Source organism: Paraburkholderia sp. RL17-383-BIF-A (assembly GCF_046028015.1).
Classification (GTDB): Bacteria; Pseudomonadota; Gammaproteobacteria; order Burkholderiales; family Burkholderiaceae; genus Paraburkholderia.
This window is the reverse complement of record NZ_JARESR010000002.1, coordinates 57,672-173,014: the sequence shown is the minus strand read 5'-3', so window position 1 is coordinate 173,014 and position 115,343 is coordinate 57,672. Positions and strand designations below refer to the sequence as shown.

The following is a 115,343-nucleotide window of genomic DNA, read 5'->3' as shown; positions in this document are numbered from 1 at the left end:
AATGGCGCGTGTACGCGCCGCATCTATCTGCCTGTCAACGACGGCCACCTGTACGCGCTCGATGCGCAGACGGGCGAGCGCTGCGCGGGCTTCGGCAACAACGGCGACCTCGATCTGCAACACGCGCAGCCGGTCACGACGCCGGGCATGTACGAGCCGACTTCGCCGCCGATCGTGACGAACACGGCAATCATCGTGGCGGGCGCGGTGGAAGACAACTTCTCGACGCGCGAGCCTTCCGGCGTGATCCGCGGCTTCGACGTGCGCACCGGCCAGTTGCTGTGGGCATTCGATCCGGGCGCGCAAGACCCGAACAAGATTCCGGGCGCGGGCGAAAACTACACCATCAATTCGCCGAACTCGTGGGCGCCCTCCGCCTACGACGCGAAACTCGACCTCATCTATTTGCCGATGGGCGTGACGACGCCGGACATCTGGGGTGGCAACCGCACGGCCTTGCAGGAGCGCTATGCGAGCGGCCTGCTGGCGCTGCATGCATCGACAGGCAAGCTGGCGTGGTTCTATCAGACCGCGCACCACGATCTGTGGGACATGGACCAGCCCTCGCAGCCCACGCTCGCCGATATCACCGGCAAGGACGGCAAGACCGTACCGGTCGTGTATGCGCCCGCCAAGACCGGCAACCTGTTCGTGCTGGATCGCCGTACCGGCGCGCTGGTCGTGCCCGCGCCCGAAACGCCGGTGCCGCAGGGCGCCGCACCCGGCGATCATGTTTCGCCCACGCAGCCGTTTTCCGATCTCACGTTCCGTCCGAAGAACCTGCTCACCGACGCCGACATGTGGGGCGCGACGATGTTCGACCAGCTCGTATGCCGCGTGATGTTCCACAAGCTGCGGTATGAAGGCACCTTCACGCCGCCTTCGCTGCAAGGCACGCTGGTGTTTCCAGGCAACCTCGGCATGTTCGAATGGGGCGGCATTGCCGTCGACACCGATCGTCAGCTCGCCATCGCCAATCCGATCGCCCTGCCCTTTGTCTCCCGTCTGATCCCGCGCGGCCCCGGCAATCCGACGGAGCCGGAACCGGGCGCAAAAGGCAGCGGCACGGAAGCGGGCATCCAGCCGCAATATGGCTTGCCGTACGGCGTGACGCTGAACCCGTTCCTCTCGCCGCTCGGTCTGCCATGCAAACAGCCGGCGTGGGGCTATATTTCGGCGATCGATCTGAAGACCAACGAGATCGTGTGGAAGAAGCGCATCGGCACAGTGCGCGACAGTTCGCCGATTCCGCTGCCGTTCAAGATGGGCATGCCGATGCTCGGCGGGCCGATCGTGACGGCGGGCGGCGTCGCGTTCATCGGTGCGACCGCGGACAACTATATCCGCGGGTTCGATGTCAACAACGGCAAGGAAGTCTGGCGCGCGCGTCTGCCCGCGGGCGGCCAGGCCACGCCGATGAGCTATTCGATCGATGGCCGCCAGTACATCCTGATCGCCGCGGGTGGCCACGGGTCGTTCGGCACCAAGCTTGGCGACTATGTGATCGCGTACGCGCTGCCGCAGTAGCGCAGTAGATCGGGCGCGGGTCAGAATCGCGATCCGCGCCCTTTGAAGAACACATCATGCCTTTGCGCCGACAGGCAAATATCAACCCGGCAAGAAAGCTTTAGTAAGCGCTTCGCCTTAAGGCTATCTAATCCCGTTTTGGCAACCGGGACTCGAGCTCTAACATGCGCAGCAAGGCTGCTTTGTCGTTTTGATATTAAGAGTGGGACAAGAAAGGAAACCAGAACATGAATCGTCGCGTACGCCAGATCCCGGTATCAGGAGCAAATGTGAGGTGGCTGCTGTTGATCGCCGCGCTCGCGGGAACCAGCGGATTGCAAGGTTGCTCGACCACGCTCGAAACGTTTGGATTAGGGGCTGGATTGGGCATCGGCGTAGGCGTGATTGGCGCTGTGGGCACGATCGCGTGCGCGATCGGTTGTGAGCGCAACCACGGATTTTGACCGGTCTCTCGAGGATCCAACGCGAGCGGCCCATGCCGAAGCATCCGGCACGGCCGCTCTCCGAAGTACTCATCCAGGCGGTCAATGACCACGCCCTTCACCTGGCCGTTGGTGGACTATCGCATCACCCTCTGATCTTCTTTACTGGCTACGCGCAAGATTCCTCGCAACCTCCTCAACTGCCCGGATGTTCGGGGCGCTTCGCACCAGCAGATCGAGTGGACACCATGGATAAGGAAGTGAGCTTACCCATCCCAGGATCGAATCTCCGAGTTCACCTGGCAGCGTTTTCATCTCTTCAATGGTGATTTCAAGCTTCGCAACCAGTCCAGAATCATCTCGACTCAACCATGCGTAGCTCCCGAAACCCAAACGCACTGCGCCCGAAACTTTTTCCGTCATGCAAACGAGCCACTTGCAACTAAATGCGCTCGCGTGGTCCGGCGGAACCTCCATGCAAAAGGTATAGATATTTTCGTAACGTTGCGCGAACTGACTTACCAGCGTCTCTGATATGCCCTTCAGGCCTTTCACCGTTGAAGGAAACGATATCTCGTCAGTCTTGACCTCCATCACGAGCTCCGCATCGGCAGCGAATGCGCGGGACATGAGATGCGGGCGGTTGCCGTCCTTCGCAAGAAGGTAAGTTTCGATCGACTGCCGTAACAGGGTCATCCTGGATCCATGGAGCAAAGTTGTTTCGCGCCGATTCTACGCAATGCTTCTGCCCGGATAGTGATGACCCTACATTGCGCATGGACGCCGTGTTCGCGAAAATCAGGCGCCGCTCCCTCCAACCGTCTTCATACTCTTCCACTGACCTTGCTGAACCTGAAACAGCGTGTACGGCGGCTTGATCAGATCGCCGTAAGGGTCGAACGTGATCTGTCCCGTCACGCCCGTGACGCTGACCTTGGACAGACTATCGACGATCTTCGCGCGGTCCAGTGAATTCGCCGTGTGGATCGCCTTGAGCATGGCGAGCGCTGCGTCGTACGCAAACGGCGCATACAGTTCCACGTCCTGATTGAAGCGCGCCTTGTAGCGCTTGCCGAACTCCACGGCCGCCGGCAGCTTGTCGAGCGCGGGGCCCGGCTCCAGATCCTGCGTGCCGTCGCCCGCCGTACCCGCGATCTGCAGGAACGCATTGCTCTTCAACGCGCCCGCGCCGAACAGTTGAGCCGTCATGCCGAGGGAGCGCATCTGTTTGATCAGCATCGCCCCCTGTTCATCCAGGCCGCCGAAGAAAATCAGATCGACATTCTTACTCTTCAGCGTCGTAAGGACGGCGCGGAAATCGACCGCCTTGTCGTTGGTGAACTCGCGATCGACGATGTTGCCGTTCGCTTCTTTCGCGCCTTTTTCGAACGCATCCGCCAATCCCTGTCCGAACGCCGTGCGGTCGTCGATGATACCGATGCGCTTCGCCTTCATCTGCTCGACCACGAAGTGCCCCGCCACCACGCCGCCGATACCGTCGTGGCCCATCGTGCGAAACACGTTCTTGTAGCCCTGTTTGGTCAATTGCGGATTGGTCGAACCGGGCGTAATCATCGCGACGTTAGCCTGGTGATAAACCGTCGAGGCCGGAATACTGCAACCCGAGTTGTAATGGCCGATCACGCCGACCACGCCGTCGTCGACCAGCTTCTGTGCCACCTGAATCGCCACGCGCGGATCGGCCTGGTCGTCCTGCACGTCGAGCACAAATTTCACCGGCTTACCATCGACAGTGGGATGCCGCGCGTTTTCTTCATCGAGCGCCAGTTGCGCGCCGTACTGCAGGTCTTTCCCCACGCGTGCAACGGGACCCGTCAACGGTCCTACAAAGCCGATCCTGACGACCTCAGGGTCGGCTGCCCACGCGAACGGTGCGTGCGCACCGATCAGACAAACGGTAAAACTCAACAGCCAATTGCGGCGATTCATGATGCGCTCCTTGCGAGTTGTCACGTCGCGCGTTATGTCGAATGAGCGGCTCGATGCGCGACGCGTCGAAACCGTCCTACGTAGAAGTGGGTGAAACTGAAACCTGGTGCCACGATGTTCGCCGTTATGCCTTTCGCCCCGCGCGGAAACGCGTCGCCGCGTACGGCGCGAGATCGAGCGCAGGCGCGCGCCGTGCGACCAGATCCGCGACGATGCGCGCGCTTATGCCGGCGAGTGTCACCCCGAGATGCTGGTGACCGAATGCATAGATCACGCGTTCGCTCGCGCGTGAACGCGCGAGCACTGGCACGCCGTCCGGCAAGGTCGGGCGAAATCCGAGCCAACTGCTGTCGGGCGTAGTGAGCGCGGGCAACGCGCGTCTGGATGAAAACGTCAGCAAGTCGATCAGCGAGCGGTTGCGCGAGTCGCTAAAGCCGCCCAGTTCGACCGTTCCCGCGACGCGGATACCGTCGCTCATCGGCGTCATGTAAAAGCCTCGCTCGGCCCACCCAACCGGCCGTGAAATCAGTTGCTGCGCGCCCGGATAACGCACGTGATAGCCACGCTCGGTGTCGAGCGGCACGCTGTCGCCGCATTGCCGCGCAAACTGCGCAGAACGCGCGCCCGTCGCGACGATCACATGGCTAAAGCGCCGCGTAACGCCGTCGGCTGTCACACTCGCGCCATCGGCCGCGGGCTGCACCGCGCTGACCGTCGATCGCTGCAGCGTCAGCCCTTGCGCCACGAGCCGCTCGTAAAGCGTTTGCAGGAAGCCTTGCGGATCGGAGAAATGCCAACTGTCGCTGAACAGCACGCCGCGCTCGAATATCGGCGCCAGCGACGGTTCGAGCGTGCGAATGTCGTTGGCGCCCAGCACGTCGAAGGCGACGCCGAGTTGCTTGCGCAAACCGAGTGCGGGACTCGCCGCGTCGAACGACGCCGCGCTCGAATAGAGATAGAGACACTCGCGCCGCCGTACAAAACGTGCCAGGCCGGCGTTTGCCAGCAACGGCGCGTAACCCTCCTGCGCTTGCGCGAGCAATGCAGCGAGTGCGCCGGCACTGGCCTTGTAATTGCGCGGCAGCGAACTCATCATGAAGCGCGCGAGCCATGGCACGAGGTGCGGCAGATACTGATAGCGCAGCCTGAATGGACTCTCGCCAGAAAACAGGTAGCGCGGCAAGTCGCGGAACACAGACGGGTTGTTCACCGGAATGCACGCGTAGTGAGCAAACGTTCCCGCGTTGCCGAACGACGCGCCCTGTCCGACGCCGGACGGATCGAACAGCGTGACCCGATGCCCGTCGCGCATCAACGACGCCGCGCTGGCGAGGCCGATGAATCCCGCTCCGACAATAGCGATCTCCGACATTACTTGCGCCCTTCCATCGCATACGACAGCCACGAAGACAAAACGCGCATTGCAACACTCCCACTGACAGATTCCTGGGCACTGCCCGGCGTCGTTGCTGCATGTCCGCCACCAGACAAACTCTGGCATCTAGAATCACACAATAAATTTTTGTGTGCAATCAAAAAACATATTGTGTGGTCATAGCATTTTCCCTGGAGGGTACCAGGCATGCTCTTCGCCACCTGGCGGCGGTTCAGCCGGAAACTCGCGGAAGCCTCGCAGTCGCACGGGCGTGGTATAGAATCGCCACACCTCCGCACAATTGCGGACAAAGCCAGTTTGTATGGAGACAGTTGATCTTATGGCTTCTGGCAAAGACGCAACCCGCGCCGCCAACGGCACGCCGGATCCGGCGAAGCGCTCGACTTACATTGAGGTGTCCAGTTCGATCGAGAAGGACATCCGCAGCGGCATCTATCCGCCCGGCAGCCGGCTGCCGCCGCAGCGGCAACTGGCGACTGATCTGGGCATCAACGTTTCGACGGTGTCGCGCGCGTACAAGGAATTGCAGTTGCGCGGGCTGGTGATCGGCAGCAAACGGCGCGGGTCGCTCGTGACGGGCGGGGCGATGCCGAGTGTCGAACCGGCGCAATCCGCGCAATCGGCGAGCAATGGCTTGATCGACCTCACCGTGAACCGGCCGGCGACGGGCGAATTTCTCGCGTGTCTGGCACGTACGTTGGCCGAGTTGCCGCGCGATCCGCGCTTTGCGCAATTGCAGGAATACCAGCCGCCGCAGGGCCCGGAATGGGCGCGCGCCGCTGGCGCCCGCTGGATGGCCGCGCCCGGCTTCACGCCGGATGCCGGCCAGGTGGTCGTGACGAGCGGCGCGCAGCACGGTTTGTATGCGGTGCTGAACAGTCTGATCGGCACGGACGGCGTGATCCTCGCCGACCGCCTCACCTACTATGGGTTGAAAGCGCTCGCGCCCGTGTTTCAGTTCGAGATCGTCGGCATTCCGAGCGACGGCGATGGACTGCTGACCGATGAAGTCGACGCCGCGTGCCGGCGCATGCCCGTGAAGGCGATCTTCACGGTGCCCAATCTGCAGAATCCGACTGTCACGACAATGAGTCTCGAACGCCGCATGGCGCTCGTGGATATCGCTCGCCGGCACGGCGTCGCGATCATCGAGGATGACGTGTATGGGCCGCTGGTATCGCAGCGTTTGCCGACGATCGCAAGTCTTTGTCCGGAACTGACCTTCCATATCGCGGCGACCTCGAAGATTCTCGCGCCTGGGCTGCGGCTCGGCTACCTGTCGAGTCCGCCGGACAGTTCGGCGCTGTGCGCAGAGGCCGTGCGCACGACCGCCTGGATGCCTGCGCCAATGTCGATGCTGATCGCGTCGATCTGGATCGAGGACGGCACTGCGCGCCACATCATGGACGCGCAACTCGCCGAGATTCGCGCGCGCCACGCGCTCGCACGGGAGTTGTTGCCGCAGGCGTTACTGCGCTCCGATCCGGCGTGCATGTTCGTCTGGCTCAAGTTGCCGCCGCCCTGGCGCGCCGATGATTTCGCCGCCAATGCAAAGGCGCGCGGGGTGGTGGTGATGCCTTCTTCGGCGTTCGCGGTGGATCGCTCGGAGATCGAGCACGGCGTGCGGATCAACCTTGCTTGCGCGTCGAGCCGCGATCAGCTTGTTAGTGCGTTGCGCTTGCTGGCTGGAACATTGAAGGATCGGCCGAGGGCGTTGTTCGGGACGATCTGAGGCGGGTCATCAATGCGAAGACACGTGAAAGCTTCGATGCGAATTCACAGCCGGCGTAGAATCCAAGCTGCATTCTCGACCGGGTAAAGTGGTTGTACACCCGACTCCGTATCAGTCTGACACGATCCCGGCCGCCGGCGGGTTGAAGCGCGAGACGCTCATTCCGCCGTGCACCGATCTTGCCGGGTGCACAAGGAGACATGACCATGGCAAAGCTCGTCGCGCTATACAAGACGCCGTCAAACACCGAGGCATTCGACGCACACTACTTCTCGAAACATGTGCCTCTGGCCAAGACGATATCCGGACTTCAGCGCTACGAAGTGAGTACCGGGCCGGTCGCGACCCCGCAAGGCGGCTCCCCGTATCATCTCGCGGCAATCCTGAGTTTCGATTCGATGGAATCCCTGCAACAGGCACTCAGTTCACCTGAAGGTAGAGCGACAGCGGGCGATCTGGCCAATTTCGCACAAGCCGGTGTCGAGCTTCTCGTATTCGACACTAAAGACGTTTAAACATTGGCCGGTGAGCAGGCTGCGCGCGAAGCATCGCGGCCAGCATGAATTTTGGCGCAGCGCGGCGGTGGATCAGCACTGCCGTCGCTAGCTAACCGCAGTTGCCCTCGGGACGACGCTCAATAAGAAGGACTCGCCGTCCTCGCCGGATTATCCATCCCTCGCGATTCAAACACCGAACCACGCTGGCGGCTGTCATTCGACACTGGTCACTGCACGTCCCCGCTCCTCTTGCCCAAGTCCGATGCGCTGCCATCGGCGATGCCAAACCCCACCTTTCCGCCTCAATATGTATGTCAATTAAATGCCAAATAGTGGCATAACCAAGGTCAATTTGAGCAGTCAGCCATTTTGTGCCAGTATATGTAATACATATTTAGCATGGAAAGAAGATGCTGAAGCTTCATGAGCCGATCGTGACGGAAATGATCGAGGCCATCGTGTCAGGGCGACACGCGCCGGGCGCCTCCCTGCCGAACGAGATCGATCTGGCCCAGGCGCGAGGGGTCAGCCGCACTGCAGCCCGTGAAGCCATGCAAAAGCTGCAGTCCCTCGGCCTGATCGAAGTGCGTCGACGCAAGGGGGCCAGCGTGCTGCCGCGCAGCAACTGGAATCTGCTGGACCCGACCGTACTCGACGCGGCCATTGCATATGCTACGGACGTCGACTTTTTCCAGTCCCTCATCGAGGTACGCCTGCTGATTGAACCGCGTGCCGCGGAACTCGCCGCACAACGCGCGAACGATCGGGATCTCGAACGGATTGGAGCCGCACTCGCTTCAATGGAGGCCGAGGCCGAAGGAACGCGGGGCCCTGGTTGGCGCGTTGCGGATCTGGCGTTCCACACCTCAATCATCGACGCAACGGGGAACTGGGTTTTGCGGCAACTGATCGTGACAATCGGAGCTGCGCTTGCCGCCGAGATCCGCGTGACGGGTCAGTACGCGGCGTCCCCTAAGGAATCCTTGCAACTGCACCGGAACGTCTTTGAAGCGATTCGCCGGCATCAGCCCACCGAGGCGCATGCCGCGATGACCTGGCTGCTCATCTCGACACAGCGCGAGCTTGACGCATTGAATCGCGATGGCAAATTCCGCTCGAGACAATAAGCAGCTAACTGAATATCAAACGGCACCCAACAAATGGATAGGGAGACGACATGCGCAAACTCCGCTCGCAAAGCTGGTTCGGCAGAAACGACAAGGATAGTTTCATACACCGTTCATGGATGAAGAACCAGGGCATTCCGCACGACGAATTCGACGGACGCCCGGTGATCGGCATCTGTAATACGTGGTCCGAACTGACGCCTTGCAATGCGCACTTTCGTGAGCTGGCGGAGTACGTGAAGAAAGGCGTGCATGAAGCGGGCGGCCTGCCGCTGGAATTCCCGGTGATGTCGCTCGGCGAATCGAATCTGCGCCCCACCGCAATGCTGTTTCGCAACCTCGCTTCCATGGATGTCGAGGAGTCGATTCGCGGCAATCCGATGGACGGTGTGATCCTGCTGGTCGGCTGCGACAAGACCACGCCGGCCCTGCTGATGGGAGCGGCTTCGTGCAATCTGCCGGCACTGGCGGTCTCCGGCGGACCGATGTTGAACGGCCGCTTTCGCGGCAAGAACATCGGCTCCGGCACGGGCGTGTGGCAGATGTCCGAGGAAGTGCGCGCCGGTACGATGACGCAGGAAGAATTCACCGAGGCCGAGTCGTGCATGAACCGCTCGCGCGGCCACTGCATGACGATGGGCACGGCGTCGACCATGGCCTCGATGGTCGAATCGCTCGGCATGGGCTTGCCGCACAACGCGGCGATTCCTGCCGTCGATGCGCGCCGTCAGGTGCTCGCGCATCTTGCGGGCCGGCGCATTGTCGACATGGTTCGCGAGGGTCTGACGATGGACAAGATCCTCACGCGTCAAGCGTTTGAAAACGCGATCCGCACGAACGCCGCGATCGGCGGCTCGACCAATGCAGTCGTTCACCTTATCGCGCTCGCGAAGCGCATTGGCGTGGAGTTGTCGCTGGAGGATTGGGAGCTCGGTTCGAACGTGCCGTGTCTCGTGAATCTGCAACCGTCGGGCGAGTATCTGATGGAGGACTTTTACTACGCGGGCGGCTTGCCGGCCGTGCTGAAGCAACTCGGCGAACAGGGATTGCTGCATAAAGAAGCGCTGACGGTGAACGGCAAGACGCTCTGGGACAACGTGCGCAACGCGCCGAATCACGACGAGAAGGTCATCACGACGTTCGCCGAGCCGTTCAAGCCGAAGGCCGGCATTGCGGTGCTCAAGGGCAACCTGGCGCCGAATGGCGCGGTGATCAAACCGTCGGCGGCGACCGCAGCGTTGCTCAAGCATCGCGGCCGCGCGGTCGTGTTCGAGAACATCGAGGAGTTGCACGCGAAGGTCGACGACGATTCGCTCGACATCGACGAGCATTGCATCATGGTGCTCAAGGGCGCGGGGCCGAAGGGTTATCCGGGCTTTGCGGAAGTCGGCAATATGCCGCTGCCGAAAAAGGTGCTGCAAAAAGGCATTACGGACATGGTGCGCATTTCGGATGGCCGCATGAGCGGCACGGCTTACGGCGCGGTGGTGCTGCACGTGTCGCCGGAAGCGGCCGCGGGCGGCCCGCTCGCGTTCGTGCAAACCGGCGACATGATCGAGCTGGACGTCGAGGCAAGGCGCCTGCATCTGGACGTCACCGACGAGGAACTCGCGCGCCGGCGCGCCGCATGGCAGGCGCCGGAAGCGCCCAAACGCGGCTACTACAAACTCTACGTCGAACACGTGCTGCAAGCCGACCAGGGCGCGGATCTGGATTTCCTGGTGGGATCGAGCGGTGCGCCGGTGCCGCGCGACTCGCACTGATCCTGAACTGGCAGCGGATGCTATCCATGACACCTGACACCCATTCTTCACCGAGCGGAATCTGGCCTGTCCTCTACGCCTTCTTCGACTCCCGCAACCAGTTGGATCGCGAAGCGCAAAGAATTCAGATCAACGCGACGATCGCGGCGGGCGCGCGGAGCATCGTCATACTCGGTCTCGCGACCGAGGTAAACCGGTTGACGCTCGAAGAGAAACATCGCCTGATCGACTGGGCCAGCGAAGACATCGCGGCACGTGTCCCGCTCGTCGTGACGATCACGGGCGACACCGTGGACGCGCAAGTCGCGCTGGCTAACTACGCAGTTGAGCGCGGTGCTTCCTGGCTGATCCTTCAGCCTCCGTCGATGCGCGACAAACCGGAGTCGTTCTATTTCGACTTCTTTGCCGCGGTAATGCAGCGCACACACGCCCCCGCAGGCATTCAGAACGCCCCGGAATATCTGGGCGTCGGCCTGTCAGCGGAATCGATTGTGACGCTTGCGAGTCAATGCCCCAACTTCCGCCTGCTTAAAGGCGAGGGACCGGCGACAACGATTCGGCACACCGTCGACCGGCTGCGCGGGCTCGGTCACACGTTACCGGTCTTCAATGGCAGAGGTGGGCAAGAACTTGTCGACAACCTGCGAGCCGGATGTGCGGGACTGATCGTAGCGCCAGACACCTTCGACCGGCAGGTCGCGATACACCGGGCATTCGCTAACGGACTCGAACAGGAAGCCGAAGCACTGTACGCCCAAACGTTGCCGGCTATCGTCTTTGTGATGCAGTCGCTCGACGCGCTCACGTGCTACGGCAAACGGATCGCCGCGTGGCGCATGGGCTTCGACGTGCAGCACGATCGCGGCGTCGCGCCGACGGCGTTTGGGCTGGAATGCGCGCGGCGCTTCGCAATACAGCTCGGTCCCTTCGGCTAACGAAAACCCGCACACGCCGGCTAGAAACGCCAACCTTCCGCCACTTACACCCGTACCGCGCAAACTTGCGCGGACCCTCGACAACGGCGTCATCACGCGCCAGGCATTGCCGCCCTCGAGCAATGCTTCAGAACTGAAAAGCAAAGCATAAGTAACTGTTTGTCATTGCCATGCGAATCGGCCTTTAATAACAAACTCGCCTTCGCGAGGCACCGCCTTTTGCCGATACAAATTCGCCGTCCGGATCGCTGGGCAAAATGAATCCGCCCTGAGGTGTGTTGACCCGTACTGGCTCCATCTCGGAGCAGTCCTTTTTCATGGCCTATCTGGGACCGACCGACATGGCTGATGTCACCTATTCACGCAACGGCTATGCCGCTTCGCCCCGGTTTTACCGAGGCGTTTCGAAACGCACGCTCTACAGGTGGCTTTCGTGGGCCGTTCCAGCACTCGTGCTCGTGCTGTGGCAAGTCGCGGCGCGCGTTGGACTGATTGCGCCACAAGTGCTCCCGGCTCCGAGCAGCGTTGCGGCAAGCGCGTTGGATCTGGCCAGAAACGGTGATCTCTTCATTCACCTCGGCGTGTCGCTATTGCGTGCCGCTACGGGCTTTGCAATCGGTGGAACGATTGGACTCGCGCTCGGCATTCTGGTCGGCTTCTCTCCGCTCGCTCAGGCGCTGCTGGATCGCTCGATCCAGATGGTGCGCGCAATTCCTTTCCTCGCGATGCTGCCGCTCGTCATCGTCTGGTTCGGCGTGGGCGAGGCGGCGAAAATCTTTCTGGTCGCGCTTGCCGTGCTCTTCCCCATCTACATCAACACCATGCTGGGCATTCGCCAGATCGATCCGAAGCTGATGGAACTCGCGAAGGTGATCGGCTTGAAGCGGAGCGCGGTCGTGCGGCGCATCATTCTGCCTGGCGCGATGCCGTCGATCCTGACGGGCGTGCGTTACGCACTCGCCCATGCCTGGCTCGCGCTCGTCATTGCGGAAACGCTTGCGACAACGAAAGGCATCGGCTTTCTGGCCATGGATGCCCGCGAATTCCTTCAGACCAACGTCATTCTGTTGACCATCATCATCTACGCGATCGTCGGCGTCGTGGCGGACGCGCTGGTGCGGCTGCTCGAAGCGCGTTTCCTCTCGTGGCACGCGAACTACGCCAAAGGAGCACGCCAGTGAGTCTCGATCTTGCACTGCCCCAGGATGCCGCCGTTCAGGCGCTCAATGAGGAACGGGTGAACCGCTCGCCGCTCGCCGTATCGGTGCGCGGTCTGCAACGCAGCTACGGCACGCGTGTCGTCATCGATGCGCTGGATCTCGATATCCGCGAAGGTGAATTTGTCGCGCTGCTAGGAGAAAGCGGTTGTGGCAAGACCACCCTGTTGCGTGCGCTGGCCGGGCTCGATCTACCCGACGCCGGCCAGATCCGTGCGCCCGAACGGCCTTCCGTCGTATTCCAGGAGCACCGCCTGCTGCCTTGGGCGACGCTCTGGGAGAACGTCGCGCTTGGTCATGAAACGACGATCGGCCGTGCGGGAGCGGCGCGTGCGTTGGCCGAAGTCGGGCTCTCCGGCCGGGAAGACGACTGGCCGCGCAATCTCTCCGGCGGTCAGGCGCAACGCGTGGCGCTGGCGCGCGGCCTCGTGCGCGATCCCGCGCTGCTGCTGCTCGATGAACCGTTCGCGGCGCTCGACGCGCTCACGCGCATCAAGATGCACGGACTCGTCAAGGAACTCGTCGCGCGCCATCACCCTGGCGTGCTGCTCGTCACGCATGACGTCGACGAGGCGCTCACGCTCGCCGACAGGATTCTTGTCATGCGCGCGGGGCGCATCGCGGCGTCCTTCCAACCCAACAACCACACGCCGCAGGCACTGCGGCCGATCCTGCTCGACGAGCTCGGCGTTCAGTCTCACTGAGCGCTTTTCCGCATGACTCCAAGGACCTGACGAGGATGAACGATTCTTTACTGAGCCGCCGCCAGTTGTTGCGCGCGGCGGGTGGCCTGCTGGCCGGCGCCGCCGCCGGCGGACTGTTTCCGGCTCGCGCCGCCGAGCCGCGCAAGCTGACCCGCAACACCGATACGGTTCGCGTCGGCTGGGGCTACGGCGCCCTGCCGGACATCGCCAAACAGCGCGGTGTGTTCGAAAAGACACTGGCTGCAAAGGGCATCAAGGTCGAATGGGTCGGGCCGTTCCCCAACCATGCGCCGTCGATTCAGGCGGTCGTCGGCGGCAGCGCGGATTTCGGCTTCTGGGGATCAACGACGCCGGCGCTGGCCGCGATGCTGGCCGGCTCCCCTCTCGTCTTCAACGCGTTCGACATCTATTCGCCGCGCTCGACCGCGATCATCGTGAAGAAATCGAGCGGTATCAATTCGGTTGCCGATCTCGTGGGCCGCAAGGTCGCGGTCAATCGTTCGGGACTGGGCGAATTCCTGTTGATTGCCGCGCTGGAGAAGCATCACATCGACCGCAGCAAGGTCGAGTTCGTCTACCTGAATCCGCCCGATGCCGCGCCGGCGTTTGCGCAAGGCGTAGTGGACGCGTGGTCGATGTGGTCGCCGGCCGTGGACATCGCACGCCATGCCAACGACGCGAAGGACATTTTCAACGAAGGACGCGACCTCGATTTCCTGATCGATTACAGCTCGCTCGTGACACGCCGAAAATTTACCGAAGAGAATTCCGAGCTGATTCGCGCGGTGATCGATGCGTACTACGTCGAAGGCGCGTGGCAGTCGGCACATTCCGCCGAATCCGAACAGCTCGTGCAGCAGGAAGCCAAATATCCGGATCAGGTGCGCGACTATCTGACGAGCCTGAAGCGCGTGAACCAATTCCACGAACCGGACGACGCCGCGTTCATCGCGCAGTTCCAACGTGCCGCCGATTGGCTCGCGGAACGCAAGATCATCAAGTCGCGAATCAAGGTCGCGGACTACAGCGTGAAGGTTTGATAGGACATACGATGGCAACCAGGCTCGTCTCACCCTTGTCCGCCACACTCGGTTTCGCCGATGCGCTAACCCATATCGCAGCGACCGCGGTCGAGCGGGAACGCAATCACCGTTTGCCGCACGAGGAGATCGCGACGCTCAAGGCGCTCGGCTTCGGCGCGCTGCGCCTGCCTGCGCAGGCCGGCGGCCGCGGTGTGTCGTTGAGCGAACTTTTCGTCGTGGCGCGCGACGTTGCGGCAGCGGATTCGAACATTGCTCACGCGTTCCGCAATCATCTGTGGCAAGTCGAAGCGGCGCTCAGACGCCGGGATCACCCGTTCCATGCACACGTTCTCGATCTGACGGGCAAGAACAAAACCGTTGGCCTCAGCTTCACCGACAGCGACGCCGTGGCGGCGGGCGCGCGTCCGAGCCAGGTGCTGAGCCGGCTCGAATGGGACGAAGCGCGCCGCGCGTATATCGGCTCTGGCGAGAAAGTCTACGCGACCGGCAACCTCTACAACGACGCATTCGTTGGACTCGCGGTGGAAAGCCGTGAGGGCCGAACCGTGCAATACGTGCTCGACCGGGGCCAGGGTGTCGGCAACGATGACGACTGGCAGGGATTTGGTCAGCGCCTGACGGGCTCGGGCACGGCGAAGTTTCATGCCGTGACGGTGCCCGCGGCGCATGTCTATCCGACAGACCCACCGCGAGGCGAAGAAGCGGCGCCGTGGGGCTACACCTTTCATCAGGTCTATCTGACCAACTGCATTGCAGGCATCGTGCGGCGGGTCGCGTTGGACGCCGTCGAGGTGTTGCGCGCACGCGGGCGCAACTTCTATCACGGCGACGCGGCGCATCCCAGCGACGAGCCGGTACTGCAAACGCTGCTTGGCCGGATTCGCGCCTACGCCGCCAGCGTCGAGGCAACCGCCGATCGTGCCGTAGCGGCGCTTCAGCGCACCTGGGACAGCTATGGCACAGCCGACGAATATGACACCACGCTCGCCGCCACGCTCTCGGCGGCGGAAGCCAAGGTCGTGATCGACGATCTCGCCCCGCAGATCGCCAGTTGGCTGATCGATCTCGGGTCGGGCTCGGTCGTATCTCGCGTGGGCGCGCTGGACCGGCATTGGCGCAACATCAAGGTGATTGCTTCGCACAATCCGCGCCTATACAAGGAGCGGTTGCTTGGGCAGAACCTCTTGACCGGACAGCTTCCGCCCACCGGCGCGTTTTTCTGATTGAACACCGGATCGCGCGCGTCGCGCGCGATCCGGAAACGGTTGCGCTCAGTTCGAAAGAAGCCGGCGAACCCGCGGCACGACCTCTTCCGCAAAGCTGCGCATGTCGGCTTCGAAAGGCTGGAACTGCAGCATGAAGAGTTCGATGCCCGCGCGATGAAACGCGGCAACGCGCTGCGCGACGGTGTCGTAATCGCCGACCAGCCCCGCGGCCGTGCCGCCATTCGAGCCGACACGCGGCGATTGCGCGAAGGTCTGGTGCATCACCGCTTTCGGATCGATATTGGCTTTCTGCCGCTCGCGCAGCGGCTTGTCCAGTTCGGCCAGCGCGAACAGATGCGCGAGATGCGCCTCTGCCTGCGCCTGTGTCTCGCGTGCGATCACGAAGGCCGACAGGCCGAAACGCAATGCAGCCTGCGCTGCGGGACGCGGACGGGCGGATACATCGGCGATCAGACGCGCGACCTCGTCGTGCGGCTGACCGTTGATGAACCACACGTCGCCGTGCGCCGCCACCAGTTCGCGCGCCGGCTCCGACTCGCCGCCGACATAAATACGCGGACGCGCGCGAAACGGATCAGCGGGACGCAACTGATATTCGTCGATACGAAAGTTGTCGCCGTGATGATTCACCACTTCGCCGCGCAACAGCGCCGCGACGACCTCGATCCATTCGCGGCCGTACGCGTAGCGTTCATCGTGCTCAGGAAAGCCAATGCCGGCACGTTCCAGCTCTGGACGATTCCACGCGTTCACCAGGTTGATCGCAAAGCGCCCGCCGCTGATGTGCTCGATCTGCTGAGCCATCTTCGCGAGCACGACCGGATGATAGAGATAAGGTTTGATCGCCGTGATGATCTCGATGCGCGACGTGAGTGCCGCCAATGCAGCAGACGCGGTCCATGCCTCGAGCTGGTCGAGCGAAGGATCATGCGGATTGACCGTGTGTTGGGCGACGAGCACCGAGTCGTAGCCGAGGCGCTCGGCCTCGAGTACAAGAGCCTTGTTGCGTTCCCATGAGGCGTCATAGGGTTCGGCGGGATCCTGCAGCGCGGCGCGGCTACCGTGCACGAGCGCCCAGACGCCGAAGCGTGGAAGTTTGACTGACATCGCTTTGATATGCGGGAAGGCGGAAGAGCAAAACGCCCATGCTAACCCTGCCCGCGCGCGCGGCCTTCCAATTTCTATCGATATGGAAGTGACGGAAAGGCATTAAGAAAGCGAGGCGCCTCGCTGCTGGCCAGGAAAACTCGGTTGCGATTGCATGGAGGCGGGACGCAACACGCCATCAGGTCAACCCCAGGACGCCCGCCACAAGTCGCTGCTCTCTACGCACTACCGCGCATTCCTTGATCTCCGGCAAATAACTGCGGCGTAAGCTGCCTAGGCTTAAACACAGGATGGGACTGCGTCTCCCGTCCATGCAGCGATCAGCGACAGCGGGTGCGCTTCCTGCCGACCAATACACCATGTTTGAAACGCAACACCCGGATGGCGGCACATCATCGGGTATTCGAAGGATTGGCCAATGTTACTGATCGCCGCATTCATTTCGCTCGTGTTCCTTTACAGTCTGGTGTCGCGAAGACTGGAGAAGACGGCTATCACCGCACCGATCCTGTTCACCGCAGCCGGCGCCCTGCTCGCGATTTTTCCTGAAGCAGCAACCGAGCTGGTGCTCGACCGTAAAGGCTTGCTCCTCGTTGCCGAGCTGGGGCTTGTCATGACGCTCTTCACGGACGCCTCACGCGTCAGCCCGGGGATGTTGAAGGGCCATACGAACCTGCCAGTCCGCCTACTGAGCATCGGCATGCTGCTAACGATCGTGCTCGGCGCGCTATGCGCGATGGTCGTTTTCCGAACGATTTCCTGGTGGGAGGCCGGCATTCTCGGCGCGATTCTCGCACCGACCGATGCCGGGCTTGGTCAGGTGATCGTCAACAGCGAGCTGGTGCCACAACGGATCCGTCAGGCGCTGAATGTCGAGGCAGGGCTCAATGACGGGCTCGCAGTCCCCTTCATGATGTTTTTCATTGCACTGGCGGTGGCGCAAGAGACCCACACTGGCGGCGCCGTGTTCGTCAGATTTGTCGTTGAGCAGCTCGGCTACGGAGCGCTTGTTGGACTCGTTATCGGGCTTCTAGGTGGCTGGCTGCTAGGCCTTTCGCGCCGCAAGAAGTGGATGGCCGAGCCGCTGGCCCAACTCGGTGTGGTGACGCTGCCACTCGCTTGCGTGCTGGCTTCGGACGCCGTCGGCGCGAGTATGTTCATCGCGGCTTTCGTGGCAGGACTCGCCACTCAAGTGGGCTTTAACGAGGTTGGCAAACATAGCGTCGAGTTTGCCGAAGATTGGGGCCAACTTTTCAACCTGTTCGTGTTCTTTCTCTTCGGTCTGGTCGTTAGCCGGGTGTGGGCGCACTTCAGTCTCGTCGTGGTGATCTACGGCGTACTGAGCCTGACATTGATTCGCATGGTGCCGGTAGCGATTGCGCTGATAGGCACGCACCTCAGCCGTCCGACCGTCTTGTTCATGGGTTGGTTCGGTCCGAGGGGGCTTGCGTCCATCGTCCTTGCACTGGTTTATCTCGAAGGAGAATTGAATCTGCCGGCCGAATCCATTATCAAACAAGCCGTCATGGCGACCGTGCTGTTCAGCATTTTTGCCCACGGGATCACAGCACTAGTGGGCACGCGACGCTACGCGAACGCAATTACTCCTTTGAGCAGCAGCGCGCCGGAGCATGAGACGGTCGCGCCCGCTGTGGAGTATGTTGAGGATGCCTGAGGCATCTAAGGCATAACCCGACAGCCAGATTGAATTGTCGAGCAAACGCATGATGGTTGAATCCAGCCCGACTATCAGCATCTCCGCCTTATCTGCCGTAGATTTCGTGCCCACGCTGCTTCCTATGCTCGTGGCGAATGTCGGTACCCCGAACGACATAGACGACGGATTCCGCGATGTTGGTGGCATGGTCGCCGATACGCTCGATGGATTTCGCAATCAACAGGTAGTCGAGCCCAATCCGGACTGTCCGGGGGTCTTCCTTCATGGAGGTGACAAGCTTGACTACGCCGGCCCGAAATTCGGCGTCGATGGCTTCGTCGTCGCGGACAATCTGTGCGGCCGCCGTTGCATCCATGCGCGCAAATGCGTTTAGCGCTCTGCGAAGCATCTGCGTGGCCATTTCCCCAGAAGTCTTGATTTCAGCGATATTGAGTTTCCACGCGCCCGCATCCACGGCGACGCGGCGAGTTCGCTTCGCTATCTTGCGTGCCTCGTCGCCAACACGCTCGAGGTTGGCCGCGCACTTCAACGTCGCCATCAGAAGGCGCAAGTCGGAGGCTGCCGGCTGCCGCCGGGCAATCACGTTGACCACTTCGTCGTCGATCTCTATTTCCATGAGATTGAGCCGGCGCTCAGCATCGCCAACATGCTCGATAAGCGCCAGATCGAACGATTTCAGCGCTTCCAGCACGCACGCTATCTGTGACTCGACCAGCCCGCCCATTTCGAGCAGCTTCGTGGAGACCCGAGCGAGTTCGGTATCAAACCTGCTTGAAAGATGCTTGTCTGGCATGATCTGCTCGACTAGGAGTGGCACATGCCGTGCCGGCGAGGGTTGCCCGCAGCACAGCAAGCGCCGCGTTACGATTTTGCGGGCCTACCGGTTTTGACTGTTTCGACAGCCGAAATCGCCTCAAGCAGGCGTTTCATTGATGCCGTCTCGAGCAGAACCAAGCCCGCTCGCAGAAGCTCACTCTTCTTCACCGACACGCCCGCGTCCAGGCACTTCTGTTTCAGTGCCGCAATCTTTTCATAGTCGGACTTCGGCATTGTGAAGCTGTCACGTACGACCTTCTCCTTCTTTTGACGCTGCGCTTTTTCCTCTACGGCTATCTCGATTGGTGTGGCTTCCTGCGGCACCACACGCTTTTGTTTCTTCGCCTTTGTCGGAGCAGCCCGAGTATCGGCGGCTACCGCTTCCGGCGCTTCCGCCTGCCTCTCCTCGGGTAGCGCATGGCCATTGGCATGCTTCGGAAAGTGAGAGGCCTTCTTCGTCGCCTTCCTGACGCGGGGTTCAATCATGGTCAACTCCAGATTTAACAAACGATATAAACAGTATATACCGTTTAAGAAATCTTTCCTGGCAGCAGGATGAATGGTCCCGACGCGCCGCATGAGCCGAAAACTGTCCACAGAATCTGTTCGCAAGGCTGTGGACAACACATGGGCAAGCTCGACAAGTCGTTGATAGGACAGCTTTTGTGTGACGCGCGCTATACACGGGCGAGGATCAGGCCCGGATGACTTTTTTACTATGGAGTAGGCACACCGCGTACTGGAAGATTGCTCAGTATGTTCAGACAAGTCGACGACAACTGACATGCGTCAACCATAGGCCGATTCAATTTGCGCGCAGGCCGGCAACGTCGTCTAATCGACTTCCGCTGGCTTGCATCCCTCTCTTTGAACGCCAGGAGCACGTAATGGCCGACCTCAACTTTGACGACGTCGTCAAGGCAATTGCATCTGACACCAACACCCCGACCGAGACCGTATCGAGGATGTACGCTGAGACGTGGGCCCAATACAGTGACGGGGCGCGCGTGCTGGACTATCTGACGGTTCTCGTCGCTAAACGCGTCCGCGAAAATCTGCGCGGAATCTCGCAAGACAGGCACTAGCCGACGGCCACAAGATCTACCTGAGCGTTTCGCGGCGCCCGACTTCCACAGGTGGTCTGTTGTTGAAGAAGACAGACCAGTTCGGCTCGACCGACTTTCGAAGTCATTCGGGCGCCTGTCGGCAAACCGTCATTCTGATTGATCAGTTTTCGTCTATTAGCGCGCGTCGAACTTAGACGCGTACTTCTGCCTTTTAAACGCGGCCGCCACGAACTCAATGAACACCCGCGTCTTTGCCGGAAGCAGTTTCTTGTTCGGGTAATAGAGCGAAATCGGACCCTGCTCGGCGTACCAGGCCGGCAGCAAACGCACCAGCGCGCCGCTCGATAGCCAGCGGAACGCGTGGGGCATCGGCAGGAACGCGACGCCGTAGCCGAGAATTGCCGCGTGCGCGATCGCCTCAGGGTCATCCAGGATGATGCGCGTTCGACACTCCGCCTGGCATTGTTCGCCAACCTGGTTCTTGAGCGTCCACACCCTGAGGCGTCCGGTCTCGGCCGAGCGACGCGCGATCCCATCGAATTGGCTGAGTTCCGACGGGTGTTTCGGCATCGTGCGGCTCGACATGTACGCAGGAGACGCGGCGACGATCACATGCGTGCGCGCAAGTTCACGCGCTACGATCCCCGGTGTCAGTTCTATTCCGCCGCCGATAGCCACGTCGAAGCCGCCGGCAATCAGATCGACAGGCCGGTTGTCAAAATGCCAGTCCGGTACGATCGCTGGATATAAATCGAGGAATTCGCCGAGCAGCGGCACCAGATACTCACGGCCGAATGCGAGTCCCAGGCTAACCTTGAGCGTCCCGGCCGGTTTTCCGTCTTGCGTGACGACATTGGCGAACGCATCCTGCAAGGCCGTAAAAGGCTGGGTGACGTCACTCAGAAACTGCTCGCCGGCTGCGGTCAGCGTGAGACTGCGTGTGCTGCGCTGGAACAGCCGCAGTCCAAGCGTCGCCTCCAGTCTCGCCACGTTTTTGCTGACCGCGGCCGGCGTCAGACCCAGTCGACGAGCCGCCGCGGAGAAACTCCCGTGCTCTGCGCTGAGAAGAAACGATTCGACCAGGTTGAGCGCTTCCATGATCATTTGATACAAATGGTTGAAAGAGATAGTCTAGATCACCCGCTACTCAAGCTTGAATGTCAGGACGATACTCCTTTCATCAACTCTTCTGGGAACACAACATGACTTCGAATCTGACTGGCAAAGTGGCGTTCGTGACCGGCGGCGGCCGTGGGATTGGCGCGGCGATCGTGCGGCGCCTCGCGCAAGACGGCGCAGCCGTGGCCTTCACCTACAAAGGCTCGGCGGCCACCGCCAATGCACTTGCTCAAAGCATTGCGGACCAAGGCGGACGAGCCATTGCGCTGCAGGCGGACGCCGGCGACGCCAGCGCTTTGACCCGCGCCATCGACGAGGCCGCTGCGAAGTTCGGCAAGATCGACATCCTCGTCAACAACGCAGGCGTTCTTTTGATGGGCCCGGTGGACAGCTTCTCGCTGGAAGACTTCGACACCACGCTCCAAGTCAACGTCCGGGCGGTGTTCGTCGCCATCAAGGCTGTTCTGCCGCATATGGGCAATGGCGGCCGTATCGTGAACATCGGTAGCTGCAATGCCGAGCGCATGCCGTTCGCCGGCGGCGCGGCCTATGCGATGAGCAAGTCCGCCCTGCAAGGGCTGGTTCAAGGGTTGGCCCGCGATCTCGGGCCGCGGGGAATTACGGTCAACAACGTTCAGCCGGGCCCGACCGATACGGATATGAATCCCGAGTCCGGCGACTTTGCCACTGCGCTGCACGGCCTGATGGCGATCCAGCGCCACGCGCATCCCGACGAAATTGCCGGCATGGTTGCCTATGTGACCAGCCCGGAAGCGGGATTCGTCACCGGCGCGAACCTGACCATTGATGGCGGCTTCAACGCCTAAGCGCACGAGGTGTTGCGCAACGAGCCGCCCCGCCCGTGTCCTACGGTGAGGGGCGGACTCGTTAGCCCTTCGGCGTCGTGCCGACACGCCTCGGCGCGCGCAAGAAATCGAAATCGACGCCCTGGTCGGCCTGTAACACGGTGTCGAGGAACAGCTTCTGATAGCCGCGCTCGGCAGTCGGCATATCGATGGGCGCGGCGGCCGCGCGGCGCGCCAGTTCGGTGTCCGATACGAGTAGCGCGATTTCACGGGCCGACACATTCAGCCGGATGCGGTCACCGTTCTGCACATGCGCCAACGGGCCGCCGACGGCCGCCTCGGGCGTCACGTGCAGCACGATGGTGCCGAAGGCGGTGCCGCTCATGCGCCCGTCGGATATCCGCACGATGTCCTTCACACCCGCGCGCGCGAGCTTCTTCGGGATGGGAATGTAGCCGGCTTCAGGCATCCCCGGTGCGCCTTTCGGGCCGATGTTCTTCAGTATCAGAATGTCGTCCGCCGTGACATCGAGATCGTCCGAGTCGATACGCTCAGCCATGTCCTTGACGTTCTCGAACACGACCGCGCGCCCCTCGTGCTGCATGAGCCGGGCATTGGCGGCCGATTGCTTGATGATCGCGCCGCGAGGCGCGAGGTTGCCCGTCAGAACGGCAATGCCGCCTTGCGGATAAATCGGGTCGGCGATGGTGCGCACCACGTTCTGCTCGAAGCCGGGGCCGGCCAGTTCGATCTCCTCGCCCAGTGTGCGGCCAGTCACCGTCATCGCATCGAGCTTGAGCAGCGGCTTGAGTTCGCGCAGCAACGTCGCCATGCCGCCGGCATGATGAAAGTCTTCCATGTAGTGCTGGCCGGATGGTTTCAGGTCCAGCAACACCGGCGTTTCGCGGCCCATGCGGTCCAGTGCCTGCAGATCGACATCCAGTCCCATGCGTCCCGCTATGGCGGTCAGGTGAACGATCGCGTTGGTCGAGCCGCCGATCGCCAACAACACGCGTATGGCGTTCTCGAATGCATCGGCGGTGAGGATCCTGTCGATGGTCAGGCCGCTCCGCGCCATCCGCACGGCCTGGGCGCCCGTCTCCTCCGCGATGCGGATACGGTCCGCGGTCACGGCCGGCGGCGATGCGCCGCCCGGCACGGTCATCCCCAACGCTTCGGCCACGCAAGCCATGGTGCTGGCGGTACCCATCACCGAACAGGTGCCCACGCTCGCCACCAGCTGGTTGTTCACGGCGGCGATTTCCTGGCTATCGATCTCGTCCGCGCGAAATTGTCCCCAGTAGCGCCGGCAATCGGTGCACGCCCCGACGCGCTCGCCACGGTGGGAACCAGTCAGCATGGAACCCGTGATCAGCTGGATGGCGGGAATGTTCGCCGATGCAGCGCCCATTAACTGCGCCGGCACGGTCTTGTCGCAACCGCCGATCAGTATGACCGCGTCCATCGGCTGGGCACGGATCATCTCCTCGGTATCCATCGACATCAGGTTGCGCAGGTACATGCTGGTCGGCTGCGAAAAACTCTCATGGATGGAAATGGTCGGGAAATCCATCGGCAAGCCGCCAGCCAGCATCACGCCGCGCTTGACCGCCTCGATCAATTGCGGCGCGTTGCCATGGCACGGGTTGTACGCGCTGCCGGTGTTGGAGATGCCGACTACCGGCCGATCCAGCGCTTCGTCCGTGTAACCGGCCCCTTTGATGAAGGCTTTGCGCAAGAACAGCGAGAAGCCGCTGTCACCATAGTTCGTGAGACCTTTGCGGATTCCGGTGGCCGGTGCGGTGAGCGATTCTTCTGGTTTGGTCTTGGACATGGAAACACCCGGCGAAAGAATGAGTGGCAATGGGGCCAGGCAGGTGCGGGAAGCGATGCTGCGCACCCGCGTGGCGGGACAACATTCACATTCATTATCGAAAATGCGGGACAACACAAGAATCCACTGTTGATATTTTCAAACAACAAAGAATTTTCTGGTCGGCGCGAGCGCTGCATCGAACCAGCGGTCCGCCACCGAGCGGGGTTGACCGCTCGCCTATCGAGCACCGCCACATGCCGCCTCATCCGGCCTCATCTTCATTTCAACAATACTTGAAATATAGAAACAAAACCTCTATCGTTACGGTATGGACTCATACCTCGTTGTACGCGCCTTGAGCGCGCTCGCCCATGAATCGCGCCTCGCGATCTTCCGGCTGCTGGTCGTAGCCGGCCCGGACGGCATGGCTGCCGGTGAAATCGCCCAGCAGCTCGGGCTTTCCCCTTCAAGCCTTTCGTTTCACCTGAAGGATCTGTCACATGCGGATCTTGTGACGCCGCGACAGGACGGACGGTTCGTCATCTACACGGCGAACTTTGACGCCATGACCGGTTTGATCGGCTTCCTGACCGAGAACTGTTGCGCGGGAGAGACCTGCGCGGCGAGCACTCTTCCAGGCTGCTGCGCAGACAAAGCATGAAGCGTCGCCGCAGCCCTATCGCGGTTGCGAATCTGAGTGACAACAGCCGGCTTTACCTTGCCCTGTTCGATCACAACGCGATTCAGACAGCAATCCCTGACGTTGGCGCCAGCCGTGTAGAGGAATTTAATGAGCAGCACTAATACAGCGGCCGGCGGCGAACGACCGGCTATCGGTTTTTTCGAGCGTTACCTGACGGTCTGGGTTGTGCTCTGCATCGTTGGCGGCATCCTCCTCGGCCAGCTGCTTCCCCTGCTCTTCCAGGCAATCGCCCGCATGGAAGTGGCGCAGGTCAATCTGCCGGTCGGCGCGCTGATCTGGGTGATGATCATCCCGATGCTGGTCAAGATCGACTTTGCGGCGATGTCTCAGGTCAAGAGCCAGTGGCGCGGCATTGGTGTCACGCTGTTCGTGAACTGGTTCGTCAAACCATTCTCAATGGCGCTGCTCGGCTGGATTTTCATCCGCCATGTGTTTGCGCCGTGGCTTCCCGCCGATCAACTCGACAGCTATATCGCAGGCCTGATCCTGCTGGCCGCCGCGCCCTGCACGGCGATGGTGTTCGTCTGGTCGCAACTCTGCAAGGGCGATCCGTATTTCACGCTTTCGCAAGTCGCCCTGAACGACTCCATCATGATCGTGGCTTTTGCGCCGCTTGTTGCGCTGTTGCTCGGTCTGTCCGCGATCACGGTGCCGTGGGATACGCTGCTCATGTCGGTCGGACTGTACATCGTGATCCCCGTGGTGCTCGCCCAGTTTCTGCGCCGGCATCTGCTGGCCCGGGGCGACGCGTATTTCCGCCAGGCGGTCGCACGCATGGGCCCCTATTCGATCAGCGCCTTGCTCGCAACACTCGTGCTGCTGTTTGCGTTTCAGGGGCAAGCGATCATCCGGGAGCCGCTCGTTATCGCCATGCTCGCGGTGCCGATCCTCATTCAGGTGTTCTTCAACTCCGGCCTTGCGTACCTGTTGAACCGCCGGCTCGGCGTCGCGCATTGTGTTGCGGGGCCGTCCAGTCTGATCGGCGCCAGCAATTTCTTCGAACTGGCCGTCGCCACGGCAATCAGCCTGTTCGGGTTTCATTCCGGTGCGGCACTCGCCACGGTGGTCGGTGTGCTGATCGAGGTGCCAGTGATGCTGTTCGTCGTCGGCATTGTCAACCGTTCTCAGCACTGGTACGAAGCGAAACACATCAGCAATGGGGAACCGCTATGAACGTCACGATCTATCACAATCCCGACTGCGGCACGTCGCGCAACACGCTAGCCATGATCCGCAATGCCGGGATCGAGCCGGAAATAATCGAGTATCTGAAGACCCCGCCTGAGCGGGAGACACTGAAGCAGCTCATTGCTCGCGCCGGCTTGACCGTACGCGCTGCGCTGCGCGAAAAGGGCACGCCCTACGCGGAACTGGGTCTGGGCGATGCATCCCTGAGCGATGAGCAGTTGCTCGACGCCATGCTGGAACATCCGATCCTGATCAACCGTCCGTTTGTGATTACGCCGCTTGGTGTGCGCCTGTGCCGTCCGTCCGAGGCGGTGCTCGATATCCTGCCCGCCGCGCAGCAGGGCTCATTCGCGAAAGAAGACGGCGAGCAGGTTGTCGATAGCGAAGGACGGAGGCTCCTTTAATGACGCAGGATCTCCCCAACGTCAGCGCGCCGCACCTCGACACGCCGGATCTGCGCAAGCTCGAACCGGGTACGGTTTCACAACATGCTCCACGAATCCTGCTGCTGTATGGCTCGTTACGCGCCACCTCATATAGCCGGCTTCTCACATTCGAAGCCGAACGCATCCTGCGCCATTTCGGCGCGGAAACCCGGGTTTTTGATCCACACGGTTTGCCGCTGGTGGACAGCGTGCCGGCCGACCATCCGAAGGTGGTCGAACTGCGCGAACTCTCGGAGTGGTCGGAAGGACAGGTCTGGTGCAGCCCGGAACGTCACGGCACCCTGACGGCCGTATTCAAGAACCAGATCGACTGGCTGCCGCTCGAAAGCGGCGGCGTTCGGCCAACGCAAGGCCGTACGCTCGCGGTGATGCAGGTGTGCGGCGGCTCGCAGTCGTTCAACGCCGTGAACGCGTTGCGCATTCTCGGCCGGTGGATGCGTATGGTGACCATTCCGAATCAGTCGTCGGTGGCGAAGGCCTGGCAGGAATTCGACGCAAGCGGCCGGATGAAGCCCTCGGCGTACTACGACCGCGTGGTCGACGTGATGGAGGAACTGTACAAGTTCACGCTGCTGGTGCGTGACAGGTCGAACTATCTGACCGATCGCTACAGCGAGCGGAAGGAAACACACCCGGAGCTTGCCACGACACTCGCAGCCGCCGCCATGAATCAGGAAGCAGCGACCGCCAATGCGGACACCGACGACAATGAAACGGAGTGATCGCGACGCCGGTCGGCGAGCTATCGCGGCCTGGGCGCTGGCCGTTGCGCAGTTCAGTCGTGGTGCGGAAAACCGTGACGCCGCGGATCGCTAACTGTCACCGCCGCGGCCGCTATTCTCCCGAATGATCTTCTCGATCAACGCGTCCGCATCGCGCGACACGTTGTCATGCACGCGCGTACTTTGCGTCGGCGCCGGCGTATCGTTGCCGATCAGATGTCCGCTGCGCACATGCGTATCCACCGACACCTGCATCGACAAGCCGAGCCGCAACGGATGCGCGGCGAGATCAGCCGGGTCGAGCGAGATCACGATCGGCACGCGCTGCACGACCTTGATCCAGTTGCCCGCGGCGTTCTGCGACGGCAGCATCGAAAACGCGCTACCCGTGCCCGCCGAAAAGCCTTCGACGCGGCCGTGATACACCACCTGCGAGCCGTACACATCCGACACGATGCGCACCGCCTGCCCCACGCGCATGCTGCGGATCTGCCCTTCCTTGAAGTTGGCCTCGACCCACAACCGTTCGAGCGGAATGATCGACATCAGCGCGAGACCCGGCCCGACCTGCTGACCGATCTGTACCGAGCGCTGGCCGACCGTGCCGTCGACGGGCGACACGATAGTCGTGCGTTGCAGATTGCGATAAGCGAGGCGCAATTGCGCCGCAGCTTGCAGAACGGGTGGGCTCGCCTCGACCGGGAATTTGCCGCCGAGCGCGCGCGCGGCGTCCAGCTGAACCTGCGCCGAAGCCAGATTCGCCTGCGCCACGGCCACCGCCTCGCGGGCGCGCGCCAGTTCTTCCGGCGACACGACTTCGACTGACGCGTGGTCGCGCGCCGCCAGCGCACGCTGCGCCAACGCCAGTTCGGCACGGCGCGCGTCGATGGATTGCACGTACAGCTTGCGCGAGATCGTTGCGTTCGCCACCTGCCGCACGGCCAGCGTCAGTTGCGCGCGCGCCTGGGCGAACGCCGCGGCCGCTTCGGCGTCGTCGAGCCTGACGAGCGCCTCACCCGCGCGTACCTGGCGCGTGTTGTCCACCAGAATATCGGTGACAGTACCCGGTATCTGCGCGGCGATCTGGACGATATTGCCGGCGACGTAGGCGTCGTCGGTCTCCTCAAAGAAGCGCGCGCTCAACCCCCACCACGTCGCCCATGCGGCGCCGGCGAGCGCCACCATGCCGAAGAAAATGGCGAAGCGACGCCGGCGCGTCGCCCGGATGCGATCGTGCGCGCCGTGCGCTACGTTTGCCGCGTTGACCTGTTCCTCGGTCCAGCCGGCGGCATCATGTGCCTGTTTATCGTTGTGCATTCAATCGAAGTGCGTATCCGTAATGCGCGCGTGAGAGGGAAAAGAAGTCTGATAGTGCGAGAGCGGTGCGCCGGCCACCTTGCGTTCGTCGAAGCCGCCGCCGAGCGCGCCGACCAGCGCAACCTGCAACAGCCTGCGGCGGCCCTGCAGATCGACCTGCTGCGCGCGTTCGTCGAGCAGCGAGAGATCGGCGAGCGTCACGTCCTTCTGCATGCCGATACCGCGCCGGTGCCGCTCCTCGGCAATCGCGACGATACGTGCGGCCGCATCCACCGCGCGAGTCTGCTCGTTCGTGAGCGTGTCCACCGTGCGCAATGAAGTGAGCTGACGCGCGACCTCGCCGAGCGCTTCGTCGACGGTCTTGTTGTAGAGGCTCACCGTCGCGTCGACATTCGCATAGTCGCCGCCGAGTTGCGCGCGCAGGCGGGTCCGGTCGAACACCGGCAACGAGATGGCCGGGCCGATCGAGCCGGTCATCGCCGCGCGCGAGAACAGCGCGGCAGGCGTCAACGCAGTCAAGCCGGCAAACGCCACGAGATTCACGTCGGGATAGAACTGCGCACGCGTGACATCGACGCTCGCGAGTGCCGCTTCGGCGCGTAACCGCGCCGCCACGATATCGGGGCGACGTCCCAGCAGATCGACCGGCAGTTGCGCCGGCATCGGCGCGTCGGCCGCCGCGGCCAGTTGCGGCCGATGAAGCGACAAACCGCGCTCCGGCCCGCGCCCCGTCATGACCCCGATCTGCAACTCGGTCAGCGTGATGCGCTCGTCGTTGAGCGCCTGCTGCGCGGCAAGCCGGCTTTGCTTGAGCGTTGCATCCGCGGCGTCGTAGGCGTTATCGAGGCCGCGCGCGCTACGTTCGCGCAACACCGCATCGACCCGCTCCGCCGCCTGCTGCTTCTGCCGCAGAATGTCCTGCATCGCGAACGCGCGGTCGAGTTCGCAGTAGAGCGTGACCAGCGCGACTGTCAGCGTGAGCCGCACCTGCTCGGCATCGATCCGTGCCGCGTCGCGAGACGAGAGCAGACCGCGTGAGAGCGCCGCATTCCTGCCCCACAGATCGAGCTGATAGCTCAAGCCCGCGATCAGCGCGGCGGGCGACACCGTCGGGTCGTTGAACACCTGCACCGGAATCTGCTGGCCGCCGACTGAAACGTTGGCGACATCCGCCGGCTGAGGCAAGCGGGTTTTGCTCACGGTCGCCACCGCCGTGCCCGTGAGGCCCATCAGCGACGCGAACTGTTCGAGCTGCGCCTGCGCGGCGCTCACGCGTGCCTTCGCGACCTGCAGGCCGGGATTATTCTGCAGGGCTTCGGCAACCAGTTCATCCAGTTGCGAATCGCGATACCGCCCGACCCAGTCCGGCGCGGGCCACGCGCCGTGGGTGCCCGGACCAGCGGTTTGCGCGAGCGCATCGGCGGAAGGTTTGCGAGGCTGAACGTTCGCATGCAGACCCGCATCGCTGACGCAGCCGCTCAGTGCCGATGCAATCAGCAGCAAGGCGCACGAATGGCGAATGAGGTGGCGCATCAGGCGTCGCATCGGCTGCTTCATGAGTGGTGCGTGCGAGGCATCGCACCTTCAGTAGCCGCTGGCGCATTCACGGCCGCCGCCCTCGCCAGTCTGGCCGCGAGCCGAGGACGGGTTTCTCCAAGCGGCCCCATCCGGGCGAACAATCCATCTATAAGCCCCAGCGCAATCGCATTCAGTTTGTCGAGCTTGTGTTTCTCCAGCAGCACGATCTGCACGATCTGCCATAGCGTCAACAGGTTCGGTACGACCGCGACCGGCAGACGCAGTCCATATTGCAGCGCCAGCTGCATCGCGTTACGCGCGCTGTAGTAGCGGCGCAATGCAGGGTGATTCATCGTCGTCACTTCGAAGGGGCCTAATTGATGGCGGTGGCGCGTGCCGATCCGATGCGACAGCACCAGCGACGGCACGACATAGACAGGCACATTGCGCAGCAGCGCACGCAGGCAATACTCGGTGTCCACGTGATCGATGAACAGCGATTCGTCGAAGCGGCCGAGCCGCGCGAACGCTTCACGCGAAATCACGCAACCCGACGAGATCAGGAACGCGCAGCGCTGCAAGCCAGCATCCATGCGCAACGACAATCTTTCGACACCCAGACCGCTGGTCGACAGTTCCGGCAGAAAGCGTTGATCGTTTTCATCGAAGATGCGCGGGCCGGCCATGAACGCAGTACCGTTCACCGACGCACACCGGTCGCGCATCACGTCGAAATAGCCGGACGGCGCTTCGGAATCCTGGTCGAACAGCGCGACCGCATCCGCGCCCCGCTCGAACAGTACACTGAGGCCGCAGTTGAATGCACCGGCAATGCCGTGGCGATTGCCGTGATGCAGCAGCTCGATCCCTGCTTCGCCCAGCACCAGGGCCGCGCGACTGTCCGGCTGCGGAGAATTGTCGACCACCAGCAGGCGGTCGCACTCGTCGCGCATCGCCACTGCTCGCATCAACTGCGCCTCGCCCGGATGAAACAGGATGATCAACGCGCCCAGGATCGTCATGACTCTGCTCCTAGTGACCTAAGGTCATCGCGGCGCCGCGTTTGGGACGCGTCAGCCACATCATCGCGGCGAGCACGAGGCAGGTGATGCTCGCCATGTAGAACATGTCGCCGGTCGCCATCATGTACGCCTGTTGCTGCACGATATGGTGCAACGTGCTCAGTTCGCGCGCGCCGTCGATACCCATGCCGTGCAGGATCTGAACGAAGCGCTGCGTGTTGCCGGACGACTTCGCCACCGACTGCGCAACCACGTCGTAGTGATACAGCGCGCGGTTGTCCCACAGCGTCACGCTCATCGCCGTACCGAAGGCCGCCGACAGCGTGCGTAGAAAGTTCGACAGACTGGACGCCGCAGCGAGTTTGTCGTCGGACACGCGTGAGAGCGTCGCGGCGGTCAACGGAATAAAAAAGCACGGCAGGCCGATGCCCTGAATCAGGCCAGGCGTAATGATCTGCGTAAAGGTCATCGTCAGCGTGAAGTGCGCGTCCCACCACAGCACGCCCGCAAAGATCAGAAAGCCGAACGTGGCGAGCACGCGCGCGTCGAAACGCGCCGAGAAAATGCCGACGAGAATCGAGAACACCAGCGCGAGTATGCCGAGCGGAGCAGTGGCGAGCCCGGCCTGAAACGCGGTGTAGCCCATCACGGCCTGGAGCCACAACGGGAAGATCACGCCGACTACCGAGAAACTCATCATCCCGAGTGAAATGATCAGCACGCAAAACGAGAACGTGCGGTCGCGAAACAGGCTGAGATCGATCACCGGATCCTTCTCGCCCGCTTCCCAGATCAGCAGCGACACGATCGCAAGCGCGGCGACGATGGCGAGCGTCAGGATCAGCGGCGAATCGAACCAGCCCCGGTCATGGCCGAGATCGAGCACGGCCTGCAACGACCCGACGCCGACGATCAGCAGCACGATGCCCGGCAGATCGACCGGCGCGGCTTTCGCACCGTGCGCGTTGCGGGTATCGGGACGCAGCAGTGTCATGCACACCGCGAACGAAAAGATGCCGATCGGCAGATTGATCAGGAAGATCCACGGCCACGAGAAGCTGTCGATAATCCAGCCGCCGACCACGGGCCCGAGGATCGGCGCGAGCAGCACGGTCATCGCCCACAGCGCAAGAGCCACCACGCGCTTGTCGGGTGGGAACGTACGCAACAGGATGGTTTGCGAGAGCGGCACCATCGGCCCCGAAAATAGGCCCTGCAATGCGCGGCACACGACCAGCAGATGAAAGTCGCCGGCCACGCCGCAGAGCAGCGACGTCAGCGTGAAAAGAATCACCGCCGCGAGAAAGAGGCGGGTTTCGCCGAGACGTCGCGAAAGCCATCCCGTCAGCGGCACGGCGATCGCGGCCGCGACGGAGTAGGAACTGATCACCCACGTGCCCTGGCTATTGGACACGCCGAGGCCACCCGAAATGGCGGGGACCGCCACGTTGGTCACCGTCGAGTCGAGTACCTCGATGAAAGTCGCGAGCGAAAGCGCAAAGTTGAGCAACGCGAGGCGGGCGCCGCGCATGGTTCGGTTGTTGTGCTCGTTGTGCTCGTTGTGCTTTTCGCGCCCGCTGTCCACGCCGCCTCGCGCGTCATCGCTTGACCCTGCGCCCTCAGGCATTCGCGCTGCGGCGCTCATACGCCCTGCCCGCTCAACGCCAACGCGGGCGACAACACGCGAATGTCGGCGGCCGCACGCACGCCCGTCTGCATGAAACCCTCGATCTCGCGCGCCGCCGCTTCGCATCCATCCGGCGACGCGGCGAGCCGGTCGTGCACGCGCCCGCACTGCGTCGCAATCGACGGACTCCCGAGCACCTGCCTGAGCGCGCGGGTCAACGTCCGCGCCTCGATCGGTCCATCCACCCGAACCCCGCACCCACTCGCGACGACGCGCTGCGCGTTGTCGAACTGATCGTGTGCGAATGGCGTCACGACTTGAGGGATACCGGCGGCATACGCCAGCGCCGCCGTGCCAATGCCGCCGTGATGCACCAGCGCGCGACAACGCGGTAACAGCGTCTGCAGCGGTACATAGCGGCGCTCGATCCACGTGGAGAACGAACTCGCCTCATTCGCAGCGGAGCGATCCTCGACAGGCGCGTCGGGCCGCAAAAGAATGCCGCGCAACCCGCTCTCGCGGAGCGTGTCGCGCACCGCTCGCGCATAACGCGCCTGATCGATCAACGTCGAGCCCGCCGTGAAAACCACGGGCCGTTCGCCCGCGGCGAGAAACGCGTCGAGTTGCGGATCGGGTGCGCACGCAACGGTGTCGTTGAACAACGGAAAGCCGCTCATGCGATACGGAGCCGGCCAGTCGGGCTGCGGCTGCGCGAACCAGTCGGGAAAAAGACAGAGCACGCGATCGGTCGAATGCAACCATTTGCCGAAGATGCGCGTGGCCGGTTCGAGACCCAGCTCCGCGCGCAACGCGTTCAGCGCCGGACCGCACACCTTGTCGAGCGCGTACCGTTCGATCGAACGCATCAGCGCTGCCTTTACCGCGAACGGCAAACGTCGTGGAATGGTGAGCCGCGGATGGGTCGGCGGAGCGTGCGCGGAAAGCAAGGTGGACGGCGACACCTGCACGGATACGAACGCGACCCGGTATAGCTCCTGCATCAGCCGGGCGGAAAAAGCCCATAACGTGCCCACCAGCACCGTGTCGGGAGTGGTCAGTGATGCCAGCGTGTCGAAATGCGCTCGCAGGGTCGGCGCAATGACCGCCCACAAGGTGCGAAACGACGTGCGCGGATTCCATAGCGCCGGATTCGCCATCGCGTCGGCGTAGTCGGCCGCCGTGCCGATCGGCACGAACATGAAGCCGCGGCGCGTCGCCGCTTCCGCGAACGGCGGATGCGTGCAGAACACGATCTCGTGTCCGCGCGCCGCGAGTGCCGCGCCGATGCCGAGCAGCGGATGCACGTCGCCCGCGGAGCCGATTGCGGTGATGATGACTCTTGTCATGCCCGGCGGCTCAGAAGAGACCCGGGATCAACGCAGCGACGTCGCGGCGATACTGCGAATAGGCGCGGCCGAAGTGGCCGGTCAGCCAGCTCTCCTCCACCCGCACCTTGTACGCGAGCGAAGCGAAAATCAGTAGCAAGCCGAGCGCGCCGCGCCATTGCATGCCGATCAGCACGCCGCCCGCGAGCGCCAGCAGGCAACCGGTGTAGATCGGGTGCCGCACGAGCCCGTACGGGCCGCTGCGGACCAGTTCATGATCTTCTTTCAGCGTGACCGACACGCTCCAGTTGGTGCCGAGATGCAGGCGCGCCCACACTGAAAACGCGAGGCCGGCAAGCAGCACGGCAAGGCCGGCGCATTGCAGCGCACCGATCGAATGCGAGTCGAACGACCACGCCGCGGCAGTGAAGTCCGGCAACACGATTAGTGCGCCGCCGGCGATCAACGGAATCGACTGCAAGGTGCGCGACACGGACGCCTCTTTTCGCGCGGTCTCCTTGACCTGGTTCGACGTGGCGATCCAGTACAGCAACCACACTGTCCACGGTACGACGATGGCGATGCTCTGAGCGATATTCACGATGGTTCGACCTGTTAGAACGAGTGATCGGCAGCGGCCTGCAACGCGGGAGTTGCGACGTTCGCGATGGCGGGTTCGGGCACGAGCGGGAGCGATGCGCGGCCGCTCGGCGCGTCGAAGCAGTCGAGCGCGCGCACGGGTTGCTGAACCGGCGCGGCGCCGAAGTAATCCATAATCGCCGTGCGCACCTGACGCAGCGCGGCGCGCCCTTCCAGATCGAGGAAATGCCCGGCCTGATCGATGGTCGCAAACTCCGCACGCTTCAGATGATGGCCGAGCGAGCGGACATCGTCGGGCGTGGTGTACGCATCGAGCTCGCCGTTGATGAACTTCAGTCCGCAGTCTATGTTGCTGAATTCGTGCAGATACTGCTCCGGGCGAATCGCCAGAATCTGGTCGACATGAAACGCCACCTGGTGCTGCTCGTCACGCGGCAGCGTCGACAGGTAGCGGTAGTTGTAGAGCTTCATGATCCGCGGCAAATGACAGCCCACGGTGTCGTTGAGCAGTTGCGCGGCCTTCAGGTTTTCGCCCGCGGCGATGTAGTCGCGCGCCGCGGTCACGTACGCGGTCATGGCCTCGTTGAGCAGCGGCGAGAACGACGCGATCACCGCGCGGCGCACGCTCGTGCGCGCTCGCGAGAGCGCAAGCAGCGACGCCACGCCGCCCCAGGACACCGATAACAGGAAGCCCGGCTCGAATAAGCCGATGAGATACAACAGAATGTCGACTTCATCGTCTTTGGTAAGAATGAAGCCGCATTCGTTATGCGCTTTCGATTGCCCCGCATAGGGTAAATCGAAACAGATTGGGTTATAGCGTTCGCCGAGGTATTTGATTGTCTGTCCAAACGACGCCGTGGTGGCTAACGCGCCGTTGATCAGAATGACACTCTCGAAGGCCGGATCGAATACGTGACGTTCAACGTAGACTTTCAGGCCCGCCGGTAGCGGAACAAGGAGTTTTTCGATGGGCATGGCGTATTCGCAGGCACTTGCGCAAGGCAAATGCGTACTGACACCGCGTCCGCGCGAGCGAACGCCTTGCGGCCGTACTACCGTGGATCAGGCCCATGCGACTTGCCATTACACCTTTACGCCGGCAAATCCGATCCGCGACGACCGCTGCTGCACCGAACACACGCATCACCGGACATGATGCCTGCCTGCTCCCCGCAGCGCGCCTGACCTCAGGCCGCTTCAATCGAGCGTTCGATGCCTCGTGATATTTCTTATATTTAATTGAAAAGCATTACTTCAATCGCTACTGCTTGTCATTCGTCGACGCCAGTCTTGCCGCTTTACGTGAAGCCTTGATGTCAACATACGATAACGGAATGCTTTTTAACATGTTTCAAAAATAAAAGCTAAAAAATCATTGAGCGAATGTTCGAAATCGGTAAGTGAAATATTATTGAAAGGATGCGCTCGAGAGGTAGTCCGCGAGGCGAATCAACATCGCATCGCAATCGCGCAATTGCTCGACGGTGACAAACTCGTCGGGCTTATGTCCCTGGTCCATACTGCCCGGGCCGCAGACCACCGTGGGAATGCCGGCCTGCTCGAAGAGCCCACCCTCGGTGCCGAATGCGACCGTGCCGAATTCAGTCGAGCCGCTGAGCAGCGCGAGAAGCCGCGCCGCTTCGCTATCGGGCGATGTCGCCAATCCCGGATAGGCGGAAAGCGGCTGAAGGCGGATGCCGGTGTCGGACTTCACGGCGCGCATCTTCGGCAACAACTCGGCTTCGGCGTAAGTTTGCAACTGGTCGGCCACCGTGTGCGCATTAAAGCCAGGCAGCGCGCGCACTTCGAAGTCGAATTCGCATTCGGCCGGCACGATGTTGAGCGCACGGCCGCCTTTGATCACACCCGTCTGCACGGTCGAGAACGGCGGATCGAAGCGTTCGTCGTGATGCTCGGGTTGCGCCAGCTGCTCGCCGATTTCTTCAAGACGACTGATCATCCGCGCCGCGTATTGAATCGCGTTGACGCCATAAGGCGCGTAAGCCGAATGACAAGGCGCGCCTTTCACGTGACAGCGCATTGCCAGTTTACCCTTGTGACCCAGCACCGGCTTGAGCTCGGTAGGCTCGCCGATCAGACACAGAGCCGGCTTGTGCGGCCGCTGCTCCAGGTCCGCCAGCATGGAACGCACGCCGAGGCATCCTACTTCCTCGTCGTACGAGAACGCGAGGTGTACCGGCAGCTTCAGTTCCCGTTCGATGAACATGGGCACCGCCGCCAGCACCGAAGCGATAAAGCCTTTCATGTCGGCCGTGCCGCGGCCATACAGCCGCCCTTCGCGTTCGGTGAGACGAAATGCATCGACGGTCCACGGCTGGCCGTCAACAGGCACCACGTCGGTGTGCCCGGACAGCACGACGCCGCCTCCCTCACGCGGACCGATGGTCGCGAACAGATTCGCCTTGGTGCGCTCGGCGTTGTAGAACAGCTCGCACTCGACACCCAGTTCCTCGAGGTAAGTCCGAATGAACTCGATCATCTCCAGATTGGAGTCGCGGCTGACCGTGGCGAAACTGATCAGCCGTTCGAGCAGCGCACGGCTCGATCGGTCATTCATTGCCTGGCACTCCGTAGCTGGGCGCGGCGGTCGGATTCAACGCGCGAGTGATGTAGTCCTGCATCTGCGGCCGATAAGCCTGCCATAGACCGTCGAGCTGACCGATGGGATCTTTATTCGCCCAATCGACGCGCAAGTCGACGATCGGCCAACTCTGCCCGCCCACGATCTTGAGCGCCGCGGAATGCACGGGGCCTGCTTCGCCGCCGGCAGCCATCGCGGCATGCATGGCCGCGAGCAGGCGCTCGGCCAGCGTGCCGGCTGCCTGCTCGAAGGCAGGAACCATCGCCTCGATCACTTCGACACCGGCGAGCATGTTGCCCGCCGCGACGCATTGCGCGCCGGCAACAGCGTGATAGGTGCCCAGCGCTTCCTTGCCGCTGAAGAAAGCCGTGCGGCCCTGGCTATCGATCACCGTCACCTGCCTGTACTCGCTCCACTCGCTCCCGCCGAGCGCTTGCTCCAGTGCGGCGGCCGGATCCAACTGTCCGTTTTCCAGAAGATCGAGAACCTGCGGGCCGAGCGCAGGCAGTGTGACGTTCTGCGTCGCCACCGCGCCCACGCCTGCGCGCACCCACGGGCATCGCGCGCCCACCGCGATGCTGGACGAACTGATCGCGATACCAAGCTGCCCGGACTCAGCACACCGTCCGACGATAGAGAATGTCATGTCCCGCTCCTTAAGCCGCCGGCGGCGTCCATCCATCCGGAATGACGGCGACGACATCGATTTCCATCAACCACTGTGGCTGACCCAGTGCGACCACCACCAGGCCCGTGGAAATCGGAAACACGCCCTTCAGCCACTTGCCGACTTCCTGATAGACCGGCTCGCGATAACGGATGTCTGTCAGGAACGTCGTCGTCTTGACGACGTGCGACAAATCGCTGCCCGCCTCCTCGAGCAACTGCTTGACGTTCTTCATGGCCTGCTCGGCCTGAGCGCGCGGATCGCCGAGGCCGACCAGACGGCCGTCGAAATCCGTGCCCACCTGACCGCGCACATACACGGTGTTGCCGGCGCGCACGGCCTGACAAAGATCGTTGTCGAGGGTCTGGTTCGGATACGTATCCTTCGTGTTGAACATGCGGATACGGGTGTGCGTAGGTTGGCTCATCAATGCACCTCAATGCTAGGAAGAAATGGATCGCGAATTAAAGACGCATGCACATCAGTTCAGCCCATCGCGCTGACTTTATGAACAGGTGAATGGCCGGAAGTATTGTCACCGCTTTCGTCGCGGCCGTGCTGTGCATCTGGCTGCGCACCGTCGTAATACGCGAGATATTTGCGCTGCGTGATGATGTGATCGGCGATGTGCTTCGCGTCGTGCCACACGCCCCAGATAAACGCAGAGCCACGACGCGACAACCAGGGCAGACCGAGGAAGTAAACGCCGGGTTCCTTCGACACGCCGCGCTGATGTTTCGGCTTGCCCTTTTCATCGAAAGCGTCGACGTTCAGCCAGTTGAAATCGAGCGCATAGCCGGTTGCCCAGACAATCGACGTCACGCCGGCTTTAGCCAGATCGAGATCGTGCAACGGATGCGTCACGCAATCCGGATCCGCGGGAATGATGCGGGCTTCGGGCTCCTCCGGAAGATCGAGGCCATTGCGGGCCGCATAAGCGTCGGCCGCGTCCAGCAGCGACAGATAGTTCTCGTCGCCGCGCGCGATGTTCTCCGCCAGATCCGTTTCGAAAGTCGCCACGCCATGCTCGAACGATTTCGTCAATCCGACGAGCGTGATGCCCTGCTGCGCGAGTCGCCGGAAGTCCACCGTATGGCCGCCGCGCGCGCCGCTCACCGCAATGGTGACGTGTTCCCTGCCGGGCTTCATGACTTCCGCGTCCCATTCGCCGAGCACGCCCAGCCACCAGCAGAAATCGCGGCCGCGATAGGCGCGCGGCGGGCGATCATGCGCGCCAACCGACAGATAGACGCGCTTGCCCGCGCGTTGCAACTCGTCGGCGATCTGCACGCCTGACGATCCCGCGCCCACCACCAACACGCCGCCCTCGGGCAATTGTGCGGGATTGCGGTAGTCGGCGGAATGAATCTGCGTGAGACTCGAATCCTGCGGCGCGATCGGCGGAATCACCGGGCGTTGAAAAGGGCCGGTGGCGACCACCACGCGATTGGCCTCGATCGTGCCCTCCGATGTTTCGATCGTGAAGCCCTGCCGTCCCGCATTGCGCACGACCTTCCTGACTTCTACGCCGGTGCGAATCGGTGCATCGAACTTCTTTGCATAGGCGACGAAATAGTCCGCGACCTGCTCTTTCGGCGCGAATCCGTCAGGGTCGACCTCCGCAAACTCGAGATTGGGAAACCGATCGTGCCATGCGGGGCCGTTGGCGACCAGCGAATCCCAACGTCCCGTGCGCCAGCGCTCGGCGATTCGATCGCGCTCCAGGACGAGGTGTGGCACGCCGAGCCTGCTCAGGTGTTCGCTCATGGCGATGCCGGCCTGGCCGGCACCGACCACGAGCGTATCGATTGACGTTGTTTCCACTGTCATGGCTGTGTCCTTCTGAATGGCGGAATGTTTCGATTCGGTGGCGGCCTCGCGGCCTTCGAGCGCTCGTCACCGTGGCGGACCCAGTCGTGTTTTTCAATGGCGCGTACCGCCTTGGGCCGTTCGTGTCGGTGAAAATCTACGCGCCCGTCCCGAATCTGAAAAATATATTTAAAAAATGCATAGCATCGGATTTTCCTATGCATGTCTTTTTGGCCGCCGCACAATCCCATCCATTGAAGGCCCTGGACATGGAGCGTCGTCGATGGAGAGCCACCCCCTGCGCTACTCGTTGCGCCAGTTGCGTTATTTCGTGGTCACGGCGGAGGCGCTGTCCTTCACCGCCGCCGCGAAGCGTCTGCACATTTCGCAGCCGTCCATCTCGACGGCGCTCGCGGACCTCGAAGTGTCGTTCGGTGTGCAATTGTTCATACGGCATCACGCAAGCGGACTCTCGCTCACGCAAGCGGGACGCGATCTGCTTGGGCAAGCGCGCAATCTGCTGAAGATTGCGGAAGAATTGCAGATGGCCGCGAAGGAAATGGACGGCGGCATGACGGGCGCCATCGCGCTCGGCTGCCTCGTTTCGCTCGCGCCGCCGCTCATGCCGAGGCTCATCAGCCGCTTCACGGCCGAGCACTCGGGCATTTCGTTCCGCACTGTCGAAGCGCATCAGGACGGCCTGCTGCGTGGCCTGCACGACGGTTCGCTCGACATCGCCCTCACCTATAGCCTCGACCTGACCGAGGACATCGCCTTCACGCCGCTGCTGTCGCTGCCGCCTTATGCGATTCTGCCGCGCACGCATCGCCTCGCGCGCGCCCGCAAGGTGTCGCTCGCGGATCTCCTGCCCGAGCCATATGTAATGCTCGATCTGCCACACAGCCGCGAGTATTTCGCCGCGCTCTTCGATGCGGTGGGCAACCGCCCTGTGCCCGCGTTCCGCTCGTCGCAGCCGGAGGTCGTGCGCGGCATGGTGGCCAACGGTCTCGGCTATAGCCTGCTGAACTTTCCGCTCAAATCGAATCGCACCGTGGACGGTGAAGAGTTCGTCATTAAACGTTTCAAAGACAACGTCAACGCCACGATGCTCGGCATTGCGCAGTCACGTACGATGAAACCGCGCCAGGTCGTGCATCGCTTCGCGTCGTTCTGCGAGACGTACATTCGGCGACTGCATCTCGACGATTGATCGGCAAAGCGCGCTTACACGCTTGCACGCGTCGAGCGGTCCGTCGCTGTATAGGTAAAAACTTTGCTTTGTATCTAAAAACAATATTTTGGCTTGCAATTTGGCTTGATAGATTTGTGTCCATGTTGAGCGCCACGCCACAAAGCCTCGTGCCGGTGCGCTCTTACCGTGATGAACCCAGGAGGACACCATGGCCCACCCGTCAGAGACGATTGCAGTGCAAGCGCTTGTCGACGAACTGCAGACGGGTTGCGAGCGGTCATTCGGCGATGCGCATGCAATGCCGCCCGGTGTCTATACGTCGCCTGAATTCCTCGCGCTGGAAGAGCGCACGATCTTCCAGCGCGAATGGCAATGCGTGGGCCGCGCCAGTGCGCTCAAAGCGCCCGGCGATTACCTGACCACGCGTATCGGCGCACAACCGATCGTGATCTTGCGCGACGAACAGATGCAGCTCAAGGCGATGTCGAACGTGTGCCTGCATCGCATGTCGGTGCTGCTCGAAGGGCGCGGCAATGTGCGTCGGATCGTCTGCCCGTATCACGCATGGAACTATTCCCTCGACGGCGCGCTGCAAGGCGCACCGCTCATGGACCGGCAAGCGGGCTTCTGCAAGGAAGCCTACAGGCTGCCCGCCGTGCGTTGCGAAGAATGGCAAGGCTGGCTCTACGTGACACTCGACCAGAACGCACCGCCCGTCCACCTGCAGCTCGCCAAACTGGGCGAGCTGGTTGGCGCATACGGCATGTCCGACTACATTGAAACCTTCTATGAAGAGCACGTGTGGGACACGAACTGGAAGATCCTCGCGGAAAACTTCATGGAGAGCTATCACCTGCCGATGCTGCATCGCGCGACGGTAGGCCCGCATTCGCGGCTCGACGAAATGGAATGCCCGCCGGGCTATCCCGCCTTCAACTATCACTGGATTACGAAGGAAGCGAGCTTGCCTATCGGCAATGCGCATCCGGATAACACACGTCTCACGGGACACTGGCGCAAGACCACGGCATTGCTCGCCATCTACCCGACGCATCTCGTCACGCTCACGCCGGGTTACTTCTGGTATCTCGTGCTGCAGCCTCAAGGCGTGGGGCGCGTGCATATCCGCTTTGGCGGCGGTCTTGCGCCCGAATTCATCGCCGATCCCGCGGCCAACGCGCACATGACGACGTTGAAGAAGCTGCTCGACGAAGTGAACGCCGAAGACAAACGCGGCGTGGAAGCCGTCTTTCGCGGCGTGCATGCGCCGCTCGCGAAACCCGGCCATCTGAGCCATCTCGAACGCCCGAACTACGATTTCGCGCGCTATCTTGCGAGCAAAGTCGCCACGGCGACGCTCGGCGCGCACTGAACCCGCTTCACCGACAGGACGCAATCACGATGTCAAACCCTTCCTTCATTTCGTTCTCGGGCGTGAGCAAAACGTATGACGGCACGCAAAATGTCGTCGACGATTTGAACCTCGACGTGCGCAAGGGAGAATTCCTGTCGCTGCTCGGCCCGTCCGGCTCGGGCAAGACGACCACGCTCATGATGCTCGCGGGATTCGAATCGCCCACGCACGGCGAGATCCGCCTGGATGGCCGCCGGCTCGACGACAAGCCGCCGCATCAACGTGACATCGGCATGGTGTTTCAGAACTACGCGCTCTTTCCGCATCTGACGATTGCGGAGAACGTCGCGTTTCCGCTCTCCGTGCGGCACGTGAGCCGCGCTGAACAGAAAATACGCGTGAAGCGCGCACTCGAAATGATCGAGCTGCCGCATCTGGCGAACCGTCGCCCCGTGCAACTTTCGGGCGGACAGCAGCAGCGCGTGGCGCTCGCGCGCGCGCTCGTGTTCGAGCCGAGCGTCGTGCTGATGGACGAACCACTCGGCGCGCTCGACAAACGCCTGCGCGAAACCATGCAATACGAAATCATGCGCCTGCATCGCGAGCTGTCGCTCACGATCGTCTATGTGACGCACGATCAGGCCGAAGCGCTGACCATGTCCGATCGCGTCGCCGTTTTCTCCGACGGCCGCATCCAGCAAGCCGCCACGCCGAGCGAACTCTACGAGAACGCGCAGAACGCGTTCGTCGCCAACTTCGTGGGCGAGAACAACGGGTTGAGCGGACGTGTCGTCAATGTGGGCGACGACTGGGCGACGCTCACGCTGTCCGACGGCAGCGTGATTCGCGGCCGTTGCGAACCCGGCCTGCGCGCGGGCGACGAAGCGATGCTCGCGTTGCGCCCCGAGCGCGCGCATATCCCGAGCGCGGAAGGCCTGCATGTCGACGAACAGAGCAACGTGGTGCGCGCGCGCGTCGAGGAACTGGTGTATTGCGGCGATCACCATCGCGTCCACCTGAAGCTCGGTTCGCGCGATTCCCTCGTCGTGAAAGTGCCCAACACGCAGCGCCACGCGCTGCCTTCGCCCGGCAACGAGATCGACGTCGCCTGGCGCCACGACGACTGCAAGATTCTCGCGGCGGCCGCGCCACGCAGCGCGCCCACGCTCCACGTATCCACACCGCCGTCACCTTCCATCATCACTACAGCAGCCGCAGGAGCCAACTGAAATGCGCACTCTTCACAAAGCACAAAGCGCCGCACTCGCCGCACTCGCATTCGCCACCGTGACCGTCCAGGCCGCGGAGACGCTCTCCGTCGTGACCTTCGGCGGCGCATATGAAGCGGCCGCGAAAAAGGCCTATTTCGAACCGTTCACGCAGGCCACCGGCATCGGCTTTTCGACCGAATCGTACGACGGCGGTCTCGCCAAGCTCTCCGCCATGGAGCAGGCGAAGAACACCACGTGGGACCTGATCGACCTCGAAACGAACGACGCGATCACCGCCTGCGACGAAGGCCTCCTGCAGAAGTTCGACAAGAAGTCGCTCGGCAAAACGAGCGACTTCATTCCCGGCTCGATCAGCGATTGCGCGGTCGCCAGCATGGTCTGGTCCACGGTCTATGCGTACGATGCCAGCAAGCTGAAGACCGCGCCGACCACCGTCAACGACTTCTTCGATCTGCAGAAATTCCCCGGCAAGCGCGGCCTGCGCAAATCGCCGAAGGTAACGATGGAATGGGCGCTGATCGCCGACGGCGTCGATCCCAAGGATGTCTATAAAGTGCTCGGCACGCCCGCCGGCGTGGATCGCGCGTTCAAGAAACTCGACACGATCAAGAAAAGCATCGTGTGGTGGGAGTCGGGTGCGCAGGCGCCGCAGTTGCTCGCGGACGGCGCGGTCGTGATGACGCAGGCCTACAACGGCCGTATCGACGACGCCGCGAAGAAGGACAACAAGCCGTTCAAGGCCGTCTGGGACGCACAGGTCTACGACTTCGACTGGTGGGGCGTTCCGACAGGCGCGAAGCATGCCGACGCCGCTGCGAAATTCATCGTCTCCGCATCCCAGCCGAAGGCGTATGCGGACCTGTCGAAGTACATCGCCTATGCGCCGCCGCGCAAGGACGCGATCGCGCTGGTCGACAAGCAGCGCCTCGCCGATCTGCCGACCTCGCCGCAGAACTTCAAGCGCGCGCTGCAGATCAACGCAGGCTTCTGGGCCGACAACGCGGACCAGATCAACAAGCGCTTCCAGGTGTGGCTGACGCAATAAACCCATCGTCTAACGAGAGCCCAACTTGACTACCAGCATGCCCGCCCCGGCCCGCGCCTCATCCCTGGGCTCTCCGACGAGAGCCGACGGCGGCGCTTCATTTCAGAAAGCGCGTCGCCGCGCATCGGTGCGGGCATTGCTGCTCGCGCTGCCGCTCATCGTGTTCCTCGTGTCGACGTTCATCGCGCCGATCGCGCTGCTGCTCGCGCGCAGCGTGCAGAACCATGAAATGTCCAGCAGCATGCCCGCCCTCACACGCGCGCTTGATGCGTGGGACGGCCGTGGCGTGCCGGACGAACATACCTTCGCCCTGCTCGCTGCGGGCCTCAAAGAAGCGCAGCAGAGCGGCCAACTCGGCACCGTCGCGCGCCGGCTGAACTTCGAGCAGGCCGAGTTCCGCAGCCTGCTGATGCGCACCGCGCGCCAACTTCCCGCCGATGCGCCGCCCGCGTGGAAACCGGCGCTCGTCGAACTCGACGAACGCTGGAATTCGCCGGAAACCTGGCGCCTGCTCAAGCGCGCCGCCGCGTCGCCGACGCCCGACTATCTGCTCGCCGCCGTCGACGCGCAAGTCACGCCGCAAGGTTCGGTCGCGTTCGTGCCGGACAACGCCTCGATTTATCGGCAGGCCTTCTTGCGCACGATCTCGATCAGCGCCACGGTCACGCTGCTGTGCCTCGTGCTCGGCTATCCGGTGGCATGGCTGCTCGCGAACCTGCCCGCGAAAAGCAGCAACCGCCTGATGCTCTTCGTGATCGTGCCGTTCTGGACCTCGCTGCTCGTGCGCACCACCGCGTGGTACGTGCTGCTGCAGCCGGGCGGCGTCATCAACAGCCTGCTGATGGGTCTGGGCCTCGCCACGCATCCGCTGCCGCTCATCTTCAACCGCACCGGCGTGCTCATCGGCATGACGCACGTGCTGCTGCCCTACATGATTCTCGCGATCTATTCGGTGATGAAAAGCGTGTCGCCCGTCTACGTGCGCGCCGCTCAATCGCTCGGCGCGCATCCGTTCACCGCGTTCGTGCGGGTCTACATACCGCAGACGCTGCCAGGCGTGGGCGCCGGCTGCTTCCTCGTGTTCGTGCTCGCGCTCGGTTACTACATCACGCCCGCGCTGCTCGGCGGCGCAGGCGACGAGATGATCAGCCAGCTCATTGCGATCCAGACCAACACGCAGCTCAACTGGGGACTCGCCGGCGCACTCTCGGCCTATCTGGTGATTTTCACGGCGATCTTCTATTTCCTGTTCAACCGCATCGTCGGTATCGACCGCTTGCGCTTTGGTTAAGCCCGGTCGAACACGCGCACACGACGAAGGAACGACATGCAAGACAAACGCAACAAGGTGCTGACGGAACGCATCGCCACACGCTGGGTGCGGGTACATACGGCGCTCGTGCTTTTCTTTCTGATTGCGCCGATTCTCGCCATCATCCCGCTCTCATTCAATTCGGGTTCGTACTTCTCGTACCCGATGCAGGGCTTCTCGTTCCGCTGGTATGAGCAGGCGCTCACGAGCGCGGACTGGCAACGCTCGCTCCTGAACAGCATCGGCATCGGCGCGGCGTCCACGTTGATCGCCACGTGTCTCGGCACGCTCGCCGCGCTGGGTCTTTCGCGCGCGCAGTTTCCGCTGCGCTCGCTGATCATGCCGATCATCATTTCGCCGATGATCGTGCCGATCGTCGTGGTCGCGGCGGGCTTCTATCTGATCTTCGCGCCGCTCGGCCTCGTCAACTCGTATCCCGGCGTGGTGCTGGCGCACGCGGCGCTCGGCACGCCGTTTGTCGTGATCACCGTGACCGCGTCGCTGCTGTCGTTCGATCAGAGTTTGTTGCGCGCCGCTTCCGGGCTCGGCGCGGCGCCCTGGGTCACGTTCCGGCGCGTCACGCTGCCGCTCATCATGCCGGCGGTCGCAACCGGCAGCGTGTTCGCCTTCGCGACCTCGTTCGATGAAGTGATCGTCATTCTGTTCATTGGCGGCCCGGATCAAACCACCGTACCGCGGCAGATGTGGAGCGGCATTCGCGACTCGATCGACCCCTCGATTCTCGCCGTGGCGACGATGCTGATCGTATTCGCCGTGCTGCTCTTCGCGAGCATCAACTGGCTGCGCGGCCGCGCGGCCGCGGCCAGCAGCGCGCTCACCTGATGCGCGCTCACGCTTCCATCACGTGTTCGATACGGCGATCCGGCACCAGCCACCACGCGGCGGCGAGCGTATACAGCGCCGCCGAACCCCACGGCACGACGAACGCCAGCGCGATACCCGTGAGATAGATCACGACCGAAACCTTGCCCTTGAAGTCATTGCCGATCGCTTTCGCGAGAGTCGAATCCTCGCCGTGCTCGCGAATCAGCACGCGCATGAGGATGAAATAGGCGATCGCCGACATGAACAGCACCACGCCGTACATCGCGGTCGGCCAGGAGGCGAGATGGTTTTCGCCGACCCAGTGCGTGACGGCGGGCAGCAGCGACAGCCAGAACAGCAGATGGAGGTTCGCCCACAGCACCGCGCCGTTGACCTTCTGCACGGCATGGAACATGTGATGATGATTGTTCCAGTAGATGCCCACGTAGATGAAACTCAGCACATATGCGCAGAACACGGGGAGCACCGGGCGCAGCGCCGCGAGATCGAAGCCTTCCGGCACCTTCAACTCGAGCACCATGATCGTGATGATGATGGCGATCACGCCATCGCTGAAGGCTTCGACACGTCCTTTGCCCATGGATTGGATTCCTGATGATGGTGTTGAATGCGGTTGCGCGCCAAGGCGGCCCGCACTCCGCGGGCGACCCGCGCCGCTGCCGATTATCCGCGAAGCCGTAACGATTTGTCGATCCGGCCGGGTTCGACCCGCGTGCCGTGTTCAGCGCGAAGCGTCGTCCGGGTAGTAGGCGGCGAGCCACACGCTGGGCTCCCGGTCGCTTGTCCATGCTACCCGATGCCGGCAATGCGCTTCGATCAGCACGTGATCGCCGGGCTTCATCGAAAGCGGCTCGGCCTCGCCTTCGAATTCGAGCGTGGCCGCGCCGCTCAGCAGCACGACAAACTCGGCGCGAGGACTGTCGTACCAGAAGCCCGGCGGGCTGGCGTGCCCCATCGAGACGATCCGCTCGATGCTCACGCCACCCTGCTCCACCAGGGCGTCGACCTGCTCGCCCTCTCCTTCGCCCTCGCTCCCGCCCGCCGACGCACCGGGGTCGAACAGATTGCCGCTTCGGATCGCACGCTTCATCGTGGCTGCTCCGCTTGTGCGTACCGCTCACTTCATGGGCTTGAGCCCGTCGAGCAAGGTCGGCACCAGTTCGCTGATGGTCGGATGAACATGCATGGCGTACTGCAAAGTCGGATACGGCGCGCCCGCCGTCATGATGTCGATGAAGGTATGAATCGCCTCATCGCCTTCAATGCCGTGAATGGCCGCCCCGAGAATCTGCTTGCTTTGCGCGTCGACCATCACCTTCATGAAACCATCGGTCTCGCCGCGTTCGCGCGCGCGGCCCACGCGCGACATCGGCATGGTGGCGATCAGCGCGTCGCGGCCCGCTTTGCGCACCTCGGCCTCCGAAGCGCCGACACGCGCAAGCGGCGGATCGACGAACACCGCATACGCCATGATGCGTGTGTCCACGGTGCGCGCGCCGCCGTCGAGCAGGTTGGCCGCGACGATCTGAAAATCGTCGTAGGAAGTGTGGGTAAAAGCGCCACGCCCGTTGACGTCGCCGATCGCCCACACGCCCGGCACGTTGGTGCGCAACTGGCCGTCCACGGGAATCGTGCCGTGCTTGTCCGTCGTGATGCCGGCGGCCGCGAGGCCGAGGTCGTCGGTATTCGGCTCACGGCCGGTGGCGAACAGCAGATGCGACGCTTCGAGCGCCGGAATGTTCTGCTCGAAGCCGATACACAGCTCGTTCGGGTGATGCGGATGCGGCTCGACTCGCGAAGGCTGCACGCCGAAGTGAAACTCGACACCCTCGCGGGCGAGCACCTTCTGCACGGATTCGGCGAAGTCGGCGTCCTCGCGGGTGAGCACGCGTTCGCCGCGCACCAGCACGGTCACGCGGCTGCCAAAGCGGCGAAAGATCTGCGCGAATTCGAGCGCGATATAGCTCGCGCCGACAATCACCAGATGCCCCGGCAATTCCGTCAGTTCGAGCAGATTGGAGTTCGTGTAGTACGGAATCCGCTCGAGACCGTGGAGCGGCGGCACGACGGCGCGCGTGCCTGTGTTGATGAAGATTTCGTCGGCGCTGAGCTCGTCGAGCAGCTTGCCGTCCGGTCCGCTAACCGAAAGCGCATGAGGTCCGGTAAAGCGCGCATGGCCTTTGAACACGCTCACGTTCTTCGCACCGCGCAGCCATTTCTCGACGCCCTCGCGCGACTGCCCGATGATCCTGTCCTTGCGCGCCTTGACGGCCGCCAGATCAACGCTGACCGCGCCGCTCAGTTGCACGCCGAGTTCCGCGCAATGGCGCGCGACATGCGCCGCGCGAGCACTGGCGACGTAGGATTTGGTCGGCGTGCAGCCGACGTTCACGCACGTGCCGCCAAAGGCCGCGCGCTCGATGACCGCGGTTTTACGGCCGCTTTGACCGAGACGCACGGCAAGCGGCGCGCCGCCTTGTCCCGTACCGATCACGACTGCATCGAAGTGCTGTGACATGGCAACTCTCCGGAAGCTGGGATTCATGTCGTAGCATCTTACCCTCAGCCTCTCGAATCGCCATGCTGCGTTGCCGGTTGCCGGTGTTTGCTGATCACCGACTAATTGTCATTCGAATGCCAACTGTTCCGCACTATTGCTTCTCACCATCCGCAAAGCCGCGAGGCTTAGTCGTGGCAATGCACGGCGCAGATCAATTCACGCGAGCGTTGCAGCGCGGCCTGCGCGCCACGTGACGCCACGACCCAGCCGACCTGGCCCAGGTTGAAATCCTGCGACACCATCACCTGCATGAGGGCGACCATCGGTAATAGCACTGACGGCCGGTAAAGCTGGTTCCTGATCAAAGCTGGCATGACAACTCCCGTCGAGCGGCGCCGCTTCGGCTTCGCTCTATTCACGTTTCGATGGGAGGATTGTAGGGAGGTGGCCTTCGCGGATAAATACCGCTAACGCGAAGGCACTTGTTTGTCAAACCGAACAATCGAATCCGGCACCACGCGCCCGCGCACGACGAAATCCCGCGCAGCCAAGCCTGGCTGGGCGCACAGGCTTGCGCGCGTAAGCGCCGGCGCGCTCAGGAAGCGTCGACCAGACCAACCTGCGCGTCCCACAAACTACGCGCATACGCACTGGCCCCGACCGGGCGGCTGTAAAAATAGCCCTGCTGCTTGTCGCAATGGATCGCGCGCAGGAACGCCGCCTGTTCGGCGGTTTCCACCCCTTCGGCGGTAACGTTCATGCCGAGCGAGTGCGCCATCGCCACCACGGCCTGCGTAATCGCAATCGAATCGCGATGATCCGGCAAGCCGGCGACGAACGAGCGGTCGATCTTCAGGTTATGCAGCGGAAAGCGTTTCAGATAAGACAGCGACGAATAACCGGTGCCGAAATCGTCGACGGAAATGCGCACGCCCATGTCGTTCAGCGTGCTCAGCATGGGCAACACGGTTTCGCTGTCGCTCATCAGCAGCCGTTCGGTGATTTCCAGTTCCAGCGCCGACGGCTCGAGCCCGGATTGCATCAGGCAGCGCTGGATGCGCTCCACCAGGCCGTCGTTGAACTGCCGGGGCGACAGGTTCACCGCGACGATCAGTTCCGGCGCCAGTGTGCGCCGCCATTGCGCCACCTGCTCGCAGGCCCGCGCCAGCACGAAGTTGCCGATCTCGCCGATCAGGCCCGCATCTTCGGCGACGGGGATGAATTCCCCCGGCGACACGTTGCCCAGTTCGCTGTTGTACCAGCGCAGCAGCGCTTCCGCGCCGATCGTGCGGCCGTCGCGGCTGTCGACGATCGGCTGGTACACGAGGCTCAGTTCGTTGGAAGCGAGCGCGCGCCGCAGCGATTGCTCGATCGTGAAGCGCCGTTGCAACTGCTGATTCAGCTCGGCGGTGAAGAACTGGAAGTTGTTGCGGCCGCGCTGTTTGGCGTGATACATCGCCGAATCGGCGTTGCGCATCAGCGTGGCCACGTCCTGGCCGTCCTCGGGAAAGCGGCTGATGCCGATCGACGCGCCCAGGTAGTACTCGTTGTCCGCCACCGCGAACGGCTCCGCGATCATGTCGAGGATGCGCCGCGCGAGGCCGATCAGCTGCCCGGTGTTCTCATACGCGCTGACCACGATCACGAATTCGTCGCCGCCCACCCGCGCGAGCGTGTCCTCCGGCGAGATACACGCCGAGAGCCGTTGCGCCACGCTGCAAAGCAGGGAGTCGCCGGCCTCGTGACCCGCGGTGTCGTTGACCTTCTTGAAGCCGTCCAGGTCGACGAACAGCACGGCGACGCTCGCCAGTTCGCCGACGCCGGACGCGGTGTCGAGCGAGAACAGATCGCGCAGCCGCTCGGTGAGGTACGCGCGGTTGTAGAGGCCGGTGAGCGAATCGCGGGTGGCGAGGAATTTGAGTTGCCGTTGCGCTTCGCGCACGGGTCCGATGTCGGTAAACGAGATCAGCACCGAGCTGGGCTCGGTATCGCCCGGCTTGATGATCGGCACCACGTTCTCGGTGATCCAGACGATGTCGCCACCAATCAGCTCCACGCCGATCGTGACACCCAGCACGGGTTTGCCGGTGGCGAGCACCTGAGCGGTCGGCCGCGCGGCCTCGGTGACGAGCGAGCCGTCCTCGTGATACGCGCGCACCATCACCGACTGGATACTGCGGCCGACGAGCTCCGGCGTTGCGCGCAAAATCCGCTGCGCGCTCGGGTTGCAGGCCAACACCACGCCCGCGCGCGACTGCACGACGATCCCTTCGATCAGGTGATGGACCACCAAACGGTGATGCTCCTCGCTGTGCGCGAGCCGCTGCGCCATGGCGTCCTGATGCACGGCCAGACCAACGCTGCGGCCGATGTCGCGCAGCATCGCTTCTTCTTCGGCACTGGGACGGCGCGACGTGCGGTAATACACCGCGAATGCGCCGAGCACCACGCCGGAATCGTTTTCAAAGTGCACCGACCAGCAGGACCGCAGGCCGATCGGCAACGCGAGGTGCCGGTAGTCGGCCCACAGCGGATCGGTTTCGATATCGTCGACGGCGACGAGACGCCGCTCGAACATCGCAGTCCCGCATGAGCCCACCTGTGGCCCGATCATCACGCCGTCAATGGCCGCGCTGTAGTGCCTGGGCAGCGAAGGCGCGCCGCCGACCCTGGCGTGCACGCCGTCGGCGTCGAGCAACAGGATCGAACAGGACGCACCTTCCCCCAGCAGCGCTTCCGCGCGGCGGCATACTTCGTCGAGTAATTCCGGCAGCGGTGTGTTCTGCGTAATCAATCGCAACACCGTGCGCTCGGACGCGAGCACGCCTTCGGCCAGATTCGCACAGTAGCGAATGCCTTCAGGCGCGGCTCCCGTCTTGTTTTCTGATGTCGCTTCGCAAGTCATTTGTGCGCCCCCTAACCCGACATCGGCAGTTTAGTGTACGCGGCACACCGGGGTTTACGCGAGGGTCGCGAATTTTATTCTTCGCACATCGCGTAATGCCCGCTTGATCTCGACTGTCAATCACCGGATCGAAGGGTTCAGTTGCCGGGATGAGATGACGGCATTCTGTTCGGGTTCCGCAGGCGGGGTTCCGACACCGCCTGGCGGAACCCTGGAACCCGAATCAAGCAATAGCCTGTCGCGGCGGCTTTTTTGGTGACTTTTTGATATTTGTCGGCCGCGTGGTTGCGATCAGCCGTGCCGGTCCGGTGGGCGGCCCCCGCCGCCGCCCTTTTCTCCGCCGCCGTTTCCGCCGCCATGCCCACCGTTTCCGCCGTTTCCGCCGCCCGGCGGCCGACCGCCACCACCTCCGCCACCCTGAGGCGGATGGCCGCCCGCGTTCCCCGGCGGCGGACCGCCCTGCGGCCTTCCCCCGTCATGCCCGGACGGCGGTCCACCCTGCGGCCTTCCCCCGCCATGCCCCGGCGGCGGTCCACCCTGCGGCCTTCCCCCGTCATGTCCCGGCGGCGGTCCACCCTGCGGCCTGCCACCTCCATGCCCCGGCGGCGGTCCGCCCGGCGGGCGACCTCCGGGTGGCCGTCCGGCGTCAGGACGCGGCGGAGGCGGCGGCGGATGATGCGCCCAGCGCGATTGCTGGCCGTACCAAGGTCGGCCGCGATAGTAATCGCCCCAATACGTGCCGATCGAGAACGTCACGATGGGCAGGCCGATCACCGTGCCGTAGTTCATCACAGGCACGTTGGCGCCCTGGTACGGATAGCTGAGCCGCCCCGCATAGACCCAGCCGCGCAGGTTGGGCGCGGCGATGTCGCACCACTGATAGTTGCTGATACACCCCATCACGCTCACCGGCACACCGCCCGGCAATTGCGTCACGACCGGGTAATCGGAGGCCGGGCCCGCGCGCACGTTGACCGTGCCATTCGTGTATGCCTGCGACTGCGCGCACGCCACGGCGGGCAATGCCAGCACGCCGGCCGCCGCATAAAGACATCGAACGAGGTGTTGTTTCATTCTTTCTCCCGATTCAGCGTCCGCGGTCCGCCGCCGGCACGCCTCTGCTGATGCGTTATGAATATTGTTTCTTCTTGCACAACTCATCGCGTTGCCGCGCGATGCCAGCTACCTGTAAGGACGCTGCACGGCGCGTGCCTGAAAGCGTTCAGTCGATCCTCAATCGATTCTTGCGGCGTCTTCGCCGGGCAAGATTTGGTAACCACCCGGTCGAAGTCACGCGTTTTTCGGGCGTCCATGTTTCGGCAATCCGACCGATCATCGCTTCCATGAAAAAGCCATGCACTGCCGGGACCGCGATGAAACTCCTCCGTCCGCTTCTGATCGCCGCGCTCATGCTCACGCGTCCGCTCGCCCATGCCGCGAGCTTCGACTGCAATAAGGGGCGCTCGCTGACCGAGAAGATGATTTGCCACGACCCCGCGCTCTCGAAGCTCGATGACACCCTCGGGCAACTGTACTGGAAAGCCCGGCGGCGAGTCGCCAACCGGCGCGCCTTTCTCACCGACAGCGATAGCAAGTGGGCATGGCGGGAAGCGAATTGCCGTGACTCGGCGTGTCTGGGGACGTGGTACGCAACGCGCATCGAAGAACTGCAGCAGCTGATAGAAAGCCTGCAAGCGGGGACGCCTCAGCCGTCTGCCTCACCGGCCGAACCGGACTCGCGCAGCAGGCCGGTCGTGGCTCCTGAGCAGTCCACCGGCATGGCGACGCTTCAGTGCACAGCGGCGAATCCGGGGATCGTAGTGAACGAGCAGTGCTCAGCCGTGCTCACGGAGAGCGGCAGTCAATGGAAACACAAGCCGCATGACGGCGGCTGGTTTTGCGGCGTGGCCACACTGGCGCCGGCGGAACTGCAGGCGGACGCCGCGAACTAGGAAGGCTGTTGCGCATGCCTGCCGCGCCAACGCGGCGATACAGGCGCGCGGCTTACGCGAGCAGGCGAGATGGCGAGCAAGAAGGCGAGCACCGAGGTGCTCGCTATGCGTGGACACGCCGCCAGCGACAAGGCAAGACGCCCTTCTCCCGGAACCGCGAAAAGCGCCGCTCGGGAGAAGGGAAAAAGCCAGGAAGGAAGAAACCGCCGCTACCGACCGCTCCAGAATCTGCGCTGAACTTCCATCACCTCGGCTTCCACCTCGGGGACCGGCCCGATCACCTCCACCGGTTTCTGGCAATGATCGAAGACATACCGGCAATCCACGCTCATGGTGGGATTCTCGGCGTGATCGCCGGTCGCTTCCAGCAAGCGCTTTTCGGTCATGCCGAACACGACCCGGCCGATGTTGGCCCAATACATCGTCCCGGCGCACATGCAGCACGGTTCGACCGATGTGTACAGCGTGCAACTCCACAAATACTCCGGCGTGAAGTTCAACGCGGCCACGCGCGCGAGCACCGACTCGGCGTGATTCACCGTATCGACGTTGCCCTGCTCCATCAGCACCGTCTCCTGGTCCGGGCCGACCAGCACCGCGCCGAACGGATGGTGCCCTAGCAGCGTCGCCCGTTCGGCCACCCGGCTCGAATGCTGCAGATGCCGCACGATCTGCTCGTGCGTGGGCGTCAAACCCTGCGGCGGATAGTTCGAGGCCGCAGCGGCGGCCCCGCTCGAGACGGTCAGACTCACGGGCGATCTCCTTGAATAATAGTTAGATTTGCGAAGCAAATTATTACTTCGGCAGCGTACCGTCCACGCCCTCTACGAACCAGTTCAAACGCAGCAGTTCCGGATCGCTCAGCGACTTGCCGGCGGCCACCTTCACCGCGCCGGACTGATCCATGATCGGTCCGGCAAACGGATTGAACTTGCCGGAGATGATGTCGTCGCGCTTCTGGCTCAAGGCTTTCTGCGCGGTCGGCGACACGGCTTCAGTGTTGATGTCGGCGAGGTCGATCGCCTTCTCTTTCAGCCCCCACCACACCGGCGAGTTGTTCCATGTGCCCGACATCACCTGCTCCACCAGATGCGTGTAGTACACGCCCCAGTTGCTCACGCACGCACCCAGTTGCGCATTCGGCCCGAACTTCTTCATATTCGAGTCCCAGCCGAACGCATGCACCTTCTTCTGCTCAGCGGTCTGCATCGTCGCCGTCGAATCGGTGTTCTGGATCAGCACGTCGGCGCCCTGGCCGATCAGCGTTTCGGCGGCCTGCTTTTCGCGGCCCGGATCGAACCAGCTATTGATCCACACCACCTTCACGCGCGCCTTCGGATTGACCGAACGCGCGCCCATCGTGAATGCATTGATGTTGCGCACCACTTCAGGCACCGGCACCGAGCCGACAAAGCCGAGCGTGTTCGACTTGGTCGTATAGCCCGCGACGAGGCCGGCCAGGTATGCGCTTTGATAGGTGCGTACGTCGTAGGTGGCGAAGTTAGCCGCCTTCTTGTAGCCGGTCGCATGTTCGAACACAGTGTCCGGGAAGTCCTTGGCCACTTTCAGTTCGAAATCCTGGAAGCCGAAGCTCGAGCCCACCACGATCTTGTTGCCCTTCGACGCCAGGTCGCGGAACACGCGCTCCGAATCCGCCGACTCCGGCACGTTCTCCACGCGCGTCACTTTGACCTTGTCGCCGAACTTCGCCTCGACTTCCTTCACGCCCTGCTCGTGCGCATAGGTCCAGCCGGCGTCGCCCGGATTGCCGAGATAGACGAAGGCGATGCCGATCGGCTGCGTGGTGGCGGCGGCCGCCCCGGCGGCGCTGAATGCCAGCGTCGCGCCAAGCGTTGCCGCGAGTACGGTTCGGACGGTTTTGATGCGCAGTGAATGATGCAGCGCTCGCGCCAGCGTTGTTTTCATGAATTCTCCGAAGATGGTTGAAGGTGCCTGCCCCAGCGCTCGGGATAACCCGGGCAAGGCTCCAGCATAGGGGGCCATATTCGAAGGTCAATTTCAGCGGCAAAATTATTATTCGTTATCCCGCCCATAACGAAACCCGTATTTTGGTGACCGGACGACGCCTCAGTGAAGTTTCGGCGGCGGGTTTGGCTGATCTTCATCAGGTGCCTCACCGTCGCCGAACAACTCGCCGCACAGCGTTTCGCCGAGTTCGCTCAGGCGCGCCGTGCCAGTGCCTTCCTCGCTGAAGGTGGTGAGCACCAGACCACCGTCGACGAGCGCCGTCAAATGCCGCCGCAGGCCGCTCATCGGCACGCCGGCCTGCTTCGACAGTTTGGCGAGCGACCACACGCCGCCCGGCGTTTCCCGATGCGCTCGCCAGAGTTGCATCAGCACGGCGGCGAGCACCGGATCGAGTTCGTCGTCTTCCATGGTGAGTCTCCTTGTCCTTACGCCATCTGCGTGACCAGTTCGCCGAGCGTCTTCAACGCCGCTTCGGTCTGCGCCGTCCACGGATAGCTGTAGTTGAGCCGGATAAAGTGGCGAAAATCGTTGCGCGTCGAAAACATCGTGCCAGGCCCAACGGTGATGCCGCGCGCGAGCGCCGCCTGGTAAAGCCGCATCGAATCGACGCTGTCCGGCAACTCGACCCACAGCACATAGCCGCCTTGCGGCGTCGACATGCGCGTGCCCGCCGGAAAAAACCGCTGCACCATCGCCATCATGATGCTCGCCTGCTGCCGGTAGACCTTGCGCACGTGCCGCAAGTGGCGGTCGTAGCCGTCCTGCCGCAAATAGTCGGCGACCGCGACTTGCGGCACCGACGGCGTGGTCAGCGTGTTGAGAAACTTCAGCTTCTCGACCTGCGCGCGATAGCGTCCCGGCAGCGCCCAGCCGATCCGGTACGACGCGGTCAGACTCTTCGAAAACGACGCGCAATGCAACACCAGCCCTTTGGTGTCGAAGTTCTTCAAGGTCGACGGCCGCGTCTCGCCGAAGTACAGCTCCTGATAGACGTCGTTCTCGATCACGGGAATTTCGTGCGCGGCGAGCAGTTCCACCAGTTGCCGCTTGCGCGTATCGGGCATGCGGAAACCGAGCGGATTCTGGAAGTTCGGCATCACCATGCACGCTGCGACTTTCTGCTCGGCGATCACCTGCGCGAGCGCCTCGATGTCGATGCCATGAACCGGATGCGTCGTCACCTCGATCGCGCGCATGCCCAGCCGCTCGATGGCGTGCAGCATCGCGTAATAGGTGGGCGACTCGACCGCGACGGTGTCGCCCGGTTTCGCGACCGCCTGCAGGCTCAGGTTGATCGCTTCGGTCGCGCCGAGCGTGATGATGATCTCGCCGGGATCGACGGGCACGCCGTTTTCGGCGTAGCGCCGGGCGATCTGCCGGATCAGTTCCGGATTGCCGGGCGGCAGGTCGTCGATCAGATTCCAGCTCGCCTGGCGTCGCGCGATCGCGTTCGCATACTGGTTGATGCGCCGCCACGGGAACAGCGACGGATCCGGATACGGCGAGCCGAACGGCACGGCCTCGTGCGCGCGGATGCTGCGCAAGGTCGACAGCACGAGGCGGCTCACGTCCACGGTCGCCGCGACCGGCGGTGTCTGTGGCGCTTGCGGCGGCCGCGGGCGGCCGGGCTGCGGCGCGTCGAGCGCCGCCGACAGCGCCGCGGCGTCGCGCACGAAATAGCCCGACTGCGGGCGCGTCTCGACAATCCCCCGGTTTTCCAGCAACGCGTAAGCGTGCAACACCGTCTTGATGCTGACGCCGTGTTGCTGGCTCGCCTGCCGCACGGAGAGAATCCGCTCGCCGGCCGCGAATACGCCGCGGCGCACGGCTTCCGTGATTTCGTCGGCGAGTTTTTCGTACAGATTCAAGGGCCTGGATCGAGCAAAAACATGGGTGGGAGCGTCAGTCTATGACAAAAACCCGCCAACTGTATCCCTCACCTTTCCAAATTTCTGTATGCTGCGCACTTTTTGGAACACAGTAGGCTTGCACCTATCAGCCTCTCCAGGCGCGTTCAGGCCCGACACCGCGGCACCCTCATGAAGAAACCCGAAGCTCGCATCGAACCGTACACGCACCCCGCCGCCGGCTGGGGCGCCCTCAAGTACGTCGCCATCAATCTCATCAAGGAAAAGGTGACGGGCGGCGACTACCGCATGCTGCTCAAGCAGAATCAGCCGAACGGCTTCGACTGCCCGGGCTGCGCGTGGCCGGATCGCGAGCACGCGTCCACCTTCGAGTTCTGCGAGAACGGCGTGAAAGCCGTGGCCGCGGAAGCGACCAGCAAGCGCGTGACGCCCGCGTTCTTCGAGCAGCACACGGTCACCGAACTGATGGCGCAATCGGACTTCGAGCTCGAACAGCACGGCCGCCTGACCGACCCGCTCGTCTACGACGCGCTGCGCGACCGTTATGTGCCGATCGGCTGGGACGAGGCGTTCGAGCTGATCGCCGCGCACCTGAAGCGGCTCGACGATCCGGACCGCGCCGCCTTCTACACCTCGGGACGCGCGAGCAACGAAGCCGCGTTCCTCTACCAGCTGTTCGTGCGCATGTACGGCACCAACAACTTCCCCGACTGCTCGAACATGTGCCACGAGGCGACCAGCCGCGGCTTGCCGCATACGGTCGGCATCGGTAAGGGCACGGTCACGCTCGACGACTTCGAACACGCCGATACGCTCCTGATCTTCGGCCAGAATCCGGCCACCAACCATCCGCGGATGCTCGGAGAGTTGCGCGAGTGCGCCAAACGCGGCGCGACCATCGTATCGATCAATCCGCTCAAGGAGCGCGGCCTCGAACGCTTTGCGAGCCCGCAGCATCCGGTCGAAATGCTGACGATGGGCAGCACGAAGATCAGCTCCGTGTTCATTCGCCCGAAAGTCGGCGGCGACTTCGCGCTGATCAAGGGCGTCGCCAAGCGCGTGATCGAACTCGACGACGAAGCGTTGATCTCGGGTCTCGAACGCGTGCTCGACATCGCTTTTATCGCCGAACACACCGTGGGTTTCGACGCGTTCGCCGACGACCTGCGCGCGGAAAGCTGGGACACCATCGTCGCCGAAGCAGGCGTGCCGTTCGAGGACGTGCTGAAGCTCGCCGACATCTACGTGAAGGGACGCGCCGTGATTTCGACGTGGGGCATGGGCCTCACGCAGCACAAGAACTCGGTGCCGACGGTGCAGATCCTGTCGAACCTGATGATGATGCGCGGCAATATCGGCCGACGCGGCGCGGGCCTGTGCCCGGTGCGTGGGCACTCGAACGTGCAAGGCGACCGCACGGTCGGCATCGAGGAACGGCCGACGCAGGCGTTCCTCGACAAGCTCGGCGAAGTCTACGATTTCGAGCCGCCGCGCGAGCACGGACTCGACGTCGTCAACACCATTCAGGCGATGCTCGACGGCAAGGTGAAAGTATTCATTGGACTCGGCGGCAATTTCTCGATTGCGACGCCGGACACACCGCGCACGTGGGACGCCATGCGTTCGTGCGATCTCACCGTGCACATCACCACCAAGCTGAACCGCAGCCACCTCGTGCATGGCCGCGACGCGCTGATTCTGCCGACGCTCGGGCGCACCGAGATCGACTTGCAGAACGGTGTCGCGCAAGGCGTGAGCGTCGAGGACTCGATGAGCATGGTGCATATCTCGTACGGCATGAACAAACCGGCTTCGGAGAATCTGTTGTCGGAGATCGCGATCGTCGCGCGCATGGCGCATGCGACGCTCGGCAGCGCGAAAGTGGATTGGCTCGCGCAGGCAGCGGACTATTCGCTGATTCGCGACGGCATCGCCAAAGTGATCGAGGGATTCACGGACTACAACGAGCGGCTGAAGAACCCTGGCGGCTTTCATCTCGGCGTGGCCTCACGCGAGCGGATCTGGAAAACGCCGAGCGGCAAGGCGCAGTTCCTCGTGCATGCGATCGACACGGCGACGCCGATTCATCAGGCGCGCAAGCAACATGGCGAGCGGCTGATGACGTTGATGACGACGCGCTCGCACGATCAGTACAACACGACGATTTACGGCCTCGACGACCGTTATCGCGGGGTGTATGGTCAGCGTCGCGTGCTGTTCGCGAACAGGGACGATCTCGCGATGCTGGGGTTCGAGGCGGGGCAACGCGTGGATATCACGAGCGTGTGGGCCGATGGGATCGAGCGTCACGCGGACGGTTTTCTGCTCGTGGAGTACGACATTCCGCGCGGCTGTCTCGGCGCCTATTATCCGGAGACGAATCCGCTGGTGCCGCTCTCGTCGGTCGCCGACGGCGCGGGAACGCCGACGTCGAAATCGATTCCGGTGTTGTTGACGGCTTCCGCGGCTGGCGCGATTGCGACTTGATGCACGAGACCTGACGCTGGATCGTCAGGTCTGCTTTTTCGCCAGTTCCCGATGCGTCAGGTAGAGACGCAAGTCGAATTCGATCTGGTGGTAACCCGGCTGCATGAACTCGCACAGGCGGTAAAACGCCTTGTTGTGATCGCTTTCCTTCAGATGAGCGAGTTCGTGCACCACGATCATTTTCAGAAATTCCGGCGCGGCAGATTTGAACAGCGACGCGATGCGGATTTCCTTCTTCGCCTTCAGCTTGCCGCCTTGCACGCGGGAAATGCTCGTATGCAGACCCAGCGCGTGGCGCACCACGTCGAGTTTGCTGTCGTACGTGACCTTGTCGATCTGCTCCGCGCTGCGCAGGTGCTCGCGTTTCAGGTCCGCGCAATACGCGTAAAGCGCCCGGTCCGTTTGGACCTCGTGCGTGTTGGGGTAGCGCGCGACGAGGTACGCGCCGAGTTGGTCTTCGGCTATCAGCTGTTTGACCTTCTCCTGGAGCGCGGCTGGGTAGCCGGTGAGGTATTTCAGGTGGGACATGCTTCGGCTCGGCGCTCGGTCAACCGGCGCGGCGATTGTCTTCGCAATCGTCCCAATAGCGCAGCGGGTCGCGATGATCGGGATATTGCGTGTCCAGCCAGTCGGAGAGAATCTTCCACTGCGGATGGTTCGGACCGCTTCTCGTGTCCCAGAACGATTCCTTCAACACAGCGTTGTTTCGGCCGCGGTCCCGCACGACGATCCGGCAGTGATCGTTCGACTCATGGAATTCCGCCTTCAGGTAATAGCGCGGGAGTATCTGCAGCATCGCGCCTTCCACGATCCGGCCCTGCGCACGAACCACGCCCGCGCATTCGATTCGCAGAACACCGTCCACTGATTTGTCCGCGCGCCAGCCGACCGGCAGGCGCACCACGCATTCGTCTTTGCCGACCTTGATCCAGTCCATCCGCCAGATGCGGGCGAGCGCATCGCGCATGGCTGCCGCATCTTCGTAACCGGGCGGCAGTTCGAACTGGGCCGGCAGCACGACGAGTGCATCGCCAGCCGGCGTTGTGCCGGCCGGCTTTTGAAATGGATCGTCGTCGAAGGGATTCGAGGGGCGGCTGGCCCGGGTGTTGCTGGCGCTCGGCAAATCCCCGAAAAGGCTTTCGGCTGCGCGGCGTGCGCGCTTCGATTTTTCGTTGCCCATCGATTTCTCCGTTGGAGTTGGGTTGCCTTGGTGTGACACGCAGGTTGACTACGTCATAGCATCGCACGTCGTCGAACACGTGGGCGAGCGGCTGCGCATTTCAGATACGGCGGGAAGGAAAGGCGTCTGATCCGGTTGCGCGCAGGTTGAACCGGGTTCGGCTGAAAGCGCGCAAGTCCTTGGCGGGACGATTGGTGCCGGGGACCGGACTTGAACCGGCAAGCTGTGAAGCGGCGGATTTTAAGTCCGCTATGTTTACCAATTTCATCACCCCGGCAGGGGCCAGAACGCATGTGGACGCGAATTCTACCATTTCGCGGCAGGCGTACCAAACCGCCGCGGCACCCGCCCCGTACCGCGATTTTCAGGCGCGGCACAACCCAAAAACCGAATTCATCCGGGGGTCACAAACGTTGCCGATAATCCGCTCACGGAAACTCACGAAAACGTTTACGAACCGAGCGGAAACCCATGACTCCGACGATCAAAGATGTCGCTGCCCACGCCGGTTTCTCCATCGCCACGGTATCGCGCGCGATCAACGCGCCGCATACCGTCAACCCGGTCACGCTCGACAAAGTGCGCCAGTCCATCGACGCGCTGAACTTCCGCCCCAGCCCGCTTGGCCGCCAATTGCGCGGCGAACGCACGCGCCTGATCGGCGTGATCCTGCCGACGCTCGCCAATCCCGTATTCGCCGAGTGCCTGCAAGGTATCGACGAACTCGCCTCGGCGCAAGGCTACCGGCTCATGCTGATGACCACGCAGTACGACGCCGACCGTGAACGCCACGCTATCGAGACGCTCCGCGAACACCGCGTGGAAGGACTGATCCTGACCGTCGCCGATGCCGACACGCACCCGCTGCTCGACGAACTCGACCGCGCGGGCCTGCTCTACGTGCTGATGCATAACGACACGGTACGCCGTCCGTCGGTCGCCGTCGACAACCGTCTCGCGGCCTACGACGGCGTGCGCATGCTGATCGCTCACGGCCATCGCCGTATTCTCATGCTGGCGGGCACGCTGGCTGCCTCAGACCGCGCCCGCCAGCGGCATCTCGGCTATTCGCAGGCCATGCAACAAGCCGGCTTGACGCCGGCGCCCGCGCTCGAGGTCGATTTCAACGCAGAGGAGTTGTCGCCCGCGGTGCTCGCCCATCTGACGAGCGGCGCGAACCGTCCCAGTGCCCTCTTCTGCAGCAACGATCTGCTGGCGATGGTGGTCATGCGTGGCCTGCGCCGCGCGCGCCTGCAGATTCCTCACGACATGTCGATTCTCGGCTTCGACGGACTCGCGATGGGCGAACTGCTGTCGCCGCCGCTTGCCAGCATCTGCGCGCCGAATCGGGAAATCGGCTGTGCGGCCTGGGAGCGTTTGCTGGCGCGCGTCACCGGCAGTTACGAAGCCTTGAATGAAACATCGCTCACGCTGACCTTGCCGCACAGCTTGCGCGAGGGCGCCACCATCGCGGCGATTTCGAACCGCAACGAGCCCTCGCGGGTGCGGGCCTCGGAAAATGCCGAGCGGCCGTTTGTATGAGACGCCCGCGCATTGCTCGCTGGTGACTGCTGAAGCCCGACTGCTGAAGCCCGAGGCGCCGCACCTCATCCGGACACCGAAATGGGCACGGGCTCGGGCAGAAAGAAAAAACTATTTCAACGTGGCATTGAATATCACCGACCTTACGGCCACTTCGTCGACCGCTCCAGAGATATTAAAGCTGCCATGTATCGTCTCGTTGGACCTGAACGTGCCTTTCGCACCTTTATACTCCGGGCTCACATAAAACTTAACCCCAAAGGTAAAATGCTTAGCCCCGTTCAAGCACTTCCTTTCCTTTGAATCACCTACGTCATATAGTTTAACGTACGAGTTATCAGGGGGAATAAATCCGGAATTATCGGTGCATTCGTCGTTGGTAATTTTAACAGTGTAGTATATTCCCTGCGCTGTTGTCCTATACAAAACAGCGTGATGGGAATTGCCGCTGGCATCTGTAACGGACACATATTTATAGTCCGTCGAGGCCGGCCGGTTATTTTTGGCCCTCAATGCCTGGCCGCCCTGCCCGAGATCGCAGTTCGAGGTGATGTTGTCGTCGGTGGGCGTGATGGACATGCCTCCGGCTGGGCTGATCGCGGCGTACCCGGACTTGGGCGCAACCACGTTCTGAAACACCAGATTGTCGATATTCAAATCCACAGCGTCGTGGGTTTTCTCGAAATAACATTCCGTGGCTGCGTGAGCAGGCGCGCAAACAGATAAAAGCACGGCAGTCATGGCCAACAATAGATTGGTTTTCATACAAGCCTCTAATATCAAAATTGAGATTACCTTCGAACAAACCGGGACAAAAACACAACAGCTTCGCAACGCCTCCGTTTTCTGAAATTAAATCCGCTTTACCGTCATGCCGCGTAACAAGCGGCAATTTCATAGTGAATTTCGCCCTGCTCACCGCCCATCGGAGAACTCCTAAAATCACGGAAAACCGGAATTGGGATTTCCCTGCGAATTAGCCGGCGCAAGAAAATGCCGCGCAGATATAAGGTCAAGAATCAACTGATCCGATCAAACGGTATCCGGAGAACGGCCGCCCGAACGGCAAGCCACACGTCATAGCGTCGTCACATACGTTCCCGATAATCCGCTCGACGAAAACGTTTACATCGCCAGACAGTACGGCACACAAGCGATGTCCGGCACCCCCGCATCGCGCCACCTGTATTGCGTCAGTTCACCCGTACTCGACACCACCGCTGAAGCCACCTTGTCCATCTCTGGGAGATTGCTGTGACCCGCCGTTCCTCCACCGCTTTTGTTCGAGTGCGTCAATTGGCGCGCGCCGCGTTCGCCGCCTCGGCACTTGTCATGACTCTGGCCGCACCCTCGCTCGCGCATGCCGACGAAACCGCGATCTGCTACAACTGCCCGCCCGAATGGGCCGACTGGGCGAGCCAGATCAAGGCGATCCAGCAGAAGACCGGCATTCGCGTGCCGTTCGACAACAAGAATTCCGGCCAGTCGATCGCGCAGCTCATGGCCGAACAGAAGAGCCCGGTCGCCGACGTGGTGTACCTCGGCGTCTCATCGGCTTTCCAGGCGAAGGACAAGGGCGTGATCCAGCCGTACAAGCCCGCGCATTGGGATGACATTCCCGCCAACATGAAGGACCCGCAAGGCTACTGGTTCACGATTCATTCGGGCACGCTGGGCTTTTTCGTCAATAAGGACGCGCTCGAAGGAAAGCCCGTGCCGCGCTCGTGGGCCGACCTGCTCAAGCCCGAGTACAAAGGCATGATCGGCTACCTCGACCCGTCGAGCGCGTTCGTCGGCTATGCGGGCGCGGTGGCGGTGAACCAGGCGCTCGGCGGCACGCTCGATAACTTCGAGCCGGGCCTCGACTGGTTTCGCAAGCTGAAGGCCAATGCGCCGATCGTGCCGAAGCAGACCGCCTACGCGCGCGTGATGTCTGGCGAAATTCCGATCCTGCTCGACTACGATTTCGACGCCTACCGCGCAAAGTACAAGGATCACGCGAACGTCGAGTTCGTGATTCCGAAGGAAGGCACGATCTCCGTCCCGTACGTGATGAGTCTGGTGAAGGGCGCGCCGCACGAGGCCAACGGCAAGAAGGTGCTCGATTTCGTGCTCTCCGACGAAGGCCAGAAGCTGTGGGCCGACGCCTATCTGCGCCCGGTCCGCGCAAACGCGATGACGGCCGACACCGCCGCGAAATTCCTGCCGGCTAGCGACTATGCGCGCGCCAAACCGGTGGACTTCGGCAAGATGGCCGAGAAGCAGTCGAGCTTCGGCGAGCGTTATCTGCAGGTGATGCATTGAACGACATCACGTTCCCGCTGCGCTGGCGCATCGCGTTGATCGCGCCGGCGCTGGCGGTATTCATCGCCTTCTGGCTGTTGCCGATGGGCGCGCTCGCGCAGTTGAGCGGCGACGGCCACGCGTTCGCCACCTATCGCGCGATGCTGACGAATCCGCGCTACATGTCGAGTCTCGGCGCGACCGTGCTGTTGTCCGCGGCGGTCACGGCGGCGACGCTGGTGCTCTCGGTGATCGCGGGATTGCTGCTGGCGCGCCGCGAGTTTCCTTTGAAGCGCACGCTGCTCGCGCTGCTCACCTTTCCGCTGGCGTTTCCGGGTGTGGTGGTCGGCTTCATGGTCATCATGCTCGCCGGGCGCCAGGGGCTGGTCGGCGCGCTCTCGCTGAAACTCACGGGCGACCGCTGGGTGTTCGCGTATTCGATGAGCGGCCTCTTTCTCGGCTACCTGTACTTCTCGATTCCGCGCGTGATCGTCACCGTGATGGCCTCGGCGACCAAGCTCGATGCATCGCTGGAAGAAGCCGCGCGCTCGCTCGGCGCGTCGCCGTGGCGCATCATGCGCGACATCGTGTTGCCCGCGCTCTCGCCTGGTCTGATCGCGGCGGGCGCGGTGTGCTTCGCCACCGCGATGGGCGCATTCGGCACCGCCTTCACACTCGCCACCGACATCGACGTGCTGCCGATGACCATCTACACCGAATTCACCCTCAACGCGAACATGGTGACCGCCGCGGGCCTCTCGATCGTGCTCGGCATGGTGACGTGGGCCGTGCTGGCGTTGGCGCGCAGCGTGAGCGGTTCGGCCGTGGCGGCAAGCGCATGAACGGCATGTTCAAACCTGGCGCTGCCAGACCGGAAGACAGGACCTCAATGAATTCCATCACCGCTTCTCTACAGCCGGCAACGAAGCCGCGCTCGCGTGCGCGCCTGCCGGCCGCCAGAACGTGCCTCGCAGCCGGCCAATGGCTCGTGACGCTGCTGCTATGCGCGTTTCTGATCGTGCCAGTCGTCATGTCGATCATGGCGGGGCTGACGGTCAACTACTTCAAGGGCGTATCGAGCGGACTCACGCTGCGCTGGCTCGAAGAAGTGTGGACGCAATATCACGGCTCGGTATTTCTCTCGCTCGAAGTGGCGGCGGCGACCCTGCTCATCACGCTGCTCACCGGCGTGCCGGCGGGTTACGTACTCGCGCGCAGCAAGACGAGGCTCTCGCGCATCATCGAAGAGTTTCTGGTGCTGCCAATCGCGCTGCCGGGCCTTGCGTCGGCGCTCGCGCTGCTGGTGGTCTACGGCGGCTTCACGATGTTCCGCATGAGCGTGGCGTTTATCGTCGTCGGCCATGTGGTGTTCACGCTGCCCTTCATGGTGCGCGCGGTCGCCGCCGTGTGCGCGAGCAGCGATCTGCGCACGCTCGAAGAAGGCGCGGCGAGTCTCGGCGCGAGCTTTCTGCAACGCTTCGTGACGATCGTGCTGCCGAACGCGCGCCCCGGCATCGTGGCCGGCGCGCTGGCGGTGCTCACGCTCTCCATCGGCGAATTCAATCTCACGTGGATGCTGCACACGCCCGATACCAAAACGCTGCCGGTGGGTCTCGCGGACACGTATGCGTCGTTGCGCATCGAGATCGGCAGCGCCTACACGATTCTGTTTTTCATCATGACGATGCCCCTGCTCGTCGCGATGCAATGGCTCGGTGTCGATGCGACCGGCCAGCGCAGCGCGGCGAAACAACGTGCCGCCGTCTCTCCTTCTAAGTCGCTCAAACCATGAAACTTGCCTCCGTACCCATCGCGCTGACGCAATGCGCGAAAACGTTTCGCGGCACGCGCGTGCTCGAGCCGCTCGATCTGCATATCGACGCCGGTGAAACGCTGGTATTGCTCGGGCCGTCCGGCTGCGGCAAGACCACGACGCTGCGCATGATCGCGGGGCTCGAAACGCCGGACGCCGGCGGCCGCATCGCGTTCGGCGACGACGACGTCACCGCCCTGCCGATCGAAAAGCGCCAGGTCGGCATGGTGTTCCAGAGCTATGCGCTGTTTCCGAACCTGACAGTGCGCGGCAATATCGGCTATGGCCTGAAGATCAAACGCGTGCCGGCCGAGACTGTCCGCCAACGCGTCGACGAATTGCTCGGCATGATGCGTCTCACCGCTCACGCCGACAAGCCGATCGATCAGCTTTCCGGCGGGCAGCGCCAGCGTGTGGCGCTCGCACGCGCGCTCGCCGTGCAGCCGCGCGTGCTGCTGCTCGACGAACCGCTCACCGCCCTCGACGCCCGCTTGCGCGACACCTTGCGCAGCGAGATGAACACGTTGCTGCGCGAGTTGGGCATTACGACCGTGTACGTCACGCACGATCAGGCCGAAGCAATGGAACTGGGCGACCGCATCGTCGTGATGAGCGCGGGGCGCATCGAGCAGATCGGCTCGCCGCGCGAGATCTATTACCGCCCCGCCAACCGGACGGTCGCGCAGTTTGTCGGCACGATCAACCGGCTCGCGGGCGAGCGGCGCGACGGCCTGCTGACGACCACCGGCGGCGCCGTGCCGCTGCCCGCGGGAGACGCGCACGTGAATTCGGCGCACGAAATTTTCTTCCGCCCCGAAGACGCTTATCTTGCCGATCCGGCTCATGCGCAGTTGCGTGGCCATATCGAAAGCACCGCGTTTCTCGGCGAGCGAACACGGCTGACGGTGGGCGGCGCCGCTCCCGACGCGTTGCTGATCGACGTGGCGGGCCGCGTGGAATTGGCGCGTGGCACACCGGTCGGCATTTCAATCGCGCACGACGCGCTGATTGCGCTATCGTAATGAAGTGACGCCGTTGTTTGGCGCGCTATAAAAAAGGACACCCCATGCTGCTGGCTCAAATTAGCGACCTGCATATCAAACGGCCCGGCGCGCTCGCTTACCGCCGCGTCGACACCGGCGCCTATCTCGCACGCTGCGTGGCCGCCCTCAATGCGCTCGAACCGCGTCCCGACGCGGTGATCATGACGGGCGACCTCGTCGACCAGGGCGACCCGGAACAGTACGCGCATCTCAAGACCCTGCTCGCGCCGCTCGAGATTCCCTACTTCCTGCTGGTCGGCAATCACGACGAACGCGCCGCGTTGCGTGCCGCATTTCCCGATCGCGCGGAATTGCAAAGCGGCGGCGAATTCGTGCAATACGCGGTCGATCTCGGCGCGCTGCGACTCATCGCGCTCGATTCGATGGTGCCGGGCCAAAGCGCGGGCGATCTGTGCGACGCGCGGCTCGCGTGGCTCGCCACGCAACTCGACGCGGCTCAAGGCAAACCGACGGTGGTCGCGTTGCATCATCCGCCGTTTGTGTGCGGCATCGGGCATATGGATGAATTGCGGCTCGATCCCACCGCATCCGACAAACTCGCGGCGTTGATCGCGCGTTACCCGAACGTGGAACGCGTGATCTGCGGGCATGTGCACCGGCCCATGTTCGTGCGCTTTGGCGGCACGATCGCCTCCGCGGTGCCGGCGCCCGCGCATCAGGTCGCGCTCGATCTGCGCGACGATGCGCCGTCCGCGTTCATGATGGAGCCGCCGGCGTATGCGCTGCATCGCTATGACCCGGCAACCGGCATCGTCACGCATCACGCGTATGTGGATGCGGCGGATGGGCCGTATCCCTTTTACGAACCCGAGGGCGATCTGATCAATTGATCTGTTCGATTGACACGCGCGCTCACGCGCGGATGAAGGTCTCATGCACGCGCCGGGACGACCTGAAATACGGAATCCCGAGCGCGGCCGCGACGACGGCCTGAATGAGATCGCCGTAGGGAACGGCGATGTCGATGCCGATGGCGTGTGTCATGTAATCGCCGAGCAGATAAGCGCCGGCTCGCATCGCGACAATGGCGACGAGCCAAGCCTGCACCTGCGGCGCGAAGCGCGCAGACCTGCGCAGCACGAGCAGCGCCAGCCAGCCCGCGCCGGCCACGATGAATACGCCCGTGACGACATCACAGCCGACCATCGCGAGCACGGCGCGATACCAGCCATGCGTTTCGCGCCGGATAAACACCGCCAGCAGTTCCCATTCGAGCATCAGTTTGAGCGGATCGCGCATGGCGATCGCCGTATGGAGCACCCACGCGGCAACGCAGGTCAACGCGACGAGCAGCCAGCCGCCGATGTGTCGAGGTTCATGTTTCGTGGTCGAGGCCATGGAGTCGTTCTTCGTTTGCTTCGTTCTGTCGTAATCGGTCGGATGAGGCGCGCCGATTCTACGAACTAACCACGAACGACCATCTCATTTTGTCGACGCGTCCCTTTCAGGTGGCTTGGAACTGGCGTGTTTGCGCGCTCGCGGCCGTCAGCACGATCCGCCATGCTCCGGTATGATCGGCACGCTTGAGGACCGTGCATGGGCCGGTCCGTCAATCGCCCTCTCTCATGTCCACTTCCAACGCGTCCACTCCCGCTTCCGCCGACCGGTCGCTGCGCGGCCTGCTGCTTCTGCTCGCCACTATCGCGGGCGTCGCGGTCGCGAACATCTATTACAACCAGCCGCTGCTCGACGACTTCCGGTTGTCGTTTCCGCACAGCGCGTCGTGGGTCGGCGCGGTGCCGGCCGTCACCCAACTCGGCTACGCGGCCGGCATGCTGTTGCTGGCACCGCTTGGCGACCGCTTCGATCGCCGCCTTCTGATCCTGCTGCAGATCGCCGGCATCTGTGTCGCGCTGGTAGTGGCCGCCGCCGCGCCAACGCTGTCCGTGCTGATCTTCGCAAGTCTGGCGATCGGCGTGCTCGCCACCATCGCGCAACAAGCGGTGCCGTTCGCGGCGGAACTCGCGCCGCCGGCCGAACGCGGCCACGCGGTCGGCACGGTGATGAGCGGTTTGCTGCTGGGGATCCTGCTGGCGCGAACTGCGTCGGGCGTGATCGCCGAATATTTCGGCTGGCGCGCGGTATTCGGCGCGTCCGTGGTCGCGTTGCTGGTGCTCGCGGTGGTCATCATTCTGCGTCTGCCCAGGAGTCAGCCGACGTCCACGCTGCCCTACGGCAAGCTATTGGTGTCGATGTGGCATCTGGTAGTCGAGCACCGCGCGCTGCGTGAAGCGTCGCTGACCGGCGCGGCCCTGTTCGCTGCGTTCAGCATTTTCTGGTCGGTGCTGGCGTTGCTGCTGGCCGGTGCGCCGTTTCATCTCGGGCCGCAAGCGGCGGGGCTATTCGGTATTGTCGGCGCGGCAGGCGCGATGGCCGCGCCGCTCGCCGGCAAGTTCTCCGACCGGCGCGGACCGCGCGCGATCATCACCGTGTCGATCGTGCTGGTGGCGATTTCGTTCGTGGTGTTCGGCGCATCGGCGAGAAGCATTGCGGGCCTCGTGATCGGCGTGATCGTTCTCGATATCGGCGTGCAGGCCGCGCAAATCTCTAATCAGTCACGCATCTACGCACTCAAGCCGGACGCGCGCAGCCGCGTGAATACCGTGTACATGGTGGCGTATTTCATTGGCGGAGCGATCGGCTCCGGCGTCGGCGCGGCAGTGTGGCCGACGTTTGGATGGCTTGGTGTGAGCGCGGCCGGCCTCGTGTTCGCCGGGCTGGCGGCGTGGAATCATCTGGCGCTGCCCGCAGGCGTGAAAGATGTGAAGGGTTAATCGGCGCCCTGTTCGCGCGGAGCGCTCATTGGCCGCTTCGCGCCGACGCATAGTCGTGCAGCGCGTCGATCACCCGGTCGAACTCGAACGACTTGTCGTAAAAGTGGCGCACGCCGTATTGCTCGCAGCGCTCCCGATACGCGGGCAACGCATGATTGGTCAGCACCGCGGCGAATACCCGGTCGATCAATCCCTCACGCTGCAGGTAGGCTAGTACCGGCACGCCCGAGCCCTGCTTCAACTGCAGATCGACGATCACCGCGTCGAAGGGCTCGTCGCTCAATAGCGCAATCGCCTGATCCGCGGAATCCGCGTAGGCGGCTACCTTGAGCAGGCCGGAGGCGTCGATCGCTTCCACGAGGCTTCGGCGAATCAGCGGCGAATCCTCGATCAGCAGCACGCGCAAGGGTGCGCGGCTGGCTTGATCGGCGACAGGGTTCGATTCGCTGTTCATCGGAATATCTCGATCGTCCATTATTCGATCAAACCATTCTTGATCGCGTAATAAGTCAGATCGGCGTTGTTCGCCAGTTGCATTTTCTCCAGTACGCGGGCCCGGTAGGTACTCACCGTCTTCACGGACAAATGCAATTCCTCGGCAATCTCAGTGGGAATCTGCCCGGCCGCGAGCTTGCAGAAAATCTGGAACTCACGCTCGGACAGCGCTTCGTGCGGCCGCCCGGCGGACGGCTTGTCGAGATTGTCGGCGAGCGCGTCGGCCACCGCCTCGGAAAGGTAGCGATGCCCGCGCGCCACCGAGCGAATCGCCCGCACGATCTCGTCGGGCTCGCAATCCTTGTTCAGATACCCGTTCGCGCCCGCGCGCAGCAAGTTGATAGCGTACTGGCTCTCCGGGTAGCCCGACAGAATCAGTACGCCCTGCTCCGGACGCACCTGCTTGATCACACGCAAGGTGTCGATACCGTTCTTGTCCGGCATCGCGATGTCGAGCAGCACCACGTCGAACGCCTGCTCGCGCACGAGGCTGATGGTTTCGTCGCCGGTGGCCGCTTCGGCCGCGACGCACATATCCGGCTCGTCAGCGACGAACTGCCTGAAGCCACCTCGGACGATCGCATGGTCGTCGGCTATCAACACTCGAATCATCGGTTTGGGTGTCCGTGTATTGGAATCGCTCCAAAGCAGACATTGTAATGATCTCCGGCACGGCGTCTGCCGGAATCGGAGAAGGACATGGCGGCGCATGCCGGCGCGGGAAACCTGCCACACCCGCCCAGACCCGCCCGTGCCCGCAGCGCCCTCCCGCTTACTCGCGGCCTTCGAGCAGATCCGCCATATCGTCCGCGTGCTCTTCTTCCACAGCGAGAATCTCTTCGAACATACGACGCGTCGTCACGTCCTTGTCGCCGAGATAGCGAATGATCTCGCGGTAGGTATCGATCGCAATCCGCTCGGCGATCAGATTTTCCTTGATCATGTCGGTGAGGCTGTCGCCTTCCTTGTATTCCGAATGCGAGCGCGTCTTCAAACCGTCCGGTGCGAAATCGGGCTCGCCGCCCAATTGCACGATCCGCTCGGCAATGCGGTCGGCGTGTTCCTGTTCCTCCGCGGCATGTTCGGCGAATTCCGCGGCCACCGCCTCGGAGTTGATGCCCTTTGCCATGAAGTGATGCCGCTTGTAACGCAGCACGCAGACGATTTCAGTGGCCAGTGCGTCATTGCATAGCTTCAGCACCGTTTCGCGATCCGCGCCATAGCTTTGCGTGACCGGACCGTCCGACATGTGCTTGCGTGCGTCTTCGCGGATCTTCGCCAGATCCATCACGAACGGATCCTTGGATTGAGTGGCCGCGCCCTGGGCGCCAGGTGACTTCGACATTGAATTTCTCCTTTATCCGGTATTGGGGGTAACTGCGCATTACGCACGAATCGCGCCTGATGCGCCGGCACAAGGAATGCGGGCTACCAGTAAGCGCCCGTCTACGTTCGGAATACGCCGAGCAGCAGCGTGACCACGAACACGACGAGGAAAATGTAGAACAGGATCTTCGCAATTTCAGCCGCCCCTGCTGCGATTCCGGTAAAACCGAACACGGCGGCGATGATCGCGATCACGAAAAAAACAATGGCATAGTGAAGCATGGCGACTCTCCTTCTTGTTGGTATCTGCGTGGCCTGGCTCGGCACATTCAATGGCGAACCGTCTGCCAGTTTCGAAGACACGGCCTGCGAACTCCTCGTCGAACCACGCTAATCGACGATCTTTTTCGTCACCACGAAGCCGAGCACGAGGAACACGACACACAGAATCACGAACACGATAAACAGGAACTTCGCGATTGCCGCCGCGCCTGCCGCTACGCCGGTAAAGCCAAGAAGGCCGGCGATCACCGCCACGACGGCGAAGAACAACGCCCATTTCAGCATGATGGCTTTCTCCCGAAACATTGATTGAACGATCAGGTCAATCCTAGCCATCAGCGACGGCGGGCGCATTCCGACGCACGCCGGTTTTCGTGTGAGAATCCGCTGACATTGGATTACGGCAGCGTTACGGCGAGCGCGTAAGCCACGCGAGGCCGGTGTGTTGCGCCGGCACGGCGGCCGCGTCGGCGCGATACTCGCACCGTCGCCTGACGCGGCGGACGTTACACTGAAGCCCCAATAGAGGAGCCGAAATTGCCAAATGAGCAGAATGCGCCGAACGCGGCCGCCCTTGGGCCCGCCACCCGCCTGAGCGACTGGATGCGCAATCGCAGTTGGGCGATTGCCATGACCGTGGCGATCGTCATTACCGTGGGCGGTCTCGTGATTCTCGAGACCGCGCGCCAACGCATTGCCGCCGAATACGAGACCGCACTCGAAGCACGCGACGTCACCGTGCAACTGAGCATTCTTGCGAGCCAGCTCTCGCGCCTGAGTGCGCAGCAAAGCGATTTTCTTCTGACGAAGCAGGACGCTTTAGCGCGCGATTTCTGCGCGACCGCTGTGCGCATCCGTCAGAGCGAACAGCAGTTGAACCGCTTCTACCGCAGCGGCAAAGCCGACAGCGCGGAACTCGCCAGCTTCACGCAGATCCTGGCGCTGATCGAGGCGCGTATTGGCGCGGGCGCGTCCGCGCTGCAGCGCGCGGCGCCGCATCCGCTAGATCTCGCCGCCTGCGGCAGCGCGAGCGAAGCCAGTCCGGCCGATGCGTCGCTCGTGGACAGCACGCTCTCGCTGCTTCGCGACAACGAGGAGCGCCGCGCGCAACACGCGCTTGCCGCGAGCCGCGGCGATCAGCGCATCTCCACGCTGTGCGCAGCGGGCTTGTCGGCGCTGAATATCGTGCTGTTCATCCTGCTGTTTCGTAACCTCGGCATTCAGATCGATCGTCAGGCGCGCGTGCAGCGTCAATTGATCACACAACAGGAGGGACTCGACCAGCTCGTGAATGAACGCACCCGTCAGCTCGAAGCGCTCGGCTGGCACTTGCAGGCAGTCAGCGAAAACGAAAAAACCCAGCTCGCGCGCGAGCTGCACGACGAGCTCGGCGCGATTCTGACCGCGAGCAAAATGGACGTGGCGTGGGCCAACCGCAAACTGAAGGACAGCGCGCCGGATATCTCCGAGAAACTCAAGCGGGCGCTCGCGAATCTCGACCAGGGCATTGCGCTCAAGCGCCGCATCATCGAAGACATGCGGCCTACGGTGCTGGCGAACTTCGGGCTCGTTACCGCGTTGCGTACGCTCGCCGACGAAGCCGCGCAGCGCAACAACTGGACGCTCGAACTGCACCTGCCCGCCGACGACATCAAGCTCGACGAGCAGACGGAGATCGCGCTGTTTCGCGTCGCGCAGGAGTCGCTCACCAACGCCGCCAAGTACGCGCGGGCTTCGAAGGTGTCGATCGCATTGCAGGTCGGCGATGGCCAGGTGGCGCTGCATATCGCCGATAACGGCGTCGGCATCATGCCGGCCGATCTGAAGCGCACCCACACGCATGGGCTCCTGGGCATGCGCCAGCGCGTCGCCGCGCACGGCGGGCGCTTCGATATCCGGCGCGGCGTGCCCAACGGCACCGACATCCATGTGGAGATGCCGAGCGTGAGCACCGCGACGCCTTCGATCGACCTGCCGCCGGCCACGCCGTCGCGAACGTCCGTCTAGCAAAGGCTCGCGCGACGTCACAGTCAGGCTTGTAGGAGTGCGCCGACGCAAACAGCGGAGCACGCCTACAAGAAAATCGCAGCCCGGCCGACAGCGCCTTCCGCGCCCTTTTTTTACCATGCAATCAGACCGGATCGACTGGCGTAAGCCCCGGTCGGACGACAGCTAGCTTAGCTGGCGCGTGCCGTAGAACACGGGCACGTCAACCGATGCATTCTCGACAAGGAGAACTCTCATGAATCGACTGATCGCTTTGCTTCTCATTGCAGGGACGGCTGCGCTCGCCGGTTGCAACACCATGGCGGGGGCTGGGCAGGACATTTCGAAGGGTGGCGACGCCATCACGAATTCGGCTGAAAAGGCCAAGTAAGCAGGTCATATGAAGCAGACGCCCGGCGCTTTGAGGCGCCTGGCAACGGGGGTTCGTGAAAGCCCGCCGCGGGAAACCTCGGCGGGCTTTTTTTCGCCTGATGGTCGGGCTTCGTTGTTTGCGCAGCCTTCGCGCACGCATCGGCGTGATGCTCGCAACAGTCACGGCTTCGTTACCGACGCTCAGCGACGCCACAAACAAAACGGCGATCCACTCGCGTGGATCGCCGCTCCGTCCTCCCCAGGACGTGTCGCTTATTGCATGCGTCTGATTCAAGCGCCGCTTGCGGGCATTCCTGTCAGCGCACTTCTTCGCGCACTTCGCGTACTTATTGGCCCGTCAGCGTATTCGTCAGTTCGACGCTCGGCGTCTGCGTATTGCCGTTCTGCGCGACCAGCAGATGGATCTGGCCCGGCACGAGCTGGCTCAGCGCCCCTGCGATCGGCACCGACGTCACCAGCCAGTCGGCATTGTTCGACAACGTGAATGCCGGCGACTGGAAGATCGGCGTCTTACTGCCCGCCGCTGTCGCGATCAGCACGTACGTGCCGCCGGACACGTAGATCGAGTCCTGACCGCTCGCCGGCACCGCGTTCTTGAATGCCACGCCGGCCATGGTCGGCGAGACGTTGGCGATGTTGGTGGCGGTGGATTGGACCAGATACAGGTCGAGATTGGTCGCGTTCGCCGAAGCGTTGAACCCGCGCACACGCGCGCTATTCGAGAGCAGCCCCTTGTCGAACGGATCGTCGATCAGGCCGATGTCCGGTGCGGCGAGACCCGGCAGAGCGAGCACGGTGTATTCGTGGCCCTTGGCGACATCCGGAAAGCTGCCGCTTGCAAGCGCCGTCGTCGAACCGGTCGCCGAGTAAGCGACAGTCGTCGCACCTGTGTTGATATTGGTGAGGTTCGTCACACCCTTATAGCTAATGTTCGTCTGACCAGAAGGCGCTGCGCCATTCACGAGAAAGTCGACCGCCGGGCCACTCGGAATGGCATGGATGAAATGGATCTCCGGATTGGTCAGCCCGAGTTCCTTGCCCACGTCGTCGGAACCGCCGCCACACGCGCTCAGAATGGATGCAACCGCAGCCATCGCCACCATGGTTCGGATCAGTTTCATTATGTTCACCTATCGATGTTATCGGGCTCTCGGCCCATTGATTTGTGGACGTCCCGCTTCGGACAACACGCCGTCTGAAACCTTGTTCGCTGGTCGTTTGAACGGTTTCAGGCCGGCTCTCCGAAACGGAGCACCCCCTCCTATCCCTGCCGCACATCGCGCCTTTTTGCCGAACGGCGCGGTCCCTGTCGATGGACGCTCGCTTTGAGCAATGCGTGTGCCGCGGGGTTTGGCATGGCCGGTGGCGGCTGAAGAATGTCTTACGGAGCAACGACTTGCGAGGATTAGAATTTTTCCTCGGCGGGTTGGCACGCAACGCGGTGTATTGTTCGTGCGCGTCCAATAATTACACGGTCACCCGCATGTCTTACCAACACTTACTCGCCGAACTCGATCTGGGCTTCACTCGTTTGCGCAACCGCGTGGTGATGGGTTCGATGCACACGGGCATGGAAGACCGCTTCTGGAATTACCCGAAGCTGGCCGCGTATTTCCGCGAGCGCGCGAAAGGCGGCGTCGGTTTGATCGTCACGGGCGGGATCTCGCCGAATCGCGAAGGTTGGCTATTGCCGTTCGGCGGCACGTTGAATTCCGTATTCGATCTGCGCAATCACCGGAAATTGACCGAGGCCGTGCATGCCGAAGGCGGCAAGATCGCGCTGCAGATCCTGCACGCGGGCCGCTATGGCTATCAACCGTTCGTCGTCTCCGCATCGGCGATCAAGTCGCCGATCTCGAAGTTCAAGCCGCGAGCGCTGACTATCGCCGGCATTGCGAAGACCGTGCGCGACTACGCGCGCTGCGCACGCCTCGCTCAACGCGCGGGCTACGACGGTGTGGAGATCATGGGCAGTGAAGGCTACCTGCTCAACCAGTTCCTGTGCCCGCGCACCAACCAGCGCACCGACGCGTACGGCGGCAGCATCGAAAACCGCATGCGACTCGCGCGCGAGATCGTCGAGGCGGTGCGCGCGGTATGCGGCGAACGCTTTATCGTCGTGTACCGGATCTCGCTGATCGATCTGGTGGAGGGCGGCAACACGTGGGACGAAACCGTTCAGGTCGCGCAGGCGCTCGAAGCCGCCGGCGTCACCATGTTCAACACCGGCATCGGCTGGCACGAGGCGCGTGTGCCGACCATCGTGACCTCGGTGCCACGCGCCGCCTTCGCCGCGCTGAGCGCGCGATTGAAGGCCGCCGTCAAGGTGCCGGTGATCGTATCCAACCGCATCAATACGCCCGAGGTCGCCGAAGAACTGCTCGCGCAGGGAGCGGGCGATCTGGTTTCCATGGCGCGGCCGCTATTGGCCGATCCCGAGTTCGTGGTGAAGACCGCCGAGGGTCGCGCGCACGAAATCAACACCTGTATCGCCTGCAATCAGGCCTGCCTCGATCACACGTTCAAGAACCAGCGCGCCACGTGCCTCGTCAATCCGCGCGCGGGACGCGAAACCGAACTGATCTACCGGCCCGTCGCCGGGGCGCAGGCCGCGCGCTCGGTGGCCGTGGTCGGCGCGGGTCCGGCGGGATTGTCGGCGGCGACCGTCGCCGCGGCGCGCGGGCATCACGTGACGCTGTTCGATGCGAGCGCAACGATCGGCGGCCAGTTCAATCTGGCGATGCGCGTGCCCGGCAAGGAGGAGTTCAGCGAAACGATCCGCTATTTTCAGAGCCAGTTGCAACGCCACCGCGTCGACGTGCGGCTCGACACGCGCGTCGACCCCGCCCTGCTGGCCTTGGGTGCTTACGACGACGTGATCGTCGCCACCGGCATCGTGCCGCGCCGGCCGGCGATTGCCGGCATCGACGCGGCGAACGTGCTGTCGTATGTGGACGTGCTGCGTGGTGCGCCGGTCGGCCAGCGTGTCGCGGTGATCGGTGCGGGCGGCATTGGCTTCGACGTCAGCGAGTTTTTGCTGCATCGCGCGGGCGACCCTCTGCCAATGCCGCGCGACGCATGGCTCGACGAATGGGGCGTCGATCTGGCCGTGCGGGAACGCGGCGGGCTGAAACCGCCCGCTCCGGCGCGGCCGCCGCGGCAAATCTGGCTGTTGCAGCGTAAGGCCGGCAAGCTCGGCATGGGGCTTGGCAAGACTTCCGGCTGGGTGCATCGCGCGACGCTGGCGAGGAACGGCGTGACAATGCTCGGCGGCGTCTCGTATCTGGAAATCGCGGCGCGCGGGCTGAAGATCGCGCATGAAGGCGTCGAGGAATGGCTCGACGTGGATACGATCGTGGTGTGCGCGGGGCAGGAATCGCTGCGCGATCTGCACCCGCAGGCAGCGGGTGAAGCGAATCAGGCCGGCGGCCCGCGTTATCACGTGATCGGCGGGGCGAAAGTCGCCACTGAACTGGACGCGAAACGCGCGATTCGCGAAGGCGCGGAAGTGGCCGCGGCGCTCTAATAGCGGGCCGCCGCCCCGGCACAATGAGACTCACAAGGGGCAACCCCAACGCAAGCCCGCTCCAGGCTCAGGCGAGCCCCTTCTTCCGGTAGTCGAACCAGAACGACAGTCCCACGCTCGCCAGAATCACGACCGTCGCGATCACCGTGGAGCGGGTGACCGGCTCGCCGAGCAGCAGCGCACCCAGCGCCACGGCCACCACCGGGTTCACGTACATGCAACTGCTGGCGATGATCGGGCTGGTATGCCGGATCAGAAAACCATATGCGACGTAGGCGGCCATCGTGCCGATCAGCATCAGGTAGATGAACGCCAGCACCGGCATAACATGCACCTCGAGCATCCGCTCGCCGGAGACCCACGCGACCAGCGTGGACATCGCGCCGCCCAGACCGATTTGCAGCGACGTCGAGAGAAACAGGTCCGAGGGCAGTTTCAGACGCCCGGCCAGATGCGCGCCGCCCGCCCAGAAAAGCGCACCGCACAGAATCGCCAGGCTGCCGCCCGCAGAGCCCGGCGCACTATCGCCATGGCTGAGAATCGCGATGCCGACCAGACCGAGGCCGACAGCGAACCACTCGCCCCGGCCAATCTTGCGCCCCGCCACGGCCGCGATCACCGTCGCGAACAGCGGCACGGTGGCGACCATCACCGCCGCGGTGCCGGTGCCGACGGTGCGCATCCCGTAGGCGAGCATGCCGCTCGACAAACCGACCAGCATGGTGCCCACCAGCCCGGCATTACGGATTTCGGCGGCGCTCGGCCAGACCGGATTGCGGCGCGCCGCAAAAATAAAGAGGCCTACACCGGCGAACAGATTGCGCAGCCCCGAGAGAAGCAATGGAGGAAACGAACCCAGCGCGACGTGCACGGCAAGATAGGTCGAGCCCCACACGACATAGACGACGGCGAGCGCGAGCGCGAGCTGGCCATTGCGGGACTGCGGCAAACGGAGCGAAAAACCACGCGGAAAACGGCTTGGGAGTTGCAGCGACATGCGTTCAACCCGCCCATGCCGCTCGAGGTGCGGCGCCCCCGCTGGAGACCCTGAGGCGGGATGGCGGACACCGCATCGGCGATACGGTCTGACGGGCGAGGCTGGCGGACATGTTGGTGGAGCGGAAGGACGATAGATGGCCAATGAGCCACAACGCCGCGGCGGCCGAAGAAATCGGGCCACGGCGAACACGCGCCAAATAGTGGGCGCGCACGGCATTATGCAGTAAGCGCCCACCGCGTCGCTTGAAAGAATCGTAACTTTTTGGCGTACTTGCAACAAAAACGCCGCGGACGTTCCCCCCCGTATTTGCCACGTCGACGCCACAGAACGCGTTGAATGCACAAGGCATAGCGATCTGTGTTTCGGCATGAGCCGCCGTGCGTTGCTGCGGATCACTGAGTGGTCGAGCCTCACGCCGCCTGGTTGAGTGGACGCTCAAGCAAGGTCGGCGATGATTCGGCCTCCGTAACTTTCGGACAGGCGACGGACTGGCTTGAATACGGCCCGCGCGCTTTGCCAACGGCTGTCGGCCGATAGCGCATGGTGAACGACAGTCCTTGGCGGCGAGTCGAGAGACACGCCCCGGCCTTGTGCTACAGTCGATAGAGATTAGCCCCGTGCTAACATTCAGCTTTCGATCGCACCGCGTGCAACTGTATCGTGGCGCCCGCTTCCCCCTCTTTCGCTACCCACCGGCCACCTCGATGCGCTTTCCGACTTCCCGTGCCCACTTCCGCTTGCGCCCTCGCCGCGCAACCGGCTGCGCGCGCGCGGAATTCATGCCGCGTCGCGCCGGCGGGCCGTCCCGAACGCTCCCGCTCCACGCCGCCCGGCGCCCGATTTAACGCTGCTCGCTCCATTGCCTGAGCCGCGTTGTCGGGCTCCGGGCCGATCTCATCCGCACGCTGTTCCCCTACATGCAGATCGAATTGGAGTACCCATCGTGAAAAAGACGAAAACCTGTTACCTCACCGAACTCGACGTCACCCGTCTCGAGAAGCACGCAGCCGCGCCCGGCGCCGACGCGCGTTTGCAAGACATGCTCGACGACGTCCTGGAGCGCGCCGTGATCGTCGACTCGCACGAGATTCCGGCCAATATCGTCACGATGAATTCGCAAGCCACGCTGGTCGACGAAACCAGCGGCGAGCACATGACCTGGACCGTGGTCTATCCGCCGAACGCGGACTTCGCGCATGGCCGCCTGAACGTGTTCTCCCCCGCCGGCCTCGCCTTGCTCGGCGCCAAACGCGGCGAGCGCATCCGCTTCACGCCGCCGAGCGGCACGGAGAAAGTGCTGAAGCTCGAAAAGATCCTCTTTCAACCCGAAGCCGCCGACAATTTCACGCTGTAAGCACAGCGCAACGGCGTAGCAACGCGTGTTGCGCCGCTTCATGACAGCCCCCTGAATACGGCAATGCCGCGTGGCTTGCCGCTGCGATATCCGCCATCCGATGTTCGAAGACGGGTTGCCAAGCAGCGGGCGGCCGGTGTATCGTGTGCGCTGCTAACGCGGGGGTCCTGCGCTGCACGGAGGTTGGAGGTCCGTGCAGCGCGGGTGAGAAATACCCTTTGAACCTGATCTGGATAATGCCAGCGCAGGGAAGCGTGCGGAATTCGCACTCCAGCTCCATGGCCTCATCTCTCGCGATTTCCGACAACTTCCGTCTCGTCTCCTGCTTAGCCGCCCCACATAGCTTTGCTCAGGAGATACTGCATGAACGCCAACCCGAAGTTCCTTTCCGCCGACGCTCACGTCGATGAAGCCGCCGTCGCGCCGCTGCCAAATTCCCGCAAGGTCTACGTGACCGGCTCGCGTGCCGATATCCGCGTGCCGATGCGCGAAATCTCGCAGGCCGACACGCCCGACAGTTTCGGCGGCGAAAAGAATCCGCCGGTCTATGTCTACGACACGTCGGGCCCGTACTCGGACCCGGAAGCCAAAATCGATATCCGCGCCGGTCTGCCGGCACTGCGTCAGGCGTGGATCGAAGAGCGCGGCGACACCGAAGCGCTGACGGGCCTGTCGAGCGACTTCAGCCGCGAGCGCGCCGCCGACACGGCGACCGCCGAGTTGCGCTTCCAGGGCCTGCACCGCACGCCGCGCCGCGCGATCGCCGGCAAGAACGTCTCGCAAATGCACTACGCGAAAAAAGGCATCATCACGCCGGAAATGGAGTACATCGCGATTCGTGAGAACCAGCGCCGCGCCGAGTATCTGGAAAGCCTCAAGACGAGTGGCCCGAACGGCGAAAAGCTCGCCGCGATGATGGGCCGCCAGCATCCGGGTCAGGCATTCGGTGCGAGCGCGTTCGGTCCGAACGGCCTCACCGAAATCACGCCGGAATTCGTGCGCGAAGAAGTGGCGCGCGGCCGCGCGATCATCCCGAACAACATCAATCACCCGGAAAGCGAGCCGATGATCATCGGCCGCAACTTCCTCGTGAAGGTGAATGCCAACATCGGCAACTCGGCGGTGACGTCCTCGATCGGCGAGGAAGTCGACAAGATGACGTGGGCGATCCGCTGGGGCGGCGACACGGTGATGGATCTGTCCACCGGCAAGCACATTCACGAAACGCGCGAGTGGATCATCCGCAATTCGCCGGTGCCGATCGGCACGGTGCCGATCTACCAGGCGCTGGAAAAGGTCAACGGCAAGGCCGAAGACCTGACGTGGGAAATCTTCCGCGACACGCTCATCGAGCAGGCTGAGCAGGGCGTCGACTACTTCACGATTCACGCGGGCGTGCGTCTGCAATACGTGCCGCTCACGGCCAAGCGCATGACCGGCATCGTCTCGCGCGGCGGCTCGATCATGGCCAAGTGGTGTCTCGCTCACCACAAGGAAAGCTTCCTGTACGAGCATTTCGAAGACATCTGCGAAATCATGAAGGCGTATGACGTGGCCTTCTCGCTCGGCGACGGCCTGCGTCCCGGCTCGATCTACGATGCCAACGACGAAGCGCAGCTCGGCGAATTGAAGACGCTCGGCGAACTCACGCAGATCGCGTGGAAGCACGACGTGCAGACCATGATCGAAGGCCCCGGCCATGTGCCGATGCAACTCATCAAGGAGAACATGGACCTGCAACTGGAATGGTGCGACGAAGCGCCGTTCTACACGCTCGGACCGCTGACCACGGACATCGCGCCGGGTTACGACCACATCACCTCGGGCATTGGCGCTGCGATGATCGGCTGGTTCGGCACGGCCATGCTCTGCTACGTGACGCCGAAGGAACACCTCGGCTTGCCGAACAAGGACGACGTCAAGACCGGCATCATCACCTACAAGCTCGCCGCGCATGCCGCCGATCTGGCGAAGGGCCACCCGGGCGCGCAGGTGCGTGACAACGCGCTCTCCAAGGCGCGCTTCGAATTCCGTTGGGAGGACCAGTTCAACCTCGGCCTCGATCCGGACAAGGCGCGCGAATTCCACGACGAAACGCTGCCGAAAGATTCGGCCAAGGTCGCGCATTTCTGCTCGATGTGCGGCCCGCACTTCTGCTCGATGAAAATCACGCAGGACGTCCGCGAGTTCGCCGCGCAACAGGGCGTCACCGACGACGAAGCGTTGAAGAAAGGCATGGAAGTGAAGTCGATCGAGTTCATGAAAAAAGGCGCTGAGATTTATCAGCGGCAGTAAGGTTCGCACGCGGGTCGCGTGTTTTCGCGGTGCAGTCCAAGCCGCCACTCGATCCGCCAATCTCTGCATTGCAGCACCGAAGCCCGCCACTGGCGGGCTTTTGCGTTTGCGGCTTCCGGGCACGCCACGTGCTATCCGGAGGGAAACATTTGATTACGAAACCGACAGTTCGTTGACAAGCGCAAACATCTGGATACGGGCTGCGGCGATAACATCAAATGCAAGGAAGGTGACGTTCCAACTACAACTACCGGAGTCAGCATCATGAAATCGATTCGTCAAATCGGCACGCTCGCGGCCATCGTGGCAGTCGTGGTGAGTCTTTCCGCGTGTGAAGGCATGAGCCGGCAAGGCCGCGATACGGCTATCGGCGCGGGCTTGGGCGGCGCCGCGGGCGCGGCGATCGGCGGCAATGCGCTGTCTACGATCGGTGGCGCAGCGGCGGGTGGCATTATCGGCAATCAGGTCGGGAAGTAAGCGGACGGCAGGTCGTAGCGCGATCCATCACATGACACGCACGAGGGGCGAGCGAAGCTCGACCCTCGGCGAGCTGGACACGTCGCTCATGAGCGCAACGCGCGCGACATGCGTTTTATGCTCGGGTTCATGCAGGTCGCGAATGGCGCTGCAATGAGGTGAAATAAGCCGTTACCGTTTTGCAATCCGGTCGGCGTCGCAGCAGCGTAAGCTGGTACCGTGACGCCCCCAATGGCGGCGTTCGATTCAACCAGGAGCGCGTCATGAAGTCCCGCCTCATCAATTCGGTGTGTGCGATCGGCCAGCGGTTGCCGCTGCGCTTTTCCCGTTCCTCCTTTCCTCGACTCTCACACGCCGGCATGGCGCTTGGCGGCATGGTCTGCGCCCTCACCCTGTCCGGTTGCTACTACCCATACGGTTATTATCCGGCCGGCTATTACCCGTATTACGGCGCCGTGCCCGCGGCGGGTACGCAGCAGGCCGTGCCGATGGGCCAGGACGCTTCATACCCAGCGCAGCAGCAACAGGCTCAGGGTGGTCAGCAGAGCCCGCCTCCCACTTACGCGGTTGCCGCCCCGCCCGTGTATGTGGCGCCCGCGCCGGCCTATCCGGTCTACTATCCGCCGCCGGTCTATCCGGCTTATTACGGCTATCCAGGCTGGTATGGTCCCTCGGTTTCGATCGGCTTCGGTTTTGGTGGCTACTGGGGTGGCCACGGTGGAGGCGGCGGGCACGGCCATGGCCACGGGCACTGACGCGTGCCGGCGCGTTTCGACTCATTGATGGTCTTGCCGTGAACTGCACGGCAGACCCTGCAGCACGCCGCCCCGCCGCGCTTCGCGCGTGCTGCCTCACGCAAGCGCAACGCGGGTTCCCAGTCCTTGCCCGCTTCGCCCGCAGTTTCTTCTTGACGCCGCCCGACTGGGTTCTATGCTTCGGAGAGCCTCACAAAGTACCTGTTTAAATAAGCGATCCGGCCCGGCCCGCACGTGCCGCCGACGCCCATCCGTCCTGCCAGAGCGACGCGTCCGATAAAAATAAGTGCCGCGTCGAGTTCGAACAACAACGAAGGAGACGCGATGTTCCATCAACTACTCACCCCTGTCGGCAATTCGCTATTGCCATCGTTTCTGGTCGCGGCCTTACCGATCATCGTCGTGCTGCTCCTGCTCGGCTGGGCGCGGCGGCCGGCATGGCAGGCGTCGCTCGCGGGCCTGATCGTCGGCTTGATCGTGGCGATCTTTGTCTGGCAGTTTCCGGTGGGACTGGCGGTCGATTCGGTCGTGGCCGGTGCCGTGTTCGCATGCTGGCCGGTCATGTGGATCGTGTTCGCGGCGATCCTGCTGTACAACATCTCGCAGCGCTCAGGGCGCTTCGCGGCCTTTCGCATGTGGATGATCGACAATCTGCCGAACGACCGGCGCGTGGTGCTGGTGGTGATCGGGTTTTCGTTCGGCGCGCTGCTCGAAGGGATTTCCGGTTTCGGCACGCCGGTCGCCATCACCAGTTCGTTGCTGATTCTGCTCGGCTTTCCCACGCTGGAAGCGCTCACCTTCACGCTGATCTTCAATACCGCACCGGTCGCCTTCGGCGCGCTAGGCGTGCCGATCACCGTGCTCGGCGCGGTCACGCACCTGCCGGCCGATTCGCTCGCCAAGATGGTCGGCCGCCAGTTGCCGTTCTTCGCCTTTCTGCTGCCCTTCTATGTGATCAGCGTCTATGCGGGCTTTCGCAACATGCTGAAAGTGTGGCCGGTGCTGCTGGTATCGGGCGCGAGCTTCGCGCTGACGCAGTTCGTCGCCTCGAACTACGTGAACTACAGCCTGACCGACGTGTTGTCGTCGATGGTCTCGCTCATTCTGACGATCGCCTTCCTGCGCGTCTGGCGGCCCGCGGTTGATCCGAAATTCGCGGTCAACATCGACCGTGTCGGCGAGGTGCGCGGCAAGATCGGCGGCGGCCAGGGCTGGTATCCGTGGATCATCGTGTCGGTCGTGGTGATCGTCTGGACGGTGGCGAAAATCTTCCTGATCGGCGACGTCAAGGTGCCGTGGCCGGGGCTCGACAAGGCCGTCTTCATCACCCTGTACAACACGCCGTACGGCGCGGTATGGGACTTCCAGCCGCTCGCGACCGGCACCGCGATTCTCGTTGCCGCGCTCATCACCACTTTCGTGGTCGGCCTGAGCGCGCGCGAGTTTGGCGCGGCCATCGCCGACACGTGGGTGCAGACGCGCATCGCCATCCTGACAGTAGCGACCATCGTCGGTCTCGCGTATCTGATGAACTACTCGGGGCTGACCTACACGCTCGGGCTGGGCGTCGCCTCGGTCGGACCGTTCTTTCCGCTGGTGTCGGCGTTCCTTGGCTGGGTCGCCGTGTTCCTGTCCGGCAGCGATACGTCGGGCAACGCCCTGTTCGGTAATCTGCAGGTGGTGGCGGCCAACCAGTTGAATCTCAACCCGATCCTGATGGCAGCGACGAATTCGTCGGGCGGCGTGATGGGCAAGATGATCTCGCCGCAAAACATCTCGACCGGCGTGGCCACCACCGAGCTTAAAGGCAAGGAAGGCGTGGTGTTCGCCAAGACGTTCAAGCATTCGATTCTGTTGACGGTGCTGCTCGGCGTGCTGGTCTGGCTGCAGCAGAATTTCCTGCAGTGGATGATTCCGCATTGAGGGGGTGGCGCTCGTTCCGGCGGGATTGCGTACCGAGGGCGTGGCGCTTGTACCGGCGAAATTCCGTGCCGAGAGTGTGGCGTGTGTACCGGCGGGATTCCGTACCGAGGGCGTGGCGCTCTCGTACCGGCGGGATTCCGTACCGAGGGCGTGGCGCTCTCGTACCGGCGAAATTCCGTACCGAGAGCGTGGCTCTCGTACCGGCGGGATTCCGTACCGAAGGCGTGGCGCTCGTACCGAGGGAATTCTGTACTGAGGGCGTTGCTTACGGTGGGCACGACGCGCTCGGAAGACTACGCACTGAGACAGGTTTCGCCAAGTCGCGCCGGGTCGCGTCTGGTCGGCTCAAGCAGCTGACCCGGCGCGCCCGACCCGCGCTTGCGCCGCATGCACACCACCCCGGCCAGCGAGCCATCGACCGCAAAATAATTCACGACGCTCAAGCAGACACCATATCCTGCCTCAGCCCCTCCCTTCCATCACACCGTCCTGATCGCAATTTTTCTCACATCAGCGTGAGAATTGCTCGTTTTGCGCACGCCGCCGCTACACTTACGATCACGACTATCAGACGCCTTTTATCTCCCGGATCTTGCCGTTTCATTCCAGCCTGAAACGTTTCGCACGATTGCGCTGCTACGATGCGCGGGCGTCTCGACTCAACCGCGCGAGGCGCCATCCAGATGAATGCCAAGAACCTGCTGCAACTGCTGATCCTCGCCGCCCTGTGGGGCGCGTCGTTCCTGTTTATCCGTGTCGGCGTCACCGACTTCGGCGTCGCACCGTTGATGGCGCTGCGCGTCGGCATCGGCGCGGCGTTTCTCGCCGTCGTGCTGATCGCGCGACGCCCGCTACGCCAATCCGCGACCATCCTGCGCACGCGCGCCTTCCCGCTGCTGGTGGTCGGCATCCTGAATTCGGCGGCGCCCTTCTGCCTGTTCGCCTACGCCGAGTTGACGCTGTCGGCGGGAGTCACCTCCGTGATCAATGCGAGCACGCCGCTCTGGGGCGCGCTGGTCGGCTTTCTCTGGCTGCGTGACCGGCTGAGCGCGCTGCGCACGCTCGGGTTGGTGATCGGCTTTCTCGGCGTATTGATGCTGGTGTGGGACCAGATCGCCGCGCCGAACGGCACGGCCGCGACCCCGCTCAGCACCGCGCTCGCGGCCGCCGCGGCACTCGGCGCCACGCTGCTGTATGGCGTCGCCGCCAACTACACGAAGCGCCACCTGACCGGCGTCGACGCGCTCACCGTCGCGACCGGCACCATGACCGGCGCCACGATCGTGCTGCTGCCGCTCGCCGTGATCTACTGGCCGGCGGCGCCGGTCTCGCTCCACGCGTGGGGTGCGGTGATCGCGCTCGGCGTCGCGTGTACGGGCGTGGCGTATATGTTGTTCTTCCATCTGATCGCGGTGGTCGGACCGGCGCGCGCGATTACGGTGACCTTCGTGATTCCGATCTTCGGCATTCTGTGGGGCGCGCTGTTTCTCGGCGAAAGCGTGTCACCCGGCATGCTCGAAGGTTGCGGCGTGATCCTGGTCGGCACCGCGCTGGCCACGGGCGTTATCAAGCGTCTGCCGTGGATCGGAACGCGCCGCGCCGACACCTGACATCCGCTTCGTTGCGCGCGACGCTCTCCGGCGTCGCCGACCCGCGCATTCTTCCCGCAGTCCCGCCATCCCGCCGCCGCGACGACTCCCAAGCGCAAAAAAATAGCCCGCACTCCACGGGAGTGCGGGCGAAACCGTCGCCCTACGAGGATAGGCGACGGGGCCACCGAGGCCGCGCGTCATCGCGCAGGCCATCATCGGGCTAAGCACCGGTTCGTCGGCCGATGCTGGAATGGTCAGAATTCCTTGATTGATTCGTTCGCTGGCCGACTCGCCGCAAACCCACGTGGGGCAAGCCAATCCGGTTTCACGCCCTGTTAAAAGCAGCTTGTGTGCCAGCTTGCCAAACGACTGCAGCCAGTCAACGCAAACGGTTGATTCTTATTGGATTTATTCGCGACGGAGAGTTGACAGGGCGCGGCGGAAAGAAGGTTTGGAAAGTTACGTCACCGGCGTAACGTCACGTTACATGCGGCCGCACGAGGCGCCGCCGCATGATCCCCGCCGCGGACGGCGGGACGCGCTTCAGGGCGGTTCAAAGGATCCGCCACTTTGAGCGCCGCGCCGCCGTCTGGCGGACCCGCAGGCCGGTTAGCCGCTGCGACTCCCTCGGGCCCAAGGCTGCGCCGCACACGAGCGCCAGGACGAGCAAGGTCGCCGCCCACATCCAGTAAGGCATCACGTCGAACATGGCCAACTCCCATTGAATTCCGGTTCGTACCGGTATCCTGGAAGCAAAGCAAAACACATGCGCGCGTTGGGCGATCGCTGTCGAGCCGCGGGTTGCGCGCGGGTTGCGCGCGGGTTGCGTAATATCCGGCCGTAAAAAAACCCGCCCGGGTCGACCCCGGGCGGGTTTCATACAGCGTTCCAACTTGCCGAGTCTTAGTGCAACTGGTCGGCCATCAAACTCATGATCTGTTTGGCTTGCGGGCTTTCATCGATCGAGCCCTTGTCGTCGACGACGGCCACGCGCGTCTGGTTAGGCGTCACCGCGCGCACGTTCACGAGATACTGCTTGGCGACTTTTTCCTTCTTGCCGTGGAACACCTGGCTCCAGAAGCCCTGTTCGGCCGACGTCATATCCTTCGGATCGACGTAGCGCACGAAATACAGGCCACGAGTCAGATCGCGGTCGTCGACCGTGAAGTTGCTGCGGTCGAGCGCGAGGCCCACGCGCAACCAGGCGCGGTCATACGGCTCGCCGAGCGTGAGTTCCGTGGAGGACAACTGCGCCGAGGTATTGTTCGCCGAATCCGCATCCGGCAAAGGCTGCTGCGCGGACAGAGCAACGTTTTGCGCCGCCGTGGCCGCAGCCGCCGACTTCGCACCCGCCGTGGCCGCGTTAGGCGCGGTTTGCGCACCGGCCGGCGACAGGTCGGCGCTTTGCGTGCCGCCCGACTTCGTGCGCGAATCGGCCAGCGCGAGCGCTGCCTGAAGGCGCTTCAGGTACTCCTGTTCGAGGCCCGGATCGTTCGGCTTCGGCACCCAGGTGCTCGAATCGTTATTCGTGCCTGTGAGCGCCTCACGCATGCCTTTCTGGCTGATGAACACGTAAGTGCCGCCGTTGGGCGCCGCTTCGAGACGCGTGCGGTACTTGTTGCGCTCCGAAGTCACATAGCTGTTGCCCATGGCCTTGGACAGCGTGTTGCGAATCAGGCCGTCGTTGATCTGCGCGTGGGTTTCGTTCCAGTCGGTTTCCATCACGCCCTTGTCGCGCTGGTCGACCACCAGCAGGAAACCCTGCTCCTGCCAGAAGCGGCGGATTTGCGCCCATGCCTGCTCGGGCGCCTTGTTGTCGATGACGAGCCAGCTTTCCGTGCCGTCGCGCTGGATATGCATGCCGGCGACCGGCGGCACCACCACGACGGAATTGGCCGACGGCGCCTGGGCCTGGACCTGCTTGAGCGTGGACAACGAGGTTTCGCCGCCCTGCGGGGGCAACGAACGCTGATCGGCCGTCTCATCAATCATGTTCGGCGGTACGGCAAGTGACACCTGCTTCGATTTCGAGTCGCTCTTGTAGTCGATTTTGGTCGGCGACGAAGTACTGCAGCCGGCGACCAGACCGCCTGCCATCAGCATTGCTGCAAACCGCTTGGTAAGACGAAGATCAGTCATGTTCGGGGAATCCTTCCGCTACGCCACGGCAAGTTTCCGTGGATCAACCCGACATTTTACCGATCCCGGCGGACTGTGTGCAAAAAGCCGGGTTTGCCTGTGAATTGAGCAGCGCGCGCCGCGCGTGAAACCGCCCTGGATCGACGCGTGGGAAGAATACGCCATCCGCTTGCCTGGCGAATTTTGACTGCGTGCGAGAGCTGGTTTTCGCACCGAAAAGCGGCTCGCAGAGCGGCAGATTTAACAATCGCCCACACTTCCCAAGCACCTGTCAGACACACCCTACTTACTCGTCAGAACATTGATTCGACGGCCTTTTCCGAGACCGTCGCACGATCAATTTTGAGACCTCAAAAATCGTCGAGTGCCGCTTCTGGTAACGGTCACAAAACCCCGGTGATATCTTGAAATGGACATCTCAAAAAGCCTTCGAGAGCGCCCACCAGGAGACCGATCGTCATGCCATTGCCCACTTTCACACCCAGCCTCGCCGTCTGCGCACTGGCGGCTGTCATGTCGTACCTCAGCGCCGACGCACGCGCCCAATTGGGCGGCGCCATGCCGGCTCAAGCGGATTCGAACGCGAGCGCGCCGCGCCTCTTGTTGAATGGAGCACTGCGCATGCGCACGCTGACCGACGCGGGCAACACGACCATCAACGAATACGCCACGAACACCGGACAGATCATCGCCTACGCGTGGCAGGGCCCAACCATGCCCGACCTGCGCGCACTGCTCGGAAAGTACGCCGACTCGTATCGCGCGGGCGCGCAAGCGGCGCCCGCAGACGCCAATCTGCACGTCTCGCGCGTGGCACGGCCGGACGTGGTCGTGGAATCCGGCGGACCGATGCGCGGCTACGTGGGACGGGCATGGCTGCCCGCCGCGCTGCCGCCGGGCGTCACCGCCGACGATTTCCAGTGACGCAACGCATCAGGACTCCGCTTCCACCCATGCTCCCGACGCCATGAAACCCGCCCTTCGCCTATACGCCCTGCTCCTCGTCTGCGCCGCCTTCTCGGGGTGCGGCGGCGGTGGCGGCAGCACGCCGGCCACGACTTCCCCGACCGGCGCCGCCGCTCCGGCCAGCGGCCCGAGTGCCGCCAGTGCGCCGTCGGCCGCCGCGCCGCCCGCCACGTCGAGTTCCGGCACCAGCGGCTCCGTGCCACAGTCGAATACGCCGAACGTCCAGCCGATCATGGTCACGAGCGCGCCAGGTCTGACGCGCAACATGTTGACGACGAGCGTCACCGTCTGCCAGCCCGGCACCAGCAACTGCGCGACGATCGACAATGTTCAGGTCGACACCGGCTCGCACGGCTTGCGGATTCTCGCGTCCGCGCTGCCGGCGAGCCTGCCGCTCGCGGCAATCGCATCGGGCGCCGGGATCGCGGGCGAGTGCGCGGTGTTCGGCGGCGGTTACACGTGGGGGGCGGTGCTCAGCGCGGACGTGCGCATGGCCGGCCAGCTGGCCGCGTCGATCCCGATCCAGACGATCGCCGACCCGGCAGTGCCCACCGTCCCCGCCGACTGCGCCGGCTCCGGCCGGGCCATGCAGACGGTGGCGGGCCTGCGCTCGAACGGCATTCTCGGCGTCGGCCTGGTCGCGGCCGACTGCGGCAGCGGCTGTGTGAATGCAGCGCTGCCGCGCTGGTACTACAGCTGCAATACTGGCGGTACGGGCAATGCGGGCAATGCGGGCAATGCGTGCCAGCCGAATACTCAGGCGCTCGCGCAGCAGGTGACCAATCCGGTCAGCCGCTTCGCGCTCGACAACAACGGCGTGGTGATCGACCTGCCGGCTATCGCCGACGCCGGCGCGGCCAGCGTATCGGGTTCGATGATCTTCGGCATCGGCACGCAGGCGAATAACGTGCTCGGCGGCGCCAGCGTCCTCAAGGCGAACAGCGTGACGGGCTACGTCGTCACCACGAGCGGCGGTCAGACTTTTTCGCAAAGCTATCTCGATAGCGGCTCGAATGGGCTCTTCTTCCGCAATACGCAGTTGCCGCAGTGCGGTTTCTGGTACTGCCCGTCTTCGGTACAGGCCGCGAGCGCCGCGATCACGGGTACGGATGGCGCGTCGAGCACGGTGTCGTTTGCGATCGGCAATTCGAGCGCGCTGTTCGCGTCGGCGAATAACGCGTTCAATAACCTCGCCGGCGTGGCCAGCAGCGGCTTCGGCTGGGGCCTGCCGTTCTTCTTCGGGCGACGCGTCTTTACGGCGATCGCCTCGCGCGAGACGTCAGCGGGCCCGGGTCCTTATTATGCGTTCTGAGCTTCCGAACAGGCGGCTTCTTTCGGCGCAGAAAATTCCCAAATTCGTCGACCGGACAGATTTGATATCCATTGGCTGCGATAATTCTCGCATCCGGCTAACTCGCTTCCAATTAGTTAGTCATGCAAATTCTTGAATTGTCGGCAGATGGAAGAACCCACTTTTTCGCTCGATCACTTCGAGCAGCTTGTTTATACGCAACAGCACGTCAAGGCTGCGATCCAGTTCATTGCCGCGCTAGCGCTCCTTCAGCAGAAGCGCGGCAAGCTGGACGGCAGCTTTCTTGCCTCGGGCATCGCCGATCTGCCGCCTGACGAGCAACGCCAGCGCTTCTGCACACGCCTTGCGAGCGCGGCTTCAACCCTATTCGCCGACCCGGCGTTCAAGCTTCCGCACGAGTGCTTCAGGCTGCTGCTGACATTGCACGAATGGGTCGGATTGGTCTTTTCCTCCACCCCATTCGGCAACGCGGACCACGTGGCCCGCAACCTGAATCCGCGTGGTCCGGATAACGCCCAGTTTCTGCCCGGCGACAGCTTCGCCGAGAAACTTTGCGTGCTCTATTCAACGGAATCCGAATTCGAACTCGACTTCGCCGCGCTGTGGGCGTACAACAAATCCCTCGCCGCCTGTCTCGCCCTCGTGTTGCTTGCGCCGGTCTTCAAGGGCTCGGCGAGCGCGCATATCAAACGCGAGGCGCTGATGGAATGGCTGCCCGGCAAACTGCAGCAGATCGACGACCTCGACGACCTGCCCACCGCCCTGCTGCATAACGCGTATATGTTCTGCAGCTACGCGGACACGCCACGGCGCCATGAGATCAAACGCGACATCAACGCACTGGTGCGCCGCAAGCTGGCTCAATTGGGACTGACCGACCTTCCCGCGTCGCAGCTGGCCCGAGCGAAAAACCGCAAACAACGCGGCAAAAAGCCGCTCATGGTCGTCGTACTCGAGTGGTTCGGCGGCGCCCATTCGATCTATCGCACGCACTCGCGCACGCTCGAAGCCGCGCGCGAGCATTTCGAGGTGGTGGCCTTCAGCTTCGGCTATGCCATCGACGACATTGGGCGCGCGGTGTTCGACCGTTTCATCGAACTGGAAGAGCCCGAATATCTTGGCGAATGTCTGAAAACGATTCGCGACTTTGCCGAGGCGCAACAGCCCGACGTGCTCTATATGCCGAGTGTCGGCATGTTCGCGCTGACCGTGTTCATGTCGAACCTGCGCATCGCGCCGCTGCAGATCGCCGGGCTCGGCCACCCGGCCACGACTCACTCCGACAAGATCGACTATGTCAGCGTCGAGGAAGATTATGTCGGCGATCCCGCCTGCTTCAGTGAGCGTCTGCTGAAACTGCCGAAAGACGGGCAGCCGTACCGGCCGTCGGTAGCGCTGCCGGACATCGTCGCCGAGATGCCGCCCTCGCGCGAAACGCTGGAGGTCGTCATTACGGCCAGCGCCATGAAGCTCAATCCCGGCTTTCTCGAAGCGTGCCGCGAGATCGGCGCGCGCGCCGCGACGCCAGTCGAGTTTCACTTCATGAGCGGCGTGCCCGCCGGTTTGCCGCTCGAGCGTATGCGCGAAGTGATCCGCGAGGCGCTGCCGCGCGCGGTCGTCCACGGCTTTCACGATTACGCGGACTACCTGGCCCGCGTCAATCGCTCCGACCTTTTTCTCAGCCCGTTTCCGTTCGGCAATACCAACGGTATTGTCGACGCGCTCACGCTGGGTTTGCCTGGCGTCTGCAAACGCGGGCCGGAAGTGTTCGAGCGGATCGACGGCGCGCTGTTCGAACGCGTGGGTATGCCGTCGTGGACTACGGCAGAGAGCGTGGAGGATTACATTGCCGCCGCCGTGCGGCTGATCGACGCGCACGGCGAGCGCGCCGCCTTGCGGCAGCGGCTGATCGACACACGGGCGGTAAATCGTTGCTTTGAAGGGCGGCCGCAGGCGTTCGCTGAAAGCGTGCTGCGGCTGGTGCGGGATAAGCAGCGCCACCGCGAGGAGGCGGTGGCGTGAGGTTTGTCGTGACTTGCGGCGCGTTGTAGTTTGAGGGTTGCCTTCGGCTTGAGGCCTGCCTTTGGTTTGATGCCTGCTTTTGGCTTGAGACCTGCCTTTGGCTTGAGACCTGCCTTTGGCTTGAGACCTGCCTTTGGCTTGAAGCTCGCCGGAGCTTGAGGCTCGCCGTAGCTAGATGTTTGTCGAAACTCGCGGAGCGTTGCAGCTTGACGCGCTATTCGGTCGCGTTTGCGGGCGGGGTCACGAGATTGGCCGGTGCGAGCCAGTTGAATGCGTTTAGCGTTGGCCCGTGGAACGTGCATTCGGCGGCGGCTGGCGTGACGATCTTCTGCGGTTTGGCAGGTTTGAGCGAGACTGCTTCGGTCGCCGAAGCAGTTGATGCACCTGATGCACCAACAGACACCGCCGACGCCGCGTGCGCGCCCGACGCGCTCAACGGCGCCGTTGCTGTTGCCGCCGAAGCCGAAGCCGAAGCCGAAGCCGAAGCCACCACATGCTCGATCGATCCCTCGACCACCACCCGCGAGCCGTAAATGCCTGCGCCCGCATGGCCGATTTTCAGCGTATCCGTCGAGGTGTCCGCCAGCTTGCTTCGCATCAACTGCTCGCATGCGTCCGTGTTCTTGTAGACGGTCGTACAGGCCGCCAGCAGCGCAGCAGCGGTCGTGACGCAGGCGATAGAGAGAATCCGAATCTTCATTGATGTTCCGTTTTTCAAGCCGTCCGCAATTGTAGCTTACGACTTACTTGACCTGCACCCGCTCTGCGCGCCGTATGCGATCTCGTTGAACGCTCGTTGCGTGCCGGCCGCTTCTGACGATGAACCCTTTCACCGCCTACCCGGCACGGGTATGCCGCAGTAACAGCTCGATCGCATGACCGCTCGACCGCATGACCACTTGACCGCAACAGTTCGCACCGGCATCGTGTCAACCGGCCGCAACTCATCGACGCGCCGCCAACTTCCCGACCGGGCCTCGCGACGAACCTCGCTTCGCCTTACAGCCTTTATCACTGAGTACCGACCCGCTTTCCTGCATGTTCAGCCTTGCCCTGCTCGCCGTCGCGGGTTACACCGCCACCAACATCGACAACCTGTTCGTGCTGCTCGCGTTCCTGGCGGAAGCCGGCAGCGAGCGGCGGCGCGTGATCGCCGGGCAGTATGCCGGTTCGCTGGTCTTGATCGTGGGGTCGATACTGCTCGCCGGATTGCTAAAGCATTTGCCGGCTGGATATGTCGGTTTGCTCGGCATCCTGCCGATTGGCGTGGGGCTCGCCAAAGCGTGGGAGCGCTTTGGCCGCGGTAACACGCAGGAGGATGAGACGGTACGTGCCGACGGCGAGTCGACCGCTTCGCGCGGCTCATCCTGGTGGGTGGTGGCCTGCGTAGCCATCGCCAACGGTTCCGACAACCTCGCCGTCTATGTGCCGTTGTATGCCAGTCACTCACACAACGAGGGCGCGTTCATCTCGCTGGTCTTTATCGTGATGATCGGACTCTGGTGCGCCGGCGCGGTGTGGCTCGTGAAACATCCATTGCTCGGTGCGCCAATCCGTCGCTACGGCACCGCGCTCTTACCGCTGATCCTGGTGATCATCGGCGGCTCGGTGATCGCGCAAAACGATACGCTGCGGATCATGTTCGGAGTCTGGGCAAAGCTTCATTGACTGATGGCAATCTGCCCGCAGGCAAGCAGGCAAGCAAATCGCCGAATAAAACGGCATGGTCCGTGCAGGGATGCGCGCGTTCTATCCAGCGCGCGATACGGCACGACCTTCGTTCTCGCGACCGCTCAATTCGACGGCGCTTGCGGTTGCACATACGTGCGCACGCCGGCCAGCGGTGAACCATAGCCGCCGGAATTCGTGTGATTCGGCAAGCCGTTGACCAGTTGCGCGCGCGGGTCGGTCGGATTCAGGTTCATTTCCCCAGCCTGCTGATTGCCGTGCGTTGGATATTCGCTGCCTCGCGCCGCATTCGGCATCAAACGCGTGCTGTTTTGCGGTGCGTTCATGTCGTCCTGCGGGCTCAGTCCCTGCGCCCCCGCCTGCGCGGCGATCGCGCATGCGGCTGCGCACAGTAAAGCCCGACCTACCCGCAACATCGTCGATGCTTGTTTCATACCTGCCTCCGGCCAATGAAATGAAGTGAATCAAGTCGCGCTCGATATACACCAGGCCTGCGCGCGACGGCAAACGCTGATTACACCCTCATCACGCTATTTATACGCGCCACCCGGCGCTTCGGATTCGGCAATCGTGGCGCGAGCGACGGCAAACAGGGAAACCGGCGGCCACGGTCTTTTATTCCGCCGCGGCGGCGGCCACCGTCGCTTTTTCCCGCCGCCGCGGCCACTGTCTTTTTTCTCCCGCCGCAGCGCCGGCCACGCAAATCCAGCAAGCGCCTATCCTTATGACGATTGCCGATTTCCCTCGAAGGCCGATCGAACCCGATAATGGATGCCATGAACCCTCGCCCCGATCTCCCAGCCCGCGCGTTGCGCGCCACGCTCGCGGCGTTCAGTGCGGCGCTGCTCGTTGCCGCCTGCGCCAATCCGTCAGTCTCGACTTCCCCCTCCGCGTCGGCCGGTCCCGCGCTGCTCGACGCGGCCATTGCCGGACCACAGCGCGGCGACAAGGCCCGCGCGCGCGATATCTACCGCCATCCGAAAGAGACGCTGCAATTCTTCGAACTCGCGCCGTCGCAAAGCGTGCTGGAGATCGAGCCGGGCGGCGGCTGGTACACGGAGATCCTCGCGCCCTACCTGCACGACCACGGCAAGCTCTACGAGGCGCAGTACGACGGCCCGCTGAACACGCCGTCGGCGGAGGCACAGGCGAGCCGGGCTGCGTTCGCGCGCAAGCTGGCGGCCACGCCCAACGTCTACGGGAAGGTCGTGGTCGGCACGTTGCACGCCGGCCAGTTCAACGGATTTCCGGCCGATGCCAGCGTGGACGAGGTGCTGACCTTCCGCAATATCCACAACTGGATCAAGGACGGCCAGATCGACGCGAACCTGCGCGCCTTTTATGCAGCCCTCAAGCCGGGCGGCGTGCTCGGCGTCGAGGAACACCGCGCGGCGCCGGGCACTTCGCTGCAGCAGACCATCGAAACCGGCTACGTGACCGAAGACTACGTGATTGAACACGCGCGCGCGGCCGGCTTCGAGCTGGCCGGCAAGAGCGACGTGAACAGCAACCCGCGCGACACCAGGAATTACCCCAACGGCGTCTGGTCGCTACCGCCGACCTTCGAAGGCGGCGACGTCGACCGGGCGAAATTCGCGGCCATCGGCGAATCGGATCGCATGACCTTGCGCTTCGTGAAACCGGCCCACTAACCTCGCGCCGCCCGGGACGGCGCTTGACGCCGTCCCAATAATATGTTCCTATTGCGCCCTATGTACCGCGCCCAGACCATCCTATCGCTACTACTAGCCCCCTCTACCGGGCTAGGTCTGCTGCTGCGCGCTTCCATCTGATACACCGAAGCACAGCTCAATTCCCCAGTAACTGACCCAGCCCCGGTTTCCGACCGGCGCCCAGTTATGTCTTTTCGTCGTCCGGTCGACTCCCAGCTATCTGGTCTCACCCACGGACGATGAAAATGTTGAAGAACCCTGCTACCAAATACCGCGCGTTCAAGCCCATCAACTTGACGGATCGCCAGTGGCCGTCGCGCACGATCACGCACCCGCCGATCTGGATGAGCACCGACCTGCGCGACGGCAACCAGTCGCTGTTCGAGCCGATGGATGCACAGCGCAAGATGCGCATGTTCAAGACGCTGGTGCAGATCGGCTTCAAGGAAATCGAAGTCGCGTTTCCGTCCGCGTCGCAGACCGACTTCAATTTCGTGCGCGAGTTGATCGAAGGCGGCCATATCCCCGACGACGTCACGATCGAAGTGTTGACCCAAGCCCGCGACGACCTGATCGAACGCACTTTCGAGTCCTTGCGTGGCGTGCCGCGCGCCATCGTCCACCTGTACAACGCGACCGCGCCGGAATTCCGCAAGATCGTCTTCAATCTGGAAAAGAGCGGCGTGAAAGAACTGGCGCAAAACGCGGCCCGCACGATGAAGCGCATTGCCGCCACCATGCCGGAAACACAGTTCACGTTCCAGTACAGCCCGGAAGTGTTCAGCGGCACCGAGATCGAATTCGCCAAGGAAGTCTGCGACGCCGTGTTCGACATCTGGGAACCGACGCCGGAACACAAGGCGATCGTCAACTTGCCGGCCACCGTTGAAATGTCCACGCCGAACATCTACGCGGACCAGATCGAGTGGATGCACCGCAATCTCAAGCGCCGCGATTCGCTCTTCATCTCCGTGCATCCGCATAACGATCGCGGCACTGCCGTGGCCGCAGCCGAACTCGCTGTGATGGCCGGCGCGGATCGTATCGAAGGCTGTTTGTTCGGCAATGGCGAGCGCACCGGCAACGTCGATCTCGTTACGCTCGCGTTGAATCTGTACACGCAGGGCGTCGATCCGGGCCTCGACTTCTCGAACATCAACGAGGTCGCGCGTACCGCGGAAGAATGCACGCAATTGCCAATCCATCCGCGTCACCCGTATGTCGGCGATCTGGTGTTTACGGCCTTCTCGGGTTCGCATCAGGATGCGATCAAGAAGGGCTTCGCGGTGCAGAAACCGGACGCGGTCTGGGAAGTGCCCTATATGCCGATCGATCCGGCCGACCTCGGCCGCACGTACGATTCGGTGATTCGCGTGAACAGCCAGTCGGGCAAAGGCGGCATTGCCTATCTGCTCGAACAGGGCTATGGCGTGGTGTTGCCGCGCCGTCTGCAAGTGGACTTCAGCTCGGCCGTGCAGCGCTTCACCGACGACAGCGGCCAGGAAGTCACGTCCGCGCAGATCTGGGAATTGTTCCAGCAGGAGTACGTGCAGAACACCGCGCCGATTCATTATGTCGGCCATAGCCTGTCCGAGCGCGAGGGACGTGAGCACATCAAACTCACGGTCGACATCAACGGTACGCGACGGGTGTTGACCGGCGCAGGCAATGGCCCGCTCGACGCGTTGATGCACGCGATCGGCGTGCCGGTGCGCATTCAACATTACGAAGAGCGCGCGTTGACTCAAGGCGCCGATGCACGCGCGGTGGCGGTGGCCGAAATGGCCGGCGCCGATGTGACCGGCAGCGCGTTCGGCGTCGGCATCGATGCGAATCTGGTGACGGCGTCCATTCGCGCGGTGATCAGCGGCGTGAATCGCGCTTATGCCCGTGTCAATGCGCAGGCGAAGGAACGTTTCTTCGACGCCGCGATGAGCGATGCCACGGAGAGCGTGGGCGTTTAAGGTTTGATGTGCGTGGCTAAGCGGTTGTAGCCGTGATGTTAAAAGGGGGCGTTTCGACGCCCCCTTTTCTTTTGGGTTGTTGGAATGACGCGTTGGTGCGTTGGCGCGTGAGGCATGGCGCTGCGGCGCTGAACAATACCGTTCACCTGCTACTGACGCCTTCCACTACCCTCAGGTGGACCCGCTCGATGCGGTCCACTCGTCCGGCAGACTATGGGTCAGCGTCGACACGAAACGCTCGGTCTCCGGCGCACGCGGTTGCATGAAGATTTCACGCGACGGACCGGCCTCCACCACCACGCCGTTGTTCAGAAACACCACGTCGCGCGCGATCGTTGCGGCGAGCCGCAAGTCGTGCGTGGCCATCAGCATCGTCATGCCTTCGGTGGCGAGTTGCTTGAGCACCTCCACGACTTCCGCGGCAAGACCGGGGTCGAGCGCCGAGGTCGGCTCGTCGCACAGCAATACTTCCGGCGAAGGCGCCAATGCCCGCGCAATCGCCACACGCTGCTGCTGACCGCCCGAAAGCGTCGAAGGCCACGCATCCGCCTTGTGCGCGATGCCGACCTTCTCGAGCAATTCGTCGGCGCGAATCCGGGCCCTTTCTTTATCCCACTTCTGCACGGTGAGCAAACCTTCCATCACGTTCTGACGCACCGTCAGATGCGGAAACAACTGGAAGTTCTGAAAGACCATGCCGGTGCGGCGGCGAATGGTCAGCACCGCTTCACGCGAGGGTTTGTGGTCGCGACTGAATTCCAGCCGCTGGTCGCCGAGTTCGAGCGAACCGGACTCGGGAATCTCGAGCAGATTCACGCAACGCAGCAGCGTGCTTTTGCCGCTGCCTGAAGGACCGATCAATGCGGTGACATTACCCGGAGCGAGTTGCAGATCGACCGAGTTCAGCACCCGTTGCCCGCCGAAGTACTTGTCGATTTTTTCCAGTCGGATCATCAGTTGCCTGCATGGAAAAGTGCGTGGCGGCCGAATTTGCGCTCGAGCCTGACTTGCGCCGACGACAACACCGAACTGAAGACCAGATAAACCAATGCCGCCTCGGTATAAAGAATCAGCGGCTCGTAAGTGACCGACGCGATCCGCTGTGCCGCCTGAAACACCTCGGGCACGGTCAGCACCGCGGCGAGCGACGTGTCCTTCACCAACGCGATGAACGAATTGGACAGCGGCGGCAGCGCAACGCGCGCCGCCTGCGGCAGGATCGCGCGACGCAAGGCCTGTTCGCGCGTCATACCCATCGAATACGCCGCTTCCCACTGCCCTTTCGGAATCGACTCGATCACGCCGCGTATCACTTCGGAGTTATACGCGCCGACATTCAGCGAAAACCCGATGATCGCCGCCGTCAAGGGATCGAGCACGATGCCTACGTTCGGCAATCCATAGAAGATCACGAAAAGTTGCACGAGCAACGGTGAGCCGCGAAACAGCCACACGTAGAAACGCACGATCGCCACGGCCCACTTCGGTCCGAACAGGCGGACCAGCGCGACGATGAACGCGAGCGCCAGCCCGATGGCGAACGAGACCAGCGTGAGCGGCACGGTAAACACGAGCCCCGCATACAGCAGGGGCCACAGCGACTGCGCCATCAGATGCAACCATGCCGGCATGATTCAGACTCGCGGAAGGCGTTTACTGGGAGACGTCTTTGCCGAAATACTTCTGCGAGATTTTCGCGTAGGTGCCGTCTTTCCTGATGTCGGCGAGCGCCTTGTTGATCGCGGCCTGCAATTCGGGGCTGCCCTTGCGGATCAATACAGCGGACTTGTCGCTGCTGTCGCTCGACGTATCGAGCGCGGCGATTTTCACCTTCGCGTCCGGCTTGTGCTTCTTGAAGTCGAGGAACGACAGCGAGTCGTTGACAGTGGCATCCACACGGCCCGAGGTCAGCAGATCGATCGACTCATTGAACCCTTGCACAGGAATCACTTCCGCACCGTGCGCGGCCGCGATCTTGCCGAAGTTGCTGGTCAGCGTGTTCGCCGACTTCTTGCCTTTCAGGTCGTCGAAATTCTTGATCGTGGTGTTGTTCGACTGCACGATCAAGGCTGCGTGCGATGTGATGTACGGGTCGGAGAAATCGTATTTGACCTTGCGCGCGTCGGTGACGGCCACTTCATTGATCACCGCATCGTAGCGGTTCACGTCGAGACCCGCGATCAGACCGTCCCATTTGCCTTCCACGAATTGCGGCTTGACGCCGAGACGCTGCGCGATCGCGGTGCCGATTTCAACGTCGAAGCCGGTCAGCTTGCCCGACTCGTCGTGATAGGTGAACGGCGCATAAGTGCCTTCGGTGCCGATCCGGAACACGCCGGCCGATTTGATCTGCGCGAGTTCATCGGCGGCGAATGCGGAGCTCACGGCCACAGCCTGGAACAACGCGATCAGCAGAATGGAACGAATCGATTTCATCAGGCGGCTCCGTCAAATGTGCCACGTCGGTGGCTTGGTCTTGTGTTGGACAATCCTCACCGGCGCTTGCGCCCGGCTGAGTGGGCGGACTGTAGCAAATGGCCTGGGTTTTTACAAAGGATCAGGTTTTCGATCCATATGCGCTTGCGTGCTAAGCGAGCAGCCATGACCTCCACTAAGACGTGGATTCCCACTCTACAGCAGATAGAACAGACGCGGCATGCATCGCAACATGGAACCCATGTCGCGCGCCATCGGGGAAAACGCGAGAGGGGCGCGGTCGCGGCGAACGCGCGGCATGAAAAAACGGGCGGCGCCGCATTCGATGCCGGCGCCGCCCGTGGGACTGCGAACCGCTTACCGCTCGACCGGATGCGGCTCCTTGCGCTTGTTGGCGACCCGGATCGCGTCGAAGTAAGCCCCGTTAGGCGGGCGCTTCAGATAACGGCCCGCACCGCGCACCGCGCGCAATTCACCATTGGTCCAGGCAAGCGCGCCTCGCGTGAGCGTGTGCATCGCCACGCCTTGCACCGTCATGCCTTCAAACACGTTGAAGTCGACTTTCTGATGATGCGTCTTCACCGAAATCGTTTTGCTCGCGTTCGGGTCCCACACCACCAGATCGGCATCCGCGCCGACCCGCACCGCGCCTTTGCGCGGATAGAGGTTGAAAATCTGCGCGGCGTTCGTCGACGTAATGCGCACGAACTCGTTCGGCGTGAGACGCCCGGAGTTCACGCCGTGATGCCAAAGCACCGCCATCCGGTCTTCCACGCCGCCGCAGCCGTTCGGGATCCTGGTGAAGTCCTCGCGCCCCATGGCCTTCTGCGACGCGCAGAACACGCAGTGATCGGTTGCCGTGGTGTGCAACTGGCCGGCTTGCAAACCGCGCCACAGCGCCTCGCGATGTTCGGCCGAACGGAACGGCGGGCTCATCACATGGGCCGCCGCGCGGGTCCAGTCGGGATCGCGGTACACGGCTTCGTCGATCACCAGGTGGCCTGGCAACACTTCGCCGAATACACGCAGACCTTCGCTGCGCGCGCGCGCGATTGCATCGACGGCGTCTTTCGCGGACACGTGCACGATATACACCGGCACGCCCAGCACCTGCGCGATCCGGATCGCGCGATTGGCCGCTTCGCCCTCCACTTCCGGCGGCCGCGATAGCGGATGCGCCTCCGGACCGGTAAAGCCTTTAGCGAGCAACTGACGCTGCAACTGGAACACCAGCTCACCGTTTTCCGCATGCACGGTGGGCAGCGCGCCGAGTTCGAGCGAACGTGAGAAGCTGTTCACCAGCACTTCGTCGTCGGCCATGATCGCGTTCTTGTAGGCCATGAAGTGCTTGAAGCTCGACACGCCGTGCTCCTCCACCAACGTGCCCATGTCGCGATAGACCGAATCGTCCCACCACGTCACCGCGACGTGAAAACCATAATCCGCCGACGCCTTCTCCGCCCAGCCGCGCCACTCCCTGAAGGCGTCCATTAACGGCTGCTTCGGGCTCGGAATCACGAAGTCGATGATGCTCGTCGTGCCGCCCGACAAACCCGCCGCCGTGCCCGTGTAGAAATCGTCGCTCGCCGTGGTGCCCATGAACGGCAATTCCATATGCGTGTGCGGATCGATGCCACCGGGCATCACATACTGCCCGCCCGCGTCGACGATCGTGGCGCCCGCCGGCGCCTCCAGGTCCGCGCCGATCTGCAGGATCGTGCCGCCGTCCTGCGGGTCCGCACACAACACGTCCGCACGATACGTGTTCTCCGCGTCGATAATCGTGCCGCCGCGAATCAGGGTCGTCATGTTGCCGCCTCCTTATGAACTGCTGGTTTCGGTGCTACGTACTTCGTTTCATCGATACTGGTGCGCGCGTCTCAGGCACTCGCCACACGCGCACTCGGTCCTTTGCTCAGCTTCATCCACGCGCTATATACGATCGACGCCAACGCCAGTCCGACAAACCACGCATACGTATAGAGCGTGTTGAAAATCGCCGGCACGTTCGGGAACGACGCCGGAAACGCGGTGTGCAAAAAGCCCGGCAGATTCGGCAGCACGCCGATCACGAGTGCGACCACCGCGCCGATATTCCAGCCGCCGGTATAGCTGTACTCGCCGTGTTCGTCGAACAGTTCACGCGTGTCGAGCCGCGTGCCGCGAATCAGGAAATAGTCGACCATCAGAATACCCGCCACCGGACCGAGCAGCGCCGAGTAGCCGACTAGCCACGTAAAGATATAACCCTGCGTGGTGGCGAGAATCTTCCACGGCATCATCACGATCGCGATGGTCGCGGTAATCATGCCGCCCACGCGATACGAAATGCCCTTGGGCCACAGGCTCGAAAAATCATAGGCCGGGCCGACCAGATTCGCCGCGAGATTGCAACACATGGTGTCGAGCGTGAGGATGATCAGGGCGACACCCACGCCGATGCCGGTCATGCGGCTCGTCAGGTCGATCGGATCCCAGATCGCCTTGCCGTAGATCACCACGGTGGCCGACGTGACCACTACCGAGATCACGGAGAGCAACGCCATCGGCACCGGCAAGCCGACTGACTGACCGATGATCTGATCACGCTGCGTTCTGGCAAAGCGCGTGAAGTCGGGGATATTCAGTGCGAGCGTGGCCCAGAACCCCACCATTGCCGTAAGGCCTGGCCAGAAGGTGGCCCAGAACATGCCTTCCTTCTTGCCGCCCGGCACGAATTGCGACGGCGCCGACAGCATCGAGCCGAGACCGCCGGCCTTCGAGGTCGCCCACCACACGAGCGCAATGCACATGACGATCTTGATCGGTGCGGACCAGCTTTCGAGCCAGCGGATCGAGTCGGTGCCATGCACGATGAAGTAGATCTGCAGCGCCCAGAACACGAGGAAACACGCGAGTTGCGCGAGCGAGATGTCGAGAAACGGCAAAGCCGCGCCGTGCAGCGCGTTGCCCGTGAGAATATTGAGCAGCGTGTAGATCGCGCTGCCGCCGAGCCATGTCTGAATGCCGTACCAGCCGCAGGCGACGATCGCGCGCAGCATTGCCGGCAATTTGGCGCCCTGGGTTCCGAACGAGGAGCGCACCAGCACCGCATACGGAATGCCGTGCTTCGCGCCCGCGTGGCCGATCAGCAGCATCGGCACCAGCACGATCAGGTTGCCGAGCAACACGGTCACCACGGCTTGCCACGGCGACATGCCCTCTTCCGTCAAGCCGGCGGCGAGCATGTAGGACGCGATGTTCATCACCATCCCCACCCACAGCGCGGCGAAGTGATACCACTTCCATGTGCGCTGTGCGACGCCGGTCGGCGCCAGATCGTCGTTGTATAGACTGCTGCCCTGCACGCCGGCCGCGAACTGCGGGTCGGCGGGTTGCGCTGTCTGCTTCATCTAAAGATCTCCACTCGATCGTTGAGGCCCGCGCGGCTTCTTGCGGCGCGTCGGGCCATGGGAATGACAGGTTCAGTACTAGCGCTGCGTTTTTTTCAACCCCATGCTGTTTCAGGCGGCTTTTGCCGCTGCGTGGGCATGGGCGTGCCCGGCGGTTTCGGCCGCGTCCGCTGTTGCCGCCTCTTGTGCGCCCACGCGCGCCGGGTTATTCGGATGCGTGGTCCAGTTCGCGTACTCGCCGTTGTCCACGCGCTCCATCGTGATGCACTGTTCGACCGGACACACATGCATGCACAGATTGCAGCCGACACATTCGGAGTCCATCACTTCAAAATGCCGGACGCCATCTTTTTCTTTCATGATCGCCTGGTGAGCCGTGTCTTCGCAGGCGATATGGCACAGGCCGCACTGAATGCACTTGTCCTGATCGATGCGCGCCTTGATGTCGTATTTGAGGTTCAGGTATTTCCAGTCGGTCACGTTCGGCACGGCGCGGCCGCGAATGTCGTCGAGCGTCGCGTAGCCTTTTTCGTCCATCCAGTTGGAGAGGCCGTCGGCGAGATCGGAAACGATACGGAATCCGTAGTGCATCGCCGCCGTGCAAACCTGCACGCTGCCCGCGCCGAGCACCATGAATTCGGCGGCGTCGCGCCATGAGGAGATTCCGCCGATGCCGGAAATCGGCAGGTTTGGCGTTTCCACGTCGCGTGCGATTTCCGCGACCATATTCAGCGCGATCGGTTTCACTGCCGGCCCGCAGTAGCCGCCGTGGGTGCCCTTGCCGTCGACCATCGGCAGCGGCGACATCGCGTCGAGATCGACGGCGACAATCGAGTTGATCGTGTTGATCAGCGACACGCCGTCCGCGCCGCCTTTATAAGCCGCGCGCGAACCCAGCCGAATGTCGCTGATATTCGGCGTCAGCTTGACGAGGCACGGCAGCTTCGTGCCCTCCTTGACCCAACGCGTGACCATCTCGACATACTCGGGCACCTGGCCGACCGCCGCGCCCATGCCGCGCTCGCTCATGCCATGCGGGCAGCCGAAATTCAATTCGACCGCATCGGCGCCGGTGTCCTCGACGAGCGGCAGGATCCACTTCCAGTCGCGCTCGTTGCACGGCACCATCAGCGAGACGATCATCGCGCGATCGGGCCAGTCGCGTTTGACTTGCGCGATTTCCTTCAGATTGACCTCGAGCGGACGGTCGGTAATCAGTTCGATATTGTTCAAACCCGCAATACGCTGGCCGTTCCATTGCACCGCGCCGTAACGCGAGCTCACGTTCACCACGTGCGGGTCGAGGCCGAGCGTTTTCCACACCACGCCGCCCCAGCCCGCCTCGAAGGCGCGGTTCACGTTGTAGGCTTTGTCGGTCGGCGGCGCGGAGGCGAGCCAGAAGGGATTCGGCGAAGTGATGCCGGCAATCGTACAGCGCAGATCGGCCATGTTCGGCTCCTTGGGGACTGCTGTTTTTTGTCAGTTTCGTTGCGTGACCTGGCTTGATTCGCTTCAGGCGGCTCTTGCCGCCGTGCGGGCGAATTGCGCATCGATGGCGGCTGCGGCGACTTTGCCGTCCTGCACCGCCTGCACCGTGAGGTCGATGCCGCCGGTAGCCGCGCAGTCGCCGCCGGCCCACACGCCCACGAGCGAGGTCTGGCCATTCGCGTCGACCGCGATGCGGCTGCCGTCCAACGTCAGCAATTCCCGTTCGATGCCGACCGGCACGAGCGTTTGACCGATCGCCTTGAGCACCATGTCCGCTTCGACGACAAAGCGCTCCTCGCCACCGTCATTCAACGTGCGTGCGAATTCGACACCCGTAACCACGCCGCCTTCGCCGATCAACCGCATCGGCGTGGCGTGCGTGACGAGCGTGACGCCGCTGGTCCGCGCGAAATCGCGCTCGGCCCACGTCGCGCTCATCGATTCGACGCCGCGCCGGTACACCATCGTCACCGAGGTCGCGCCGAGCTTGCGGCTTTGCACGGCCGCATCCACCGCCGTATTGCCGCCGCCGATCACGACGACCCGCCGGCCCACCGGCACCGTGCCAAGGTCGCTCGCGCTGCGCACCTGTTCGATGAAGTCCACCGCATTCATCACGCCACCAAGGTCCTCGCCTTCCATCGCAAGTGCCCGCACGCCGGTGAGACCGATCGCGAGGAACACAGCATCATGCTGCTTGCGCAGTGTCTCGAGGTCGACATCGCGCCCAAGCGCGACGCCGTGTCTGATCTCGATGCCGCCAACCGAGCACAGCCACTCCACCTCACGCTGCGCAAAATCGTCGACGGTCTTGTAGGCGGCAATGCCGTACTCGTTCAGACCACCGGCCTTTTCGTGAGCGTCGAAGATCGTCACGTTATGGCCGGCCAGTGCAAGACGGTGCGCACAGGCGAGGCCCGCCGGACCCGCACCGACCACCGCAACGTGTCGGCCGGTTTCGGCTGCGCGCTTGAAGAGCGCTTCACCGCGCGCCATTGCCCAATCGGTGGCATGACGTTGCAGTGCGCCGATCGCCACCGGCTTCGCATCCTGATGGTTACGCACGCAGGCGCCTTCGCAAAGAATCTCTGTCGGGCAGACACGTGAGCACATGCCGCCCAGCGGGTTGGCGGACAGAATGTCCACGGCCGCGCCCTTCAGATTGCCGTTGCTGATCTTGCGGATGAAACTGGGAATGTCGATCTGCGTCGGGCAGGCGTTCACGCACGGCGCGTCGTAACAGTAGTGGCAGCGGCTCGCCGCCGCGGCTGCGGCGCTGGCGTCGAGCAACGGTGCGATGTCGGAGAACTCGCACGAGAGCTGCTCGGGCGACAGGCGCTGAGCGACAATGTCGCCGGTTTGCTTGATGGCCATACGCGTTCCTTCTTCGATGTGAGGACGTAGCCGGTCCCGCCGGCCGCGCGTCAGGCGCAACCGGGACGGCATGTTTTAATGGGCACTACGGTGAAGCGGGTCGAACGGGTGGTAAGGACCGCAACCGCCAAAGCGTTATGACATCGTCATGAAACCGGCTCGCATGCCCGCTCCAGCATGGCGTGCAACAACACGTTGGCGCCGGCTTCGATCCATTCGAAGGTGGCGTCCTCGATCTCGTTGTGACTGATACCGTCCACGCACGGCACGAACACCATCGAGGTCGGCGCGACTTGCGACAGATAACAGGCATCGTGTCCCGCACCGGACACCATATTGCGATGCGGATAACCGAAGCGTTCCGCCGCGGCGCGCACGGACTTCACGCAGGCTTCGTCGAAAGCGACGGGCGCGTAATAAAAGATCTGCTCGAGTTCGGTTTCGAGCCCGATGCCGTTCGCGATGTCCGCCACGCCCTTGCGCAACGCGGCGTCCATTTTCGCGAGCACTGCATCGTCCGGATGACGGAAATCGACGGTGAAGAACACGCGGCCCGGAATCACATTGCGCGAGTTCGGATAGACCTGCATCATGCCGACCGTCGCGCAACCGAACGGCGCGTTGTCCAGACCGATGCGATTGACCAGATCGACCACGCGAGCGGCGCCGAGCAAGGCGTCGCGACGGCGCGGCATGGGCGTCGGACCCGCGTGCGCCTCCTGCCCCGTCAGCGTGATTTCGTACCAGCGCTGACCTTGCGCATCGGTCACCACGCCGATGGTTTTCTGTTCCGCTTCGAGAATCGGCCCTTGTTCGATATGCAGCTCAAAGGCGGCGTGCAGTGGCCGACCACCGCACGGTACATCGCCCGCATAGCCGATGCGTTCGAGTTCCTCGCCAATGGTTTTGCCATCCACGTCCTTGCGCGACAGACCGTAGTCGAGCGTGAACACGCCGGCGAACACGCCCGATGCCACCATGGCCGGCGCGAAGCGCGAGCCTTCCTCGTTGGTCCAGATCACCACTTCGACCGGATGCTCCGTCTCGATACCATGATCGTTCAGACTCCGAATCACTTCGAGACCGCCCAGCACGCCATAGATGCCGTCGAAGCGCCCGCCGGTCGGCTGCGAGTCGGCGTGCGAGCCGGTCATGACCGGCAGCGCGGCGGGATTGCGCCCGGCGCGACGCATGAACACATTGCCCATCTGATCGACACTGACTGTGCAGCCGGCTTGCTTCGCCCAACTCACTATCAGGTCACGCCCTTCCTTGTCGAGGTCGGTGAGTGCGAGGCGACAGACGCCGCCTTTGGGTGTCGCGCCGATCTTCGCCATCGTCATCAGACTGTCCCACAACCGCTTGCCATCGACCTTGATCGAGGTGGTGGGCTCTGCGCCCTTCAGCGCTTCGGATACCGCGTTCATTCGTCTCGCTCCTTTCGGTGAACCGACGTAAAACTGGTGCATCGGCGGTGGATTTTGGGGCGCTGCCGCACGCGGGCGGTGCATACGCGATGAGTTCGATCGCCTCTTATAGAGAGGGCAAACCCTGGGGTATCGCCTGCTCTTCCAATCCTGTCCAGTTGGACAGGTTGTAGACGATTAAACTCGCCAAATCAACACCTTTCGTGCGGTGAGAAATATAGCGAGAAGCGTGCCATTGCATTGCAGCATGGGTTTGGGGCGGGTAGCGAATGCGCGTGTGAGCGCCGCGCCAAACGACTAGAATGAAGCGCGACGCGGCACAGATGCCGCCGAAGGCGAACATGAGAGACGACGACGTGGCGGCCGACATCACGGAAAATGAAGAAACACGCGCGCCTTTGCGGCGGCGCAAGGCACACATTCGCGAATCGAATGAAGCGCATCTTCTCGCATGCGCGGAGGCGGTTTTTGCGGAGCGCGGACTCGACGGCACGAGCACTGCGATGATCGCTGAGCGTGCCGGCTTACCGAAAGCCAACTTGCACTACTACTTCCCAACCAAGCTCGCGCTTTACCGGCGCGTGCTGGAAGATCTGTTCGAAGACTGGTATCGCGCGGCCGACACGTTCGAATGCAGCGACGACCCGATCGAGGCGATTGGCGGCTATGTTCGCGCGAAAATGGAATTGTCGCGCCGCCGCCCGCTCGGTTCCAAGGTGTGGGCGAGCGAGATCATTCACGGCGCGGAACACATGGAGGACATTCTCACGGAGCGTGTGAAGCCGTGGCTCGACAGCCGTGTGAAGGTGATCGACAACTGGATCGCGCGCGGGTTGCTGGCGCCGGTCAATGCGCAGACGTTGATGTACATGATCTGGGCGACGACCCAGCACTACGCCGACTTCGATGCCCAGATTCGGGCGCTCAAAGGCAAACGTGCGTTGACGCAGAAAGCGTTCGAGGCGACGACGGAGGAAGTCGTGCAGTTGGTGATTCGGGCATGTGGCGCGGTGTCGCCGGAGACGTCGGACTAGTCCGAGGGGCGCGCATAAAGAAACTTCTGTTTCCGTCGCTATAGCTATTCCGCTTTCCATTTTATAATTATGACTATAGACATATGACTATAGGTACGATTATGGCGGGCAATCTGGTGTCGAAATCCGAGTTCAAGGCTAAAGCACTCGAATTTTTCAGGCAGGTGGAAACAACGGGAGAAAGCATGATAGTGACGGACCATGGCAAACCCGCAGTTGAAGTTCGTCCCTACCGAGGGGTCGAACGCAGCCCCCTCGAGGTACTGCGCGGCACGGTTTTGCATTACGACAACCCCACGGCACCTATTGGAGAGGACGATTGGGAGGCCGCGCGGTGATCGTTCTGGACACCCATACTCTGATCTGGTGGGCCACCGGCGATTCGACTTTAAGCAAGAAGGCAAGAACGGCTATCACGCACGAACTGGCTGACGGAGAAATTGCAGTCTCGGCGATTTCTGCATGGGAGATTGCCATGCTGGTAGAGACGGAGAGGCTCGTGGTCTCCATGGATGTAAGCAGTTGGCTCGCCACGGTTTCCGCGATCGAAGCGGTACGCTTTGTGCCGGTCGATGTTGAAATTGCAACGAAGTCGGTCGATCTCCCCGGCGAGTTTCACAAGGATCCCGCCGACCGGATGATTGTCGCCACGGCGCGCAAGTTTGCGGTCCCCCTTATCACGAAAGACGAGAAAATCCGCGCCTACCCTCATGTCAAGACTATCTGGTGACCCATCGCAAGACCAGAAAGTCAGTGCCGCTTAGCGACCGGACAAAGTCCGGTCAGTAAGTCTCCAGATGCAACCGCCCCTCACGCTTGAGCTTCCCCCACAGCGCCTCCCAATCCAGCTGATGCTGCTCGCCGATCTCCTTGAGCGCCTGCAACACACCATCTTCCATGCCCTTCAATCCGCACACGTAGATATGCGTGTTGTCGTCCTTGAGCATCTGCGCCACGTCCACCGCGCGCTCGCGCATGGCGTCCTGAACGTACCGCTTCGGCTGGCCCGGCGTGCGCGAAAACGCCAGATTGGTATCGATGAAATCCTTCGGCAGATTCGTGAGCGGGCCGAAGTACGGCAACTCTTCTTTAGTCCGCGCGCCGAAGAACAGCATCAGCTTGCCGGTCGCGCCCTTCAAGCGGCGCCGGCGGCGATACTCGGTCATCGCGCGCATCGGCGCTGAACCCGTACCCGTGCAGATCATCAGCAGATGCGAGTTCGGATGGTTCGGCATCAGGAAGGTGCCGCCGAACGGGCCGATCACGCTGACCACGTCACCCTTCTTCAGATCGCACAGGTAGTTCGAACACACGCCGTCGGTCGAATCGCCGTGCTGCTGCGAAACGCGTTTGACCGTCAGCGAAATGTTGTTATAACCGGGCCGCTCGCCATCACGCGGGCTCGCAATCGAATACTGGCGCGCGTGATGCGTGCGGCCATCGGCGCTCGCGCCGGGCGGCAGAATGCCGATCGACTGGCCTTCCAGCACCGGAAACGGCATCGAGCCGAAATCGAGCACGATGTGATGAATGTCGCTGTCGGTCGAACCATCGGTGAGCCGGTAATTGCCGACCACCGTCGCGGTAGTCGGCGCTTTGTGCGTGTAGAGATTCACATACGGCTTCGCGGCCGACCACGGCGGCACGACCGAACCGCGCACGGTGTCCACTTCGATACCGCTCGCGTCCGCGGGTGTATCGCCGGAAGCGCCCGCGCCCGACGATTCGTCGGCGGCGGGCACGGCCATTGTGTTCTGTTCCGGCAGCACGTCCCACGTGAACTGCTCGTCGATCGGATAGGCATCGGCCTTGAGCACCGTGCGCCAGTTGTCGATCGCGCCGGTCGGACACGGCGGCACACATGCCATGCAGCCGTTGCAAATCTCCGCCTTGACCACGTAGTTGTTGTCGTCGTGCGTGATCGCATCGACCGGGCAAGTCTCTTCGCACGTATTGCAGCGAATGCAGATTTCCGGATCGATCAGATGCTGCCTGAGAACTTCGATCGATACTGGGCCGTTCATGACTTCCTCCACCAGGATGTGCGGCGCAAGCGTGCTACGCGCCGCTCGCGCGTTCAGTTAAAGCGCACGTATTCGAAATCGACCGGCTGACGGTTCACACCCATTGCAGGCGGTGCGATCCAGTTGGCGAACTTGCCGGCCTCCGTGACGCGCCCCATCAACGACGCGACGTAGGCGCGATCTTCCGGCGTGGCGAGCCATTTCGCCTCGTTGGCGGCCCATTCGGCTTCGCTGACCACGCGGCCATCGGGCGACACACGCGTGCCCGCGAACGTGCCGATCTGACGATTGAACGCTTTATGCGGCACTGTCATGCGGAAATCGATGCCGGCCTTTTCGAGCACCTTGTTCCAGCGCGCCACGCCCGCCACCGAATCCTTGATGTAGTCGTCGCGCAGCACTTCGTTCATGGCGTTGAGCATCGGCACTTCACGCTCGACCAGTTTGCCGTCCTGCACGTCGAGCAGCTTGTAGCTCTGGCCGTTCAATTGATGATCGTCGTCGCGCTTGTTTTCTTCGTAGCGGCCTTTCAGGCCCGAGCTATAGAACGTGGCCGCGTTGGACGAGTGATCGGCGCCGAACAGATCGATCGTGACCGAGTAGTGGAAGTTCAGATAGCGCTGAATGGTCGGCAGATCGATCACACCGGCCGCGCGAATCTTCGCGACGTCGTCCGTGCCCAGTTCGTTCATGACCTTGGCGGTGCGCTGGATCACCCGCGAGACACCCGATTCGCCCACAAACATGTGATGCGCTTCTTCGGTCAGCATGAACTTCGTGGTGCGCGCGAGCGGATCGAAGCCCGACTCGGCGAGAGCCGACAACTGGAATTTGCCGTCGCGATCGGTGAAGTACGTGAACATGAAAAACGCGAGCCAGTCCGGCGTTTTCTCATTGAACGCGCCGAGAATGCGCGGGTTGTCCTCGTCGCCCGAGCGGCGGCCGAGCAATGCTTCGGCTTCCTCACGTCCATCGCGGCCGAAGTAACGGTGCAGCAGGTACACCATCGCCCACAGGTGGCGCCCTTCTTCCACGTTGACCTGGAAGAGGTTGCGCAAGTCGTACATGGAAGGCGCGGTCAAGCCGAGGTGGCGCTGCTGCTCGACCGACGCGGGTTCCGTATCGCCTTGCGTCACGATAATGCGCCGCAGATTCGCGCGATGTTCGCCCGGCACGTCCTGCCACGCGGCTTCGCCCTTGTGTTCGCCGAAGTGAATCTTGCGGTCCTGCTCGCCGGGCGTCAGGAAAATGCCCCAGCGGTAGTCGGGCATCTTCACATGATCGAAATGCGCCCAGCCACCCGCATCCACGCTCACTGCGGTGCGCAGATAGACGTCGTAGCCGTGCGAGCCTTCCGGACCCATGTCGCCCCACCACGCCAGAAAATTCGGCTGCCATTGTTCGAGCGCGCGCTGCAGCGCCCGGTCGTCGGCGAGGTTGACGTTGTTCGGAATCTTTTCGCTGTAGTTGATCGTTGACATGGTCGGTTCCTGGTTCGGAAACTTCAGTGACGATGAGAGGCGCGTATGGGAAAGTTGCCGGCTTCGATCGCGCTCGCCGCGTTGATGGCGTTCGACCGCGCATCAAGCACCTGACAAGTGCGCATCAACGCGCACCAAGCTGAATCAAGCGTGCATCAAACACGCGAGACGTCGAATTGCGCTTTGCTGCCCTTGCCGTACACCTTGAGCGCGCCCTTCTCGCCCACCGCGTTCGGCCGGTTGAAAATCCAGTTCTGCCACGCGGTAAGACGGCCGAAGATGCGCGTCTCCATCGTTTCCGGACCGTTAAAGCGCAGATTCGCTTCGAGCCCGGTCAATGCATCCGGTGACATGGCCGCGCGTTCTTCGAGCGCGATGCGGATTTCGTCGGCCCAATCGATGTCGTCGGGCGACGCCGTCACGAGACCGAGCCGCTCGGCTTCGACCGGCTTGATCGGCTGACCGATCAGGGAGCGCACGGCGTCGAGCGGCGCGGCTTCTTCATAGAAACGCCGGGCGAGACGCGATTGGTGCGTGACCATCGGATAGAGGCCGAAGTTGACTTCCGAAAGCGTGATGGCCGGCTCTTCGTCCTCATTGGCCGGCAACGCCGCCATGTAAGTGCGGTCGGCGGCGAAGGCGAGTTCCGCGAAAGTGCCGGCAAAGCACGAACCCGGCTCGAT

Annotated in this window: 107 protein-coding genes, 1 tRNA gene and 1 riboswitch (2 of these 109 cut by a window edge); of the genes, 51 read left to right on the top strand and 57 right to left on the bottom strand. The window is 62.8% G+C overall.

From position 1 onward, the window contains the following. Positions 1-1,527, top strand: partial view of a glucose/quinate/shikimate family membrane-bound PQQ-dependent dehydrogenase gene (locus tag P0D71_RS03035; protein ID WP_408479247.1) — the 3' portion only. Its footprint begins 894 nt before the window's first position; the window shows 1,527 of its 2,421 coding nt (coding positions 895-2,421); its start codon lies beyond the left edge, outside the window; the stop codon is at positions 1,525-1,527. 227 nt (positions 1,528-1,754) lie between these two features. Continuing rightward, the gene (locus P0D71_RS03030; protein ID WP_091792848.1) at positions 1,755-1,970 is read left to right on the top strand and encodes a hypothetical protein; all 216 of its coding nucleotides are present in this window, start codon (positions 1,755-1,757) and stop codon (positions 1,968-1,970) included. Positions 1,971-2,111: 141 nt separating this feature from the next. Here the strand turns inward: P0D71_RS03030 and P0D71_RS03025 are convergent, their stop codons facing one another. From P0D71_RS03025 to P0D71_RS03015, 3 genes are all read right to left on the bottom strand, one after another. Next, on the bottom strand, positions 2,112-2,645 hold the full coding sequence (locus P0D71_RS03025) for a hypothetical protein (protein ID WP_091792847.1): 534 nt from the start codon (positions 2,643-2,645) through the stop codon (positions 2,112-2,114). A 102-nt stretch (positions 2,646-2,747) separates the two neighbouring features. After that, the gene (locus tag P0D71_RS03020) at positions 2,748-3,899 is read right to left on the bottom strand and encodes a branched-chain amino acid ABC transporter substrate-binding protein (protein WP_091792846.1); all 1,152 of its coding nucleotides are present in this window, start codon (positions 3,897-3,899) and stop codon (positions 2,748-2,750) included. Between the two features lie 124 nt (positions 3,900-4,023). Further along, positions 4,024-5,271: an NAD(P)/FAD-dependent oxidoreductase gene (locus P0D71_RS03015; protein WP_408479246.1), complete on the bottom strand. Its 1,248-nt coding sequence runs from the start codon at positions 5,269-5,271 to the stop codon at positions 4,024-4,026. A gap of 343 nt (positions 5,272-5,614) precedes the next feature. Here P0D71_RS03015 and P0D71_RS03010 point away from each other — a divergent pair, with 343 nt between their 5' ends. The 9 genes from P0D71_RS03010 to P0D71_RS02970 all read left to right on the top strand — a co-directional run bounded on the left by P0D71_RS03010 (position 5,615) and on the right by P0D71_RS02970 (position 15,536). Further along, on the top strand, positions 5,615-7,027 hold the full coding sequence (locus P0D71_RS03010; RefSeq protein WP_408301681.1) for an aminotransferase-like domain-containing protein: 1,413 nt from the start codon (positions 5,615-5,617) through the stop codon (positions 7,025-7,027). A 206-nt stretch (positions 7,028-7,233) separates the two neighbouring features. Next, positions 7,234-7,542, top strand: coding sequence for an EthD family reductase (locus P0D71_RS03005; protein ID WP_408301680.1), 309 nt, complete (start codon positions 7,234-7,236; stop codon positions 7,540-7,542). A 392-nt stretch (positions 7,543-7,934) separates the two neighbouring features. After that, positions 7,935-8,651 (top strand): FadR/GntR family transcriptional regulator, encoded by a 717-nt coding sequence (locus P0D71_RS03000; RefSeq protein ID WP_408479245.1) that lies wholly within the window; start codon positions 7,935-7,937, stop codon positions 8,649-8,651. Positions 8,652-8,701: 50 nt separating this feature from the next. Then, complete coding sequence (locus tag P0D71_RS02995) at positions 8,702-10,414, top strand: IlvD/Edd family dehydratase (RefSeq protein WP_408479244.1); 1,713 nt, start codon at positions 8,702-8,704, stop codon at positions 10,412-10,414. A 17-nt stretch (positions 10,415-10,431) separates the two neighbouring features. After that, entirely contained in the window at positions 10,432-11,349 is a 918-nt protein-coding gene (locus P0D71_RS02990; RefSeq protein ID WP_408479243.1) for a dihydrodipicolinate synthase family protein, read from the top strand. Positions 11,350-11,690: 341 nt separating this feature from the next. Beyond that, positions 11,691-12,530, top strand: coding sequence for an ABC transporter permease subunit (locus tag P0D71_RS02985; RefSeq protein ID WP_408479315.1), 840 nt, complete (start codon positions 11,691-11,693; stop codon positions 12,528-12,530). Continuing rightward, positions 12,527-13,270: an ABC transporter ATP-binding protein gene (locus P0D71_RS02980; RefSeq protein WP_408184554.1), complete on the top strand. Its 744-nt coding sequence runs from the start codon at positions 12,527-12,529 to the stop codon at positions 13,268-13,270. The genes P0D71_RS02985 and P0D71_RS02980 overlap by 4 nt, the downstream gene beginning before the upstream one ends. A 35-nt stretch (positions 13,271-13,305) precedes the next feature. Next, a complete protein-coding gene (locus tag P0D71_RS02975) occupies positions 13,306-14,310 on the top strand; it encodes an NrtA/SsuA/CpmA family ABC transporter substrate-binding protein (protein ID WP_091792838.1) in 1,005 nt (334 codons plus the stop codon). A gap of 11 nt (positions 14,311-14,321) precedes the next feature. Further along, positions 14,322-15,536 (top strand): acyl-CoA dehydrogenase family protein, encoded by a 1,215-nt coding sequence (locus P0D71_RS02970; RefSeq protein ID WP_408184556.1) that lies wholly within the window; start codon positions 14,322-14,324, stop codon positions 15,534-15,536. Between the two features lie 48 nt (positions 15,537-15,584). Here the strand turns inward: P0D71_RS02970 and P0D71_RS02965 are convergent, their stop codons facing one another. Beyond that, on the bottom strand, positions 15,585-16,646 hold the full coding sequence (locus P0D71_RS02965) for an LLM class flavin-dependent oxidoreductase (RefSeq protein WP_408479242.1): 1,062 nt from the start codon (positions 16,644-16,646) through the stop codon (positions 15,585-15,587). A 418-nt stretch (positions 16,647-17,064) separates the two neighbouring features. Here P0D71_RS02965 and P0D71_RS02960 point away from each other — a divergent pair, with 418 nt between their 5' ends. Further along, the gene (locus tag P0D71_RS02960; RefSeq protein WP_408479241.1) at positions 17,065-18,321 is read left to right on the top strand and encodes a cation:proton antiporter domain-containing protein; all 1,257 of its coding nucleotides are present in this window, start codon (positions 17,065-17,067) and stop codon (positions 18,319-18,321) included. Between the two features lie 88 nt (positions 18,322-18,409). Here P0D71_RS02960 and phoU read toward each other — a convergent pair whose 3' ends face one another. Together phoU and P0D71_RS02950 are read right to left on the bottom strand one after the other, a co-directional pair. Next, entirely contained in the window at positions 18,410-19,117 is a 708-nt protein-coding gene (phoU, locus tag P0D71_RS02955; RefSeq protein ID WP_091800274.1) for a phosphate signaling complex protein PhoU, read from the bottom strand. 68 nt (positions 19,118-19,185) lie between these two features. Beyond that, positions 19,186-19,626 (bottom strand): hypothetical protein, encoded by a 441-nt coding sequence (locus P0D71_RS02950; protein WP_408184560.1) that lies wholly within the window; start codon positions 19,624-19,626, stop codon positions 19,186-19,188. A 401-nt stretch (positions 19,627-20,027) separates the two neighbouring features. On the opposite strand from P0D71_RS02950, the gene P0D71_RS02945 reads away from it, so the two are divergent. Continuing rightward, positions 20,028-20,225: a DUF3562 domain-containing protein gene (locus P0D71_RS02945; protein WP_091792833.1), complete on the top strand. Its 198-nt coding sequence runs from the start codon at positions 20,028-20,030 to the stop codon at positions 20,223-20,225. A gap of 156 nt (positions 20,226-20,381) precedes the next feature. On the opposite strand, the gene P0D71_RS02940 is transcribed toward P0D71_RS02945, so the two are convergent. After that, positions 20,382-21,305, bottom strand: a complete 924-nt coding sequence (locus P0D71_RS02940; protein ID WP_408479240.1) for a LysR family transcriptional regulator — start codon at positions 21,303-21,305, stop codon at positions 20,382-20,384. 104 nt (positions 21,306-21,409) lie between these two features. Between P0D71_RS02940 and P0D71_RS02935 the strand changes: the two genes are divergently transcribed. Continuing rightward, positions 21,410-22,153 carry an SDR family oxidoreductase gene (locus P0D71_RS02935; RefSeq protein WP_408479239.1) on the top strand — a complete coding sequence of 248 codons (744 nt, stop codon included), beginning with the start codon at positions 21,410-21,412 and terminating at the stop codon, positions 22,151-22,153. Between the two features lie 61 nt (positions 22,154-22,214). On the opposite strand, the gene P0D71_RS02930 is transcribed toward P0D71_RS02935, so the two are convergent. Then, positions 22,215-23,966, bottom strand: coding sequence for an IlvD/Edd family dehydratase (locus P0D71_RS02930; RefSeq protein WP_408479238.1), 1,752 nt, complete (start codon positions 23,964-23,966; stop codon positions 22,215-22,217). Positions 23,967-24,276: 310 nt separating this feature from the next. On the opposite strand from P0D71_RS02930, the gene P0D71_RS02925 reads away from it, so the two are divergent. From P0D71_RS02925 to arsH, 4 genes are all read left to right on the top strand, one after another. Then, positions 24,277-24,609: an ArsR/SmtB family transcription factor gene (locus P0D71_RS02925; protein ID WP_408479237.1), complete on the top strand. Its 333-nt coding sequence runs from the start codon at positions 24,277-24,279 to the stop codon at positions 24,607-24,609. 129 nt (positions 24,610-24,738) lie between these two features. Next, positions 24,739-25,824, top strand: a complete 1,086-nt coding sequence (gene arsB, locus P0D71_RS02920) for an ACR3 family arsenite efflux transporter (RefSeq protein ID WP_408479236.1) — start codon at positions 24,739-24,741, stop codon at positions 25,822-25,824. Next, on the top strand, positions 25,821-26,243 hold the full coding sequence (gene arsC, locus P0D71_RS02915; RefSeq protein ID WP_091792828.1) for an arsenate reductase (glutaredoxin): 423 nt from the start codon (positions 25,821-25,823) through the stop codon (positions 26,241-26,243). The genes arsB and arsC overlap by 4 nt, the downstream gene beginning before the upstream one ends. Further along, a complete protein-coding gene (gene arsH, locus P0D71_RS02910) occupies positions 26,243-27,007 on the top strand; it encodes an arsenical resistance protein ArsH (RefSeq protein WP_408479235.1) in 765 nt (254 codons plus the stop codon). The genes arsC and arsH overlap by 1 nt, the downstream gene beginning before the upstream one ends. 90 nt (positions 27,008-27,097) lie before the next feature. Here arsH and P0D71_RS02905 read toward each other — a convergent pair whose 3' ends face one another. The 11 genes from P0D71_RS02905 to P0D71_RS02855 all read right to left on the bottom strand — a co-directional run bounded on the left by P0D71_RS02905 (position 27,098) and on the right by P0D71_RS02855 (position 39,518). Then, positions 27,098-28,324 (bottom strand): HlyD family secretion protein, encoded by a 1,227-nt coding sequence (locus tag P0D71_RS02905; protein WP_408479234.1) that lies wholly within the window; start codon positions 28,322-28,324, stop codon positions 27,098-27,100. After that, positions 28,325-29,881: an efflux transporter outer membrane subunit gene (locus P0D71_RS02900; protein WP_408479233.1), complete on the bottom strand. Its 1,557-nt coding sequence runs from the start codon at positions 29,879-29,881 to the stop codon at positions 28,325-28,327. Next, a complete protein-coding gene (locus P0D71_RS02895) occupies positions 29,878-30,864 on the bottom strand; it encodes a glycosyltransferase family 2 protein (protein WP_408479232.1) in 987 nt (328 codons plus the stop codon). Before P0D71_RS02895 ends, P0D71_RS02900 begins: the two co-directional genes overlap by 4 nt. A gap of 10 nt (positions 30,865-30,874) precedes the next feature. Beyond that, positions 30,875-32,395 (bottom strand): DHA2 family efflux MFS transporter permease subunit, encoded by a 1,521-nt coding sequence (locus tag P0D71_RS02890; protein WP_408479314.1) that lies wholly within the window; start codon positions 32,393-32,395, stop codon positions 30,875-30,877. 110 nt (positions 32,396-32,505) lie between these two features. Further along, the gene (locus tag P0D71_RS02885) at positions 32,506-33,837 is read right to left on the bottom strand and encodes a glycosyltransferase (RefSeq protein ID WP_408479231.1); all 1,332 of its coding nucleotides are present in this window, start codon (positions 33,835-33,837) and stop codon (positions 32,506-32,508) included. A gap of 10 nt (positions 33,838-33,847) precedes the next feature. Beyond that, positions 33,848-34,417: a methyltransferase family protein gene (locus P0D71_RS02880; RefSeq protein WP_408479230.1), complete on the bottom strand. Its 570-nt coding sequence runs from the start codon at positions 34,415-34,417 to the stop codon at positions 33,848-33,850. A 14-nt stretch (positions 34,418-34,431) separates the two neighbouring features. Next, entirely contained in the window at positions 34,432-35,394 is a 963-nt protein-coding gene (locus P0D71_RS02875) for an alpha/beta fold hydrolase (protein WP_091792822.1), read from the bottom strand. Between the two features lie 433 nt (positions 35,395-35,827). After that, positions 35,828-36,997: an acetylornithine deacetylase gene (argE, locus tag P0D71_RS02870; RefSeq protein WP_408479229.1), complete on the bottom strand. Its 1,170-nt coding sequence runs from the start codon at positions 36,995-36,997 to the stop codon at positions 35,828-35,830. Next, positions 36,990-37,667, bottom strand: a complete 678-nt coding sequence (locus tag P0D71_RS02865) for a DUF1028 domain-containing protein (protein WP_408479228.1) — start codon at positions 37,665-37,667, stop codon at positions 36,990-36,992. Before P0D71_RS02865 ends, argE begins: the two co-directional genes overlap by 8 nt. Positions 37,668-37,677: 10 nt before the next feature. Further along, the gene (locus P0D71_RS02860; protein WP_408184574.1) at positions 37,678-38,115 is read right to left on the bottom strand and encodes a RidA family protein; all 438 of its coding nucleotides are present in this window, start codon (positions 38,113-38,115) and stop codon (positions 37,678-37,680) included. Between the two features lie 59 nt (positions 38,116-38,174). Further along, positions 38,175-39,518, bottom strand: a complete 1,344-nt coding sequence (locus P0D71_RS02855) for a flavin-containing monooxygenase (protein WP_408300646.1) — start codon at positions 39,516-39,518, stop codon at positions 38,175-38,177. A gap of 262 nt (positions 39,519-39,780) precedes the next feature. On the opposite strand from P0D71_RS02855, the gene P0D71_RS02850 reads away from it, so the two are divergent. From P0D71_RS02850 to P0D71_RS02825, 6 genes are all read left to right on the top strand, one after another. Next, entirely contained in the window at positions 39,781-40,707 is a 927-nt protein-coding gene (locus P0D71_RS02850; RefSeq protein WP_408347556.1) for a LysR family transcriptional regulator, read from the top strand. A 190-nt stretch (positions 40,708-40,897) separates the two neighbouring features. Next, complete coding sequence (locus tag P0D71_RS02845) at positions 40,898-42,061, top strand: SRPBCC family protein (RefSeq protein WP_408184576.1); 1,164 nt, start codon at positions 40,898-40,900, stop codon at positions 42,059-42,061. Positions 42,062-42,090: 29 nt separating this feature from the next. Beyond that, positions 42,091-43,272, top strand: a complete 1,182-nt coding sequence (locus P0D71_RS02840) for an ABC transporter ATP-binding protein (RefSeq protein ID WP_408479227.1) — start codon at positions 42,091-42,093, stop codon at positions 43,270-43,272. Position 43,273: 1 nt separating this feature from the next. Further along, positions 43,274-44,320, top strand: coding sequence for an ABC transporter substrate-binding protein (locus P0D71_RS02835; protein ID WP_091792814.1), 1,047 nt, complete (start codon positions 43,274-43,276; stop codon positions 44,318-44,320). Between the two features lie 37 nt (positions 44,321-44,357). Beyond that, complete coding sequence (locus P0D71_RS02830) at positions 44,358-45,611, top strand: ABC transporter permease subunit (protein ID WP_408300688.1); 1,254 nt, start codon at positions 44,358-44,360, stop codon at positions 45,609-45,611. A 36-nt stretch (positions 45,612-45,647) separates the two neighbouring features. Beyond that, a complete protein-coding gene (locus P0D71_RS02825; RefSeq protein WP_408184578.1) occupies positions 45,648-46,475 on the top strand; it encodes an ABC transporter permease in 828 nt (275 codons plus the stop codon). 7 nt (positions 46,476-46,482) lie between these two features. Here the strand turns inward: P0D71_RS02825 and P0D71_RS02820 are convergent, their stop codons facing one another. From P0D71_RS02820 to P0D71_RS02795, 6 genes are all read right to left on the bottom strand, one after another. Next, the gene (locus P0D71_RS02820; protein ID WP_408184579.1) at positions 46,483-47,058 is read right to left on the bottom strand and encodes a TMEM175 family protein; all 576 of its coding nucleotides are present in this window, start codon (positions 47,056-47,058) and stop codon (positions 46,483-46,485) included. A gap of 141 nt (positions 47,059-47,199) precedes the next feature. Next, entirely contained in the window at positions 47,200-47,568 is a 369-nt protein-coding gene (locus P0D71_RS02815; protein ID WP_408479226.1) for a cupin domain-containing protein, read from the bottom strand. Positions 47,569-47,595: 27 nt separating this feature from the next. Continuing rightward, complete coding sequence (locus P0D71_RS02810) at positions 47,596-48,996, bottom strand: FAD-containing oxidoreductase (protein ID WP_408479225.1); 1,401 nt, start codon at positions 48,994-48,996, stop codon at positions 47,596-47,598. 167 nt (positions 48,997-49,163) lie between these two features. After that, on the bottom strand, positions 49,164-49,352 hold the full coding sequence (locus P0D71_RS02805; protein ID WP_091792808.1) for a hypothetical protein: 189 nt from the start codon (positions 49,350-49,352) through the stop codon (positions 49,164-49,166). A 221-nt stretch (positions 49,353-49,573) separates the two neighbouring features. Continuing rightward, positions 49,574-51,883, bottom strand: a complete 2,310-nt coding sequence (locus P0D71_RS02800; protein WP_408479224.1) for a putative bifunctional diguanylate cyclase/phosphodiesterase — start codon at positions 51,881-51,883, stop codon at positions 49,574-49,576. 291 nt (positions 51,884-52,174) lie between these two features. Then, positions 52,175-52,957, bottom strand: coding sequence for an SH3 domain-containing protein (locus P0D71_RS02795; protein ID WP_408479223.1), 783 nt, complete (start codon positions 52,955-52,957; stop codon positions 52,175-52,177). Positions 52,958-53,256: 299 nt separating this feature from the next. Here P0D71_RS02795 and P0D71_RS02790 point away from each other — a divergent pair, with 299 nt between their 5' ends. Further along, the gene (locus tag P0D71_RS02790) at positions 53,257-53,835 is read left to right on the top strand and encodes a lysozyme inhibitor LprI family protein (protein WP_408479222.1); all 579 of its coding nucleotides are present in this window, start codon (positions 53,257-53,259) and stop codon (positions 53,833-53,835) included. Between the two features lie 209 nt (positions 53,836-54,044). Here the strand turns inward: P0D71_RS02790 and P0D71_RS02785 are convergent, their stop codons facing one another. The 4 genes from P0D71_RS02785 to P0D71_RS02770 form a co-directional block, all read right to left on the bottom strand. Further along, positions 54,045-54,587: a nucleoside deaminase gene (locus tag P0D71_RS02785; RefSeq protein WP_177204951.1), complete on the bottom strand. Its 543-nt coding sequence runs from the start codon at positions 54,585-54,587 to the stop codon at positions 54,045-54,047. Positions 54,588-54,630: 43 nt separating this feature from the next. Beyond that, positions 54,631-55,761, bottom strand: a complete 1,131-nt coding sequence (locus tag P0D71_RS02780) for a BMP family ABC transporter substrate-binding protein (RefSeq protein ID WP_091792804.1) — start codon at positions 55,759-55,761, stop codon at positions 54,631-54,633. Positions 55,762-55,923: 162 nt separating this feature from the next. Next, the gene (locus tag P0D71_RS02775) at positions 55,924-56,232 is read right to left on the bottom strand and encodes a helix-turn-helix domain-containing protein (protein WP_408479221.1); all 309 of its coding nucleotides are present in this window, start codon (positions 56,230-56,232) and stop codon (positions 55,924-55,926) included. 17 nt (positions 56,233-56,249) lie between these two features. Next, positions 56,250-57,692 (bottom strand): aminotransferase-like domain-containing protein, encoded by a 1,443-nt coding sequence (locus tag P0D71_RS02770; protein WP_408479220.1) that lies wholly within the window; start codon positions 57,690-57,692, stop codon positions 56,250-56,252. A 171-nt stretch (positions 57,693-57,863) separates the two neighbouring features. Here P0D71_RS02770 and P0D71_RS02765 point away from each other — a divergent pair, with 171 nt between their 5' ends. Next, on the top strand, positions 57,864-60,179 hold the full coding sequence (locus tag P0D71_RS02765) for an FdhF/YdeP family oxidoreductase (protein ID WP_408479219.1): 2,316 nt from the start codon (positions 57,864-57,866) through the stop codon (positions 60,177-60,179). Positions 60,180-60,203: 24 nt separating this feature from the next. Here P0D71_RS02765 and P0D71_RS02760 read toward each other — a convergent pair whose 3' ends face one another. The 3 genes from P0D71_RS02760 to P0D71_RS02750 form a co-directional block, all read right to left on the bottom strand. Then, positions 60,204-60,707, bottom strand: coding sequence for a M48 metallopeptidase family protein (locus P0D71_RS02760; RefSeq protein WP_091792800.1), 504 nt, complete (start codon positions 60,705-60,707; stop codon positions 60,204-60,206). A gap of 19 nt (positions 60,708-60,726) precedes the next feature. Further along, the gene (locus P0D71_RS02755) at positions 60,727-61,359 is read right to left on the bottom strand and encodes a hypothetical protein (RefSeq protein WP_408184589.1); all 633 of its coding nucleotides are present in this window, start codon (positions 61,357-61,359) and stop codon (positions 60,727-60,729) included. 192 nt (positions 61,360-61,551) lie between these two features. After that, positions 61,552-61,636, bottom strand: a tRNA-Leu gene (locus P0D71_RS02750). Between the two features lie 194 nt (positions 61,637-61,830). On the opposite strand from P0D71_RS02750, the gene P0D71_RS02745 reads away from it, so the two are divergent. Then, positions 61,831-62,901, top strand: a complete 1,071-nt coding sequence (locus tag P0D71_RS02745; RefSeq protein WP_408300622.1) for a LacI family DNA-binding transcriptional regulator — start codon at positions 61,831-61,833, stop codon at positions 62,899-62,901. Positions 62,902-63,012: 111 nt separating this feature from the next. Here the strand turns inward: P0D71_RS02745 and P0D71_RS02740 are convergent, their stop codons facing one another. Further along, entirely contained in the window at positions 63,013-63,666 is a 654-nt protein-coding gene (locus P0D71_RS02740) for a hypothetical protein (RefSeq protein WP_408479218.1), read from the bottom strand. A gap of 489 nt (positions 63,667-64,155) precedes the next feature. Between P0D71_RS02740 and P0D71_RS02735 the strand changes: the two genes are divergently transcribed. The 5 genes from P0D71_RS02735 to P0D71_RS02715 are packed head-to-tail and all read left to right on the top strand — an operon-like array spanning position 64,156 to position 68,891. Next, entirely contained in the window at positions 64,156-65,205 is a 1,050-nt protein-coding gene (locus tag P0D71_RS02735; RefSeq protein ID WP_091792796.1) for an ABC transporter substrate-binding protein, read from the top strand. Continuing rightward, positions 65,202-66,026 carry an ABC transporter permease gene (locus tag P0D71_RS02730; protein ID WP_408347510.1) on the top strand — a complete coding sequence of 275 codons (825 nt, stop codon included), beginning with the start codon at positions 65,202-65,204 and terminating at the stop codon, positions 66,024-66,026. The genes P0D71_RS02735 and P0D71_RS02730 overlap by 4 nt, the downstream gene beginning before the upstream one ends. Before the next feature lie 47 nt (positions 66,027-66,073). Continuing rightward, entirely contained in the window at positions 66,074-66,976 is a 903-nt protein-coding gene (locus P0D71_RS02725) for an ABC transporter permease (RefSeq protein ID WP_408479217.1), read from the top strand. After that, the gene (locus tag P0D71_RS02720) at positions 66,973-68,019 is read left to right on the top strand and encodes an ABC transporter ATP-binding protein (protein WP_408479216.1); all 1,047 of its coding nucleotides are present in this window, start codon (positions 66,973-66,975) and stop codon (positions 68,017-68,019) included. The genes P0D71_RS02725 and P0D71_RS02720 overlap by 4 nt, the downstream gene beginning before the upstream one ends. A gap of 44 nt (positions 68,020-68,063) precedes the next feature. After that, positions 68,064-68,891, top strand: a complete 828-nt coding sequence (locus P0D71_RS02715) for a phosphodiesterase (RefSeq protein ID WP_408479215.1) — start codon at positions 68,064-68,066, stop codon at positions 68,889-68,891. Positions 68,892-68,913: 22 nt separating this feature from the next. Here the strand turns inward: P0D71_RS02715 and P0D71_RS02710 are convergent, their stop codons facing one another. Further along, the gene (locus tag P0D71_RS02710) at positions 68,914-69,399 is read right to left on the bottom strand and encodes a DUF2569 domain-containing protein (RefSeq protein ID WP_408479214.1); all 486 of its coding nucleotides are present in this window, start codon (positions 69,397-69,399) and stop codon (positions 68,914-68,916) included. 227 nt (positions 69,400-69,626) lie between these two features. On the opposite strand from P0D71_RS02710, the gene P0D71_RS02705 reads away from it, so the two are divergent. Then, complete coding sequence (locus P0D71_RS02705) at positions 69,627-70,835, top strand: MFS transporter (RefSeq protein WP_091792790.1); 1,209 nt, start codon at positions 69,627-69,629, stop codon at positions 70,833-70,835. 25 nt (positions 70,836-70,860) lie between these two features. On the opposite strand, the gene P0D71_RS02700 is transcribed toward P0D71_RS02705, so the two are convergent. The 5 genes from P0D71_RS02700 to P0D71_RS02680 all read right to left on the bottom strand — a co-directional run bounded on the left by P0D71_RS02700 (position 70,861) and on the right by P0D71_RS02680 (position 73,223). After that, positions 70,861-71,289, bottom strand: a complete 429-nt coding sequence (locus P0D71_RS02700) for a response regulator (protein ID WP_408184595.1) — start codon at positions 71,287-71,289, stop codon at positions 70,861-70,863. Positions 71,290-71,309: 20 nt separating this feature from the next. After that, positions 71,310-71,942, bottom strand: coding sequence for a response regulator (locus tag P0D71_RS02695; RefSeq protein WP_408184596.1), 633 nt, complete (start codon positions 71,940-71,942; stop codon positions 71,310-71,312). Between the two features lie 160 nt (positions 71,943-72,102). Continuing rightward, positions 72,103-72,675, bottom strand: coding sequence for a ferritin-like domain-containing protein (locus P0D71_RS02690; protein ID WP_408479213.1), 573 nt, complete (start codon positions 72,673-72,675; stop codon positions 72,103-72,105). Positions 72,676-72,776: 101 nt separating this feature from the next. Further along, positions 72,777-72,938, bottom strand: coding sequence for a DUF1328 domain-containing protein (locus tag P0D71_RS02685; protein WP_006052455.1), 162 nt, complete (start codon positions 72,936-72,938; stop codon positions 72,777-72,779). A gap of 108 nt (positions 72,939-73,046) precedes the next feature. After that, a complete protein-coding gene (locus P0D71_RS02680) occupies positions 73,047-73,223 on the bottom strand; it encodes a DUF1328 domain-containing protein (RefSeq protein ID WP_091800263.1) in 177 nt (58 codons plus the stop codon). 252 nt (positions 73,224-73,475) lie between these two features. Between P0D71_RS02680 and P0D71_RS02675 the strand changes: the two genes are divergently transcribed. Both P0D71_RS02675 and P0D71_RS02670 read left to right on the top strand, forming a co-directional pair. Next, positions 73,476-74,945, top strand: coding sequence for a sensor histidine kinase (locus P0D71_RS02675; protein ID WP_408479212.1), 1,470 nt, complete (start codon positions 73,476-73,478; stop codon positions 74,943-74,945). Between the two features lie 235 nt (positions 74,946-75,180). Next, positions 75,181-75,315, top strand: a complete 135-nt coding sequence (locus P0D71_RS02670) for an entericidin A/B family lipoprotein (RefSeq protein WP_091792786.1) — start codon at positions 75,181-75,183, stop codon at positions 75,313-75,315. Positions 75,316-75,643: 328 nt separating this feature from the next. Here P0D71_RS02670 and P0D71_RS02665 read toward each other — a convergent pair whose 3' ends face one another. Next, entirely contained in the window at positions 75,644-76,438 is a 795-nt protein-coding gene (locus P0D71_RS02665; protein WP_408300601.1) for a DUF4397 domain-containing protein, read from the bottom strand. A gap of 362 nt (positions 76,439-76,800) precedes the next feature. On the opposite strand from P0D71_RS02665, the gene P0D71_RS02660 reads away from it, so the two are divergent. Continuing rightward, positions 76,801-78,843 carry an oxidoreductase gene (locus P0D71_RS02660; RefSeq protein ID WP_408479211.1) on the top strand — a complete coding sequence of 681 codons (2,043 nt, stop codon included), beginning with the start codon at positions 76,801-76,803 and terminating at the stop codon, positions 78,841-78,843. Between the two features lie 67 nt (positions 78,844-78,910). On the opposite strand, the gene P0D71_RS02655 is transcribed toward P0D71_RS02660, so the two are convergent. Next, positions 78,911-79,840: an EamA family transporter gene (locus P0D71_RS02655; RefSeq protein ID WP_408479210.1), complete on the bottom strand. Its 930-nt coding sequence runs from the start codon at positions 79,838-79,840 to the stop codon at positions 78,911-78,913. Between the two features lie 946 nt (positions 79,841-80,786). Between P0D71_RS02655 and P0D71_RS02650 the strand changes: the two genes are divergently transcribed. From P0D71_RS02650 to P0D71_RS02625, 6 genes are all read left to right on the top strand, one after another. Further along, on the top strand, positions 80,787-81,197 hold the full coding sequence (locus P0D71_RS02650) for a GreA/GreB family elongation factor (protein ID WP_177204949.1): 411 nt from the start codon (positions 80,787-80,789) through the stop codon (positions 81,195-81,197). Between the two features lie 150 nt (positions 81,198-81,347). After that, a riboswitch (TPP riboswitch) is annotated at positions 81,348-81,466 on the top strand. A gap of 94 nt (positions 81,467-81,560) precedes the next feature. Then, entirely contained in the window at positions 81,561-83,492 is a 1,932-nt protein-coding gene (thiC, locus tag P0D71_RS02645) for a phosphomethylpyrimidine synthase ThiC (protein ID WP_091792783.1), read from the top strand. Between the two features lie 264 nt (positions 83,493-83,756). Further along, a complete protein-coding gene (locus P0D71_RS02640) occupies positions 83,757-83,969 on the top strand; it encodes a YMGG-like glycine zipper-containing protein (RefSeq protein ID WP_091792782.1) in 213 nt (70 codons plus the stop codon). Between the two features lie 263 nt (positions 83,970-84,232). Further along, complete coding sequence (locus tag P0D71_RS02635; protein WP_408479209.1) at positions 84,233-84,724, top strand: hypothetical protein; 492 nt, start codon at positions 84,233-84,235, stop codon at positions 84,722-84,724. A 324-nt stretch (positions 84,725-85,048) separates the two neighbouring features. Then, positions 85,049-86,647, top strand: a complete 1,599-nt coding sequence (locus tag P0D71_RS02630) for an L-lactate permease (RefSeq protein ID WP_408184601.1) — start codon at positions 85,049-85,051, stop codon at positions 86,645-86,647. 683 nt (positions 86,648-87,330) lie between these two features. Continuing rightward, on the top strand, positions 87,331-88,257 hold the full coding sequence (locus P0D71_RS02625) for a DMT family transporter (RefSeq protein ID WP_091800251.1): 927 nt from the start codon (positions 87,331-87,333) through the stop codon (positions 88,255-88,257). Positions 88,258-88,792: 535 nt separating this feature from the next. On the opposite strand, the gene P0D71_RS02620 is transcribed toward P0D71_RS02625, so the two are convergent. Together P0D71_RS02620 and bamC are read right to left on the bottom strand one after the other, a co-directional pair. Beyond that, positions 88,793-88,948: a hypothetical protein gene (locus P0D71_RS02620; protein WP_408479208.1), complete on the bottom strand. Its 156-nt coding sequence runs from the start codon at positions 88,946-88,948 to the stop codon at positions 88,793-88,795. A gap of 194 nt (positions 88,949-89,142) precedes the next feature. Then, positions 89,143-90,378, bottom strand: a complete 1,236-nt coding sequence (bamC, locus tag P0D71_RS02615; protein ID WP_408479207.1) for an NlpB/DapX family lipoprotein — start codon at positions 90,376-90,378, stop codon at positions 89,143-89,145. A 513-nt stretch (positions 90,379-90,891) separates the two neighbouring features. Between bamC and P0D71_RS02610 the strand changes: the two genes are divergently transcribed. Beyond that, on the top strand, positions 90,892-91,302 hold the full coding sequence (locus P0D71_RS02610) for a DUF2844 domain-containing protein (RefSeq protein WP_408347834.1): 411 nt from the start codon (positions 90,892-90,894) through the stop codon (positions 91,300-91,302). Positions 91,303-91,311: 9 nt separating this feature from the next. Here the strand turns inward: P0D71_RS02610 and P0D71_RS02605 are convergent, their stop codons facing one another. Then, positions 91,312-91,611 carry a hypothetical protein gene (locus P0D71_RS02605; RefSeq protein ID WP_408347852.1) on the bottom strand — a complete coding sequence of 100 codons (300 nt, stop codon included), beginning with the start codon at positions 91,609-91,611 and terminating at the stop codon, positions 91,312-91,314. On the opposite strand from P0D71_RS02605, the gene P0D71_RS02600 reads away from it, so the two are divergent. Further along, positions 91,577-92,656: a DUF3443 domain-containing protein gene (locus P0D71_RS02600; RefSeq protein ID WP_408479206.1), complete on the top strand. Its 1,080-nt coding sequence runs from the start codon at positions 91,577-91,579 to the stop codon at positions 92,654-92,656. The genes P0D71_RS02605 and P0D71_RS02600 overlap by 35 nt on opposite strands. Before the next feature lie 147 nt (positions 92,657-92,803). Then, entirely contained in the window at positions 92,804-94,678 is a 1,875-nt protein-coding gene (locus P0D71_RS02595; protein WP_408479205.1) for a glycosyl transferase family 1, read from the top strand. Positions 94,679-94,892: 214 nt separating this feature from the next. On the opposite strand, the gene P0D71_RS02590 is transcribed toward P0D71_RS02595, so the two are convergent. Continuing rightward, complete coding sequence (locus P0D71_RS02590; RefSeq protein ID WP_408300585.1) at positions 94,893-95,378, bottom strand: hypothetical protein; 486 nt, start codon at positions 95,376-95,378, stop codon at positions 94,893-94,895. A gap of 338 nt (positions 95,379-95,716) precedes the next feature. Here P0D71_RS02590 and P0D71_RS02585 point away from each other — a divergent pair, with 338 nt between their 5' ends. Then, the gene (locus P0D71_RS02585; RefSeq protein ID WP_408184605.1) at positions 95,717-96,346 is read left to right on the top strand and encodes a cadmium resistance transporter; all 630 of its coding nucleotides are present in this window, start codon (positions 95,717-95,719) and stop codon (positions 96,344-96,346) included. Between the two features lie 125 nt (positions 96,347-96,471). On the opposite strand, the gene P0D71_RS02580 is transcribed toward P0D71_RS02585, so the two are convergent. Continuing rightward, complete coding sequence (locus P0D71_RS02580; RefSeq protein WP_408347460.1) at positions 96,472-96,801, bottom strand: hypothetical protein; 330 nt, start codon at positions 96,799-96,801, stop codon at positions 96,472-96,474. A gap of 333 nt (positions 96,802-97,134) precedes the next feature. Between P0D71_RS02580 and P0D71_RS02575 the strand changes: the two genes are divergently transcribed. Together P0D71_RS02575 and leuA are read left to right on the top strand one after the other, a co-directional pair. Beyond that, positions 97,135-98,019: a class I SAM-dependent methyltransferase gene (locus P0D71_RS02575; RefSeq protein ID WP_408479204.1), complete on the top strand. Its 885-nt coding sequence runs from the start codon at positions 97,135-97,137 to the stop codon at positions 98,017-98,019. Positions 98,020-98,285: 266 nt separating this feature from the next. Continuing rightward, complete coding sequence (leuA, locus tag P0D71_RS02570) at positions 98,286-100,004, top strand: 2-isopropylmalate synthase (protein ID WP_091792771.1); 1,719 nt, start codon at positions 98,286-98,288, stop codon at positions 100,002-100,004. Between the two features lie 171 nt (positions 100,005-100,175). Here the strand turns inward: leuA and P0D71_RS02565 are convergent, their stop codons facing one another. The 8 genes from P0D71_RS02565 to P0D71_RS02530 form a co-directional block, all read right to left on the bottom strand. Then, positions 100,176-100,958, bottom strand: a complete 783-nt coding sequence (locus P0D71_RS02565) for an amino acid ABC transporter ATP-binding protein (RefSeq protein WP_408184609.1) — start codon at positions 100,956-100,958, stop codon at positions 100,176-100,178. After that, positions 100,958-101,635, bottom strand: coding sequence for an amino acid ABC transporter permease (locus tag P0D71_RS02560; protein WP_091792769.1), 678 nt, complete (start codon positions 101,633-101,635; stop codon positions 100,958-100,960). The genes P0D71_RS02565 and P0D71_RS02560 overlap by 1 nt, the downstream gene beginning before the upstream one ends. Before the next feature lie 22 nt (positions 101,636-101,657). Beyond that, positions 101,658-102,440, bottom strand: a complete 783-nt coding sequence (locus P0D71_RS02555) for an amino acid ABC transporter substrate-binding protein (RefSeq protein ID WP_095418779.1) — start codon at positions 102,438-102,440, stop codon at positions 101,658-101,660. Between the two features lie 357 nt (positions 102,441-102,797). Further along, positions 102,798-104,249 carry a dihydropyrimidinase gene (gene hydA, locus P0D71_RS02550; RefSeq protein WP_408347451.1) on the bottom strand — a complete coding sequence of 484 codons (1,452 nt, stop codon included), beginning with the start codon at positions 104,247-104,249 and terminating at the stop codon, positions 102,798-102,800. A gap of 71 nt (positions 104,250-104,320) precedes the next feature. Further along, positions 104,321-105,832: an NCS1 family nucleobase:cation symporter-1 gene (locus P0D71_RS02545; RefSeq protein ID WP_091792766.1), complete on the bottom strand. Its 1,512-nt coding sequence runs from the start codon at positions 105,830-105,832 to the stop codon at positions 104,321-104,323. Between the two features lie 111 nt (positions 105,833-105,943). After that, positions 105,944-107,281, bottom strand: coding sequence for an NAD-dependent dihydropyrimidine dehydrogenase subunit PreA (gene preA / locus P0D71_RS02540; protein ID WP_408184612.1), 1,338 nt, complete (start codon positions 107,279-107,281; stop codon positions 105,944-105,946). Between the two features lie 63 nt (positions 107,282-107,344). Beyond that, entirely contained in the window at positions 107,345-108,694 is a 1,350-nt protein-coding gene (locus P0D71_RS02535) for an NAD(P)-dependent oxidoreductase (protein ID WP_408479203.1), read from the bottom strand. Positions 108,695-108,840: 146 nt separating this feature from the next. Further along, positions 108,841-110,121 (bottom strand): Zn-dependent hydrolase, encoded by a 1,281-nt coding sequence (locus tag P0D71_RS02530; protein ID WP_408184614.1) that lies wholly within the window; start codon positions 110,119-110,121, stop codon positions 108,841-108,843. Positions 110,122-110,423: 302 nt separating this feature from the next. Between P0D71_RS02530 and P0D71_RS02525 the strand changes: the two genes are divergently transcribed. The 3 genes from P0D71_RS02525 (at position 110,424) to P0D71_RS02515 (ending at position 111,885) form a co-directional block, all read left to right on the top strand. Then, entirely contained in the window at positions 110,424-111,155 is a 732-nt protein-coding gene (locus tag P0D71_RS02525; protein ID WP_408479202.1) for a TetR/AcrR family transcriptional regulator, read from the top strand. A 101-nt stretch (positions 111,156-111,256) separates the two neighbouring features. Next, a complete protein-coding gene (locus P0D71_RS02520; RefSeq protein WP_408184616.1) occupies positions 111,257-111,493 on the top strand; it encodes a type II toxin-antitoxin system Phd/YefM family antitoxin in 237 nt (78 codons plus the stop codon). Then, positions 111,490-111,885, top strand: a complete 396-nt coding sequence (locus P0D71_RS02515; protein WP_408479201.1) for a type II toxin-antitoxin system VapC family toxin — start codon at positions 111,490-111,492, stop codon at positions 111,883-111,885. Before P0D71_RS02520 ends, P0D71_RS02515 begins: the two co-directional genes overlap by 4 nt. Before the next feature lie 52 nt (positions 111,886-111,937). Here the strand turns inward: P0D71_RS02515 and boxA are convergent, their stop codons facing one another. The 3 genes from boxA to boxC form a co-directional block, all read right to left on the bottom strand. After that, entirely contained in the window at positions 111,938-113,179 is a 1,242-nt protein-coding gene (boxA, locus tag P0D71_RS02510) for a benzoyl-CoA 2,3-epoxidase subunit BoxA (protein ID WP_408300564.1), read from the bottom strand. Positions 113,180-113,232: 53 nt separating this feature from the next. Next, on the bottom strand, positions 113,233-114,660 hold the full coding sequence (gene boxB / locus P0D71_RS02505; RefSeq protein WP_091792759.1) for a benzoyl-CoA 2,3-epoxidase subunit BoxB: 1,428 nt from the start codon (positions 114,658-114,660) through the stop codon (positions 113,233-113,235). A 155-nt stretch (positions 114,661-114,815) separates the two neighbouring features. Then, positions 114,816-115,343: the 3' end of a 2,3-epoxybenzoyl-CoA dihydrolase gene (gene boxC, locus P0D71_RS02500; RefSeq protein WP_408479200.1), read on the bottom strand. Its footprint extends 1,143 nt past the window's final position; the window shows 528 of its 1,671 coding nt (coding positions 1,144-1,671); the start codon falls outside the window, past its right edge — the gene reads right to left on this strand; its stop codon occupies positions 114,816-114,818.

Coding starts and splice junctions, on each gene's coding strand:
- P0D71_RS02585 (WP_408184605.1), top strand. CDS start 95,717: ATGTTCAGCCTTGCCCTGCTCGCCGTCGCGGGTTACACCGCCACCAAC.
- P0D71_RS02900 (WP_408479233.1), bottom strand. CDS start 29,881: ATGAAGCAGCCGATGCGACGCCTGATGCGCCACCTCATTCGCCATTCG.
- argE (WP_408479229.1), bottom strand. CDS start 36,997: ATGAATGACCGATCGAGCCGTGCGCTGCTCGAACGGCTGATCAGTTTC.
- P0D71_RS02580 (WP_408347460.1), bottom strand. CDS start 96,801: ATGAAACAAGCATCGACGATGTTGCGGGTAGGTCGGGCTTTACTGTGC.
- P0D71_RS02990 (WP_408479243.1), top strand. CDS start 10,432: ATGCTATCCATGACACCTGACACCCATTCTTCACCGAGCGGAATCTGG.
- P0D71_RS02960 (WP_408479241.1), top strand. CDS start 17,065: ATGTTACTGATCGCCGCATTCATTTCGCTCGTGTTCCTTTACAGTCTG.
- P0D71_RS02995 (WP_408479244.1), top strand. CDS start 8,702: ATGCGCAAACTCCGCTCGCAAAGCTGGTTCGGCAGAAACGACAAGGAT.
- boxB (WP_091792759.1), bottom strand. CDS start 114,660: ATGTCAACGATCAACTACAGCGAAAAGATTCCGAACAACGTCAACCTC.
- P0D71_RS02640 (WP_091792782.1), top strand. CDS start 83,757: ATGAAATCGATTCGTCAAATCGGCACGCTCGCGGCCATCGTGGCAGTC.
- P0D71_RS02740 (WP_408479218.1), bottom strand. CDS start 63,666: ATGAAAACCAATCTATTGTTGGCCATGACTGCCGTGCTTTTATCTGTT.
- P0D71_RS02715 (WP_408479215.1), top strand. CDS start 68,064: ATGCTGCTGGCTCAAATTAGCGACCTGCATATCAAACGGCCCGGCGCG.
- P0D71_RS02695 (WP_408184596.1), bottom strand. CDS start 71,942: ATGATTCGAGTGTTGATAGCCGACGACCATGCGATCGTCCGAGGTGGC.
- P0D71_RS02855 (WP_408300646.1), bottom strand. CDS start 39,518: ATGACAGTGGAAACAACGTCAATCGATACGCTCGTGGTCGGTGCCGGC.
- P0D71_RS02760 (WP_091792800.1), bottom strand. CDS start 60,707: ATGTCCCACCTGAAATACCTCACCGGCTACCCAGCCGCGCTCCAGGAG.
- P0D71_RS02600 (WP_408479206.1), top strand. CDS start 91,577: ATGGTCACGAGCGCGCCAGGTCTGACGCGCAACATGTTGACGACGAGC.
- boxA (WP_408300564.1), bottom strand. CDS start 113,179: ATGAACGGCCCAGTATCGATCGAAGTTCTCAGGCAGCATCTGATCGAT.
- hydA (WP_408347451.1), bottom strand. CDS start 104,249: ATGACGACCCTGATTCGCGGCGGCACGATTATCGACGCGGAGAACACG.
- P0D71_RS02970 (WP_408184556.1), top strand. CDS start 14,322: ATGGCAACCAGGCTCGTCTCACCCTTGTCCGCCACACTCGGTTTCGCC.
- P0D71_RS02700 (WP_408184595.1), bottom strand. CDS start 71,289: ATGAACAGCGAATCGAACCCTGTCGCCGATCAAGCCAGCCGCGCACCC.
- arsC (WP_091792828.1), top strand. CDS start 25,821: ATGAACGTCACGATCTATCACAATCCCGACTGCGGCACGTCGCGCAAC.
- P0D71_RS02985 (WP_408479315.1), top strand. CDS start 11,691: ATGGCTGATGTCACCTATTCACGCAACGGCTATGCCGCTTCGCCCCGG.
- P0D71_RS02525 (WP_408479202.1), top strand. CDS start 110,424: ATGAAGCGCGACGCGGCACAGATGCCGCCGAAGGCGAACATGAGAGAC.
- P0D71_RS02925 (WP_408479237.1), top strand. CDS start 24,277: ATGGACTCATACCTCGTTGTACGCGCCTTGAGCGCGCTCGCCCATGAA.
- arsH (WP_408479235.1), top strand. CDS start 26,243: ATGACGCAGGATCTCCCCAACGTCAGCGCGCCGCACCTCGACACGCCG.
- P0D71_RS02670 (WP_091792786.1), top strand. CDS start 75,181: ATGAATCGACTGATCGCTTTGCTTCTCATTGCAGGGACGGCTGCGCTC.
- P0D71_RS02840 (WP_408479227.1), top strand. CDS start 42,091: ATGTCAAACCCTTCCTTCATTTCGTTCTCGGGCGTGAGCAAAACGTAT.
- P0D71_RS02710 (WP_408479214.1), bottom strand. CDS start 69,399: ATGGCCTCGACCACGAAACATGAACCTCGACACATCGGCGGCTGGCTG.
- thiC (WP_091792783.1), top strand. CDS start 81,561: ATGAACGCCAACCCGAAGTTCCTTTCCGCCGACGCTCACGTCGATGAA.
- P0D71_RS02575 (WP_408479204.1), top strand. CDS start 97,135: ATGGATGCCATGAACCCTCGCCCCGATCTCCCAGCCCGCGCGTTGCGC.
- P0D71_RS03030 (WP_091792848.1), top strand. CDS start 1,755: ATGAATCGTCGCGTACGCCAGATCCCGGTATCAGGAGCAAATGTGAGG.
- P0D71_RS02705 (WP_091792790.1), top strand. CDS start 69,627: ATGTCCACTTCCAACGCGTCCACTCCCGCTTCCGCCGACCGGTCGCTG.
- P0D71_RS02865 (WP_408479228.1), bottom strand. CDS start 37,667: ATGACATTCTCTATCGTCGGACGGTGTGCTGAGTCCGGGCAGCTTGGT.
- P0D71_RS02635 (WP_408479209.1), top strand. CDS start 84,233: ATGAAGTCCCGCCTCATCAATTCGGTGTGTGCGATCGGCCAGCGGTTG.
- P0D71_RS02590 (WP_408300585.1), bottom strand. CDS start 95,378: ATGAAGATTCGGATTCTCTCTATCGCCTGCGTCACGACCGCTGCTGCG.
- P0D71_RS02555 (WP_095418779.1), bottom strand. CDS start 102,440: ATGAAATCGATTCGTTCCATTCTGCTGATCGCGTTGTTCCAGGCTGTG.
- P0D71_RS02560 (WP_091792769.1), bottom strand. CDS start 101,635: ATGCCGGCATGGTTGCATCTGATGGCGCAGTCGCTGTGGCCCCTGCTG.
- P0D71_RS02655 (WP_408479210.1), bottom strand. CDS start 79,840: ATGTCGCTGCAACTCCCAAGCCGTTTTCCGCGTGGTTTTTCGCTCCGT.
- P0D71_RS02605 (WP_408347852.1), bottom strand. CDS start 91,611: ATGTTGCGCGTCAGACCTGGCGCGCTCGTGACCATGATCGGCTGGACG.
- P0D71_RS03025 (WP_091792847.1), bottom strand. CDS start 2,645: ATGACCCTGTTACGGCAGTCGATCGAAACTTACCTTCTTGCGAAGGAC.
- P0D71_RS02845 (WP_408184576.1), top strand. CDS start 40,898: ATGGCCCACCCGTCAGAGACGATTGCAGTGCAAGCGCTTGTCGACGAA.
- P0D71_RS02780 (WP_091792804.1), bottom strand. CDS start 55,761: ATGAAAACAACGCTGGCGCGAGCGCTGCATCATTCACTGCGCATCAAA.
- P0D71_RS02610 (WP_408347834.1), top strand. CDS start 90,892: ATGTCGTACCTCAGCGCCGACGCACGCGCCCAATTGGGCGGCGCCATG.
- bamC (WP_408479207.1), bottom strand. CDS start 90,378: ATGACTGATCTTCGTCTTACCAAGCGGTTTGCAGCAATGCTGATGGCA.
- P0D71_RS03000 (WP_408479245.1), top strand. CDS start 7,935: ATGCTGAAGCTTCATGAGCCGATCGTGACGGAAATGATCGAGGCCATC.
- P0D71_RS02530 (WP_408184614.1), bottom strand. CDS start 110,121: ATGAACGCGGTATCCGAAGCGCTGAAGGGCGCAGAGCCCACCACCTCG.
- P0D71_RS03010 (WP_408301681.1), top strand. CDS start 5,615: ATGGCTTCTGGCAAAGACGCAACCCGCGCCGCCAACGGCACGCCGGAT.
- preA (WP_408184612.1), bottom strand. CDS start 107,281: ATGGCCGATCTGCGCTGTACGATTGCCGGCATCACTTCGCCGAATCCC.
- P0D71_RS02620 (WP_408479208.1), bottom strand. CDS start 88,948: ATGTTCGACGTGATGCCTTACTGGATGTGGGCGGCGACCTTGCTCGTC.
- P0D71_RS02775 (WP_408479221.1), bottom strand. CDS start 56,232: ATGGAAGACGACGAACTCGATCCGGTGCTCGCCGCCGTGCTGATGCAA.
- P0D71_RS02835 (WP_091792814.1), top strand. CDS start 43,274: ATGCGCACTCTTCACAAAGCACAAAGCGCCGCACTCGCCGCACTCGCA.
- P0D71_RS02565 (WP_408184609.1), bottom strand. CDS start 100,958: ATGATCCGACTGGAAAAAATCGACAAGTACTTCGGCGGGCAACGGGTG.
- P0D71_RS02685 (WP_006052455.1), bottom strand. CDS start 72,938: ATGCTTCACTATGCCATTGTTTTTTTCGTGATCGCGATCATCGCCGCC.
- P0D71_RS02905 (WP_408479234.1), bottom strand. CDS start 28,324: ATGCACAACGATAAACAGGCACATGATGCCGCCGGCTGGACCGAGGAA.
- P0D71_RS02820 (WP_408184579.1), bottom strand. CDS start 47,058: ATGGGCAAAGGACGTGTCGAAGCCTTCAGCGATGGCGTGATCGCCATC.
- P0D71_RS02890 (WP_408479314.1), bottom strand. CDS start 32,395: ATGCGCGGCGCCCGCCTCGCGTTGCTCAACTTTGCGCTTTCGCTCGCG.
- phoU (WP_091800274.1), bottom strand. CDS start 19,117: ATGCCAGACAAGCATCTTTCAAGCAGGTTTGATACCGAACTCGCTCGG.
- P0D71_RS02535 (WP_408479203.1), bottom strand. CDS start 108,694: ATGGCCATCAAGCAAACCGGCGACATTGTCGCTCAGCGCCTGTCGCCC.
- P0D71_RS02895 (WP_408479232.1), bottom strand. CDS start 30,864: ATGACGATCCTGGGCGCGTTGATCATCCTGTTTCATCCGGGCGAGGCG.
- P0D71_RS02930 (WP_408479238.1), bottom strand. CDS start 23,966: ATGTCCAAGACCAAACCAGAAGAATCGCTCACCGCACCGGCCACCGGA.
- P0D71_RS02790 (WP_408479222.1), top strand. CDS start 53,257: ATGAAACTCCTCCGTCCGCTTCTGATCGCCGCGCTCATGCTCACGCGT.
- P0D71_RS02630 (WP_408184601.1), top strand. CDS start 85,049: ATGTTCCATCAACTACTCACCCCTGTCGGCAATTCGCTATTGCCATCG.
- P0D71_RS02755 (WP_408184589.1), bottom strand. CDS start 61,359: ATGGGCAACGAAAAATCGAAGCGCGCACGCCGCGCAGCCGAAAGCCTT.
- P0D71_RS02690 (WP_408479213.1), bottom strand. CDS start 72,675: ATGTCGAAGTCACCTGGCGCCCAGGGCGCGGCCACTCAATCCAAGGAT.
- P0D71_RS02520 (WP_408184616.1), top strand. CDS start 111,257: ATGGCGGGCAATCTGGTGTCGAAATCCGAGTTCAAGGCTAAAGCACTC.
- P0D71_RS02815 (WP_408479226.1), bottom strand. CDS start 47,568: ATGAAGCGTGCGATCCGAAGCGGCAATCTGTTCGACCCCGGTGCGTCG.
- P0D71_RS02875 (WP_091792822.1), bottom strand. CDS start 35,394: ATGCCCATCGAAAAACTCCTTGTTCCGCTACCGGCGGGCCTGAAAGTC.
- P0D71_RS02545 (WP_091792766.1), bottom strand. CDS start 105,832: ATGAAGCAGACAGCGCAACCCGCCGACCCGCAGTTCGCGGCCGGCGTG.
- P0D71_RS02810 (WP_408479225.1), bottom strand. CDS start 48,996: ATGTCACAGCACTTCGATGCAGTCGTGATCGGTACGGGACAAGGCGGC.
- P0D71_RS03015 (WP_408479246.1), bottom strand. CDS start 5,271: ATGTCGGAGATCGCTATTGTCGGAGCGGGATTCATCGGCCTCGCCAGC.
- P0D71_RS02800 (WP_408479224.1), bottom strand. CDS start 51,883: ATGACTTGCGAAGCGACATCAGAAAACAAGACGGGAGCCGCGCCTGAA.
- P0D71_RS03005 (WP_408301680.1), top strand. CDS start 7,234: ATGGCAAAGCTCGTCGCGCTATACAAGACGCCGTCAAACACCGAGGCA.
- P0D71_RS02720 (WP_408479216.1), top strand. CDS start 66,973: ATGAAACTTGCCTCCGTACCCATCGCGCTGACGCAATGCGCGAAAACG.
- P0D71_RS02625 (WP_091800251.1), top strand. CDS start 87,331: ATGAATGCCAAGAACCTGCTGCAACTGCTGATCCTCGCCGCCCTGTGG.
- P0D71_RS02825 (WP_408184578.1), top strand. CDS start 45,648: ATGCAAGACAAACGCAACAAGGTGCTGACGGAACGCATCGCCACACGC.
- arsB (WP_408479236.1), top strand. CDS start 24,739: ATGAGCAGCACTAATACAGCGGCCGGCGGCGAACGACCGGCTATCGGT.
- P0D71_RS02595 (WP_408479205.1), top strand. CDS start 92,804: ATGGAAGAACCCACTTTTTCGCTCGATCACTTCGAGCAGCTTGTTTAT.
- P0D71_RS02805 (WP_091792808.1), bottom strand. CDS start 49,352: ATGCCAGCTTTGATCAGGAACCAGCTTTACCGGCCGTCAGTGCTATTA.
- P0D71_RS02885 (WP_408479231.1), bottom strand. CDS start 33,837: ATGACAAGAGTCATCATCACCGCAATCGGCTCCGCGGGCGACGTGCAT.
- P0D71_RS03020 (WP_091792846.1), bottom strand. CDS start 3,899: ATGAATCGCCGCAATTGGCTGTTGAGTTTTACCGTTTGTCTGATCGGT.
- P0D71_RS02975 (WP_091792838.1), top strand. CDS start 13,306: ATGAACGATTCTTTACTGAGCCGCCGCCAGTTGTTGCGCGCGGCGGGT.
- P0D71_RS02965 (WP_408479242.1), bottom strand. CDS start 16,646: ATGTCAGTCAAACTTCCACGCTTCGGCGTCTGGGCGCTCGTGCACGGT.
- P0D71_RS02725 (WP_408479217.1), top strand. CDS start 66,074: ATGAATTCCATCACCGCTTCTCTACAGCCGGCAACGAAGCCGCGCTCG.
- P0D71_RS02850 (WP_408347556.1), top strand. CDS start 39,781: ATGGAGAGCCACCCCCTGCGCTACTCGTTGCGCCAGTTGCGTTATTTC.
- P0D71_RS02830 (WP_408300688.1), top strand. CDS start 44,358: ATGCCCGCCCCGGCCCGCGCCTCATCCCTGGGCTCTCCGACGAGAGCC.
- P0D71_RS02945 (WP_091792833.1), top strand. CDS start 20,028: ATGGCCGACCTCAACTTTGACGACGTCGTCAAGGCAATTGCATCTGAC.
- P0D71_RS02745 (WP_408300622.1), top strand. CDS start 61,831: ATGACTCCGACGATCAAAGATGTCGCTGCCCACGCCGGTTTCTCCATC.
- leuA (WP_091792771.1), top strand. CDS start 98,286: ATGTTGAAGAACCCTGCTACCAAATACCGCGCGTTCAAGCCCATCAAC.
- P0D71_RS02665 (WP_408300601.1), bottom strand. CDS start 76,438: ATGAAACTGATCCGAACCATGGTGGCGATGGCTGCGGTTGCATCCATT.
- P0D71_RS02940 (WP_408479240.1), bottom strand. CDS start 21,305: ATGGAAGCGCTCAACCTGGTCGAATCGTTTCTTCTCAGCGCAGAGCAC.
- P0D71_RS02660 (WP_408479211.1), top strand. CDS start 76,801: ATGTCTTACCAACACTTACTCGCCGAACTCGATCTGGGCTTCACTCGT.
- P0D71_RS02680 (WP_091800263.1), bottom strand. CDS start 73,223: ATGCTGAAATGGGCGTTGTTCTTCGCCGTCGTGGCGGTGATCGCCGGC.
- P0D71_RS02860 (WP_408184574.1), bottom strand. CDS start 38,115: ATGAGCCAACCTACGCACACCCGTATCCGCATGTTCAACACGAAGGAT.
- P0D71_RS02935 (WP_408479239.1), top strand. CDS start 21,410: ATGACTTCGAATCTGACTGGCAAAGTGGCGTTCGTGACCGGCGGCGGC.
- P0D71_RS02795 (WP_408479223.1), bottom strand. CDS start 52,957: ATGAAACAACACCTCGTTCGATGTCTTTATGCGGCGGCCGGCGTGCTG.
- P0D71_RS02950 (WP_408184560.1), bottom strand. CDS start 19,626: ATGATTGAACCCCGCGTCAGGAAGGCGACGAAGAAGGCCTCTCACTTT.
- P0D71_RS02765 (WP_408479219.1), top strand. CDS start 57,864: ATGAAGAAACCCGAAGCTCGCATCGAACCGTACACGCACCCCGCCGCC.